Source organism: Zunongwangia sp. L-65 (assembly GCF_056859415.1).
Genome location: NZ_JBSXOK010000076.1, coordinates 1 through 115,343 on the forward strand (window position 1 = coordinate 1; position 115,343 = coordinate 115,343).

Here is a 115,343-nt window from a genome sequence, read left to right on the forward strand (position 1 = left end):
ATCGGTTATAAAACAGCCAAGAGAAGATTTAAAGTGGAAGTAAGGAATTTAATTATTGCAATGATAGTGACCTTTTCCGGAGGAGATCCCAACAAATTATTTAAAACTTAAAGTGGCCGGAATTTCTTCCGACCACTAGTGGCCAAAAGGCAGCTTTTTAATTTCTTATCATGTTAAGGATTTAAATAAATTAAGCATTGGTTTAGTTCCGGATTCTGTTTGGTAAGAGCCTCAATCCAAATCTTAAGTTCCTCAATTTCATGAGGCAGTAACCTGGATATCGCTTTTTTAACCTCTTTACAGAATAAATTTGCATCAAAACTCACCTTATCAAGGATCATTTTGGTGTATTCAAACATCGCTCTCGCCATAATTTGACACTTATTTAATTATTAGTTGGGTTAAGTTAAAAAATGTAAAAATTTCTCTATAACGTGCGAATTTAGTTCCCTAAATATAAAAAAAATTCACACTTAAACTACATATAAACAAATGTTTAACATTTTAAAACCGGTTATCACCGCCTAATATATCTCCTAATCCTCCCAAAATACTTCCTTCTCCCTTATCTTTTCCTCCTGCTTGCGGTGCTGCCTGTAAAACCCTGTTCGCTAATCGACTAAATGGAAGTGATTGCACATAAACCACGCCCGGTCCAGTTAAAGTTGCAAAGAAAAGTCCTTCGCCACCAAAAAACGTGTTACGAATTCCGCCTATAAACTCGATATCATAATTAACAGTTTGTGTAAAACCTATAATGCAACCAGTATCTACTTTTAGGACTTCGCCAACCGCTAATTCTTTTTTCGCCATTGTACCACCGGCATGCACAAAAGCCATCCCATCGCCTTCTAAACTTTGCATTATAAACCCTTCTCCTCCAAAAAATCCGCGTCCCAGTTTTCGGCTGAATTCAATTCCTATAGAGACTCCTTTAGCAGCACATAAAAACGCATCTTTCTGGCAAATAAATTTCCCGCCAAACTGGGTAAGATCAACAGGAATTATTTTTCCTGGATATGGTGAAGCAAAACTAATTTTCTTTTTACCCTGTCCTATATTAGAAAAAATGGTCATAAAAAGACTTTCTCCGGTAAGTAAGCGTTTACCCGCTCCCAGTACTTTGCCTAAAAAACCTTCGTTTTGCTTACTTCCATCACCAAAAATAGTATCCATTTTAATACCGTTGTCCATCATCATAAAATTTCCGGCTTCGGCAATGGCCGCTTCCTGCGGATCGAGCTCTAACTCAACATACTGCATTTCTTCTCCAAAAATTTCGTAATCTATCTCGTGTGAATTCATAAGTTCAGTTTTAATAATTGTACGTATTAGAAGTAGAAATCTTTAAATTGTTACAGTGGATTTATAAGTTTATTTCTTTGCTTTAACTTTCACAGTCCATTCAAATTCGAATGATGAAACCTCCACTCCCTCTTCGTTAGTTCCTAAAGATTTCATCCAAAAGGTTTGTCCTTCACCAGTTTCCAAAGTTGCTGCAATGGCTTTATCTATTAAGGCCCCATCTGTACATTTAAAAAGAATCTTACCGGTTGCCTTTTTTGAAAAAACAGATTTATTTTGAGCCACCAACATTGATATTGGTTGTTTTTGGGATCTAATTTTTGAAATCACCAAGGCTCCGGTACTCAACTCAGCTGCCATAGCCTGTACTGCAAAATACATACTTTTAAATGGATTTTGATTAATCCATTTATGTTTTACTCCTACACTACAATCTGTTTTCGAAATCGCTTTGACTCTTACACCGCATAGCCATGCGCTTGGTAATTTGAACATTACAAAGTGATTGAGCTTCTTCGCACTTATTCCCATTCTTTTAGTTATTTCCTTTAAAGATATTTATTTTATTTTAAATCCCTTGAGAAACAAAAAATATTAATTAAATGTTAAATTTAAGTACTATGCTTTGCAAAATACCTTCTTTTAACCATATATTTGTATTAGAAGTTAACTGGTATAGTAATTTCTAAATTTAATGAGTTAAGAATTAAAGGGTTTATCAATCAAAATCATCCTTCATCAGGGTATTAAAACCGGACTTAAAAACATCAAAAACCATCATTTTAAGTCCGGTTTATTAAAAAGAAAACACAATGGAATCATCAGCAATTAAACAGCAAGACAAAACCTTAGCCACTATCATCCATCTTTCGGTCTTCTCTAAACTATTTATCCCATTTGGAAATTTTATCTTCCCAGTAATTATCTGGCTGGTTGGTAAGGAAAAAGAATTTATAAATCATCACGGCCGGAATGCTGTAAATTTTCAGTTAAGTTTATTACTTTATTACATCATCATTGCCTGTTTCCTCATTGCTACAATCATAATTTTAGGGGCTAGAATTCCTAATGAGTTTTTTGAATATGATCAATATTCCATTAATATTTATCCCGGCGAAGACAGTAATTTTCTACAGTTTTTAGTCATTCTTGTTACAGGAGCCCTATTTTTTCTTGGACTTATTGTTTTTGAACTCTATGCAGTGATCAGCGCTGCTAAAAACGCAAGTGAAGGAAAGGAATTTAAATTCCCTTTATGTATCAGTTTTATCAAGAAAGATAGCACTGAAAACGAACCTATTCAATAAATCCATCTTGAAAAAACTACTAAATACCAGCCTAATAGTTATCTTTTTACTTAATATTTCTTGTGTAAAAATTAAGAATGAATTTTCTGACATAGAAACTTACGAATTAGAAGGCACGTGGGAATTATACGAAGGAGAAAACAAAATTAAAAAGATCATTTTCGATAACAACAAAGTAAGCCTAAAAGCAGAAAATAAAACAATTCATGGGAAATTAACCTTAACGACAACAAGCTCATCTTCCGTAGATGTAATTATTTATACAAAAACGATTACCAAAAGTATTCCTACCATCGAATATTTTAAAAACGGTAAAAAAGTTGCAGTTCCCATCGTTTACGAAAATATAAACGATGAGTCTTTCATCACACTAAAAGATATCGTGTATCAAAAAATAAAATAAACATCAATTTAGCGAATATGAATCCATCAGTCAAAATATCAAAAATCATCATTGCAATTTTAGTTGCTTTACAGTCAAATTTTAGTATTGCGCAGCCAAATGAAAAAATAGAAATAATGCTTATTGGTTTTGCACATCTTAACCAGATGCAAAACGGTACAGAGGCAGCAAGCATGTTCAATCCTAAAAAGCAAAAAGAGCTCGAAAAAATTGCATCAAAAATTGCAAAGTTTCAACCTGATGCTATTATGGTTGAATTAACTCCTGAAGAGCAACATTGGGCGGACAGCCTATACAAGCTTTATCAAAACGATCAATTCGATCTTAAAAATTTCGAATATGGTGCCAGTGAAATTTATCAGATAGGTTTTAGACTAGCAAAACACTTAAATTTAAATCACATTTACGGAATTGATTTCTACAATTCTACATCTCAAAATTTACTTAAAGAAGGAGATCATTTTGAATTTTTCCAAGACCAGTTAAAAAAGCTTCAGACAAAAGCAAGACCTATGGGAAAAGAGGTGATGGAAGATAGATTATCACTTTATGATTTTACGAAAAAGATTAATGAACCCGAAATGCTAGATCTTTCTTATCGAGCAATTTTCAATTTTCCGGCTTACGTGCAAAATGGAGATTTTGATAAAGAAGGAAATGATTATAGAGATTTAAATTCTGAAGAAAAAAAATACGTAGGTGCCGAATATATTAGCTTATTTTTTGACAGAAATATAAAAATTTATTCAAACATTTTAAATACACAATTAAAAACAGGAAGTAAAAAAATCTACGTAATGATGGGACAGGCTCATATTGGGATTTTAAAAGACTTACTAGAAGATAACCCAAATTATAAAATTGTAGATGCCCTAACATATTTAGATTAGTCATTAAATTCATCCAAAATAATCATCAATCAAAAAATGAACATTTTAAAAACATTCAAAACCAAACGCTATGAAGATAGAGAACACCAAAGCACAAATGCGTAAAGGTGTACTGGAGTATTGTATACTTTCGGTTTTAAAAGATGAAGATGCTTACGTAGCAGAGATCTTAGACACCCTTAAAGATGCCAAATTACTGGTAGTTGAAGGAACGATATATCCTTTATTAACCCGACTTAAAAATGCCGGACTCCTCTCCTACCGATGGGAAGAATCTACCAGTGGACCACCAAGAAAATATTATGGATTAACCGAAACTGGTAGATTGTTCTTAACCGAACTTTCCTCGACCTGGGATGAGCTGCAAACTGCAGTAAACATTGTAACCACTCAAAAAAAGAAAAATCATGAATAAGACAATAAATATAAATCTTGCGGGCATGTTCTTTCATATAGACGAGGATGCCTATAAAAAATTACAGCACTACCTGGATGCCATAAAACGTTCATTTACCGATAAACAGGGCCGTGACGAAATTATACTGGATATCGAAGCGCGTATTGCTGAGCTTTTTTCGGAAAAAAGAGCTGATAAAAGTCAGGTAATCAGCATGAAAGATGTCGATGAAGTCATTGCCATTATGGGCCAACCTGAGGATTATATGGTAGATGAAGATATCTTTGAAGACGAGCCTGAAGCTGCTTCAACTAAAAAAGCTAAAAAAGCATCTATTAAGCGCTTATATCGCGATACAGAAAATTCGTATGTTGGTGGTGTAAGTAGTGGTTTAGGTCATTATTTAGAGATCGATGCTATTTGGGTGAGGTTACTATGGGTCGTATTAACTCTAGCTTCCAGTGGGATCTTTTTGTTGATCTATATTGCTTTCTGGATTTTTACTCCCGAGGCAAAAACAACTGCCGAGAAACTATCGATGCGCGGTGAAGAAGTGACCATCTCGAATATCGAAAAAAAAATAAGAGAAGGTTTCGATAATGTTTCAGAAAAAGTAAAAAATGTAGATTATCAAAAATATGGCAATCGTGCTAAAGCAGGTGCAGGATCTGCGGCCAGTGCTTTTGGCAGAATCGTTAATGTAATCTTACGCATAATTGTAGCCTTTGTAGGTATAGTTATCCTGTTAACAGCAGGAAGTGGTTTAATTGGATTATTTATAAGTCTGTTCACCTTTGGAACCTTTGGAATCATCGATGCGCCATGGAATGATTATTTAATGATGCATATCTCTGGTACCTCTGTTTGGATTGGAGCCATATTTTCATTTTTTGCTATAGGAGTGCCCCTATTCTTTCTTTTTGTACTGGGACTAAAAATACTCGTTAAAAATCTTAAATCAATTGGGACAACCGCTAAGCTGGTTTTATTAGGCTTATGGATTTTATCAGTTATAGGATTGGCAGTGATTGGAATAAAGGAAGCGACAAGCCGTGCGTTCGACGAAGAAATTATGCAGACGTATTCCATTCCTATAAAACAACAGGATACGTTGCATATAGAGATGAGAAACAACGGTATTTATTCTCCTTACGTCTCCAGACATTATAATATGAAATTAAAATACGACGAAAATGATAACAAAGTTCTGTATAATGAGGATATTGGATTAATCATACGTTCCACTCAAGATTCTGTGGCCAGATTAGAAATTATAAAATCAGCCGAAGGTAAAAGTGTATTGGATGCTAAAAAAAGAGCTGAAAATATAGATTATCAGTTTAAAACAGATGGAAACACGCTTTATTTAGACTCTTATTTTCTGATTAGAGACGAGCTTTTGGCTAGAGATCAGGAAATAGATATGACCTTATGGCTACCCGAAGGAAGCTTCTTTATTGCTAATGAAAATACCTACTATTATCATAGAAATAGTTACTCTTCAGATGATATCTTACAAAATGGACAAGAAGGACATCTACTAAAAGTTGAAGAAAATCGTGCAGTTTGTCAGGACTGTCCAATAGAAGTCATAGAAGAGGATGAAGATGTTTTCGATTCAAATGAAGATACTTTTAATACTACTGCGCAAGAAGAAAAGTATTTAGAGGATCAAAAAAACAGGATAGAAAAAGATACTACATCCACCGAAGAACCAACCGACGCATCAGACGATTTTGATGCGCCGGTTTCTAAGACCAATAACGGTGTTTAAATAACAATTAACTAAGCTCAACCATCAATCAAAACTAACCAATCATGATTAGTCTTTTAAATGTAATCATCAGTTTTCTTATGCTCGTGCTTTCTCCACAATTGGAGATTGCACGACAAAAAGAAAAAATCATTGACATTTCCAATAAAATAGAATGTAATTATCAACAAAGTGAGTTTTTAAACAAAATATAGATGACCCTAGGCCGCTTTATGAGCTTTTATTTTTTTCAGCTTATTATTTCGTATTTTAGTTTTCAATACATTCAATTTTATGGCGTTCTTTTTGATATTGCTAAATTGAATCAAATAAAGAATTATGAAAAAAAGTATTAGTCTTTTACTCCTTTTAGTCGCATTTGTAACACAAGCACAGGTCGTAGGAAACCGAAATGTAATTAACAAGAAAAGAAATCTTGATAATTTTACGGAAATCAATATTACAGGAGATTTTAAAGTAAGCTTAACCCGGGGAAATTCAGCTTTCGCAGAAGTTGAAGCCGATGAAAATCTTCACGATCTCATCCGTACTGATGTTGTAGATGGCGTACTATTTATCAAAGCAGCCAAAGAGATTAAACGCTCTAAAAGACAGGAAATGAAAATTGAATTTCCTGAAACCATTACAAAAATCAAACTTGGAGAAAATGCCGAATTAGATGCTTCAAAAGGTCTTAATTTATCTGATCTTGAGATAGAAACATCTGGTAAATCCAAACTTTTTTTAACGCTTAACGTATCTAATTTTAAACTTCGTAATAACGAGGATGCTAAGGTTGAACTGAACCTTGAAGCCAAAAATGCATATTTTCAGTTAAATGGAAGTAGTAAAATAAAGGCACTTGTTAATGCTCCTGTTTTCCAGTTAGACAACTATGAACGTTCTGATGCTGAAATTGAAGGAACGGTAGCGGATTTTCAATTAAGAACAGAACACACCAGCACTTTTAAAGGTAAAAACCTAACAACAACTAATGCTAAGCTAATCGCTGAAGGTCGTTCTAAAAACGAAATTTCAGTCACCGACAATCTTAGTATAATTGCAGAAGATCGAAGTGAAACTACCATATTTAATACTCCTAAAATTGAAATTGAGAAATTTACAGGACAAGCAATTTTAAAGAAAGCTGAATTTTAATATTTAGTTTGAAACATATAAATAGAAAGGCCGGATAAAAATCCGGCCTTTCTGATAATTATGAGTAAGATTACTACACTTAGGCAGTAACTTCTTTTTCTTCTTCTTCACTGGTTTCGATCTCAGCTAAATAACGTTCAGCATCCATAGCAGCCATACAACCAGTTCCTGCTGCAGTAATGGCCTGGCGATATTCTTTATCCTGCACATCTCCTGAAGCAAATACTCCCGGGATATTTGTTTTTGTTGATTTTCCTTTAGTAATTAAATAACCGGTATCATCCATATCCAAATGACCTTTAAAAATATCGGTATTCGGTTTATGACCAATAGCGATAAATAGCCCGGTAATAGCGATTTCTTCTTTTTCTCCGGTTTTGTTGTTCACCATTCGTAATCCATCTACCACCTGATCGCCAATAACTTCATCTACTTCCGTATTATACCTAACTTCAAGATTTTTGGTATTATTTACACGGTGTTGCATCGCTTTAGACGCTCTCATCTCATCTTTTCTAACCAACATAGTCACTTTCTTACAAATATTGGCTAAATAAGTTGCTTCTTCTGCAGCAGTATCTCCACCACCAACAATGGCTACATCCTGGTTTTTATAAAAAAATCCGTCGCAAACCGCGCAAGCCGAAACTCCGCCTCCTCTTAATTTTTGTTCACTCGGCAATCCTAAATATTTAGCGGTAGCACCAGTAGAAATAATTACAGTTTCTGCTTCTACCCATTTAGAATTATCAATACACGCTTTATGGATACCACCAACCTCTTTGCTAAATTGAACTTCGGTAACCATTCCCATACGAACTTCAGTACCAAAACGCTCTGCTTGTTTTTGCAAATCCATCATCATAGCCGGACCATCAATACCCTCTGGGTAGCCAGGAAAGTTATCAACTTCGGTAGTCGTTGTTAACTGCCCACCAGGTTCCATACCAGTATACATAATGGGTTTTAAATCTGCTCTGGCAGCATAAATGGCTGCGGTATATCCGGCAGGACCAGATCCTATAATCAAACACTTAATTTTTTCGATAGTCTCGCTCATATATTGTCTAAATCTTATTCTTAATTTCCAACTGTAAAAATAGTAACTTCAATTAAAAACTTACAGTAAATCGTATATAGATTTACTATATGCCAATAGTTGCAGCATATTAGCCTTTAAAACACGAAGAATTACTTATAGCATGTCGACAAATTTAAAACAATAAATTTACCTTTGCCAATAATGGAATTTAGCCTGTTTAACATACTTGATATTCTTGGTACAGCAGCTTTCGCAATTTCCGGAGCATTATCTGCGATGAACCGCAGGCTGGATCTTTTTGGCATTTTTATCATTGCCTTTGTGACTGCCATTGGTGGTGGAACTTTACGCGATGTTTTAATTGGAAACACTCCGGTTACCTGGATGGAAAATACGCTATATATTTATTTGATTAGCGTAGTTACCATGTTAGCTATTTTATTTAGAAATTACCTAAACCATCTTAAGAAATCCCTGTTTTTGTTCGATACTATTGGGCTTGGTGTATTTACAATCACCGGTGTAGAAATTGGAATTAGGAACGAACTGGATCCCATAATTTCTATTGCCTTAGGAGGAATGACCGGTGCTTTTGGCGGAGTAATTAGAGATATTTTATGTAACGAAATCCCAGTGATTTTTAGAAAAGAAGAAATCTATGCAACGGCATGCCTGGTAGGCGGACTCATTTTCGTGATTATGCACGATCAAGATATTAATACCGATGTTACTTATCTGGTCACTTCACTCACCGTAATTATCTTAAGATTACTTGCGGTAAAATATCATATCACTTTGCCCGACTTTTATCCCGAAAAGGAGCAAAAATGAGCTTATTTGAATTTATAAACATTTCAATCTGAATATCTTTAGTATTCTAAACAACTTGTAATGTTTTAAACCTGAATTTGATTGAGGGTTTCAACCACAAAGCGCTGTAATATTAAACTTCAAATTTCCACTAAATAAAAACAGCAATTAGCCGTAGGGAACTAATTGCTGTAAAACCACATTCATATTTAATCTTAATGCGGTAATTTATTGCGAAGTAATCCGTACAAAAATGTTCCAAGCATTGCACCAGCAAAAACCACCAATATTGGCCAGTACCCTGCTCCGGCTAACACATAAATTGGTCCCGGACATGCGCCGGCTAATGCCCAACCAAGGCCAAAAATAATGCCACCAAACATATAGCGGCTAAAACTTTTATCTTTAGGAACAAAATTTATTGGTTGACCAAAAAAAGACTTTAAATTCTTTTTTTTGATAACCTGAACACCGATAACACCCAAGAATAACGCCGACCCTATAATCCCATACATATGGAATGACTGGAATTTAAACATCTCATAAATTCTGAACCAGGATGAAGCTTCAGATTTAAACATTACGATTCCAAAAACTATTCCTATCACTAAAAATCCTATCTGTCTCATCTTTTAAAATATTAATGGATATAAAAAGTGTATCATTACTAAACCACCAATAAAGAAACCGATCACAGCAATTAAAGACGGTATTTGCAAGTTACTTAATCCTGAAATGGCGTGTCCTGAAGTACAACCTCCGGCATATCTCGCTCCAAAACCAATTAAAACTCCACCAATTAAAAGCAATACTATGGTAAGCGGTTCTGAAAAAACAGAATTCGAAAATAATTCGGTTGGCAGATAAGCATTTCCCGCACTTTCAAACCCAAGATTGTTTAAATCCTGAATAGTTTCTGAAGAGATCGCTACTGTTGTAGGAACTTCACTTAAATAAAAATGAGCGATAAAACCTCCTATAACGGCCCCAAGTACAACTAATAAATTCCACTGTTGGGCTTTCCAATCAAAATCAAAAAAATCTGCCTTTCTATCGGCACCACACATACTGCACATGGTTCGAAGGTTGGAAGACATCCCAAACTGTCGCCCCATAAAAATGAGTAGAAACATGGTAAGTGCAATCAATGGCCCTGAAACGTACCATGGCCAGGGTTCTAAAATCCAGTTCATATTCTTATTTTGTACAAATAAACCAGAAATTAAGAAAACTGCCTGTAACAATAGTTACATTATTTTTCCTGGAGATATTCTTTGAAGTTGTTCAGAACCTTTTTTGAAAGACGCTGTTGAGTTTTCTCTGTCCAGCCTGCACTTTTCTTTCCGATAACCACATTTTTTCTTTCCTGAATTTCCTGCGGCACATCTTTTTTTGCATCCCCATCAAAAATCGCAAAATTTGATGTCGATTTTATCCAGTTTCGAAAAGCTTCCAAATCGAACGGCATTCCCAGCGACGTGTTGATAAATATCTTACCATTACCGAATTTTTCGAAATTTTCTGATTGAAGAATTTTCAGATTTTTAGGAAGATGAATAGAGATCACATCTACCGTTTCCAGAAGCTCATCAAGCTCTAAATATTCCAATCCTTTTTGTTCGTACTGAAGTTTTCTGCTTCTGCTAAAGTAATAAAGATTGGCTCCAAAAGGCAGTAAACAATCCGCTAAAAGCTGCCCGGTAACTCCCAGACCAATAATCCCAATTTTAAGATCGGTAAGTTCTTGAGGGATATCTTTCCATTGCTTTTCGGCATAGCCGTGAATAAGCATAATCAATTCTGAAATCACAAATTCTGCCACCCCGGGATCCCCGTAATCAAAAATTCCGGTTACAGTAATTCCATTTTCGCGAGCATAATCAACGGCTACATTTGCTGAAGCATCGTCAAACAAGCTACAACACATCCCGATATACTTAAGATTAGGACATTTTTGGATTATTTCTTTTGTAATTTGAGTTTTCCAGGAAACAAAAATTACCTCAGCATCACCAATTCGCTCAAGAATCTCTTCATCGGTCTCCGGGAAATCATCAGGATGAATTATTTCTTCTTCAGAATATTCCTGAAGCTCTGTAATAGCTTCCTTATTCATTTTAGTATAATCGACACAGGCTATTTTGTTGAATTTCATCTAATATTTTTTGGAAACATAAGAAAAAGTGGGAGATTTTTAGCAATAAGCAGTTAGCTTTTAGTAAAAAATAGAAAAGAAGTAATTTTAGAGTTCTTAGGTTTCACTTTTTTTAAAATGGTTAACTATCGTAGAAAAGGAATTCCTAAAAAATAAGCTACATTTTTTCCCGATTTTAACCTTACAGAATTCATAATTACCAAGAATAGATTAAGAAAATAAAGTATCAAAACGCTTATCCACAAAAATAAGGGGTTAATTAATAAAGAAGGAGAAATCACACTAGATTGATACACTCGATAAAAATTACCTCCGATATATCCAATTATAGAAAGGAATAAAAATAAGCTCCAGGTGATTTGAAAATTCAAAATTTCCCTGCTGTTCCTATCAATTCCATCAATTTTATTTTTCTGAGAAATCCACATCATCAGTGGAATTAAAATTCCAAGAAGAGGAAAAATTATAAAACTTAAAGCAGAGATATTTAGGAGTGCCAAATAGCTGTCATTTTTTTCAAGTTTCCAATCGATAAGTTCTTCAGAAGTAACTCCCAGTCCTTTTGCTATTCGCTGTAAGGTATCACCTCGCGGCGTCGTTTCACCGTTTTCGATGCGCTGGATTGTTCGCAGACTTAATCCTGAATCTTCGGCTAAAACTTCCTGTGAAAACCCTTTTCGGTTGCGTAACTCGGTTACTCGTTCTGAGAGTTTGCTGTTTTTCATAATTACAAATTTAAATGTTTCAGCAAATCTATATTGAGTGGTTAAAAATGCTTGCGTCACGCTTATGACATGTTTACGTCATATCTGTCAAAGCCACTAAAATTAGTAGTTTAGAAGTAATTATCATTGAAGAATTGACGGTTTACAAAACAAAAAATAAATTAAACCTCCATCCTGATTCTAAATTTCTACCTCTTATTTCCCGAGTCCATAATTCAAATTTAAGCATTCAGCATAATATACTTTGAATCATACTTCTTCGAACCTCTTCTTTCGTTTCTAATTTCTAACCACGAAACGATCTAAATCCTAATTACTCATCACTGTCCATCATTTAAAATATAATTCTCTAATTGCTTTAAACTGATTCGCCCTTCATAAATGGCTTTACCAATTATAGTCCCTTCGCATCCTGATTCAGAGAGTTCTAGTAATTCATCGAATTTAGATATTCCCCCAGAAGCAATCAATTTAATTTCAGGGTTTTCAGCTAAGATACGATCATACAAATCGAAAGCTGGCCCCTGCAACATTCCGTCTTTAGAAATATCTGTGCAGATTACATACACCACACCTTCTTTTTTATACTCAGCTATAAATGGAATTAACTCCTTCTCTGATTCTTCCTGCCAGCCACTTACGGCAACCTTCTCATCATTCGCATCGGCGCCCAAGATTATCTTTTCTGCACCAAATTTTTCCAGCCAGCTTTTAAAAGTTTCGGGGTCTTTTACCGCAATGCTGCCCCCGGTAATTTGTTTCGCGCCACACTCAAAAGCAATCTCCAAATCTTTATCGGTTTTTAGTCCGCCACCAAAATCGATTTTTAGATTAGTTTTAGAAGCAATAGTTTCTAAGATTTTATGATTTACGATATGCTTTGATTTTGCACCATCAAGATCTACCAGATGTAAGTATTCGATCCCGTGAGCTTCAAAAGATTTTGCTACTTCAAGCGGATTTTCATTGTATATTTTTTTGGTGTTATAATCACCTTTAGAAAGTCTTACGCACTTTCCGTCTATTATGTCTATAGCTGGTATTAAACGCATTTATTTCAATTTACGGTTTAGGGTTTACAGTTTTTGCTTTTTTTTGAGCTTTTAGCTAACAGCTTTTTTATTTGACATTCAGTTTCGCTTATTTCATCATTTGGAGCGAAGTACAACGAAGCAATTTTAAAATAAAAAATAGTCCTACATTCTAAGTCATATTCGCTTCTCGATAAAATTCTTCCTTCCGTCAGAATCACTCGAAGTGACACTCATCGTCGCCTTAGCAAATCATGAAATTAACACATTTTCAATTCTCTATTTTCACTAGTCTAAATTCTAACAGCAACGATCTGTTTCTAACTTCGTAATTCTAACTTCAAAAAGTTTTCCAAAATCTTTTCCCCAGCCTTGCTACTTTTTTCCGGGTGAAATTGGACTCCATAAAAGTTATTCTTTTTAATAGCTGATGTATATTCTACTCCGTATTCCGTAGAACAAATTGTTTCTTCGCATTCTTTTACATAAAAACTATGTACCAGGTATACATATTCTTTTTCGTTTACGCCTTCAAACAAATCTGATTGCAAATCGTAAATCTGATTCCAGCCAATTTGTGGCACTTTCACCGAATTATCGAACCTAACCACTTTAGCATCGAAAATCGACAATCCTGTGGTGTCTCCTTCTTCACAGTACTCGCACATCAGTTGCATTCCAAGGCAAATTCCTAAAACCGGTTGTGTGAGCTTTGGAATCACTGTGTCGAGTCCGGTTGACTTTAGCATTTTCATGGCGCTACTCGCCTCTCCCACTCCTGGAAAAATTACTTTATCGGCTGCTTTAATTTCGGCTGCATCATCAGTTAAAACGGCATCGTAACCTAAACGTTTAATGGCAAATTTGATACTTTGAATGTTTCCTGCGCCGTAATCTATAATTGCTATTTTCATCTTTTTAGTAGTTGGTAATTAGTAGTTAGTATTGAGTTTAGAATAATGAGTTTAGTACTAACTACTCTATACTCAATTCTCAATACTATTAAAGCATTCCTTTAGTTGACGGTAAAATCATTTTCTCGGTATCTCTTTTTATAGCCATTTTTATCGCTTTAGCAAAGGCTTTAAAGATTGCTTCGATTTTATGATGCTCGTTAGTGCCTTCCGCTTTTACGTTCAGATTAGCTTTTGCTCCATCTGTAAAAGACTTGAAGAAATGATAAAACATTTCTGTTGGCATTTTTCCAACCATTTCACGCTTAAAATCGGCTTCCCAAACTAACCAGTTTCGGCCACCAAAATCGATCGCTACCTGAGCCAGGCAATCGTCCATTGGCAGGCAAAAACCATATCTTTCAATTCCTAACTTACTACCTAAAGCTTTTGCGTAGACTTCGCCTAAAGCAATGGCCGTATCTTCTATGGTATGATGTTCGTCTACCTCAAGATCCCCATCTACGTTTACTTCAAGATCCATTTGGCCATGACGAGCGATCTGATCTAGCATATGATCAAAAAATGCGATCCCGGTAGCAATGTCAGCTTTTCCTGTTCCGTCAAGATTTAGTTTAATCTTAATATCAGTTTCGTTGGTTTTTCTTGCAATCTCGGCGGTACGATCTTTTAGTTTTAAAAACTCATAAATATCTTTCCAGCTCGATGTTTTAAGTGCAATGGTATCTTTCAGTTTGGAAATATCATTTTTTAATTCGTCAGTCGCTAAATCTTCATGAGTATCAATAAAGATTCCTTTTCCGCCAAAATTATAGGCAAATTCGATATCCGTCATACGATCCCCAATCATAATCGAACTGGCCATATCATAAGCCGGAGAATTCAGGTATTTTCTTTCCAAAAGTCCTGTGTTTGGCTTTCGTGTAGGATGATTATCTTTAGCAAAAGTTCGATCGATCAAGATATCGCTAAATTTTACGCCTTCATTTTCAAAAGTTTTCACCACAAAATTCTGGATGGGCCAAAATTGATCTTCAGGATAAACTTCAGTTCCCAAACCATCCTGATTGGTCACCATCACCAATTCATAATCCAATTCTTTGGCGATCTTCGATAGATAGAACAAAGCTTCAGGGTAAAATTCCAGTTTTTCTAATTTATCTACCTGATAATCCTCAGGCTCCAGGATAATCGTTCCATCACGATCTATAAATAAAACTTTTTGCATTTTAGTTAAGTTAAGCTTTTTAAAGCGGCAATTAATTTTTCATTTTCTTGAGTGGTCCCTACGGTGAAGCGCAGGGTATTTTCGCAAAGCGGTTGGGTGCTTCTATTTCTAATGACAATTCCCTTTTCGATTAATTGATTGTATCTGGCCGTAGCATCATCCACTTGCACTAATATAAAATTAGCATCTGAAGGGTAAATTTTCTCAACATAAGAAACTTCCATCAACACTTTAAACAATTGATCTCTGCCTTTTAGAATATCAGCAACTTCAGCCTTTACATTTTCAACATCAAGAATTCGGTTTAAAGCCCGTTGTTGCGTTAATTGATTGACATTGTAAGGGGGTTTGATTTTCTTTAAAATATCGATAATTTCCCTGGAAGCACAACAAATTCCCAAACGGATTCCGGCCATGCCGTAGGCTTTAGAAAGTGTTTGTGTAATGACCAAATTTGGATATTGTTGAAGCCTACTTAACCAGCTTTCTTTTCCTGAAAAATCAATATAAGCCTCGTCGATAATTACCAATCCATTAAATTCTTGAAGCAATTCTTCTACTTTTTCTTCTGAAAAAGTATTTCCAGTAGGATTGTTTGGTGAACAAAGAAAAAGCAATTTAGAATGAGCATCTGCGTTATCCAATATCGAAGAAACCTGTGGTTCGAAATCCTTAGAAAGGAGTACTTCCCTATTCTCGATATTATTGATTTCTGAAAGTACTTTATACATTCCATAAGTTGGAGGAAGGGTAATCACGTTATCTTTCCCGGGCTCACAAAACGCCCTAAACAATAAATCCAAAACCTCATCACTGCCATTTCCTAAAAGAATTTCTTCCGGTCTAATGCCTTTAATTTTTGCGAGTTCATCCTTTACGTTACGTTGATGCGGATCGGGATAGCGATTTACATCGGTTTGATAAGGATTTTCATTCGCATCAAGAAAAACCATATCGGTTCCCATCGATTTGTATTCATCGCGAGCTGAAGAATAAGGTTTTAATTTCTTTACGTTCTCACGAACAAGGTTTTGTATGTTTATATTGGTGGGCATTTTTTTAGCTTTCAGCTATCAGCTTTTAGGCTTTAGCTATTTTAATCATTATTATCAATATTCTTTTCTTTTTTCCATTGCCGAAAAAAGAAACAAAAAAGGCTAGGCTTACGAAATTTGATCTAAATTCTTCGTTCTGAAGCTAAATTTTAGAAACTCGCTACGCTCAAACAGCCTAAAATTTAAACGCTTCTTTCACTTCGAATTTTACGACCAATTTTCGATAGGCCAGTTTTCAAACTTCAATAAACATTTATATATAAACAGTTTTTAGCTTTTTCCTTTCAAATTTCAACATTCAGCATTCAAAATAAATACTCATCCTGTTTTTTTCTAGTCTATATTCTAACTTCTAACAGCGAAGTGATCTAAAATCTAGTTAACACGTTAACTCAAGTCTTTCAATCTCAAAGTCACTGCATTTTTATGTGCTTGTAAACCTTCAGCTTCGGCCATTAACTCAATTGCGGTACCAATGCTTTTTATTCCTTCTTCTGAAATTTGCTGAAACGTCATACTCTTCATAAAACTATCCAGATTTACACCACTATATTGTTTGGCATAACCATTAGTCGGTAACGTATGATTAGTTCCTGAAGCGTAATCTCCGGCACTTTCAGGTGTATAATTACCAATGAATACCGAACCTGCATTGATAATACCTCCCGTATAAAAATCGTTATTTTCCGTAGAAATGATAAAATGTTCCGGGCCGTATTCATTGATTAAATCCAGGGCGATCTCATCGTTCTCTACATAGATCAATTTCGAATTTTCGATTGCCTTTTCTGCAATGGCTCTTCTTGGCAATGCTAACAACTGATTTTCTACTTCTGCTTCTACTTCATCCAAGAATTTTTTTGAAGTAGATACTAAAATTACCTGACTATCGGCACCATGTTCAGCCTGACTCAGTAAATCTGATGCTACATAAGCCGGATTAGCCGAATCGTCTGCCACTACCAATAATTCTGAAGGACCCGCTGGCATATCGATAGAGACATTATGACGAGTAGCTAACTGCTTGGCTACGGTTACAAATTGATTTCCGGGGCCAAAAATTTTATATACCTTGGGGACTGTCTCGGTTCCGAAAGTTAATGCTGCAATCGCCTGAATCCCTCCAATCTTATTGATTTTAGTGACTCCGCATAAATTAGCCGTGTATAAAATTGCAGGATGAACTTTCCCTTCTTTGTTAGGAGGCGTACAAAGCACGATTTCTTTACAACCTGCAATTGCCGCTGGTACGGCTAACATTAAGATTGTCGAAAATAAGGGTGCGCTTCCTCCGGGAATATATAATCCGATTTTCTGAATGGGTCTCTTTTCCTGCCAGCATTTTACACCGCTTGTTGTTTCTATTTCAACTTTCGTTGTTTTTTGAGCAGCATGGAATTTTTCAATATTCTTTTTAGCTAAAAGAATGGCTGATTTTAATTCTTCTGATATTTCAGCCTCAGCAGTTGCAATTTCTTCTGAAGTTACTAAAGTATTTTCAAGCTTAATACCATCAAACATATCGGTATATTTTGCCACCGCGGTGTCTCCTTTGGCTTTTACTTCGGCAAAAATTTGGTTTACCGTATCTTCAATATCATCTACGGTTTTGGTTGGCCGTTTTAAAACAACCTCCCATTCTGATTGTGAAGGATTATATATTTTGTTCATAATTTATTGTTCACAGTTTACGGTTTACAATTTTTCACTTTCAGCTGTCAGCTTTATTGATTCAATTTCAATTTTTGAATTTCTAAAAAAACGATCGAAATTCTGACTTAAATATACTTCTCGATACAATTCTGCCTATCGTCAGCATCACTCGAAGTGACAGTCATTATCAATTTATAAATCAATACTTTCAAATTCTGCACTACGCTTTAATTTGTCATTTCGAGCCTGCCTCGCCGGCAGGCAGGCATAGTGAAACAGAGTCGAGAAATCTCATCATATATAAATCTCCACATCTTTTTTCTATTTTCTCTCTTCTTATTTCTAACTTCCTCTGGCTTCGATAAGATTACTCCTTCCTCGCAATCACTCAGCCGCCGGGGCATCTAAGCTTTCATTTAAAATTCAAAATCAGTAATGAAAATTAATTTTCAAATTGCCACATTAACACATCATCAAATTAATTACAGCACCATTTTTTCAATAGGTACTACAAGTAAACCTTCTGCTCCTTGTTGTTTTAGTTCGTCGATCACTTCCCAAAAGCGCTCTTCATTAATCACCGTATGAATAGAACTCCATCCTTCTTCTGCTAACGGTAATACGGTAGGAGAACGCATACCCGGTAACAATCTTATAATATCATCCAGCTTGTCATTGGGTGCATTTAGTAATATATATTTTGATGTTCTCGCATTTAAAACCGATTTAATCCTGAATTGCAACTGATCCAAGATCTGCTGACGCTCTTCAGATATCTTTGGTGAAATAGCCAATATTGCCTCGCTCTTCAGCATTACTTCAGCTTCTTTCAAATTGTTTTTAAACAAGGTACTTCCACTCGAAACGATATCACAAATGGCATCAGCTAAACCTATATTCGGAGCGATTTCAACAGAACCGTTAATAATATGCAGATCTGCCGTGATTCCTTTCTTCGCTAAATATTCTTTTACGGTATTTGGGTAACTGGTAGCGATTTTCTTTCCTTCCAGATCCTGGATTCCATTATATTTCATCGATTTTGGAACCGCAAGGGAAACACGGCATTTTGAGAAGCCAAGTTTCTCCCCGCGAATAATATCTTTCCCTTTTTCTACCAAAACATTCTCCCCTAGTATAGCAACATCTACCACCCCGTCTCTTAAATACTGGGGGATATCACCATTCCTTAGGTATAATACATCTACAGGAAAATTGCGGGCCGAAGCTTTTAATTGCTCCTTCCCGTTATCTATTGAAACCCCCGCATCTTTTAAGATCTTTAGCGAATCTTCATTTAGACGACCAGATTTTTGAATTGCGATTCTTAATTTTTCTTTTTTCATCAAAAAAGCATTTTATTTTAGTGCTTAGTTATTTAAGTTTTAAAATTTGAACAAATAAAAAACCCGTTTGATTAGCTCAAACGGGTTTCTAAATATGCTTAACATTACCACATATCAAATTTACCTCGCCTGAGCGCAGTAGTAAATATGATGATGGTGATGTAATTGTATCGTTCTCATTATAACAGCAAATCTAAGTATTAATTTTAAAATTCAAAATCAGAATTTAAAATTTCTATATAAATTTTAGTTATTTCCTAAAATTAATGGTAATCCATTCTCACCCGAGCCAATAATTACGGTTTTAGCATTACCAGATTTTGCCAGTTCTAAAGTGGCCTGTATCCCTTTTTCCTGTAAAACTTTATCGGTTAAAGATTCACTCAAAATTCGGTTTGCTCGTGCTTTACCTTCCGCATCGATTCGCTGACGTTCTGCTTCCTGTTCGGCTTTGGTTAATCTGTATTCATATTCTAAAGACTCCTGTTCCTGTCTTAATTTACGCTCTATAGCATCTTTAATAGTTGATGGCAACGACACATCTCTTACTAAAACTTCGTTTACCTGAACGTATTGTTCTCTTAAAAGAATCTGTGTTTCTTCTAAAATTTCTTCCTGAATGGCTTCACGCTTGCTGGAATATAATTGCTCAGGATTATATCTACCTACTACCGCACGCGTAGCCGAGCGTAAGGCAGGCTTTAGCAAACGTTCGATATAAGCTTCACTTTTCTCTTTATGCAATTTTCCTAAATCTTGATAAGACGGCTGAAACCAAACAGAAGCATCTAGTTTAATCTCTAATCCATTTGAAGATAACACCGTCATCTTTTCGTCTAAGGACTGTTGTCGTACTTCATATACAAAAACTCTGTTCCAGGGCGCTACTAAATGAAAACCTTCACTTAAAGGTGGTTCATCGGTAACCACCCCGTTTCCAAAAGTCTTATACAGCACACCCGCTTCACCAGAACCGATTGTAATTGTAGATTTCGAAACAAAAATTATTAAAACAACCAATCCTATAAAAATTGGTATTGCAATCTTGGGTAATCTATCCATAAATAATCTATTAAATTAAACCTTTATATTTTCTGTAAAACCATTCTCCTGCCAATAATCCGATCAATACAAATAATAAAACATACCAATCAATGATGGGGCGAGACTTCGTACTTTCTTCTATGATGATAGAAAAATGACTATCCTTTAAAAGTTGTTTTTTTAAATCCTGAAGCTGATTGGGGAAATAAACCTGACTATCATTTTTAAGCGCCAGACTATTTAATTTTGAAAAATTTGCTGAAGAAAATTGCTCTTCTACATTGAACGAAATTACGGAAAATTTACCTGACTTTTTTATTTCTGAATCATCTTCAGTCACGGTAAAATTATAATCCCCCGGTTGAAGCGTATTAAAACTAACTTCATAAAAATTATTCCGTAATAAAAACCTTGAATTTAAATCTGTATTTCGATGGTCATTTTCCAGTTCAATTTGAAGATTTGCATTAGGATCAAACTGGTAATTTTCATCAAAAAATTGCGCATTAAATTTTACAATTTCGTTGGAATAATAGAAAGATTTATAGTCGATAGTTAAGCGCTCTTTTTTCTTTTTAGAAGATAGGTTTTGTACAAGAGCACCTATAAAATTATCGAACTTTTCAAAACTTTGATGATCTATAAAAACTTTAGTTCGCCAACGCCAAATGTTTTCTCCAAATAAATACACTGAACTTCTATCGTTATTTTTTACCATCATCAACAAAGGTTCTTCGATATTAACCCCTTCGATTTTTTGGTAAAGTAATGCATCAAAATCAGTATTAATTTTTAAATCCCCAAACGTAGCCTGAAGTGGAGGAAAATCTGAAAATCCTATATCTTCAAACTGAAATTGATTAAAATTGGGATTTATCGCTGCATAAAAATCCTGCTTCTCATTACTGGTGTTTTTTGATAAATACGGGATCGATTTATGAATAGCGTTCCAGTTGGTTTGGGTTCCGGTAATGACTACATAATTTAAATTGACGGCATTAACGGCTTCAAACCATTCATTAAAGTTATTATTTGGCTGATAAAATATAACTAACTGATATTCATTAAAATTAATATTATTTTCGTTAGCATATTTTATAGTTACATTTCGCTGCTTATTGGCTTCTATGGATTTTTTAAGCATCCCTAAATCCGGATGTGCAATACTGCTTAAAATTAAAACCGAAGTGCGCTCATCAATCACATCTACTGCAAAATCGTTTTTGTTATTGATTGTATTTTTTTCGTCTTCCATCGGTAGGATTGCTGCAGAATAAGTTTGGGGTCCTAACTGAACCGCTTGCAAATTTGCCTCTAATCTCACCGACCTATTTTCTGCTGAAAAATTGAGCTCTTTAGAAAAAACGGTGTTTCCGCCTTTTGAAATTAAAAACCTTGACGCGACATTTTTTGACCCTGAATAATTTATAAAAATCTCAACTGGAAATTTATTATCCAGAAAAGCATAACGGTTTACATTCAATTTAGCGATACTTAAATCTGGAAATTTTGTAGTATCTCCAATGATGATTGGAAAGATTTTTTGGTTTTTTGAAGCATTAAAATATTGAAAATCCCTACCTAAAGTCTGGTTGCCATCACTTATTAAAATGGTCGCATTTTGATTCTTTTTAAAACTTGATTTAATATCATCTAAAACTTTAAAAATATCGGTTTGTTTTGCGCCGAAATTGGCCGAATCTTGTGTCGAAATTTCACTACCAAAATAAATATTTTGGACATTAAAGCGTTCATTAATTTCTTCATCTTCATTAAAAAACGAAGCTATTTCTTTTAAATTATTTTCCTGATGAAGATGCGCAATAGATTCTGTATTATCTAAAGCGAGCACTAAATCTGGCTTCTCCCTTTCAATTACAACCGATTTGATCTTTGGATTGATTAATAAAAAAAGTAGTGTAAAAACACTTAAAACTCTTAAAATAAAAAGAATTAATCGCTGATTACCACTTCGCTTGGATTTTACATAATATTGAAAATAAGAAAACCCCAGCGCAACGCATGCAGCCAGGGTTATATATATTATGTTGAGTATCTCCATTTATCGGTTTTGGGTTGTAATTTAAGAGAATATTAAGGCTTTACCAACCTAAAACCCAAAAACAGAAATAAATAATTTTAGCGATCAATAATCGCAAAAAAAGCCAGCGCTCTATAGACAGGAAACCTATTACAATTTCAGGTAGATCCTATGGAAAATTAAGGCTGCGATAGAAATTAAGTTAGCATTCCACCATCTACGTTAAGTACCTGCCCGGTAACATAAGCACTTAGATCGCTACCTAAATATACACAGGCATTGGCAATATCTTCAGGTGTGCCGCCACGTTTTAGCGGAATATTATCTCGCCATCCCTGTACCACTTTTTCGTCTAACTTCTCGGTCATTTCAGTTTCGATAAAACCAGGAGCTATTACATTGGTACGTATATTACGTGAACCTAGCTCTAAAGCCATAGACTTACTAAAACCAATGATCCCGGCTTTAGAGGCGGCATAATTTGCCTGACCGGCATTTCCTTTTACTCCAACAACAGAGCTCATATTAATAATGCTTCCTTTACGTTGTTTAAGCATAGTACGCTGTACCGCTTTGGTCATATTAAAAATCGATTTAAGGTTTACTTCGATCACGCGATCAAAATCCTCCTCACTCATACGCATTAGCAGGTTATCTTTTGTGATACCGGCATTGTTTACAAGAATATCGATAGCTCCAAAGTCTTCTGCTACATTTTTAATTAGTTCCTGCGCCTGTTCAAAATCAGCAGCATTCGATTTGTAACCTTTTGCTTTTACTCCACTTTCAGAAAGCTCTTGTTCCAGTTCTTTAGCTGCTTCTTCAGAGGAATTATACGTAAATGCCACATTTGCACCATGGGCTGCAAACACTTTTGTTATACCTCTACCAATACCACGGCTTCCACCGGTTACGATAGCATTTTTACCTTCTAATAATTTCATATATTATAGTAAGTTAAATTTATCTTCGCCAAATATAAGAATATGCATTGTTTAGGTATAAAAAAACCTCCTTTTTCAAGGAGGTCTTTGTTTTTTATTGACGTTGAATTACATTTTTAAGTCTTTCTCTTTCTTTTTCTCGTAATTGAACAGGTAATCGATATCGAGTTCTTGTACATCACCTAATTTATTTAGTGCTTGCATGTCTACATCTTTTTTATTTCCTATCACCAAAACATTGTAATCCTGTCCTTTAATATTGTTATCAAAAAATGTTTGTAAATCTTCGAAGCTCATTCCTTGAATTGCTTCGTACATTTCTTTACGCGTGTCGTGATCTAAACCACGGTCTTTTAATCGCTCGTAGCTCCAAAAGATATTGGTTTTGGTGATACGATCTGCCGCGATTTTCTTTAATGTAGCTTCTTTAGCCGCTTCAAACTGCTCTTTCGCTTCTGGCATATTAGTCATTAATTCCATCATCGCATCCACCGCCTGTGGCATTTTATTGGCCTGAGTACCGATATAGGCCATCGTATAATTTGGTTTATCAACTTCTGCAGCCATTTGATAACTCGAGAATGCAGAGTAGGCTAACGACTTGGATTCCCTTATTTCCTGAAATACAATAGACGATAACCCACTACCAAAATAGGTATTGAATAATTGAGTGGCTGCCATTTCTTCGGCATCAAAATTATCACCTTTTGCAAGGAAAATCATTTCGCTTTGTACCATATCGTAATCTACAAAGTACACATTACCACCGGTCTCCTTTTCGTTATATTTACGTGTCTCTGGATACTCCTTAAGTTCTGCTGCTACATCGTGTTTTTCGCTCACTGCGGTTACCGCTGCTTCAGGATCTTTTCCATAATAAAGAATTCGTTGTTTGTAATTACGCAGATCTTTTACTTTATCTACCAGCTCTGCCGGATCTAAAGCGTTTAATTCGGCTTCGGTATAAATATTACGAAGACGGGAATCTTCGCCGTATTTTCCATAATTCATTAAACCATTAAACAAAATATTTCCTTTTTGGGTTTTGGCATCATCACGACCTTTCATAATAGAAGCCACATATTTCTCATAAGTTTCCTGATCTGGTTTTGCATTTTTCCAAAGATGCTCCAGTAATTCTAATCCTTTAGGTAAATTTTCTTTTAAGCCGCTAATACCAACATAAATCTGGTCGGAACCGGCGCTTACAAAATAACTAATACCAAGTTTGTAAAATTCCTGCTTTAATTCCTCAGGAGTGTATTTATCGGTACCTAAATAATCAAGGTATCCCGTAGCTAAAGAGATTTCTTTATCATTATCCTGCCCCATATCAAAAATAAAATACAGGTTAAAAAGATCGTTATTTTCATTTAGGATATAAGAAACCGGTAATCCATTTTCAGTTTTGGATTCTTTGATCGCCTTCTCGTAGTCTACATATTGCGGAGTTAATACCGGAGCCTCAGATTTGTTGAATTCAATTAGAAAATCTGATTGCTTGTCACGATTTAACTGAACCGGAGTAATTCCGGGATTTTCTACTTTGGCGATATTAGGGTCTTCCCCTATTCGTTTATAAACCGCAACATAATTATCTTTATAATGCTCATTAGCGTAATTCACAAGTTCTTCTTTGGTAATCGATTTTAAATCGTTTGTAAAATCAACTACATCCTGCCAGTCCTGGAAATGAATAAAGGCATCCATATGCGCATAAGCTACCGAAGATGCATCTTCATACTGCCGAATTTCAGATAGTTTTAAATCATTTATCACCGCATCGATTAACCAATCATCAAATTCTCCTTTCTTGATCTTCTCAACTTCCGCGAGTAATAAATCTTTCACTTCTTCCAAAGTTTGATCGGCTTTTGGCATCCCGTATAACAAATGGAAACCATAGTCATTATCAAAATTGGTATATGAAGAGGCCTGTTGTACCTTTTGTTTTTGGTTAAGGTCCAAGTCTATTAAACCGGCCTGAGAATTTGCCAAAATATAATCGATTAAGTAAACGATCTTTTGATCTTTACTGCCAACACCATCGGTACGAAAAGCTACATAAACAGATTCTGAAGTTGGTCCAAATACTTCTTTCTCGATAGGCGCTGTGATAGGTTGTTCCTCTGGAAAAGTAGGGTGAGTTACTTCTTTAGATTCGTAGCCTCCAAAAGCTTCATTTACTTTTTGAATGGTGCTATCGAATTCTAAATCGCCTGAAAGAATTACGGCCATATTATTTGGCACGTAATATTGATCGTAATAATTATGAATCGCTTGCATTGAAGGATTCTTTAAATGCTCTGATTTTCCTATCGTAGATTGTGTACCATAAGGATGGGTAGGATAAAGACCTTCTAAAACGGCATAATACTGCTTTCTGGAATCACTGTCCTGCCCACGGTTAAACTCTTCGTAAACGGCTTCTAACTCGGTATGAAACAAACGTAAAACGAGTTCGTTAAACCTTTCGCTCTCTACCATTAACCACTTATCCAACTCGTTAGAAGGAATTTTATTTACATAAACCGTTTGTTCGTTAGAGGTAAAAGCGTTGGTACCTTCAGCTCCCAAAGAACTTACCATTTTATCATATTCGTTAGCTATGGAATACTTGGAAGATTCCTGTGATACCAAATCGATCTGGCGATAGATTTCTTTTTTCTCTTCAGGATCTGTAGTGGCTTTATGCTTTTCGTAAAGATCTGAAATGGAATCTAAAAGTACTTTTTCTGTTTCCCAATCCTGAGTTCCTATTTTACTGGTCCCCTTAAAAACCATATGTTCTAAGTAATGCGCAAGCCCAGTATTATCTGCAGGATCGTAGGTAGAACCTGCACGAACCGCAATTAAGGTTTGAATTTTAGGTTCTTCATTATTTTGACTTAAATAAACCTTTAAACCGTTGTCTAAGGTATACAGACGCAAACCGGTAGGATCGTCATCAAAAGTTTCATAAGAAAAGCCGTTGGCGTCAGTCTGAATGTTCGATTTTTCTTCCTTTTCTTTTTTGCAGGATGAAAAAGCAAGAAAAAGCATTGCCATTAGAGGCATATAATATTTCCTCATAGTTAAAATTTTGATTGATAAATATTTATAAAAATAAAAAAGTCCGTAAGCAAATAACGCTTACGGACTAAAGTTATTTAAAATTATCTTAAATTTTAACTTTTATCCCAGAACTTCGGCAACTTTTTTACCAATTTCTGCTGGAGAATCCACCACATGAACTCCGTTTTCCTTTAAGATTGCTTTTTTAGCTTGTGCGGTATCTTCGCTACCACCTACAATTGCACCAGCATGTCCCATAGTTCTTCCTGCAGGAGCAGTTTCACCAGCGATAAACCCGATAACCGGTTTCTTATTACCGTTTTCTTTGATCCATTTAGCAGCATCAGCTTCCAACTGTCCTCCAATTTCACCGATCATAACGATAGCCTTGGTTTCATCATCATTCATTAAAAGCTCTACTGCTTCTTTAGTAGTGGTTCCAATAATTGGATCTCCACCAATACCAATTGCCGTAGTAATTCCTAAACCTTCTTTTACAACCTGATCGGCAGCTTCGTAAGTTAAAGTACCAGATTTAGAAACAATACCTACAGTTCCCTTTTTGAAAACGAAACCTGGCATGATCCCTACTTTAGCTTCACCCGGAGTGATAACACCAGGGCAGTTAGGGCCAATTAGACGGCAGTCTTTGTTTTTAATATAATTAGAAGCCTTAACCATATCTGCAACAGGAATACCCTCGGTAATAGTAATGATTACTTTAATACCTGCATCGGCAGCTTCCATAATAGCATCGGCAGCAAATGCTGGCGGCACAAAAATAATGGTAACATCGGCACCGGTTTCTTTAACAGCATCTGAAACTGTATTGAATACCGGTCTGTCCAAATGCTTTTGTCCTCCTTTACCAGGAGTTACACCTCCAACAACATTGGAACCATATTCTATCATTTGCTCTGCATGAAAAGTACCTTCGCTACCGGTAAATCCCTGCACGATTATTTTTGAATCTTTATTTACTAAAACGCTCATAAGTATTTATTGTAATTAGCTACACAAAAGTAGGTTTTTAAAGATAAAACATAAAGCTTTTTTGATATTTATTCCACTTAACAACGAACTAAAAGAAGTGGCAGATTACTAAAAATCCATCATTTACTTTTTTTAGCCCCACTTTTTCTATTATTAAATCTTTAAACAAATAATAACAGTCTTTTTAACACGGAAAAACATAATATTCTATTCCTAACATATAATAATAATCTATCTCTTGTTTAATCAAATAAAAAAAGAACAGCTGAAAAAAACATCCTTTTTTAGTTCCATCTCATTTAACTTATGCGCTCTATACCTTTATTCTTTTTTATTGGTATAAAAATATAGCTGAAATTTTGCACCAGCATCTTTCTTGCCATCCTGAAAAATTCTATAAGCCTTAAAATCTGAAGCTTTATACGCTTTTAATTCTTCTTTAGAAACTTTTTCCTCGTTAACAAAAATATCTTGGATATCTTTCAAAGCATCCGGATTTTGAAAATCGACAGGAGGTTGCCTTTCAAAATAATCATTAATTTCAGTATACAATTTTATAATAGATCCAGCTTCACTAGTCTGTTCAGAATAGAGTAGAATCGATTCTAAATTACTATTTTTTAATGCTGAATAACTAATCTGTTTATTATCCAGAAAAAATTGCACGTCTTTAGAACTACTGTTCCAAATATCTACTATCTTTTCAGTTGGCGTTTCCCTGTGAGTATAAATTTTAGACTCATTTGCTCTATCCTCAATTGGATTAGAGCTAACCTGAAAAGCTGATGCACTACTAACTTCTTTAATTATAGGAGGAAAAAGCATTGATGATGCTCTTCCCACTTTTTTTAAGAGTTTATAATATCTGGTCTTAAAAAATTCATTTTCAAATTTTCTCTGAAAATTTTTAGGAACATCCTTAGATTCGAATTTGATATAAACTTTTAAAAGATCATAATCTGAAAATGATTTGGTAGCCTGATCAAACTTTTTAGCAAAATTTTTTAGAAGTACCTCTTCGTTATTTATTGCTATTTGCGTATTAGTCACAGTGAAAAAAAGGACAGGATTTTTATCCAAAATCGCATTAGCTTTTTGATTTTCTAGCGGAATTGATTTGGCCACAATATCATTATTGAAAAAATAAATACAACAGCATAATATTGGGAGCAATAGTCCCATCTTTAGTCCTACTCTCTTTTTAGAGAATGAATTTGAAATCATCAGAATACGTTTTTTGATTAATGAATGGTTAAATGAACTCGTTATTCCATTTTGATGAGAGTTTATGGAAATTTCCAGTAATAAATTGGAATAGGTCAAAGGATTAAAATTTTGATTTAAAACGGCTTCATCTGCCAGAAATTCGTGATTTAATCGCATCGACTTTTTGATAAAAATAAACAGCGGATTAAACCAAAAGACAATCTGTAAAACCTCCAAAATCAATAAATCTAGCGTGTGTTTTTGGTGTACATGGGCTTCTTCGTGTTTTAAAATTTCATTCGGAATGGTTTTCGCTTTAAATGCCTCTTTCTCTACAAAAATATACCTGAAATAAGAAAACGGTATTTGCGGAAATGACAGTAAAACCTTTGTATTGCTCTGCTCTTTTATTATTTCGCTTCTAAGAATAAGCTTATTCAAGTCATTAAGATTATTAATAAAACGTAACGCAAAAACAACAAAACCTGTCCCATAGATTATCCATAAAATTATTGAATAATAATTACCTAAAAAGGAATCTTCTCTGACAATTTCGCTATTTATAGTTTCTGGATAATCTATCGCTTGCGGCATATCCTTTGCTTCACTGAAAATGGTTGGATTATTAGCTTCCACCTCGTAAGTAAGCGTAATCAATGGTATGGCTACAGCTGCTGCAAGTGTAAATAGTAAATAAAAGCGCTTAAAATGATGATTTTTTTCATTTTCGAAAAATAACCTGTAAAAAGTATATAACACCAAAAGGCACCCAGTGAATTTTAAAATATAATCCATCATATATTATTATATTCTTTACTTATTCTTTTGGGTTGGAGGCGGCGGCGGCATTAAACTTACTTTGTCTTGCGCTCCTCTTTTGGAAAGAGCAAGATGGATTTTATAAAGTTTTCCTATATTATTATTAATTTCATCCTGCTCCTCTTCTTTCAAATTAAGATAAGCCATTGGGTATCCTTCAGGTAAAAGCGCATTCACTTTTTTAAGCTGATCATTATAATCTTTGATCAATTCTTTAATAGATTTTTCATTATTTATATAAATCTGATGTGTTGGTCTTTGCGGATTTTGAATATCAATTGCTTCCTCAGCAATAATTTCCTCTACTTTAGACGGTTCGGGAATGTCTTCTACCACTTCAATTATCATCGGTTTTGGTGGCTCAGGCACATCCTCAACTACCTCAATAACTTTAACTATACTATCTTTATTTGGTGCTTTTGGGGGAACAGGTGGAGCAACCGGCTTCTTTTCTTTGTTTTTAAATTGCATTGGCGGCGGCGGTGGCGCAGGTAAAGCAGGAAATAAGGTCATATTTTTAGCATGTTGCTTCATCACTTTGTAATAATGTGTTTTTAAAAATTCCTTTTCTACTTTCTTTTTAAAATCTTCAGAAACGTTCGTTAATTCTAAGCGTATATTATTTTTTAGCAAATCTTCGTCAGAATATTGATCGGTGATTTTATCCAATTTCGAAACAAATTCGTTTAGTCTAATTTTCTCTCCGTTTAGCTCAATCTGTTCTCCATGAATTTTCATGGTAAAAGCTTCCAATATTTCAGTAACAATTGGCGGTTCCTGCTGTATAGTTTCAGCCACTATATTATTGTTGAAAAAATAAATACAACAACATACTACCGGCACTAAAAATCCCATTTTTAGCCCTACTCTCTTTTTTGAAAATGAATTTGAAATCATAACGATTCGTTTTTTGATTAATGAATGTTTAAATGAACTCGTCATTGGGGCCTGATGTGAGCCGAACGAGCTATGAAGTAATAATTTTGAATATGACAAGGCACTTATATTCTGGTTCAATACGGCCTCATCTGCAAGAAACTCATGATTTAAGCGTATTGACTTTTTGATAAAAACAAACAGCGGATTAAACCAAAATACAATCTGGAGAACTTCCAATATTAATAAATCCAGTGTGTGTTTTTGTTGTACATGGGCTTCTTCGTGTTTTAAAATTTCATACGGAATGGTTTTATTTTCAAAGGCCTGTCTTTCAACAAAAATATACCTGAAATAGGAATACGGTATTTGCTGAAAAGGTAGTAATACCTTTACACTAAGTGATTCCCTTACATTTTCATATGTACGGATAAGATTCTTTAAATACCAAAGATTTTTCAAGAACCGTATCAAAAAAACACTAAAACCAAGAGCATAAATCGCCCATAAGAGCACCGGAAGCACCTCTTTCCAGGAAGTTGTGTTTACTTCTTCTACATTAGTCATGGTATCTGGCATTAGGATTGTTGCCTGTGATATTGGTGCTTCTACGTGATAAGTTATCGTAACTAAGGGAATAGTCATAGCGGCGAACAAAGTGAACAATAAATAAAATCGCTTAAACCTATGATTCTTTTCGTTTTCTAGAACCAACCTATAAAACAGATACAACACCAAAAGACAACCGGTAAATTTTAGGATATAAAGAATCATAGACTATTGATTTTTGATTCTTTCGTCAATTATTTTTCGTAGCTCTTTTAATTCCTCTTCAGATAAATCGGTTTCCTCAGTAAAAAAAGAAGCGAACTGTGCGGCAGAATTATTGAAGAAATTCTTTATAAGTCCGTTCATCTGTTTAGAGAAATAATCTGTCTTTTTCACCAAAGGAAAATATTCTCTGGAACGGCCGTATTTTACAAAATCAACAAATTTTTTATCACGCATTCTTTTTAATAAGGTGGCAACGGTGGTATTTGCTGGTTTAGGTTCTGGATAAGCATCAATTAAATCTTTCATAAAAGCTTTTTTCTGCTTCCATAAAATTTGCATTAGCTCTTCTTCAGCATTGGAAAGTTTCATTATTCTACTTTATTAGAATTATCTCTACAAATGTAGAATTTAATTTTAATTCTACAAACATAGAACTAATATTTAACAAAAAAACCGCTATATCTCTATAACGGTTATGGCTTAATGGGGTAACTGACTTATTTGTGACCCCTTATAAAGTAGATTTTCTTTTAATTCCCAAATCACCATAAAATGGCCAAAAGGTAATTCCTCTTCCGGATTTTCAATGGTTTTCACATAATAAGAAAAGTAAATCACCACATTTTGATCTTCCTTTATCGTCTTATAAGTTTCTAACCTTAAGCTCTCGTAAGAAACATTCATCTCTTTTATCAGATCTGTTAGATTAGTCTTACTCAGCTTGCGGTAACCGGTACTGCTATACCAATCGAGTGTAACTTCTGGATGCAATAGGGCTGTAGCCTCTTTGGGTTCATTAGAGAATAATCTATAAAATTCTTCAACTAATTTTTTACCGCGTAAACTCATCTTTCTTATTTCTTTTGGGAATTTTTAATTAAATCTGGCAAATGTTTTAGGCTCGCCTGTTCTTTAAGAAAAGTTCGAACTTCTTTAAAGGGCGTCCCCCAATAGGTAATTCCGGGTTGTGTGCTTTTACTTACTCCTGTTTGCGCCATAATCACTCCCGCTTTCCCCAGGGTGACATCACTTCTAACACCAGCCTGACCCCAAAGGGTCACTTCATCTTCTACTATAACGCAACCGGCAATACCAACCTGGGAGGCTATAAGACATTTTTCTCCAATCACGGTATCATGACCTATCTGCACAAGATTATCGATCTTAGTTCCCTTTTTTATTAAAGTATCTCCGGTCACTCCACGATCTATCGTACAGTTACAACCTACTTCTACATAATCTTCTATTACTACTCGGCCGCTAGAAAGTAATCTATCGAAGCCTTCGGGTCTCTTTTTATAATAGAATGCATCTCCTCCAATAACAGTACCGGCCTGAATAATTACATGGTCACCAATCAATGTATGATCGTTAATCGTAACATTCGCACCAATAATACAATGTTCACCAATACTTACATGATTGCCGATAAAAGCAGTTGGTTGTATATGACTTCCTTTTCCTATAACAGCAGACTCTGATATTGATTTCTCAGCTTTTAGAAAAGGTTTAAAATATTTAGCAAGCTTATTAAAATCCCTAAACGGATCGTCTGAAATTAAAAGGGCTTTACCTTCAGGACATTCAACTTCTTTATTGATCAGGATAATGGTAGCTGCAGATTTTAATGCCTTATCGTAATATTTTGGGTGGTCTACAAATACAATATCTCCCGGGGTTACTACATGAATTTCATTCATTCCTTTAACCGGAAAATCTTTATCTCCTACAAAACCGCAGGTAATAATCGTCGCAATTTGTTCTAATGTATGAGTTTGTGGAAATTTCATTTCAATATTAAATATAAAAAAAGGAAAGATAAATTTACCTTTCCTTTTTCAATTATTCTCTAAAAATCTTATTCTTTAATTCGTTCTTTATAGGTCCCTTTTTCGGTTTCGATACGAATTTTATCTCCTTCATTTATAAAAAGAGGAACATTAACTTCAGCTCCAGTTTCCACAGTCGCTGGTTTTGTTGCGTTAGTTGCCGTATTCCCTTTTACACCGGGCTCGGTATGTGTCACTTCTAATACTACACTCGCAGGCATCTCTGTAGAAAGCGGCATATTATCTTCTGTATTGATAATTACCGTAAGCACCTCTCCTTCTTTTAGCAACTGTGGCATATCTAAAGCACTTTCCAAAAGACGAATCTGCGTGTAATCTTCTACATGCATAAAGTGATAAAACTCACCATCCTGATACAAAAACTGGTATTTATGGGTTTCTACACGAACATCTTCAATTTTATGCCCGGCAGAAAATGTATTATCAATTACTTTACCGGTTGTAACACTTTTAAGTTTTGTTCTTACAAAAGCAGGTCCTTTTCCTGGTTTTACATGAAGAAATTCAATAATCTTAAAAATATCGTGGTTGTATCGTATACAAAGTCCGTTTCTAATATCACTTGTATTTGCCATTCGCTTAATTATTTAATTTGAACTGAAGTATCCTTTCATGATACCTCTTTGAGAGTTTTTAATAAATTCCAATATTTCGTCACGCTCGGCCGTAGCCTGCATTTCTGCTTCTATAATAGCAACGGCCTGCGAGTTATTATAATTTTTTTGATATAATATCCTGTAAATATCCTGGATCTCCCTTATTTTATCGGTTGTAAATCCTCTACGGCGCAATCCTATAGAATTGATACCTACATAAGATAATGGTTCACGTCCCGCTTTTACAAATGGAGGCACATCTTTTCTAACCAATGATCCCCCGGTTACAAAAGCATGTTTACCAATACTGCAAAATTGTTGTATTGCTGCCATACCTGCTAAGACCACGTGATCCCCCACATTAATATGTCCTGCCAGTGTACTGTTATTAGAAAAAATACAATTATCACCTACAATACAATCGTGTGCAATATGGCAATAGGCCATGATCCAGCAGTTTTGGCCGATGACGGTTTTCATACGATCTGTGGTTCCTCGATTTATGGTTACGCACTCTCTAATAGTCGTATTATCCCCAATAATAGTTACCGTATCCTCATCATCAAATTTTTTATCCTGTGGAATGGCAGAGATCACTGCTCCCGGGAAAATACTACAATTTTTACCTATACGTGCACCTTCCATAATGGTCACATTAGATCCTATCCAGCTGCCTTCACCAATTACTACATTGTTATGAATCGTTGCAAACGGCTCGATTACGACATTTTTAGCGATTTTCGCTCCTGGGTGCACATATGCTAAAGGTTGATTCATTCGTTGTTATTTTGATTTTACAATTTGTGCCATAAGCACTGCTTCTGTTGCCAATTTTCCGTTTACATAAGCATAAGCCTGCATTTGGCATATCCCCCTTCTAATAGGCGCTAAAAGTTCTAATTTAAATATTAAGGTATCCCCTGGTACCACTTGTTGTTTAAACCGTACATTATCTATTTTCATAAAATAGGTAAGATAGTTTTCTGGATCTGGTACAGATTTTAAGGCCAAAATCCCGCCGGTTTGCGCCATTGCCTCTACCTGTAGTACCCCAGGCATCACAGGTTTACCTGGAAAATGTCCTACAAAGAATGGCTCGTTCATAGTTACATTCTTAACTCCTACGACAGTAGAATCTGTAAGCTCATAAATTTTATCTACCAGTAAGAAAGGAGAACGGTGAGGAAGTGTTTCCATAATAGCATTTACATCCATTATAGGTTTTGCGCTCAAATCGATTTTTGGCACCTTATTACGTTTTTCTTCCTTAATGAATTTAGCTAATTTTTTAGCAAATTCAGTATTTACATAGTGGCCCGGTTTAGTGGCAATTACCTTTCCTCTAATTCGGGTTCCTATAAGAGCAAGATCACCTAAAACATCTAATAATTTATGTCTTGCAGCTTCGTTGGGATAATGTAAAGTAAGGTTATCTAAAATTCCGTTTGGTTTTACAGAAATCTCATCCCGGTTAAAAGCTACCCTTAACTTTTTTAAAGTTTCCTCCCCAATCTCTTTATCTACATAAACAATAGCATTGTTTAGATCACCACCTTTTATAAGTCCGTGTTCTAAAAGTGCTTCTATTTCATGTAAAAAACTAAACGTTCTGGAGTTGGCAATATTATCTTTAAATTCTGAAACATGTTCTATGGAAGCATTTTGAGTTCCTAAAACCTTGGTGCCAAAATCGACCATAGTGGTCACCTTATACGTATCTGCCGGCATGACAACGATCTCGCTACCAGAATCTTCGTCCCGATAGCAAATTACTTCGTTGATCACATATTCTTCTTTGTCTGCTTCCTGCTCCTTAATCCCAGCTTCTTCTAATGCCTCAACAAAATACTTTGAAGAACCATCCATAATTGGTGGTTCTGATGCATTTAATTCAATAATAATATTATCGATTTCTAAACCTACGCATGCGGCTAAAACGTGCTCTGAAGTTTGAATCTTAACTCCGTTTTTCTCAAGGTTAGTACCTCTTTTGGTATCGGTAACATAGCTAACGTCGGCTTCGATAATAGGTGCCCCTTCAAGATCTACACGTTTAAAAACATAACCCGTATTTTCTGGAGCTGGTTTAAAGGTAAGTTTTACTTGTTTCCCCGTATGAAGTCCTACTCCGTCTAAGGAAACTTCATTCTGAATAGTTTGCTGCTTCAATACTTTTTCAGCCATTCTTATTTACTTTTTTATCTAACTGATGCAATAAATCAACAGTTTTTGGTAAGTTCTTAAAATGAATAAAAGATTTATTATAATCTGAATATCCTATAGCGGGTGATCCCTGCAATACTTCATCATCCTTTACATTTCTTCCGATGCCGCTTTGTGCCTGAATTTTTACCCGGTCGCCTATCGTAATGTGACCAACAATCCCTACCTGGCCACCTATAATACAGTTTTTTCCAATCTTTGTAGAACCTGCAACTCCTGTTTGAGCAGCTATTACCGTATTTTCACCAATTTCTACATTATGAGCGATCTGGATATGATTGTCTAATTTCACACCTTTTCTAATAATGGTAGATCCTAAAGTCGCTCTATCTATTGTGGTACCTGCTCCTACATCTACATCATCTTCAATAATCACATTTCCTATTTGTGGTACTTTCGTGTATTCTCCCTTTTCGTTAGGACTAAAGCCAAAACCATCGGCTCCAACAATAGCACCTCCATGTAGCGTCACATTTTTACCGATAACAGTTTCAGAATATACCTTTACACCAGCAAAAAGCGTAGAATTATCTCCAATTACCGTATTATCACCAACGTAGGCATAGGGATAAATCTTTACGTTTTTACCAATTTTTACATTTTCTCCTAAATAAGTAAAAGCGCCAAGATAAACATCTTCCCCATACTTTGCTGTTGCAGAAATATAGCTTGGTTGCTCTATCCCACTTTTACGAAGTTTTACCTGATTATAATATTCTAATAACGTAGAAAATGCTTTATAAGCGTCTTTTACTTTAATCAAGGTAGTACTTACAGGTTGATCTGCTTCAAAACTATCGTTTACTATAGTGATTGATGCTTTGGTACTATATATATAGGAAGTATATTTTGGATTGCTTAAAAAAGTAAGGGATCCATCTTTTCCTTCTTCAATCTTAGCCAATTCTGAAACCTCTGCATCGGGATTACCTACGATTGTCCCTTCGAGAATTTCGGCTATTTGTGATGCTTTAAATTTCATTCTGGCAAAAGTAAAAAAAATGCGTTAATGTTTAGACTTGGGATAACAGATATAATATTTAGTCACCGTTTTAGATAATGCTTTTAAATTTAACTGGTCTGAAACCTTTATCACATCGTTTATCTTCCCGTTTTTATGAAGAATATTAATATTATTCTTTTCACGGGTATAGGCGAGATTAGCTATTTCTCCTGTAAAAACAAAATATGAGGCTTCTTTATCGCTTAAACCATGTTTTTGTTTTAGCTGCTCAATATGTTTTTCGATCTTAGCTTTTGCGGGTTTCTTCTTTTTTATCTTCACCTTTAACAGGTCACGGTTAATTACCATCTTGCACAAGTTGCTTAATACATAATCGTCGTGATTAGCCCATTCTTTCATCGCCAAAACTATATCATAATCATCAAGACAGGAAAAAACACTTAGGGTTCTTGTATCAAAACTTTCTTCTGTTACCTTATTATATAGAAAATAACTTAAAGCCTTACTGGCATTTAAGGTAGTACCATCAGCAATCAACTCTTTTGCTCTTTTTAAAACCCGAATTAAAAGCTGCTCTGCAACCATACTGGTTTTATGCAAATATACCTGCCAGTACATTAATCTTCTGGCTACCAGAAATTTTTCTACTGAATAAATGGCTTTTTCTTCAATAACCAGCTCATTATTTACTACATTCAGCATGATAATTAATCGATCGCTATTGATATTCCCCTCGGTTGTACCGGTATAAAAACTATCTCGCTTTAAATAATCTAGCCTATCCATGTCTAGCTGGCTTGTGATAAGCTGGTGCATGAACCTTCGAGGATATTCACCGGTAAATATCTGGATAGCCAGCGTTAAACTTTGGTTAAAAACAGCATTCAATTCCTTCATAAAAAGAAGTGAAATAGACTCATGATCCACGCCTTCTACAATGCTATGTTCCATAGCATGGGAAAAAGGACCATGCCCTATATCATGTAATAATATAGCTATTTGCAGGGCTTCTTCTTCATCTGTACTAATCTCAACTCCCTTAAACCGAAGTACTCGCACTGCTTTTTGCATTAAATGAACGCAGCCAATGGCATGTTGAAATCTTGTATGATGAGCACCCGGATAAACTAAATACGATAATCCCATTTGTGAAATTCTTCGTAATCTTTGAAAGTACGGATGTTCGATTATGTTAAAGATACGCTGACTAGGTATGGTAATAAATCCGTAAATTGGGTCGTTTAATATCTTGAGTTTGTTTTTTGAAGCCAAGCTTTATTAAATTAATGATAGAACAAATGTAAACATTGATTGGCTTTTGGATCATGTATTATTCAAAAGAATCAATTTTCACTAAAAATATAAATTTTTAACCGGCTTATAAATTTAACCGAACATGAATACAATCAAAATATTATGGGTAGACGATGAGATCGACCTTTTAAAACCACATATTCTATTCCTTGAATCTAAAAACTACGAGGTCTCTACCTGCCAAAGTGGAACAGAGGCGATCGAAAAAATAGATGAAGAACGATTCGACATTGTTTTCTTAGATGAAAATATGCCTGGTCTAACCGGTTTGGAAACCCTTTCTGAAATTAAAGAAAAACAGGCCAATATTCCTATAGTGATGATCACTAAAAGTGAAGAGGAATATATTATGGAAGAAGCCATAGGCTCTAAGATTGCAGACTACCTTATTAAACCTGTAAATCCAAATCAGATCCTGCTATCGATTAAAAAGAATTTAGATCACTCCAGGTTAATTTCTGAAAAAACAACATCAAATTATCAGCAGGAATTTCGAAAAATCGCTATGGATTTGATGAATGTTAGCACCTATGAAGACTGGACCGAAATGTACCAGCGGCTCATCTATTGGGAGCTCCAACTGGAAAATATAGAGGACAGTAGTATGTTTGAAATATTGGAAACCCAAAAACAGGAGGCCAATAGCCAGTTTTGTAAGTTTATCGATAAAAACTATCCAGAGTGGTTTGAGGATGGTGCCACTGCTCCAACCATGTCCCATACCCTGTTTAAAAGAAAAATTTTACCTGAAATCAGCAAAGAGCAGCCTACTTTATTAGTGGTTATAGACAATTTACGCTATGATCAGTGGAAAGCATTCGAGCCTATTGTATCTAATTATTATAAAAAAGAAAAGGAAGAGCCATTTTGTAGTATTTTGCCAACAGCCACGCAATATGCGCGTAATGCGATTTTTTCTGGACTAATGCCCAGTGAGATGGAAAAACTTTATCCACAATACTGGAAAAATGATACGGATGAAGGTGGAAAAAACAACTTTGAAGCTGAATTTCTAGCGGAACAACTAAAAAGATTAGGTAAAGAAATTAAACACGAATATCATAAGATAAGCAATCTAAAGGCTGGAAAAAAACTGGTCGAAAACTTCAAAACTCAAAAGAATAATGATCTAACAGTCGTAGTATATAACTTTGTAGATATGCTTTCGCACTCCAAAACAGAAATGGAGGTGATTAAAGAATTAGCATCTAGTGATAAATCATATCGCTCCCTTACAGAAAGCTGGTTTAAAAACTCGCCGCTATTAGAAATAATTCAACAGGCGCAGCAATTAGGATTTAAATTGATTATCACCACAGATCATGGTACTATAAATGTAAAAAACCCGAGTAAAGTAATAGGGGATAAAAATACCAGTTTAAACCTTCGCTATAAAACGGGAAAAAGCCTAACCTACGAAAAGAAAGATGTACTGGCCGCCACAAAGCCTAAATCACTGCATCTACCTACTATAAACATGAGCAGCTCGTTTATATTTGCTAAAGGTGATCTTTTCTTTGCTTATCCTAATAACTATAACCATTATGTTAGTTATTATAGAAACACCTACCAACATGGAGGAGTGTCCTTAGAAGAAATGATCATTCCTTTCAGCGTCCTGTCTCCAAAATAAAAATATATGAAAGAATTTTCTTTCATTAAAAACATCATAAAACACTGCAAATAAACCTAATAGAGATATTAGGTTTTTTTTGGTATCTTTACAACCTAAAATTTTTGCCAATCATGGAGTTTGAGTACCGTTTATCGAATATCGATGATGCCATTTCATTCATTTTAGAACATGCGCAAAGTAAAACAATTCTTTTCTACGGAGAAATGGGTGCCGGAAAAACAACCCTTATAAAAAACCTCGTTAAAAAATTGAATAGTCAAGATCAGGTAGTAAGCCCTACATTTTCTTTAGTCAATGAATATGAAACTGACGATGATAAGATTTTTCATTTTGATTTTTATCGGATTGAGGATGAAAATGAAGCTTATGATATAGGCTTTGAAGATTATTTAGAACAATCTGGATGGAAATTTATAGAATGGCCTCAGAAAATTCAAAATTTAATTCCTGCAGATCATCAAAAATTAGAAGTAAAGAAAAAAGATGCAGAAACCAGATTGTTAAAGTTTAGTTAAAAAAATGTGAAGATCATTAAATTTTGAGGAATAAAAATGATTTTATGAGCCTTAATTTTTTGTAATTTTGCTAATAATTTCAAGCTTTATGTAATTAATAATTTATTTTTTTTAAGCATAAGAGTTAAAACAATAAGCAATAGTAAAAAATTTACGAAAATTAAGAAGATTTTCTAAGAAGCTGCAAAAGTACAATTAATGTATTTACCATTAGTAGGTTATCTCGTAGTAGGTTTGTATCAGAAAACAAAACGAAATACGATTTAAAAAATAATAAGAACAAAAAACCTACAATTATGAAACTAAAAGCATTATTATTCGGAGCAGCAATTTTTGGAGCATCTTTTTTCGTAACTTCAACAACCACAAATAACGACACTAATAAAGATGCAATTAAAAAACAAGCAGTCGACAGATCAACGATCAAAATTCCTGCTGCTGGGTAGTATAATTGCTATATTAATAGCAGGAACACCATTTATATTTTATTTATATGAAATTTTCCCAGACGGACCTGTTTGGGAAAATTCGTTGTTTACATACAAAAGTAACTATTATGAAAATGTTATGACTGCTATGTGGACTTACTTAGGTAAAATTATTCCTCTTTACCTTCTTCTTGTTTGGTTTTTTACCTGTAAACATTGGTGGTACCATGTGATTTTAGTTCCCGTATGCATGTATTCATTTCAATTAATTATTGCATTTTACCAGGATGTATATTTAAATGTTAATCCAATGGACACCAATCAACTTATATATTTGGCGCCTTTTTTCATCATTATTATTTCAATAGTTTACCTTATTAGAATTAAGATTTTCGATAAAATTTACGGAATCGATTTAAGTGAAATTGAAGAGACCAAAATTTCGGTATTCTCGCCGGTTTCTGAAAAAGATCTTGAAGAAATGGAAGAGCTTAAAAAATCTGAAAGCACCGAAGAAGATTATTACGCTAAACTTTAGAAAATCTCTTTACCCCTTTCCAAAAAATAATTGTAATTTAACTTTTCTAATCAGCTGAAAAGATCATTATGACCAAACAGGTTTCTCCTTTTACCAAAGAAGAGCTTATTCCTCAGGAAGAAAAACTTGAAATTTATAAAAATAAAGGAGAACTTTTTATAGGTATTCCTAAAGAAACATCTTATCAGGAAAAACGAATTTGTTTAAGTCCTGATGCTGTAGGAGCCATTACCGCCCATGGTCATCGTGTAATGATCGAGTCGGGTGCAGGAAACTATGCTAATTTTAGTGATAAGGATTATTCAGATGCCGGTGCAGAGGTGACTAAAGACACCCAAAAAGTATTTTCCTGTCCCACGATTTTAAAGGTAGAACCACCATCCATCTCAGAATTAGAGATGATGAACCCACAAACAATTTTGATCTCTGCCCTGCAGATTAAAACACAAAGCAAATCTTATTTTCAAAAACTGGCTTCCAAAAGAATTACTGCGCTGGGATTTGAATTTATTAAAGATGATGATGGTAGTTACCCTATTGTTAGGGCTTTAAGCGAAATCACAGGAACTGCCTCTGTACTTATCGCATCAGAAATTATGAGTAATAACGGTGATGGAAACGGACTATTATTTGGCAATATTAGTGGCGTACCTCCGGTAGAAGTCGTTATTCTGGGAGCAGGTACGGTAGGGCATTTTGCCGCCAGATCTGCTATTGGTCTTGGCGCTAATATTAAGGTTTTTGATAGTTCTATTACCAAATTACGTAAGCTTCAATCGGCTTTAGGTCGAACTTTTTATACCAGTACTATCCAGCCAAAAAATTTAAGTAAGGCTTTAAAACGTTGTGATGTACTTATTGGGGCGGTTCGAGGCAATAATCGTTCGCCAGTTTTAGTGACTGAAGAAATGGTTGCATCTATGAAACGTGGTGCGGTTGCAATCGATGTAAGCATTGATGTTGGCGGTTGCATCGAAACCAGCGAAATTACCAGTCATGAAAAACCAATTTTCACAAAACATAATGTAATCCATTACTGCGTACCTAATATTCCTTCACGCTATGCCAGATCCAGCTCACTTTCGTTAAGTAATATCTTTACTCCGTATCTGTTACATATTGGTGAAGAAGGCGGATTAGAAAACACGCTTCGTTTTGACCGTGGATTAAGAAATGGTTTGTATTTTTACCACGGAGTTTTAACCAACAAATCTATTGCAGATTGGTTTGATCTCACCTATCGGGACATTAACCTCTTGATTTTCTGACAATAACTATCGACTTTAGCTACTTTTTATGAATATTTTTCAGCGTCTTGGATATTTTTCAGTAGGACTTTTTATGGGAATAATCATTCTCATCTTTTTTTTAAGCGGAAAAAAAACCAGTTGTTCCTATTTTCCAAATGCACGAACTTTGAAAAGTATTCGTACTAAAGAACGACATTTTGATAAAAACGCGATGAAATTCTTTACTGAAAATAATATCGATACCAGTAGTATTTCTTCTATTCTCGAAAACGGTGAGGTTCATTTTAGCCAAAGTATTACAGATAAAGACTCTTGTAATATTTACCTTATTTCCGGGGAAACCCATAAAAAACCAATTCAATTTAAAGTTGAAAATTGCGACAGTATCGCGACCATTCAGCAAGTAGATTTTTATACGGAAAACTAAAAATGCCCGCCAAGATTCTACATCTCCGCAGGCATTTATTTAAAATGACTAATATAATTAGAATAAAAATTCTTATCCAAAAATTATAAAATCTGGGCAGCGTGGTCTTTGGTTTTTACCTTTCCTATTACCTCTTCTATTTTTCCTTCTTCGTCGATCACAAAAGTTGTGCGGTGAATCCCATCATATTCTTTTCCCATAAATTTTTTAGGTCCCCAAACCCCATAAGCATTAATCACTTTTTTTTCTTCGTCCGCTAACAGCGGAAACGGAAGTTCATTTTTAGCTTTAAAATTGGTTTGCCTACGTTTAGAATCCGCACTTACTCCCAAAATAGCGTAGCCTTTTTCTTTAAAAACTTCCCAGTTATCACGAAGGTTACAGGCTTCTGCTGTACAACCAGGAGTGCTGGCTTTTGGATAGAAAAATAGCACCAGTTTCTTTCCTTTAAAATCTGAAAGTTTTATCAAATTTCCGTCTTGATCTTCTACGGCAAAATCTGGGGCTTTATCTCCTGTTTTTAATGTTGTCATAATTCTTATTTTTGTTTAAAATTAAAGCTTTATGGACAAACAACAAAAAGTGCAATTTGTAATTGACACTTTACAACATATTTATCCTGAAATTCCTATTCCATTAGATCATAAAGATCCTTATACCCTTTTAATTGCTGTTTTGCTTTCTGCCCAAAGTACAGATGTTAAGGTAAATCAAATTACACCGCTTTTATTTGAAGTTGCCGATACTCCACAAAAAATGGTGAAATTAACTATTGAAGAAATCAGAGAAATTATAAAACCCTGTGGGTTATCCCCCATGAAATCAAAAGGGATCCATGGTCTTTCTGAAATTTTATTAGAAAAATATAACGGACAGGTACCTGCAGATTTTGAAGCTTTAGAAAGCTTACCCGCTGTTGGTCATAAAACTGCAAGTGTTGTGATGTCACAGGCTTTTAATGTACCGGCTTTCCCGGTAGATACACATATTCATCGTTTAATGTACCGCTGGAATCTCTCTAATGGAAAAAGCGTAGCGCAAACCGAAAAAGACGCGAAGCGATTGTTTCCTAAAGATCTTTGGAATGAGCTTCATTTACAAATTATCTGGTACGGTAGGCAGTACTCTCCGGCCAGAGGATGGAATCTTGAAAAAGATATTATTACTAAAACAATTGGCCGCAAATCGGTGATTAAAGAATATGAGACAAAATTATCTAAAAAGAAGAAGTAAACTATCTTAGGGCAAGCGCATGCAGCTTGATTAGAAAATTATTTTTATTTCCAGGTATAAACATCTCAGTAGTGATCGGAATTTTAACATTAAATCGCGATTATTGAGTAAAACGATAAAAGCTCCGGGATCGGAGCTTTTATTTACTATTTATATATTAAATCAACTGTTCTAAGCTTTTATTTTGGCAGCGATGCCCACTGTACGCTTCACCTGAGCTTTTATAGCCTGTTTATCTTTATCTGATAAATCACTTCCTCCAACGGTACTAAAGCCATAAGGATTACCTCCGGTTTCAAAAATCACGGGATCGCTATAACCAGGGTTAGCAATCACAGCCCCCCAATGCATCATAGATTTGTATAAAGCGAGTAAAGTACCCTCTTGTCCTCCATGAGGATTTCCTGCACTGGTCATCCCGCTTACTACTTTATCCACAAGTTTTCCTTTTTGCCATAACGGACCAGTAGAATCCATTAAACTACTAAATTGCGATGGTAAATTTCCGTATCTTGTAGGCGCTGAAAAAATAATGGCATCTGCCCATTCCAAATCGTCTATGGAGGCTACCGGAACATCTTTTGTAGCATTAAAATGTTTTATCCAGTCTTCATTAGTTTTCATAATTTCCTCTGGCACCGTCTCTTCTACCCTTAGAAATTTAATTTCTTTAACTCCAAGGTCTTTTGCTGCTTCTTCTGCCGCTTTGGAAAGTTTATAATTGGTACCGGTTGAGCTATAATAAATAATAGCAAGTTTTACATCCTTCATAATTTATTTTTTCCTGAATTTAAGATTATAAAAGAAAACTATAGAAAAACAAATTTTAAAATTTTTATAATTCTATCTAAATTTAGAGTCTCAGGGTAAGACCACAGGTATGAACCGGATACGTTTTTATGATTTCTCGAAGCTAGACTAAGATATCATAGCCTTAATTTTAAATGAGTTTAAGAAAAATAAATAGGCCTGCTAAGTAGCAGGCCAGAATTTTTAGTTTAAAAGCATTTCAAAATCCTCGTTCTCACCAGGCAAAACTTTTAATGCTTTCGAATAATTTAATAGAAACTTTATGGTTTCTTCTTTAGGTTTCAAATCTTGTAATTTTTCTTCTTTCGAAGGTTTTTCAAAGTAAATATTCCTCATTAATTAAACTATTTGATGGTTATGATTACATAACGTAGCTTAATTTAGAATATTGTAAACTTAATTCGTTAAAACTAAATTATGTTTCTCTATTATTTTTCTAAGATTTATAAGTGCATATCTCATGCGGCCCAAGGCAGTATTGATACTCACTCCTGTGCGTTCCGAAATCTCCTTAAAACTCATCTCTTTATAAATACGCATTGTTAAAACCTCTAACTGATCTTCGGGAAGCTCTCTTATAACTTCGCGCAAATCGCTTTCAATTTGATCTTTGATAATTTGTTTTTCGGCATTTAATCCAGAATCACTTAATACAGAAAAAATATTAAAATCGCCACTATTATCAAATTTGGGCATTCTTTTATTTCTTCTAAAATGATCGATCACCAGGTTGTGGGCAATACGCATTACCCAGGGTAAAAATTTCCCTTCTTCGTTATACTTCCCTCGTTTTAATGTATTGATGACTTTGATGAATGTGTCCTGAAAGATGTCTTCAGCAATATCTTTGTCAAATACCTTGGAATAAATGAAACTGTAAATTCTGTGTTGATGACGACGAATAAGTTCTGAGAGAGCAAGCTCGTTTCCGTTAATGTAGTCTTTAACCAAAACGGCATCTGTTACCTTAGTTTTTTCCATACAGTTACTTTTAAAGGGCCAGGCCCTGTCTTAGATTAGGTTATTTAGATATAAAAGTAACTGTGTACTATAGGCAGATTTATTTTTGAGTTCGGTTCCAAATATAGCAAACTAAATTTGAGATATACAAATAAAAGCTTAAAATTTTAACAATACTATAGGATTTTAATGGCTTTTTGCACTGGTCTAGATTAAGTACCTTTGCATACTTATTGCTAGAAAGTGAACATGAATATAGATTTAGAAAAGGTAAACCCCAAAGAAAATATTATCATTAAAGGTGCAAAATTGCACAATCTTAAAGATATTAATGTTATTATTCCACGTAATAAACTGGTGGTAATTACAGGTCTTTCCGGCTCTGGAAAATCCAGTTTAGCTTTTGATACACTTTATGCTGAAGGACAGCGAAGATATGTAGAGAGCTTATCCTCTTACGCGAGACAATTCTTGGGAAGGCTTAATAAACCAAAGGTAGACTATATTAAAGGTATTGCCCCGGCAATCGCTATAGAACAAAAGGTAAATTCTACCAATCCAAGATCTACCGTAGGAACCTCTACTGAAATTTATGACTATCTAAAATTACTATATGCCAGAATTGGGCGGACTTTTTCTCCAATTTCAGGGAGAGAAGTTAAAAAGGATTCTGTGACCGATGTGGTTCATTTTGTAAAACAATTTCCAGATCGTACCAAACTCCTCCTACTCGCCCCTATTTATGTTGAAGAAGGAAGAGATTTAGATGAAAAAATTAAAATTCTGGCACAACAGGGATATAGCCGAATAAAGGTTGAAGATGAAGTTTTAAGGATCGATGAAGCCGACCTAAGTAAAGTGAAACCTGAAAACACCTCTTTGGTCGTAGATCGTGTGATTAAAAAAGATGATGAAGATTTCTTTAATCGCTTAGCCGATGCTATTGAAGCTGCTTTTTTTGAAGGAAAAGGAGAACTCTATATCGAAACACTCGCTGATAATAAGTTACATCACTTCAGCAATAAATTTGAATTGGACGGGATGAATTTTCTGGAGCCTAACGTTCACCTATTCAGTTTTAATAATCCTTACGGCGCCTGTCCTAAATGTGAAGGCTACGGCGATGTAATTGGTATTGATGAAGATTTAGTCATTCCCAACACCGGCCTTTCTATCTACGACAATGCTATTTATCCCTGGCGGGGTGAAAGTATGAGCTGGTATCGGGATCAACTTGTAAATAATTCACATAAATTCGATTTCCCGGTGCATAAGCCTTATTTTGAATTGACTCCAGAGCAAAAAGAACTGGTTTGGAATGGAAATGAATATTTTGAAGGGTTAAACCAGTTTTTTGAATTTTTAGAAAGTAAAGCCTATAAAATTCAGAATCGTGTTATGCTTTCTCGTTATCGTGGTAAAACAAAATGTTCGGCATGTCAGGGAAAAAGACTTCGCCAAGAGGCTGAATATGTAAAAATTAACGGATCAAGTATTACCGAGCTTGTAGTTAAGCCTCTGGATAAAGTAAGAGCTTTTTTTGCTGAGTTAAAATTAGATGAATACGAAGCTAAAATCGCGAAACGTTTACTTACTGAAATTAATAACCGTTTACAGTTTTTATCTGAAGTTGGCCTCGATTATCTTACCCTAAATAGAAAATCCAATAGCCTTTCTGGTGGAGAATCCCAGCGTATTAACCTGGCGACCTCATTAGGCAGTAGCCTTGTAGGATCCATGTATATTCTAGACGAACCTTCTATTGGGTTGCATCCCAGGGACGGCGAACGCCTAATTGGCGTACTCAAGAACCTTCGTGACCTGGGCAATACTGTAATTGTCGTAGAACACGACGAAGAAATTATGAAAGAAGCCGATGAGATTATAGATATAGGACCAGAAGCAGGCACCAATGGTGGTCATGTAGTGGCAACGGGAACTCTAAAAGAAATCTTAAAATCTGATTCGCTTACTTCGCAGTATCTAAATAATAAAAAACGCATAGAAGTTCCTAAAAAGCGAAGAAAATGGACACGGGAAATTAACCTTCTTGGTGCCCGTGAAAATAATCTTAAAAACATAAACGTCATGTTCCCACTGGGAATATTCACGGCAATAACCGGCGTTTCTGGTAGTGGCAAAAGTACGCTGGTTAAAAAACTACTTTACCCGGCAGTACAGAAACAATTAGGGGGCTACGGAGAAAAAGTTGGACAGTTTAGCGATATTAAAGGCGATTTTAAAAATTTAGGTTCGGTTGAATTTATTGACCAGAATCCAATTGGTCGCTCTTCAAGATCAAACCCCGTTACCTATATTAAGGCATACGACGATATAAGAAATTTATTTTCTTCTCAAAAATTATCCAAAATAAGAGGTTATAAGCCTAAACACTTCTCATTTAATGTTGATGGTGGACGGTGCGAGGTGTGCAAAGGTGAAGGAGAAGTGACCATAGAAATGCAGTTTATGGCTGATGTTCATTTACAATGTGAAGCTTGCGATGGTAAACGGTTTAAAAAAGAAATTCTAGAAGTACAATTCAAAGACAAAAATATAGATAACATCCTTAACATGACTATCGATGATGCTATAGATTTTTTTGATAAACATAATGAGGATAAAATTGCCAATAAGCTTCAACCGCTTCAGGATGTTGGTTTAGGTTATGTGCAGTTAGGACAAAGTTCTTCCACACTTTCTGGAGGAGAAGCCCAGCGTATTAAACTGGCTTCCTTTTTAGTAAAGGGAAATACAAGGGATAAGGCGTTATTTATTTTTGATGAACCTACAACAGGGCTTCATTTTCATGATATTCAGAAATTATTAAAATCATTTAATGCATTAATCGACAAAGGGCATACCGTAATCGTAATCGAGCATAATATGGATTTGGTTAAATGTGCAGATTATGTAATAGACCTGGGAGCTGAAGGTGGCGAAAACGGCGGTTATCTTGTTACCCAGGGAACCCCAGAGCAAATCATAAAAAGTAAAGATTCCTATACTGCTAAATATTTAGCTCCAAAATTAAAATAAAATCATTTAAATTTTAAATACCTAAAATTCAATAAATTAACTCGTTTTAGCAAACTTTAAAATAATCCCTTAAGGAGCCTATGAATGGCTCCTTTTTCGTTTTTGGCATGCGCTTTGTATCTTCTATGGTGTAGGTAGCTACTACTTCAGTATCACTTTAAAAACTAAAGCCATGAAAAAAATTTCCTTAATATTTTCAATATTGTTTTTAGGCCTGGTAAATATTGCCAAAGCCGATGAAACAAGTAGCAGATATGGCTATGATGACTCCTTTATTTTTATTGAAGGAGGCGTTGAATTTTCGGTTTATCCAAATGGAGAGTTCGATTTTTATTATAACCCCGCATTTAGAAGATCTAGTGTTAATATATCTGTACCTAACGTAAACATCAGTTTTAACTCTGGTTATAATTACGATCCATACATTCAATACGATGATTATGGTGCAGTTATTCAGATTGAGGATGTACCTATTTATTATGATTACTACGGTAGAATCACCCAGGCCGGAAACATTGTTATTAATTACGATCGTTATGGATATGTGGTAAACGTGGGAAACCTATTTGTTCAATATGATCCTTACCACAGGATTGCCGGGTATAGAGGTTATATAAACGCTTACAATCGCAGATATGTTTATCGCCCATGGCATAGGTATTATAGAAGACCCAGAGCCAGTTTCAGCATTGTTTATAACAGACCTTACAGAGCGTATTATCAACCAACAAGAGTAACTTATGTAAACCACATTAACTATTATAATACACACCATCACCAAAAGACCTATAAAAATTTTTACAGACCGGGTCAAAAAGTGAGAAGTTATAATCGTGGCAGTAGAGTTGCTCAAAAACGAGAGATACGTTCTAACAGGAACAGTGCCAGTAGAAGCAATGTAACAACCAGAACAAGAAATGCTAATCACGCTAATAGCAGAAGATCTGTTAATAGATCAACTAGTTCTAGCAAAAGAGATCATGTGATTATTGGGGCAAGAAACGAAAGAAGTTCTAATAACAGTGGTGTTATTAGAAATAGAAATAGCCGTTCTTCAAATAATACTGCAATTTCGAATAGAAATGCAGTTGAACGCCATGGTGATGCTCGGGCCACCGAAAATAACAGGACGCAAAGAACAAGTACCTACAGACCATCGGCCGGCTCTAGAAATACTACATCAAATCAAAAAAAATCAGCGGTAATAGAAAGAGAACGAGCTTCTAGAGCTCAAAATAGTACCAGAACGCAGAGAACAATAAACACTCCGCGCCCGGAGCAAAGTAAGCAGATAAAAAGAACTGCACCAGGTAGAAGTCAAAATACTTCTGCAAGAAGCTCTAGATCAAATAATAATGTCAAAAAATCTACTCGTTCACAAACTTCGGCACGAAATGTGAGAAGTAGAGATTAGAGTTCATAATTTAATTTTTTGGTTGGTTAGTTGGAAAACCCCCAGCGGCGCAAGCCCGGGGGTTTTCTTTTAATTATAAGTTCATGCCGCTGTAGGATTAACGCTATATATTTTAACGAGGAATCGAATATCATAAAAGTCTTGCTCACAGCTCACCAAAACCTATTTCATTTTCTTACCCTTACTTATTGAAATATTATTTGATTTTAGCTACAATGGACCTTATCATTACATTGATTTCTTCAGAAAGATTTAGAAAATAAACAGCAGAAATATATAAAATTGCAGTAATCCCTCCCTTTAGTGCAATACTCACTATAGGATAGAAAGGAAATTCCCAATAATAAAATACTATAGAAAAGATTGAAGTGAGTCCAAAAAGCATCCAGCTTTGTTTGGTAAAAGGATTCATTTTAAATTTTTGCTCTACCAAAATAAGTTTGGAAGTATTATAGATAAAAAATGCCAAAAAAGAGGCTATTGCAGCACCCTCAATTCCAAAACGCGGAATAAAAAATAAATTCAATAAAAAAGCTAATACCACCAGAAGCACTCCTATCGCTAAAACAATTCTATAATAATCAGAGTTAAAAAGAATGCTATTATTAATCGCTAATATATTATCGTAAAGCTTAACAAGTGAAATTAAAAGCACTATTAATATACTTAATGAATATTCTTTGGGAATAAGTTCATACAGCATATGGACATTCGTTATGATCAAAATAAAAATTAAAGCACTAACAATCGATAAATTGATTGAACTTTTTTTATACAAATCCTCTAGCTTTTTAAAATTGCGCGTATTTAGATATTCCGCAGTTATGGGGTTTGTAATTTGATGCATCGCTTTTTGGGGTACCGATATTACGGTAGCGATATAAACGCCAATTCCGTATATCGCAACATTTTCTATAGGTAAATACGACTCGATCATCACCTTATCTAAATCCAATAAGGCAGTGGCCACAGAGGCAGCAATTAAAATTAGTGCGGTATATTTTAATACCCGAATTAAATTGGATGGAAAACTGAATTTTAAGGTAGGCCTGTGCAATTTAAAGGCATAAGCGCCCATTACCAAAAGCCGTATAAGAAATACCAGACCTACTCCATACATAAAATGATTAACCTCCAACAGATCAAAGTAGACCAGGAATAAAAGAATGGTCGTGCCTAATCGATGCACTACCTCTTTCATAAAATTGCCGAAAGTACTTTTGTAATAGATCTTTGCCCAGGCAAAAAATATTTCAAAGTACGCAGTGGCAATCGCTAATAAATAAATGAGCCATACATAGGGTTTTACCAATTCGTTTCCATCAGAAAAATAATTCAGTAAAAATTCATAGGTAAAATGTCCAATACCCCCTAAAATAAGCGAAATAGCCAAGGGAAGATATAAGGCCAGATTCAATAACTTATCCTTCTCTTCTTTCGTTTTATAACTGGTAAAAAACTTTACAATCGTACTATGCACACCAAAAGCCATAAAAGGCCACATTAAATTTGCTGCTGAAAGCAGGAAGCTTACCAACCCGTAATGCTCCTGATCTAAAAAATAGGTATACAAGAAAAGCGTGTTTAACGCACCAAGTCCAAAACCTACATAGGTCGTCAGCATGTTTTTGACCGACTGGTTAATAATTACGCCCATACGCTACTTCCCGATTAGTTTTGCTAATTGTTTTGTAAGGTTTTTACGATGATAATCTTCAATATTTTTGCTATCCGAAAGTAGTTTGTTTTCGCGATATCTTTGATAAGAATTTAAAATATATTCCTTTAAAGCTACTTCCTGATTATATAAAAAACTTTTTCCAGAATGGGTTTCTTCAATAATTTTAGCCACATCCCAAGCTCTGGGACCAATGGCTAAGATCGGGCGCTTTGAGGCCAGATATTCAAATAATTTCCCGGCTATGATCCCTTTGGTTTCTTCGGAATCAATTTCAATTAACAATAGCAATTGACTCTTTTTTTGAACGGCTATGGCCTCCTTGTGACTGATATAGCCTCCAAAAATCAGTTCATTTTCCAAACCAGCATTTTTGATGCTCTGCACCACGTCGTCACTTACCGCCCCGTATAATTTCAATTTAAAGTCCCTACAGAAATTTTCATTCTCTTTAGAAATTTCAGCTAAAACCTTCCAAAGTAATTCAGGATTTCTTCCTGAAAGCAATGAGCCTATATGCGAAATACTAAAGATCTCGTCTAATTTCGACTCGGTATTCAGTTCAGAATCAAAACCATTGGTAATAACTTCTATAGGTTTTGTTGTTTTTAAAGCAAATTCTTTTTTAGTGGTAAAACTCGTAGTAATAATTTGATCTGCTGTATTTAAGACCTGCTTTTCTAAACTTTGGTGTTTCTTTGCGGAATATTTAGTGAGTTTTAATTGCTTTTGATAACCAATTTGCGTCCATGGATCTCGAAAATCGGCAATCCACCTTAAATGAAGTTGCCTTTTTAACCCTAAACCTATAAGGTGCAAACTATGTGGTGGTCCCGTGGTAATTATCGTATCGATATTGGTCTTTTCCAGATAAGATTTTAGAAATTTTACGGAAGGTTGTATCCAAAACTTACGAGCATCGGGAATAAAAAAGTTGCCACGAATAAACAGCATAAGTTTCTGTATAAAATTTTGGTTTTCCTTTTGCTTGATGATTCCAGAACTTATAGTTTTCGTATTCTTTTTAGATAAAACAGCAGCAAATTTATAGGGTTCAAAAATCGGCTGACGAATGATCTCGATATCTTTAGGAACTTCGTTTATAAAAGATTTATCGATTAACGGATAATTCGGATTTTCAGGGATATAAACCACCGGCTCTACCTCAAAATCCCTAAGATATTTAACGAATTTCAACCAGCGCTGAACACCGGGACCACCAGCCGGGGGCCAGTAATACGTAATAATCAGCACTTTTTTCACTCTAATATTTTTATAATGAAACCTAAATTTAACATGCAATTAAACGCAAAAAAGATCTCTTAGAATTATAGCTTCTGTCTACTATCATATTCCATACATAATTTCATGCATAGGGATTATGTAGATCGTTTAAAAGGGCCATACTGATACTTTTTATACTACATGCCTTTGCGATATGCAAATACCAATCCCCCAAGTATTAAAATCACCAAAATAAGCGTACTGGCTAAAGCTATTGTTCCGCCGGTTTGAATTACTTTAGGTTCGAATTTAAAAGTCACCGTATGCTCTCCTTGTGGTATGTTCATCGCTCTAAGCACGTAATCTGCACGCACATGCGCTACTTTCTCTCCGTCGATATACGCTTGCCAACCCGGTTGATAGTACATTTCGGAAAAAACGGCCAGCTGCCTGATGGAAGCTTTGGTTTTATAAACCAATTCATTAGGTTGCTCACTTACCAATTCGATAGTACCAACTTCGTCATAAACAAAATCCATTTTGATATCGTCTTTAAATCGATTATCAATCACAGCAGTATCTTTAAGGTCTACCTCCTTCAAGCTTAAAATTTCGGCATTGGCATCCGCTACCCAGTCAACATCACGAACAAACCATGCATTACTGTATACACCAGGATTTTGTTGCGCCTGCACTCCGTTTTCTGTAGGAACAATAAAGTATTTCACATTTAACATATTTAAAATCTTCATGTTATTTTGTGAAATATAAAAATCATATAAATCCTGTAATCTTCCTGGTTTTGCAGCATGATAACCACCTATACTATGATGAAAATATGAGGCTCGGGAACTTGTTAATGGATCAGCGCTAATATCGAATACGCGATATCTGGAACTATCTTGCATAATTTGCTGATCGGCCGTATTTGGCTGATAGGGCTGTTCCATTTTACGAGCATTTACAAAATCGTCTCCGTTTACATAACGTCTCGCTATTGGAACCAAATCGGCTAAAAACAATATTGCAAAACCACCAAGGATTAGTTTTTTAGAGATTTTTTCCTGAAGATAAAACCAGATTAAAAATACACTTAATGCCACAAATATAAAACTACGAATAGCATCAGCGACTAACATCGACTGGCGATCTTCTTTAAGGGCATTCATTAGATCCATCCCCAATTGTTGTCGCAATTGTGCGTCCCGTAATCCACTAAAATCAAATAAAATCGAATTAAAAAGAATTAAAACAAGGGCTAATCCCGCAGTAATAATCGAACTCCATTTTAAAGCTTCGATTTTCTCTTCCTTAGTATGCTTGTTAGCAAACAAGCAGGATAATCCTACAATCGCCAATAAAGGAACACAAAGCTCTACAATCACCTGAATAGAAGAAACCGCTCTAAATTTATTGTATAACGGTACGTAATCGATAAAGAATTCAGTAAAAAACCCAAAATTCTTTCCCCAGGAAAGTAAAAGAGTAAGTACAGTTCCGCCTACTACCCACCATTTTAATCGTCCTCGAATTAAGAATAGTGCAAAAAGAAATAAAAATAAAATCGTAGCACCAATATATGCGGGGCCTGCAACGATAGGCTGTTGTCCCCAATATGTTGGAGCGTTTTCAGTAAAGCTCTTGGCCTGAATGGGAGATACTCCCATTTTTTGTAATTCTGAATATAATGCCGAATCTTCACCAACATCCTCTGCACCGCTACCTCCCATAAAACCAGGGACAAAAAGATCTAGAGTTTCTGCAATTCCGTAGCTGTACGTTGTAATATAATCATAGGTTAAGCCGGCCTCAGGTTTATCGTCACCATTTGGTGTAATTGTTAGACCGGTATCACCTCTAGTACTATGACTGGTATATTCTTGTGTTGCTATAAGGTTTGTTGCATTAGTTCCTATAGCTAGAATAACCGCAACAATCATCACTCCCAGGGCTTTAAAATATTGTGGTATCTTTTTCTTTTTAAAGGCATCAATCAGATAAACGATTCCTAAAACAATGACTAAGAGAAGTAAGTAATATGTCATTTGGAAGTGATTCGCCTGGATCTCTAAAGCCATAGCAATAGCCAGCAAACTAAATCCCCCTATCAGTTTTTGTCTAAAGGTGAGTATAATTCCTCCTAAAACCATTGGCATATAAGCAATAGCGTGGGCCTTAGCATTATGGCCAACCCCAAGAATAATAATAAAATAAGTGGAAAAACCAAAGGCAATGGCTCCTAAAAATGCGAGCTTATAATCTAATTTTAAGCATAAGAGCAAGATATAAAACCCAATAAAATATAGAAATAAATAATCTGCAGGTCTGGGTAAAAATCGTAAAACTGAATCTAACTTTTTAATGTAATTATGTGGATAATAAGCACCAAGCTGATAGGTTGGCATTCCGCCAAAGGCAGCATCCGTCCAGTAGGGTTCTTCGCCAGTTTCTGCTCTAAAGTCTGATTGTTCTTTAGCCATTCCTATGTACTGGACAATATCACTTTGGAAAATTTCCTTTCCTTTTAAAACAGGATTAAAATAAAAAAGAGCGATTGCCACAAATCCCAGAAAAACCAGAAGATGAGGAAGAAACTGTTTTAACTTAGCCATTTACAGATTATTTTTTGCTTCCTGAAAAAGGAAACGCACATATTTAAGAATCCCGAAATTAATCAATTTCTTCGTAATCGATATACTCACCAACCTCTTTGTTTGATTTTCTACGATTTCTTGGTTTTTTATTGATACTCACATTACCCTCCCCGGTAGTATTTCTTTGTTGTGCATTTTGCTGTCTACCATTAAATTGTTGATTGAACTGCTGCTCAAACTTCCTACCCATCTTTTTCATCGCATATTTTAACAACATGGGACCAAAATATCGAAGTATTATTTTGAAACCGAAGTATACTAACAAAATAATAAGTATCGTTTTTATAACTCCGGAAAAATCTGCCTGAAACATAAAACTCTAAATTTTAGCAAAAATAAAAATTAAGGTTCAGAATCGGAATCTATGTGTCTTAAATAAAAAATAAATTCAATTATATTTGAACATCATGAAACTCCAGGCAAGCCCACAAGATATGAATCAAAAAACCGTTTTTACAATCTCGAGGCAAGCCTCTGAACATTTAACCTCGATTATCGAGTAAAACCTACTAAACATGCAAAAACTAAAGGCTTTTGTACTATTACTACTAGCTAATTCAGCTATTTGTAACGCCCAATTTACCGAAACCATTAATTCAAACCGACCAGGACAGTCCCAGGGCGCTTTTGCGGTCGGGACAGGAGTTTACCAACTGGAGGCAGGCGGTTTTTACGGAAACGATACCCACGAACTTAGAAAAACAGATACCGATCTGTACGGCGCTAACTATATGCTTAGGGCAGGACTTCTTACCGATATTTTAGAATTAAGCATTCAGGGAAGGTACCAGGTAGAAGAAACAAGGATTTTTCAGGGAGGACAAAATCGAACTTACAAAAGGAATAATTTTCCATTTAATACCATAGGAGCAAAATTATTGCTTTACGATCCTTATAAAAATGGTGATAACCGCAGAGAAATAAATATTAGAAGTTGGGATGCCAATCAAAAGCTTGACTGGAGAAGATTAATCCCGGCTGTTTCTTTATACGGTGGCGCTAATGTCACCCTACAGGATGAAAATCCTTATAGATTTGTAGGGGAAAGTAAATATACACCTAAAGTTACCTTAATTACGCAACATAACTGGGGGCCTTGGGTTTGGGTCATGAATTTTACTGCTGAAAAATTTACTGAGACCTACGCTAATTATGAATTTATAGGTACACTCACCCACGCCTTTAGTCCGAAATTTGCTGTTTTTGGGGAGTACCAGGCGATTATTGGTGATATATATGCCGATGATATTTTTAGAGCCGGTGGTGCGTATCTGATTACCGATTATTTACAATTAGATGTTGCAGGACTTGCCAATGCCAAGAATACACCTTCCAGATGGCAAATACAGGCAGGATTATCGGTGCGTTTAAATTTCCATAAGGATACCGAATTTAAATCGCTATCTAAGGAGGGAGACAAGAGAAAAGCCAGAACCCAAAACCAATATGATTTCTAGAATTCATTAAAAATAGGCATAAAAAAACCGCTAAAGAAAATTTAGCGGTTTTTTTATACTATTGTGATGATCTGTTTTATTAAGCTTTATTAGCCATTGCCGCAGCTACAGATGCTGATAATCTTTTATATGTTCCGTTCTCAAGGCGCTCTCTAATAGAAGAAAAAGCCTCTAAAGTTTCTTCTACATCCTGTAAAGTATGAGTAGCGGTTGGGATCATTCGTAATAAAATTAATCCTTTTGGAATTACCGGATAAACTACAATAGAACAGAAAACTCCGTAATTTTCACGAAGGTCTTTTACCAAAGCCATAGCTTCAGGAATACTTCCTTTCAGGTATACCGGGGTCACACAACTTTGTGTAGTACCAATATCAAAACCACGATCTTTTAATCCGTTTTGCAGTGCATTTACATTTTCCCATAACTTATTTTTAAGCTCTGGTCTTGTTCTAAGCATTTCAAGGCGTTTAAGCGCTCCAACCACTAATTGCATTTGCAGTGATTTAGCAAACATCTGGGATCTAAGATTATATTTTAAATAATCGATAATTTCCTTATCACCGGCAATAAAAGCGCCCGTACTTGCCATAGATTTAGCGAAAGTAGCAAAATATACATCGATATCATCCTGCACTCCCTGCTCTTCTCCTGCTCCGGCTCCGGTTTTTCCTAAAGTTCCAAAACCATGTGCATCATCTACAAAAAGACGGAATTTATATTTTTTCTTAAGCTCTACAATTTCTTTAAGTTTTCCCTGCTCACCACGCATACCAAAAACACCTTCAGAAATTAAAAGGATTCCTCCTCCTGTTTGTTCTGCTATTTTAGTAGCTCTCTGCAGATTTTTTTCGATACTTTCCATATCGTTGTGCTTGTAGGTAAAGCGTTGTCCTAAATGAAGGCGAACACCGTCTATAATACAAGCATGAGCATCTACATCGTAAACAATAACATCTTGTTTAGATACCAGCGCATCAATAGTAGATACCATTCCCTGGTATCCAAAGTTTAAAAGATAAGCAGCCTGCTTGTGTACAAAAGAAGCCAACTCGTCCTGAAGTTTTTCATGCAAACTTGTATGACCACTCATCATCCTTGCTCCCATAGGATAAGCAGAACCCCACTCGGCCGCAGCCTCGGCATCTACTTTTCTAACCTCTGGATGATTGGCAAGACCTAGATAGTCATTTACACTCCATGTGATCACATCTCTCCCTCTAAACTTCATTCTATTAGAAATAGGTCCTTCCAGCTTTGGGAATACGAAGTATCCTTCTGCCTGCTCTGCCCATTTTCCTAAAGGCCCTTTATCCTTGTATATTTTGTCAAACAGATCTCTCATTGAATATTTTTTATACGAACCGCAAAAATACTGAAATTCGGTTCAATTCTACAAAGTATTTTGTATAGCTTTTAAAAAAACAAAGCATCCTCTAGCTAGAGGATGCTTTGTTTTTTTATATATTTAATAGTAAATGCAAAATATTACTTGATAAATTCTATAGCTCTAACCTCAGCTTCATTTTTGGTATCAAAAAATCCCTGTTCTTCCATCCAGTCATCACTATAAATTTTACTCATGTATCGGCTTCCGTGATCTGGGAACATAATAACTACTTTAGAGTTTTCATCAAATTCGCCTTCCTCTGCCAATTGCTTTACACCCTGTGTTGCCGCACCGCTGGTATAACCTACAAACATCCCTTCGGTTTTTGCAAGTTCTCTGGCGGTATGGGCACTTTCTTCATCAGTCACTTTCACAAAACGATCAATAGCATCAAAATCCGTAGCGGTAGGAATTAAGTTTTTACCCAAACCTTCAATTCTATATGGATAAATTTCTTCAGCATCAAATTCTCTGGTTTCATGGTATTTTTTTAATACTGAACCATAAGCATCGATCCCTATAATATTTACGTTTGGATTTTGCTCTTTAAGATATCTGGCAGTTCCAGAAATGGTTCCTCCAGTACCACTACACGCAATAAGGTGTGTTATTTTACCTTCCGTCTGGCTCCATATTTCTGGACCGGTAGACTTATAATGCGCTTCGGTATTTAAATCGTTGAAGTATTGATTGATATACACAGATCCTTTAATTTCTCGATGAAGCCTTTTAGCCACTTCGTAATAAGAGCGCGGATCGTCTGCTGCCACATGTGCCGGGCAAACATACACCTTAGCTCCCATAGTTCTTAGCATATCGATTTTGTCTTTCGAGGCTTTAGAGCTCACAGCCAAAATACAATCATAACCTTTAACCTGGCTCACCATTGCGATACTGAATCCTGTATTACCAGAAGTAGTCTCAATAATGGTATCTCCGGGCTTTAATATTCCTTTGCGCTCTGCTTCTTCAATAATATATAAAGCAATTCGATCTTTAGAGGAGTGCCCCGGATTAAAAGCTTCTACTTTAGCGTAGAAATCTCCTTTGAAACCTTCAGTGATCTTATTAAGCTGTACTAGCGGTGTCTTTCCTATAAGCTGTAGAACATTATCGTACACCTGCAAATCTTCTTTCATAAATGAAGTTCTTTACGTTTTAAGGTTGGCTTTTTTAAAGCCGGGAAAAATGTTTCAAAACCGTTCAAAGTTAAGGCAAATTTTTTTAATTATTCCTTAATTCCAACTAAATCGAACAAAAATGCATATTCTTCGGCAACTTCCTTAAGTGCTTCAAACCTTCCTGAAGCCCCGCCATGGCCGGCATCCATGTTTGTGTGTAATACCAAAAGATTAGTATCGGTTTTTAACTCTCTTAGTTTAGCGACCCATTTTGCTGGTTCCCAGTATTGTACTTGTGAATCATGCAAACCGGTAGTTACTAACATATTAGGATAATCCTGAGCTACTACATTATCATACGGAGAATACGATAACATATACTCATAATAATCTTTTTCATTAGGATTTCCCCATTCATCGTATTCCCCTGTTGTTAACGGGATACTATCATCTAACATGGTTGTTACCACATCTACAAATGGAACCGCTGCAATAACACCCTTATATAAATGTGGAGCCATATTTATTACCGCTCCCATCAGTAAACCACCGGCAGAACCTCCCATAGCGAATAATTTTTCTTCAGAAGTATATTTTTCGGCAATAAGGTGCTTCGAAACATCTATGAAATCGGTAAATGTATTTCGTTTGGTAAACAACTTGCCATCTTCATACCAGTTTCTGCCTAAATATTCTCCTCCACGTATATGTGCAATGGCATATACAAATCCGCGATCCAGTAAACTTAGTCTTACGGTTGAAAAATAAGGATCGATTGTTGAACCATAGGAGCCATAGGCGTACTGCAGCAAAGGATTGTTTCCATCCTTCTTAATTCCTTTTCTATACACCAAAGAAACCGGAACTTTTGTGCCATCCTCGGCGGTTGCCCAAATACGCTCTGAAGTATAATTCTCCTTTCTGAATTTACCACCTAAAACTTCCTGCTCTTTTAATACCGTTTTTTCTTTGGTAACCATATTAAAATCAACTACAGATGTTGGTGTGGTCATCGAATTATAAGTGTATCGAAGCACTTGGGTATCAAAATCAGGGTTTATAGAAGTAAACGCCGTATAAGTTTCATTGTCAAACGGAATAAGATAATCATCACTTTCGTCCCAACGAATAATCCTTATTTCATTAAGTCCGTTTTTACGCTCCCCAATCACCAGAAAGTCTTTAAAAATGTCGATATCCTCTAGAAGTACATCTTCACGGTGCGCAATCACATCTTCCCAATTTTCTTTTTCAGTTGCTGAAACCGGGGTTTTCATAAGCTTAAAATTACGGGCTTCATCTTTATTAGTAAGAATATAAAAATGCTCACCAAAATGCGAAATACTGTATTCTAATCCGCGTACCCGTGGCTGAATTATCTTAAAGTCACCTTCAGGTTTATCAGCTTCTAAGACACGATACTCTGTAGTTAAGGTACTATGTGACCCAATAACGATATACCTTTTAGATTTCGATTTATAAACATAGGTATTAAAGGTTTCATCATCTTCCTGATAAACCAATTGATCTTCTGCCGGATCTGTACCTAAAATATGTTTATAGATCTGAAAGCTTCGCAAAGTTTGTTCATCCTTCTTTGTATAATACAGGGTTTTATTATCGTTTGCCCAGGTAGAACCGCCGGTAGTATTTTCAATTTTTTCAGGATATAATTCTCCGGTCTCCAAATTCTTTACTTGGATGGTATATTTTCTACGACTTACGGTATCTGTTCCAAAAGCGACCATTTTATTATCGGGGCTAACATTTAAACCGCCTAAACGATAATAATCATAACCTTCAGCCATAATGTTTACATTAAACATCACTTCTTCGGGGGCCTCCTGGGTCCCCTTTTTTCTGGAATAAATAGGATAATCTCCTCCTTTTTCGAAACGTGTAATGTACCAGTAACCATTCAGACGATAAGGAACCGACTGGTCGTCTTCCTTGATCCTGGCCTTCATTTCCTCGAATAAACGTACCTGAAATTCTTTGGTATGGGCCGTTTGTTTGTCTTTATAATCATTTTCGGCATTTAGATAGGCAATTACTTCAGGATCTTCACGATCATTCATCCAGTAATAATTGTCAATTCTAATATCACCATGAATTTCTAATTCTGCGGGTATCTTTTTTGCCTTTGGTGGCTGCACTTCTTTATTCAAAATCAAATCAAATTTTTTAACCTGCGCAAAGGTAAGGCTTCAAATCTAAAATCGTAATCACAGATTCACAATTTCTTAGAACAACTTCAGCTTAGATTTTACTAATTTTGTACTTCTAACTAAAAAAGAAACAGACTATGTTTGGAGATATGATGGGTATGATGAATAAAATCAAAGAAGCCCAGGATAATGTAGAAAAAACAAAAGAACGCCTTAAAACCGTTCTTATCGATGAGCAGTCCAGTGACGGACTCCTAAAAGTAACTGTAACTGCTGCTCGAGAAGTAAAAAGTATCGATATTGCTGACGAACTTTTAGAGGATAAAGAGCAATTGGAAGATTATTTAGTACTTACCCTCAATAAAGCCATTGCCAAAGCCTCTGATATTAACGAAAAAGAGCTTGGTGCTGCTGCAAAAGACGGTATGCCTGATATTCCTGGGCTGGGTGATATGTTTAAGTAGTTGAGAAAGTCGAAAAGTTGAGAAAGTCGAAAAGTTGAGAAAGTTGAAAGGCTGAGAAAGTGAAAAGTTGAGAAAGTTGAAAGTGATAAAAGTAAAGCACTTTTCATTTTCTATTAAAGTAACAGGAAAACTGCAATCTTAAGATTGCAGTTTTTTTTATAAAAATGTTAATGCCCATGCTCTTTTAAAAAGATAGGTTAAATTAGTATTGCTAAAAAATTCCTTTTGAAAGAACAATTACTTATACTGGCAGCCATAAGTACCTGTGTCCTAAGCATGGCTTGGCTTCCTTCGATTTCCAAAAAAGTTAAGATTAGTTATCCTATTTTTTTACTATTGATGGGGTTTGGTCTATATTGGCTTGAAATTCCTATCACATGGCCTGATCATAATTCGCATAATAGCGAAATTATGCTATTATCAGAAATTATAGTGGTCGTTTCCCTAATGACCGCCGGGCTTAAAATCGATATTTCCTATGCCAGAAAGAACTGGAAAGTACCGTTTAGGCTTATAGCTATTGCCATGCCTTTAACGATGATTAGTATATTCTTTATAGGAACAAATCTGCTTTCCCTCTCCATACCTCTTGCAGTATTACTGGCTGCGGTAATGGCACCTACAGATCCTGTGCTGGCCTCTGAAGTGCAGCTAAAGGAAACCTACCTGGATAAAGATAAAGACCGCAGAAATTTACCGGAATTTACCTTAACATCTGAAGCTGGGATCAACGACGGCTTAGCATTTCCTTTCACCTATCTTGGTGCGCTGCTTATTAAAAACAACGGTATCGAGAATTTTGACTGGCTAAACTGGTTTCTCGATAAATTTCTATTAAAAATCGTAATAGGAATAGTTGCCGGTTTCTTAATGGGATGGATTATTATCAAACTTCAGAAATATTTAAAAGAACTTTTTGGTATAAAGACCTGGGATGGTTTGTTGGCATTTTCCCTTGCAATCGCTACGTATAGCCTTACCGAACTTATACACGGTTACGGATTTTTAGCGGTTTTTATCACCAGTCTAACACTTAGAAACTCCTATCGTATCGATAATCAGTATAAGAAAAAGCTACATAGTTTTATAGATGAAATCGAACGCTTATTACTGGTATTGTGGGTGGTACTTTTTGCCGGGACGATCATGAGTGGTTTTTTATCCGGATTAAGCTGGCAAACGATCGCTATTGCTATTGGTATTGTAATTATTTTACGTCCCTTGTGTGGATTAATAGCTCTTACAGGTACTAGAATGAGCAGAAAAGAACGATTTACGATTAGCTTTTTTGGTGTTAGAGGGATAGGCTCACTTTTTTACCTCTCCTGGGCATTCGTCTATTTAAACGATACATCTGGTAGCAACGAACTTTACACTATTGTTACTTTAATAGTATTTTGTTCGATTATTATACACGGAATTTCAGCGCCATTTTTCTTTAGAAAGAAACTAAGCAATAACTAAAAAAACAGTCTGAAAATCAAAGTCAAATCCTTTTTCAGACTGCTTCTTTTTTGATATTAGGCTTCTCCACGTGCCGGATAATTTTTATCTAAAACAAAATCGATAGCTTTTAACACCTCATCAAAATTAGGCCTGGCAAAAGGCATGGATTGTATACTTGCCGCGTACACAGTATTATCGGGTTTGATTAAGAATAAACCCGGTTCAAAAAATACTTCAGGCTCCTTATCGTTTATTCCTTCAGAAATATATAAATCCCATTTTCTGGCATCCTCAGTTAACAAACCATACGCTATATTTAGCTTATCGATATCCCAGGATTCTACAGTTTTTTTCGCCAATTCTTCTGTATTTGCACTAATGCAAACCACATCTATTCCCCTTTCATCAAATTCAGATATTTTTGAATTTAATTCGGTTAAATATTTTTTACATACCGGGCAGTGGATGCCGCGATAAAAAACTAGCATTGTAAAATTTTCAGGCTTTTCGTCTTCAAGATTCCAGCGCACCCCTTTAGTCGTTTGTACGCTTAGTTGTGGCGCATCCTTTCTTGGCAATACATTTTTCATTTCTATAACTTTTATTTTTTGAAATTTAAAAATTAGGTCACAAAAAATGTATTAATATCCTTGTAAGCTTGCGTTAAGATTTCCAAAATCAGTTACAGTTCTATATTCTTTAAAACAGAAAGAAATTTTTGGTGCATACCTTCAGTATAGTCCAAATGGGTTACGATCCTTAATTTCCCTTTCCCCAGAGCACTAATCCTGATGCTATTTTTCTGAAGAATTTTATTGAATTCGGCTTCGGCAGAAGCATCTTTGAGATTAAAAATAATAATATTGGTTTCCACCGGCTCTACTGCTCCAATATAAGCCTGCATACTTAAGGTTTCAGCAATTTCTGCGGCTCTTTTATGGTCTTCAGCTAGACGTTCTATATGATTATCTAAAGCATAAATTCCTGCAGCAGCCATAAAACCAACCTGGCGCATGCCACCTCCTAAAACTTTACGGATACGCATAGCGCCTTTCATTAATTCCTTATTTCCTATAAGGACAGATCCCATTGGTGTTCCCAATCCTTTAGAAAGACATACCGAAATGGTATCGAAAAGCTTTCCGTATTCTTTAGGTGATTCTCCTTTTGCGACCAGGGCATTAAATAACCTGGCGCCATCTAAATGCAGTCCAAGATTGTGGGTATTACAAACTTTTCTGATCTTTTTAATTTCTTCCAGGTCATAACAAGCTCCGCCGCCTTTGTTTGTGGTGTTTTCCAGGCATACCAAAGTCGTAAGCGGACTATGATAAAAATCTGGTGGATTTATATTTTCTTCTACCTGTTTAGCCGTGATCATACCCCGATGACCATCTACAAGTTTACAGCTTACGCCACTATTAAAACTTGCGCCACCACCCTCATAATTATAAACATGTGCCCATTTATCACAGATTAACTGGTCTGCAGGTTGCGTATGGAGCTTTATGGCGGCCTGGTTGGCCATACTTCCGGTAGGAAAAAATAAAGCTTCATCTTTTCCAAAAAGTTTGGCCAATTTTTCTTCTAAAGCATTAACCGAAGGGTCTTCTTTATAAACATCGTCACCCACTTCGGCATTCATCATGGCCTTTAGCATTCCTTTTGTAGGTTTGGTAACGGTATCACTTCTTAAATCTATTTCGCTCATAAAAATGAATGTAATTTTTCTAAAATCCTGTACACATAAAACTTCCAATTGGTGAACCATCCGGAATTTTAGGCGCCGCTAGCATTGGTTCAAATTCTTCCGGCTTATCCATAAACAGTTCGATTTCTTCAAGCATTTGCTCATAAATTGCTCCGTCCTGTTCTTCCAACCAGTCTTCTAATTCGCCTAGCTGTTTATAAACTTCAGCTTTTACCAATGGCGTACTTTTTTTACTTGCTGCTAAGTTAAATAAATGCTGCAGTACATTATAATTTATAGTTTGCTGTACCGCAAGCAAATAAGAATCCTTAGGTTGATATTGGATAGTCTCAGCGATTAATTTTTCCAGCATCTCCCCTAATCCTAATTGCTTTTTATCCAATGATTTTTGTTGAACCAGTCGTGCCATTCGCTCAGGATTTAATAATAAACCTAAGGTCATATCACTGGCCGTAGCTGGTCCTCCTAATGCATCGAAAGCAACACCAGTATTACTTTTAAAAGATTCTCTTGATCTGCCATAACCAAAAGCTCTTGGCGGGAAAAGTGCTAATTTTTCCTTTGGAATAGCAATTGTCTCCGCTTTTAAAGTTTGCAATAATACATCCAAAGCTGATTTTTGACGTTTTGGCGAGAGCGTTTCTAAAACTTTCTCTGCTCCGCCTTTAACGGCAAAATTATAATCTAGTCCCCCCACTAGCTTACTTACCGCTTCTGTTTGATACCGGTGGAAGAAATATAAAGGAACAAAAACATCCTCTAAAACCGAATAAGGTTCGTTGGTCCTAAAATTATCCTCAGAAAAATTCTCTATTGCTTTTTCACGAATTTTGAGTACATTTTCTAATTCTTCAGTAACATCATTACCATTATCCCATAAATGTGCATTTACATGAGCGCCATCTTGCGCACGGGCATCACTATCACTGATAAACTGAATACCCTGATCATAAGCTTCCTGAATTACGGCATTTAAGTACTTTCTTTCTGATGTATCCTTAGGAATATCTGCATAGGCATAGTTCACAATTAGTTTATCCCATTCGCCTATATTGGCATCGTAGGCATTCGCTGCGGTAATTTCTCCATTCTCTATACTGAATTGCGGATGAGGATAATCCATTACCGAAGCTCTATCGCTAACACTGGCCGCAAAGTTATGAGCAAACCCTAAAGTATGTCCAACTTCGTGAGCTGAAAGTTGACGAATTCTGGCAATTGCCATTTCCATCATTTTCTCATTATTTTCATCACTTTGAGCATAAGGTTTATTTAATAATGCCTGGGCGATCATAAAATCCTGGCGTATTCTTAAACTTCCCAAACTTACATGTCCTTTAATAATTTCACCGGTTCTTGGATCGACCACACTCGCACCATAACTCCAACCACGCGTAGAACGATGTACCCACTGGATCACGTTGTATCTAACATCTAAAGGATCTGCACCTTCTGGCAACATTTTTACCTGAAAAGCATCTTTGTAGCCAATACTTTCATAAGCCTGATTCCACCAGCTTGCACCTTCTAATAATGCTGAACGAACCGGCTCTGGCGTACCGGGATCCAAATAATAGATAATAGGTGCTACCGCTTCGCTAACTTCAGCTTCCGGATTTTTCTTTTCCAATCGGTGACGAACAATATATCGCTTTAAAATGGGTTCATAAATTGGTGTCGCATAATCGTAGTATGAAATTGAATTTACGCCGCTTCTAGGATCAAAAATCCTTTTTTTATAATGATCGTCTGGCAATTCTACAAAAGAATAATGCTGAATTACACTAATATTAGCCGCATCGGGTACCACACTTCTAAGTGTACCTCCCTGTGGTGATCCTTCAAAAGTAAGCAGGCTTTCAAACTCTACATTTTTAGGAAAAGCTTTAGTTCGATCTAACTGCAAAGCACTTTTATTTTTACTAACCTTATAACTTCCGTAGTTTCCGCGTTTTAAACGCTGAGCCACGCCATGGGAATCTTCCATAATAAAGGGTGTAAGATCGATAATCAACTTACCATCCTTCTCCTCCTTTATTTCGAAACCATAAATTACCGATTTTGCAAAGGCTTCTTCAATGCTTTGCTTTTCCAGTTCATTATCGGTCACTGCACGATAACGCTGGTTAGGCTCTACCAGCAATAACTTATCACCGGCACGCTGAAATTTAACTACCGAAGCTCCTCCTAACTGGCCACGATCTAATCCTATATCGTTACTTCCTACTCCGCTTCTCAACGCATGATTATATAAAAAGAGACTATCTATTTTATCAACTTCAAGGTAAATTTCATCAGCTTTTGGATTGTAATAGAAATCGAAGTAACCTTCATATTTCTTCAAATCTTCTTTTTTTTCCAGAAACTGGCTAAATGTATACTGTGAAAACAGTACGATAAGTAGTAGTATTTTTTTCATAAAGGTAGTTTAGATGTTCTTCAAATTTAATTTTTTCAAATCGATAAAAAAGGATTTTCAGCTCCATAGGTTAATTTCTAATAATTCGATTTAAAACAAGCTAATTTTTTACGAAAATAATAGAGCTCAACACTTATTAATATGGATAATCCACATGATAACCTAAAGATTTTCTGTATTTTAAGAGAAAATAAGTGCTAATGAAACTAAATACTAGCCAACCAAGCTTTTCGTCTTACCAAAGGGATACTCATTTTTACGACGAAATTTTTTCAGAAAACAACGAAGTTAAAGAGGTTTATAAAACGCTGTTGAATCTTTATAGTGAGCATACCGTTCAGGATTTCGCGAGATTAAATGAAAAAGCGAAAGCCTCATTTTTTAACCAGGGAATTACCTTTCAGGTATATGGAGAGCATGAAACCAAGGAGAAAATTTTTCCTTTTGATTTATTTCCTAGAATTATCGATCATAAAGAATGGAGCCATATAGAAAAGGGCGTTTTACAACGCAGCAAAGCATTGAATCACTTCCTTTGGGATATTTATCATGACAAAAAGATCTTAAAACAAGGAATAGTTCCTATAGACCTTATAAATTCTTCTGCTAATTATTTAGATCAAATGCAGGGCTTAAATCCTCCCGGAGGAATCTATAATCATATAAGCGGCACCGATCTCATCAAACATTCTGATGGCAAGTATTATGTTCTTGAAGATAATATACGCTGCCCCTCTGGAGTAAGTTATGTTATTTGTAACCGCACGGCTCTTAAGAGAGCCTTATTTGGTGTTTTTAATCATTACCAGACGCATACGGTGACCGATTATGCTGAAAATCTTCTAGAAATTATGGAGTCGGTAAAACCACATGGTGTAGACGCTCCAACCTGCGTGGTCATTACTCCTGGAATTTATAATTCTGCTTATTACGAGCATTCTTATTTAGCAAAAGCTATGGGCGTTGAACTTGTTGAAGGACGGGATTTGTTTGTAGAAAATGATTTTGTTTATATGCGTACCATAAACGGTGCGCAAAAAGTAAATGTGATCTATAGGAGAATCGACGATACTTTTATGGATCCGCTGGAATTTAGACCAGACTCTACTCTAGGCGTTCCCGGCCTGCTAGCCGCCTATAAACTAGGAAATGTTTGCCTTGTAAATGCTCCCGGGACCGGGGTTGCAGACGATAAGGCCATTTACACCTATATGCCGCAAATCATTAAATATTACCTGGGGGAAGAACCCATTTTAAGCAATGTTCATACCTACCATTGCCATCGTCCCGATGAACTTAAATATGTTTTGGATAACATTGAAAATCTGGTTATAAAACCTGTAGATGAAGCTGGAGGTTATGGAATTTCCATTGGAAATAAACTTACCAAAGAAGAAATCGAAAATGTAAAAAAGGTTATAAAAGAAAACCCCAGAAAATACATTGCCCAACCTATCATGTCACTTTCTGTGCATGCAACCTACATAGAAGATAGCAAAAGCTTTGAACCAAGACACGTAGATCTAAGAACTTTCTGCCTGCTGGGAAAAGATAAAAGTTTTGTGCTAAAAGGCGGTCTAACCCGCGTGGCTCTCAAAAAAGGGAATCTTATAGTAAATTCCTCACAAGGAGGTGGTTCTAAAGATACCTGGGTATTAAAAAAATAATTTAAAATTTATGTTAGCAAGAGTTGCCAATAACCTCTTCTGGATGGGGCGCTATATAGAAAGATCTGAACATGTGGCGCGATATTTAAATGTAAACTACTTTTCCTCACTGGATGCACCCAACGAGCTTTCGCAATCCAGGCAATTTGTTCTTAGATCCATGCTGTTTATGGCTAGCGATACCGTTACAGATCCTAACGTGCAACTAGATGAAGGGCAGGTGCTGTTTGATATTGCTCTTAATAAGGAAAAGCCGGATTCTATTATTAATTATCTGCAAAACGCCAGGGAAAATGCAAATAGCGCCAGGGATTTAATTTCTACGGAATTATATGAATCCCTAAACAAATTTTATCATTACACCCTTAATTACTCACCTGAAAAATTCATGAAAAGCGGCTTATATGAATTTACTGTGCATGTAGCCGAGTCTACTTCGATTTTAAGAGCGAAAGTAAGAGGCACCTTACTGCATGACGATGTGTATAGCATTATCATGTTAGGAATAAATATCGAGCGCGCGACACAGATTATAAGGATTATCAATGCAAAATACAACGATGCAAATTTAGCGGGCGGCAGCTATGGCGATCAGCTAAAAAATAGTTATGAATGGACTACCCTTCTAAAATGTGCTGAATCTTACGATATGATGCGGCGATATTACAAAAAAACACCACGTAGTTTAACTACCCTGGAATTTTTAATTCTCAATCCAGATTGTCCAAGATCAATCATGAATAGTCTAAACCAGGTGAGTAGACACATTACCGATCTCTCTCGTTCAAAACATCCCGATAAAAATTCGGCTGAATTTTTGGTGGGAAAAGTACGAGCCGAATATGAATTTAAATCGATAGAAGAAATAGAAGAGGATGTTCAGGGCTTTATCGAAAAAATTCTAAAGACGCTAAATGACATTGCAAAAAAAATAGAAATTGAGTATTTTTTATGAATGTTTAAAACTCAGAATCTTTAAATTCGCATTTATTTTATAACATGGCACTACACTACGTCATAAAATATGCAGCAACAAACGTCTACGAAAATCTTGTAGGTGAAGCACTATGGCAATTTTTAATTGCGCCATTAAACTCAGGTTCCCAACAAATAATAAGTTCAGAATTTCGGAATTCCCTACAGATTCCCATAGAAAAATCCATTAACGGATATGGGTTTGAAACCTTTAGGATCCATCCTAAAAAAAGCTTTACATCGATTGATTTTGAAGCTGAGTTTCATTTAATAAAAGATCATATTAATCCATTTGAAAAAACGATTGCTCTAAGCTTAGATAATGAGTTATCTCAAATTAACTCACTAAACTTCATCGTAGAGCATTCTATATATTTAAAATCAACAACACTTACCAAACTTCCTAAAAGACACGAAATAGATTTTCTTTATTCCGAACAAATATCCATTTTCGAAAACATGAAAAATCTTAATAGCTGGATTTTTGATGGTTTCAGTTTTAAGACAGATGTAACTGACGTCGATACCGATCTGGATATCATTTTAGAGGAAAAACAGGGAGTTTGCCAGGATTTCACCCATTTATTTTGTGCCATTGCCCGTTCCCATAACATTCCGGCGCGTTATGTTTCAGGATATTTACACCAGGGAAATGGTTATTTTGGTGATTCACAAATGCACGCCTGGGCAGAAGTGTTTATCCCTGCATGTGGATGGATTGGCTTTGATCCTACAAATAATTTAATTGCTGCAGAAAATCATATCAAAGTAGCACACGGCAAAGATTATTCAGATTGCCCACCAATTAAAGGAATCGTTTACACATCTGGTGCAAACCACACCAAGTATAGTGTAGAAGTAAACGCACAGCAAAACGCCCAACAATAGAATTAACAAATTCTTCAAATTTTAATTACCCAAAAAGAAGTATACTGCATTAAATTAAGGTTTATGATAACTACCGATCAGGTAAAAGATATAACAACAAGAATAGATAATTTACAAGTTCATTTAAATATTGAGCAGAAACAAATTGAAATTCAGAACGAAGAGGAAAAAACCTTCGATCCCAGTTTTTGGGATAATCCTTCAGAAGCCGAAGAATTCATGAAAACCCTAAAAGGAAAGAAAAAATGGGTGAATGATTATAACGTAGCTAAAAGTGGTTTGGAGGAATTACAGGTGTTACTCGAGTTTTATAATGAAGGGGAAGCTGAAGAAAGCGATGTTGTAAAACAGTATCAAAAAATACTGGATATCGTAGAAGAACTGGAATTCAAAAATATGCTTTCTGAAGAAGGTGATGATTTAAGTGCGGTGTTACAAATTACCGCCGGCGCGGGTGGAACTGAGAGTTGTGATTGGGCCCAAATGTTAATGCGTATGTATCTAATGTGGGCAGAAAAGCAAGGTTTTAAGATAAAAGAACTCAACTATCAGGAAGGGGATGTTGCAGGCATAAAAACGGTAACCTTAGAAATTGAAGGGGATTATGCTTTTGGATGGCTTAAAGGAGAAAATGGTGTACATCGATTGGTTAGAATTTCGCCATTTGACAGTAATGCCAAAAGGCATACCTCTTTTGCATCGGTTTATGTTTATCCTTTAGTAGATGATACGATAGAGATCGAGATCAATCCTGCTGATATCGAAATTACCACAGCAAGGTCTAGTGGTGCCGGTGGGCAAAATGTAAATAAAGTAGAAACAAAAGTACAGTTAGTTCACCATCCCACCGGAATTCAAATTTCATGTTCCGAGACACGTTCGCAACACGACAACCGGAATCGTGCCATGCAAATGCTTAAATCCCAGTTGTACGAAATTGAACTGGAAAAACAGCGGGAGCAACGGGAGGATATCGAAGCGAGCAAAAAGAAAATTGAATGGGGATCGCAAATCAGGAATTATGTTATGCACCCTTATAAACTGGTAAAAGATGTTAGAACCGCAGAAGAAACCGGAAATGTAGACAGCGTAATGGACGGGCATATCGATCAGTTTTTAAAAGCCTATCTAATGATGATGGGACAAAAAAATGAAGATTGATTTATAGAAAATAACAGTATTTTATATAAAAATATGTTAGCTTTTTAGAACTTAGAAGACTTAAAAGCTAAAATTGTTTATTTTAAAGAAAAAGAAAAAATGATTACCATTTATCACAATACCCGATGTAAAAAATCCAGAGAGGGATTACAACTTGTAGAAAATTCGGGCAAAGAATTTCAGATAAGGGAATATCTAAAAGAGCCCTTATCTGAGAAAGAACTAAAAGCTTTACTAACAAAACTAAATATGACGGCTATTCAGTTAGTTAGAAAAAATGAGAAGATATGGAAAGAGAATTTTAAAGACAAAGATCTTAGTGAAAACGAATTGGTACGAATTATGGTAGAAAACCCTAAGTTAATAGAACGACCAATTGTAGAAAATGAAACCAAAGCTGTTGTAGGAAGACCTCCTGAAGAAATAAATAACCTAGTTTAACAAGAGCGCTTCCTTCCTAAAAACTAAAAACATGAAACTTACGCTTAACCAAAGAATATCATTAATAAGCCTGGCAGGGATGCTTGTCGCAGGATTTGTGGTCTCACAAATTTACATGAATAAAAAAAGCCGGGAAGAAATAAAAGAAATTGCACAGGAACTCGCTTTATTATGGAAAGAGCGATTATTATTAGATGAAGAGCAAACCAGTAGAATGGAAGATCTTATCATCGAATATACCCTGAAGAAAAACGAAATTATTAATAGTAGTATGAATCCTATCGCTCAGGTAAGAAAGCTTAAAGGTATTCAAAAAGCCGAGCACCGCAATTTGGGAAAAGTGCTTTCCAAAGGTCAATTCGAAAAATATCTTAACATAAATAAAGAAATTCGAAAAAAATCTTAAGAATTGAAGTTCAGCCAATAAAGCTCCCTTTTAACAGCAATTACGGGCTTCTTTAACGCAAGTTTAACCAATAGGATTTAAACCTTTTCGATAAAGGGCGGTCATAAAAGAAAAAGTTTTAATGACCGCCAAATTTAATTTTAGACACAGTTTAGTGCTTTTGTTTTTTTTAAGCCTAAACATTTCTCTTTTCGCACAGGGTGCAGATTATACCGTAACGGGTAAAGTCATAGATAATGATTTAAAAGTTCCGTTAGAATACGCTACGGTAAGTATTACAAATGTCAATGATCCCAGCAAAGTAACCGGAGGTGTTACCGATATTGACGGTAACTTTGCTATTGAAGTTGCAAAAGGAACATATAACATCAAAGTAGAATTCATTTCGTACGAAAGCAAAGTCTTTAAAAATAGAACAGTAAATGCAGATCTTAACCTGGGCACTATTGCTCTGGGAATAAGTTCCGCCAGCCTTGATGAGGTCGTTGTAAGAGCTGAAACTACTCAGGTTGATGTAAGACTGGATAAAAAAATATACAATATCGGTAAAGATCTTACCACTGCCGGAGGTACTGTTAGTGACGCTTTAAATAACGTACCATCGGTTTCTGTAGATGTGGAAGGCGGAATTAGCTTAAGGGGTAACGAAAATGTAAGAATCCTGATTAACGGGAAACCTTCTGCTATGGCGGGATTTGGTTCTACAGATGTTTTAAGTCAACTTCCTGCAGATGCTATAGAGCGTGTAGAGGTGATCACCTCTCCTTCGGCAAGATATGATGCTGAGGGTACGGCCGGTATCCTTAATATTATTCTTAGAAAAGATAAAACTTTAGGTTTTAATGGGTCCCTTACCTTAACCGGCGGAGATCCTGCAAATGCAGGAGCTTCAGCAAATATTAATTATCGTACCGAAAAATATAATCTTTTTAATACCACCGGCTATCGTTATAGAAAAAGCCCTGGTTACGGATATAATGACACTGAATATTTCCAGACAAGACAGGACGCATTACTGGATAGTGTTCCTTATAACAGAAATATCGAAGATCGCGACATGGATCGTGAAAATAAAGGCTTTAATACCAATATAGGACTGGAATATTACATTAACGATCAATCTTCTATTACCGGTTCTATTTTTTATAGAAATGGCGACGATGAAGACCTTACTACCAATAGGAATGAATACTTACTTGACGGTACACCACAATTAGGAACTACAAGAACTGAACTAGAAACCGAGGAAGATGAAAGTTATCAGTTTGCGGTTAATTACATTAATAAATTTGGTGATAATGGTCACCAGTTAACGGCCGATTTTCAATTTGATACAGACAAAGAAGAGCAAGCAGCTTTTATTAATGAAATTACGGATTATAATAATACCGATAAAAACAATATAAATATTCCCCGTGAAGAAACCAATACGTTAGAAAAGCAAAAAGAATATTTGGTGCAGGCCGATTATGTATTACCTATTGGCGAGGAATCTCAGTTTGAAGCAGGATACCGCGGAAACTTTGAAAACACGATTACAGATTACGAATTACGACAGGAAAATGAAAATGGAGAGCTGGCCATTAACCAAAATCAAACCAACATTTTTGATTATACTGAAAATGTACAGGCACTTTATACACAGTATGGCTCTAAATTTGGAGATTTCAGCTTCCTGTTAGGTCTACGATTAGAAAACACTAATCTTAAAGGACGTATCGATTCAGAATTAACAGAAGCGGAATTACGCGAAGAATTCGGTTTCCAAATTAATACCGATTTTGATAATAATTACCTTGGGTTATTTCCTACTGTAAATATTATTTACGAATTGGGTAAAGAAGAAAATATTACTTTAGGATATAACCGTAGGATTAATCGTCCTCGTGGATGGTTTATTAATCCATTTCCTTCAAGAAGCAGTAGAACAAATATCTTTCAGGGGAATCCAAACTTACAACCGGCATTTTCAAATGCTTTTGATCTTGGGTACTTAAAAAGATGGGAGAAACTAACCTTTACCTCTTCTGTATACTTTCAAAGAGAAACCGATGCTTTTCAACGCGTTCAGGATCAAATTACCATTTCAGGACCAAATGGATCTCAGGTTCAGGTAAACCGAACATTACCTATTAACCTGGGTACTAACGATCGTTTAGGAGGAGAGCTTGGTTTGTTGTATAATCCTACAGACTGGCTAAGACTTAACGGTAGTTTTAACTTCTTCCAGTTTAATATTGAAGGAGAGTTTGAAGGTAGGGATTATAGTCAGAAAAATAATAGCTGGTTTGGTAGATTTAGCTCTAAAGTTAGTTTGCCGCTAGGTATAGATTGGCAAACAAATGCTTTTTACATGGGGCCAACAGATGAAATTCAGGGAGAAAGAAAAGGAATGCTTTCTATAGATTTAGCACTTAGTAAAGATATCTTTAATGAAAACGCAACCCTTTCTTTAAACGCCAGTGACTTACTTAATTCCAGAAAAAGGCAGGGAACTACAATTACAGATAACTTTAGACAGTATAGCGAATTCCAGTGGAGACAACGCCAAATTAATCTTTCTTTGATTTACAGATTTAATCAGCAAAAGAATCAGCAAAGAAAACAAAATAGAAATGAAGAAGATATGGAAGGAGAGTTTTAATTAACCCTTCCTTTCCTGGAAAATAAAGCATAAAAAAAGGGACTATTTCAAGTCCCTTTTTTTATGCTTTTTGTTCTTTGGCAGCTTTCCTTTTAGCTTTCTTCTCTTTTAAAAGATCCATAATAGAACCTCCTAACCAATAAGGAACGATCACCGCTGTAAGGAAAATCATTAGCCAGAATCCCATAGTAAGGATTGTTAGAAATGCCAAAAAACCCAGAAATTGATCGAATTCGAACATCATAATTTACAGTATTTGGAAAACAAAGATAAAAACATTACAAAGCTTATCACAATTTAATTTCGAATTTTTAAACAATCCTATTAACAATCCAGGATATCAAGGTTTTTGGTTCAATTTTAAAGCTTTTTTATACCTAAAAAGTGGCTGAAACCTTAAATTTGTGAAACAATCAATATTATCATTATGGAATTTAGAATAGAAAAAGATACCATGGGGGAAGTTAAAGTTCCTTCAGACAAACTTTGGGGCGCACAAACCGAGCGTTCCCGTAATAATTTTAAAATAGGACCGGCAGGAAGTATGCCATTAGAAATTGTCTATGGTTTTGCTTATCTAAAAAAAGCAGCTGCCTATACCAACTGCGAGTTAGGTGTTCTTGCTGAAGAAAAAAGGGATTTAATAGCTAAAGTATGTGACGAAATTTTAGAAGGTAAGCACGACGATCAATTCCCATTAGTGATTTGGCAAACCGGTAGTGGTACTCAGTCAAATATGAATGTTAATGAGGTTATTGCAAACCGGGCACACCAGATTGCAGGCAAAACCATTGGTGAAGGAGATAAAACTCTTCAACCCAACGACGATGTTAACAAATCGCAATCCTCTAATGATACTTTCCCAACCGGAATGCACATCGCTGCTTATAAAAAAGTAATCGAAGTTACCCTGCCAGGCGTTAAACAGCTTCGGGATACCTTAAAGAAAAAATCGGAAGATTTTAGAGAAGTAGTAAAAATTGGACGTACGCATTTTATGGATGCTACTCCATTAACCTTAGGACAGGAATTTAGTGGCTATGCGGCCCAATTAGATTATGGCATTAAAGCGTTGGAAAACACACTTCCGCATCTTGGCGAATTGGCCTTGGGAGGAACTGCGGTTGGAACCGGACTTAACACTCCTGAAGGTTATGCTGAAAAAGTTGCTGAAAAAATTGCGGAGTTTACAGGCTTACCATTTACAACAGCAGCCAACAAATTTGAAGCACTTGCTGCTCACGATGCTTTAGTAGAAACACATGGAGCATTAAAACAATTAGCGGTTTCATTAAACAAAATTGGTAATGATATTAGAATGATCGCCAGTGGTCCTCGTTGTGGAATTGGAGAAATTAATATTCCGGCCAACGAACCTGGTTCTTCCATTATGCCAGGGAAAGTAAATCCTACGCAATGTGAAGCTTTAACAATGGTTTGCGCACAGGTAATTGGTAACGATTTGGCTGTTAGTGCGGGCGGCATGCAGGGACAGTTTGAGCTTAACGTTTTTAAGCCGGTAATGGCGGCAAACCTCTTACAGAGTGCCGAATTAATTGGTGATGCCTGTGTTTCTTTCGACGAACATTGTGCCCAGGGAATCGAACCAAACCATGAAAGAATCCAGGAGCATTTAAATAATTCTTTAATGCTGGTAACTGCTTTAAATACAAAGATTGGATATTATAAAGCTGCTGAAATTGCGAATACTGCTCACAAAAACGGAACTACACTTAAAGAAGAAGCCGTAAGCCTTGGATACCTTACTGAAGAGGAATTCGACGAATGGGTACAACCAAAAGATATGGTAGGAAGTTTAAAATAAACTGAAGCTTCAGAGTAATTTCATACAAAATCAAAAGGCTGTCTTATTTAGACAGCCTTTTTTTATATTCAATTCTAAAAAAAACTTAATGAATTTCATAAAACATTAAATTCGCTTTTCTTTTTTCTTCTCAATCTCTTTTTTGGCTTTTTTCTTATAATGAATACTATATCGCCAATAAGAAACTCCTCCTAAAATAGTCACAACTATTATAGAATAATATACAAATGTAGGTGTAATCACTTTATCTCCACTCGCATAAGAATGCAGCCCTGTGAGATAAAAATTCACTCCAAAATAGGTCATCATAATCGATGCATACGCTACAACAGCCATAAAATTGAATGTCCATCTCCCTCTTAAACCAGGCACTAAACGCATATGGATTACAAAAGCATACACCATAATACTAATTAAAGCCCAGGTCTCTTTAGGATCCCATCCCCAGTAACGTCCCCAGCTTTCGTTAGCCCACTGGCCACCTAAAAAGTTTCCAATAGTTAACATTACCAAACCTACCGTAAGCGCCATTTCGGTTACTATAGTAATTTCACGAATACTTAATTCTATTTTCTTCTTATTCTTTTCGGTGGTCATAATCATTAAAAGTAGCGATACCACTCCCAGAATCATTCCCAAAGTAAATGGCCCATAACTTCCCACAATAACAGATACGTGGATCATTAACCAGTAAGAATTAAGCACTGGTACTAAATTTGCAATAGCAGGATCCATCCAGTTCCAGTGTGCCACCATAAGGATCATAGAGGCTACAAATGCTGTCGAAGCTATGGTTAAGTTACTTTTTCTACCAAATGCCAATCCAAAGAACATGGTCGCCCAACCTACATAAATCATCGACTCATAAGCATTACTCCAGGGTGCGTGTCCAGATATATACCACCTAAAACCTAATCCCGCAGTGTGCAGCACAAATAATACGATAATTATTGCTGTACACACATTAATAATCATCCTAATTGCTTTTTTGTCTTTAAGAATTTGGACAATAACAAGCACTAACATTACTAAACCTGCCAGCATATACATCCAAAACAGGTTTCTAAAAATGTCATATCTATTATATAGAATTTCAGCCTCTACTTTTTTGTCTTTGGGCATTACTTCTGCACCAAACTTATGCTGATAATCCTTTATACTTTGCAAATACTTATTAGCCTGCTCGTAATCGCCAGTTTGTCTCGCCAGCTTTAAGGCATTCATATACAAAGGAAGAATTTGCTTAGTATATACAGAGTCCATTCCTTTTAAACCAGCATCTTGAGCTTCTTTGTGAGAAACCCATTTATTATTTTCGTCTTCAGGTATAGGAAAAACTCTAAGAATATTACCGTCTAAAGCCTGCCATAAAAGATTTACACGCTTATCTGCCTCAATAAAATCTTTTTGAAACTGATTAGGAACTGGAGCTCTATAGGCATTCTCTAAAAAAGGCGAAAGTTTATAATTACCTTCATCATCCATAAAGTCCAGTAGACTTAAATACTCTTTATCTTCAGGCACACCAGCAATGTGACGAATACTATCGTTGTATTTTTTCACATAAATTAGTGGAATATCATACCAGTAAAAAGGACTCTCTGACATCGATAAGAAAACCTGATCTGAATTAAGCCCTTTGTAATCATCTTTTTTACTCAGTTTTCTCAATAATTCTGAAGAAAAAGTATTGGCAGGTTTCATTCGTCCACCGGCATCCTGTATAATTAATCGTCCAAACTTGGCCGCATGTTCTTTACTTACGGCATTAGCCATAATCACTGAATCCAGCTGCTGCTCGGTGGTTTGGATATGTGCATGATCATCTGCCGTTTCCTGGGCAAAACTGCCAAAAGCAGTCGCAAAAATCGCTAATATTACTGTTAAAGATTTTTGTTTTGCTTTTACTTTATCGAGCATCACTTTTACTTTTCCAAAACGGGAGCCTTTAGCAAACATGATCCACATTAAACCGGTGTACAATAAAAAGTAACCAATGTAAGTAATCCAGGTTCCCCAAAAATCGTGGTTTACAGACAGTATTGTTCCGCTTTCATCCGGCATAAAACTGGACTGGAAAAAACGATAACCATGTAAATCTAAAACATGGTTCATATAGATTTCGTAAGGTCTTGGCTCCTTGCCATCTTCAATAATTTGGATCTTACTTTTAAATGAAGAATAGCTATTTTTTGTACCAGGATATTTGTCGGCAATAAAATCATCCAGTTTTAAAGAAAAAGGAAGCTCCATTTCTTTAGAACCATAGTTAAGGTAAATATCAAGTCCTCCTACTGTAATTTTTTGAGGTTCACTTGCAATACCTTTGGCTCCCATTAAGGTCACATTTTCGGTTTCCCCATTACTGCTTATTTTAAGACCCACTGCGTCTGGTTGACTTTTTTCCTTCTGCGCAGTAGCAACAACATCGTAACTTCCTTTCACGACGGGATCTGGGATTACAAATTGCATATTGCCCATGGTATACAGCGACCTGAGCATTAATGGCTGAATAGAATCGGCCACCAAACTTCCTTTCTTTTGATCGGCCATTCGCATATAATCTGCTTCAAAAGGCGACTCGATCAAATATTCTCCATCCTGGGTAAGCTGTATGTTTATAGCTCCTTCAGTAGGTTTATTTAAGGAAAACAATACATTATGGATGTTACTAACTTCTCCTTCTTTAAGGTAATGGTCGTGTCGTGAACCTCCACCCGCTTCAACTATTTTTAGGTAATTATCGCCCTTAGGATTTTCAATCAGTTTCTCCTCAGCGCCGTAAATAAAGTTAGTCAGTTCAAATTTTACCGGCTGGCCGTTATAATCGGTATCCAGTACATATTTATTATCATACCCCGGACCAAAAAGAACCGGCTCCTGGAGCACTCGTCGTCGCGGCTCACCGTTAATTTCTCCATCAATAAAAAAGGTAAAGAATGTTTTTTCTGAAAGAAATTTATTTGTGGTTTCACCTTCGCGGATAGGCATGATACCTTCATAACTAATATAACGCGTCACAAAAGCTCCAATTAGAATTAAAATGAAAGAAAGGTGAATTAATAGTGAAGACCATTTTTCTCGTTTATGGAGATTGTAACGTTTAATGTTTCCGAAGAAATTGATAAGAAAAAATACCATTATGGCTTCAAACCACCAGGTATTATAAATCATTAAACGTGCAGTTTCTATACTATACCAGTTTTCGATGAATGTTCCTAGCGCCATCGCAATGGCAAAAACAACGAATAATACTGCCATTATACGCGTGGAAAATATGACAGAAGCAATTTTATTTTGCATGAAAAGATAATCTTTGAAATGGCTGCAAATTTAAGGATTTTGTATTAGTTAATAAGTCTTAAATCCAAGCAATATCTGGTTTCAAATGTTAATTTTGCCTCAGTTATTTTTTTAATAATTTAGCGCAATGATAAAAGTGGTACTTCTTGGCGCCGGAAACCTTGCTTATCACCTTTTTAGGGTTTTTAAAGCCAGTAAAGATGTTGAGATCATTCAGATTTTTAACCATCGTAAAGAAAAATTAGCAGGTTTTAATAATGAAGTTGCTACCACTACCCTACTTTCTGAAATTAAAGAAGCTGATTTCTACCTAATCTCAGTAAAAGATGATGCCATTATTGATGTTTCTTCGCAATTACAAGCGAATAACAGTATTGTTTTACATACTTCAGGGGCAGTAAGCATGGATATTTTAGCCAGACATTCTAACATTGGTGTTTTTTACCCTTTACAGAGTTTTTCCAAAGAAAAAGAAGTCGATTTTGAGCAAATCCCTATTTGTATTGAGGCAAATTCTGAAGAAAATTTAAAAAAGATTAGGGAATTGGCTTTACAAATTTCAGCTTCGGTTTACGAAATTTCATCTGAACAACGCAGAATATCCCATGTAGCTGCGGTCTTTGCAAATAACTTCAGTAATTTTATGCTCTCAAAAGCTTCTGAAATTTGTGAGAAGCACCAAATTCCGTTTGACATTTTAAAACCTTTAATCGAGGAAACCTTTGAGAAAATCAAAAAGGTTGCTCCTAAAGAAGCACAAACAGGGCCTGCCCGCCGTAATGATAAAAAAACGATGGCAGCACATTTAGCATATTTAGATCAAGACCAACAAAAATTATATAAAACAATATCTGAAGCAATACTAAAAAGCTATGGAAAAGAGTTATAAAGAATATCTAAACAACATCTCAACTTTTATTTTTGATGTTGATGGCGTTTTAACCAACGGATCTGTACAGGTCACCGCAGATGGTGATTTATTAAGAAGTATGAGTGTTAAAGATGGTTATGCATTAAAACAGGCTGTTAAGGCAGGATATACCGTTTGTATAATATCTGGTGGTAAAAACGAGGGGGTTCGTACCCGGTTAAGAGATTTGGGAATTACAGACATCTATTTAGGGATAGATGATAAGGTAGAACAATTAGATGAGTTTTTTGATATTTATGATATCAAGGCAGAAAATGTGCTTTATATGGGTGATGATATTCCAGATATGTATCCCATGCAATTAATTGGTTTACCTACCTGCCCGCAAGATGCTGTGCCTGAAGTTAAAGGAGTTTCTAAGTACATTTCTCACAAAAATGGTGGAGAAGGCTGTGTTCGTGATGTTATAGAGCAGGTAATGAAAGTACAGGCTAAATGGATAGAAAAGTAATAAGACCTAAAAAACTAAAAACTATATGCCATACTTAAAATTAGTTAGATATGGCAATCTGCTATTTATAGCTTTGTGTTTGCTATTAATTCGGTTTGGCTTTTTTAGGCAATTCGATGCTAGCACCGCGCTTAACAACATCCAGTTTTTTTTGTTGATTATCGCTGTGGTTTGTATCGCAGCATCAGGCTATGTCATAAATAACATTTTAGATTACGAAGCCGATAGGATTAATGCCCCTAATCGACTCGTAATTAGGGAAAAAATAAGTGAAAAATCGGCCTATAACTTGTTCTTTGCTCTTAATATTATTGGTGTAGGAATAGGATTCTATATCGCCAACAAGATCGATGCTCCGGCATTTTCAGCCATTTTTATCCTTACCTCTGCCCTACTTTACCTTTATGCCACCTATTTAAAACATATTGCTATTGCAGGAAATCTCGTCATAAGTATGCTGGTTGGATTGGTTGTGTTATTGCCAGTGATTTTTGACCTCTATCCAGAACTTACTTCTGAAAATATTGAAAATCAACGCATGCTTTTTAATACCTTGGTATATTATTCACTATATGCGATTTTATTGAATTTTGTACGGGAAGTCATTAAAGACCAGGAAGATATTAATGGAGATTACAAAACACAAAGTAATACGCTACCTTTGTTAATTGGACAAAAAAGGACAAATGTGTTTGTTTTTATTTTTTGTCTTATTTTACTAGTTTTTAGCATCATTTTTTTAGGAGAAGACCTTTATCATAGCACTAAAGCCGTTGTTTACGCCCTTGTCTTTATTATTGCTCCCCTACTTGCCTTAGTTGCCGGAATTTTAAAAGCAAATTCTAAAAAGGATTATTCAAAATTTAGCTTTATTTTAAAATGTATGCTATTCTTTGGCTTGCTATCTTTAGGATTTCCAGAATATCTAATATCCTGAGTTTTTTATGCTGAATGAAATTTTAAAAAACAAACAGATCATTTTAGCTTCGGGTTCGCCTCGAAGACAGGAATTTTTTAAAGATTTACATATTCCTTTTGTTATAGATGTTAGGCCGGTTACCGAAGTGTACCCTAAACATTTAAAAGGTACAGAAATTACGGATTATTTGGCTAAACTTAAAGCGGATGCTTTTAAGGATCTTACCAATGATCAGATCTTGATTACCAGCGATACTATTGTTAGCAATGACGGGATTGCGATGGGAAAACCGAAAAACACTTCCGAAGCTAAACAAATGATAGCCTCGCTTTCTGGAAAGACCCATAGTGTGGAAACATCAGTTTGTTTTACTACTGCTAAAGATCAAAAAGTTGTTCATTCTTCAACAAAAGTGACTTTTAAAAAACTTTCCGAAGAAGAAATCGATTTTTATGTAACCCATTATAAACCTTTCGATAAAGCGGGTGGTTACGCTATTCAGGAATGGATCGGTTTTATTGGTATCACCCATATCGAAGGTAGTTATTTTAATGTAGTAGGTCTTCCTACACATTTGGTATATAATACGTTGACAGAGCTGATTACATAAATTGCTTAACATATTATGGCTATTGAGATCCTACCAAAGCCTACCTCGATTTGTTTTTAGAATACTCGTTGAGTTTACTAAAAGTAGTTGACTATTAAAAGAAAAAAAGATGTACCAAATATCGAAAATCGCATTGCTATTTTGCCTCTTATGCATAAGCTGCGATAAAATACCCGATCCGCCAAAAGACAGAAAATTATCCGCAGAATTTAAAGAATATTGGTTTGATGGTACTGCTGAAATTACCTCGTATACATTAACCCAGGCCAGATATGGCGAAATGCGTGAAGGTACGGCGATAAAGATCTTTGTAAAAGAAGATTTTCTTCCAGAAGAACAGGTAAAAGCGAATGAAGTTTCAGAAAGAACATTTCCGATATTAAAGCTGAACAGCACCAAAAAATTTATGACCGGTATCTATCCTTATTCTATCATGGAGAGTTGTTTTTTTCCGCTACATAAAGAAGGTCATGCTACTAAAATTTCAGCTTCGATACAGGAATGGTGCGGACAACAATTTCTTCAGTTAAATAACCGTATGAATTTTGAGATAAACTCACATTCGTATTTTGAAGGTGAAGCTGATAAACAATTTAATCTTCCAAAAACCCATTTAGAAAACGAAATCTGGAATTTAATACGTATTAATCCAAGTGAATTACCTGAAGGTGAGTTAGAAATGATCCCCTCTTTCGAATCTTTACAATTACAACATAAGGAGATTAAAGCCTATAAAGTTTCGGCTAAAAAATCCATAGCGGACTCCCTTTCATTGTATACATTAAATTATCCCAGCCTTAAACGGAAGCTAAAGATTTATTACCAGAGTGAATTTCCTTTTGAAATCGAAAAATGGGAGGAAATAATGCCTTCTGGCAATAATGAAAATTCAAAAATGCTCACGACAAAGGCGTTAAAAAACAAACGCTTAAAAATAGACTACTGGAATAAAAATGCTGGGAATAATGTATCTTTGCGCGAAAAATTAGGATTATAATATGAACATTCCTGAGTTGACCTATTCTACCGAGCTTTTTTATACAGTACTGATGATGGTGATCCTTTTAGTCATCAATTTTGTGCTTAAAAAAACAGCTCAGCGTATTGGTGAAAAAGGGGAAATTCATATCACAAGAATCCGATTAATGTTCAGATACATTAATATTTTAATTGTCATTCTTGCGCTTTTTTTAATGGCCGTGGTTTGGGGGATGAACCTTCGCGATCTTGCTTTAATATTCTCTTCTGTTTTCGCGGTTATTGGTGTGGCCTTGTTTGCAATTTGGTCTATACTTAGCAATATCACTTCAGGAATTATTATGTTTTTTAATTTTCCCTATAAAATTGGTGATAAAATAAAAATCCATGACAAAGACATGCCTATCGAAGCTTTAATAGAAGACATTAAAGCTTTTCATCTTCACTTAAGAACAGACGAAGGCGAGCTTATAACCTATCCCAATAACCTTATCCTGCAAAAAGCGGTTTCTTTAATACAGAAAGATGTTTTCTTAGATGAAGGAAAAAATGCGCTTTAATTTTTAAACAAGATTTTTTGCATTAATTAAATATAAATACTAACATTAAGGCAGTAAACTACCTGAGGTACGTCCATGAGGCCTCTGCTAGAAAATTATTTTTTATATCGGGGCAAGCCTTTTAGCATTTAATCTCGATTATCGAGTAAAAACTTTATATTTGATTTTGTTTAAAACCAAGCATAAAAATGCGTAAATTCCTACCCTTTTTATTTTTAATACTATCTTTTGAATTAGATGCTCAGGCTCCCCAAAAGCTAAGTGCGTCAGCGATTTATGAAAAAATTGAAAAACTGAATTTTTTAGGTTCAGTTTTATATCTTGCAGCTCATCCGGATGATGAAAATACCCGATTAATTTCGTATTTCTCAAATGAAAAACATGCTAGAACGGCTTACCTTTCTTTAACCCGTGGCGATGGAGGGCAAAATCTGATTGGTCCCCAAATCCGGGAACAATTGGGTTTAATTAGAACTCAGGAGTTATTAGCAGCACGCAAAATTGATGGTGGACGGCAATTTTTTAGTCGTGCCAATGATTTTGGTTATTCTAAAAATCCAGAAGAAACCTTAAAAACCTGGAATAAAAACGAGGTTTTAAGTGATGTAGTTTGGGTAATTAGAAATTTTAAACCCGACGTAATCATTAACCGTTTTGATCACCGTACGCCAGGAACAACCCACGGTCACCATACCGCTTCGGCTATTTTAAGTGTAGAAGCTTTTGAGATCACCAAAGACCAGTCTATATTCCCACAACAGTTGGAATATACCACAACATGGCAGCCAGAACGCTTATTTTTTAATACCTCCTCTTGGTTTTTTGGCAGTCAGGAAGCGTTTAGAGAAGCCACAAAAGATGAGAAATACCTAACTTTTGATACGGGGGTCTATTTTCCTTTAAAAGGACTTTCTAATCCAGAAATCGCTTCGCTAAGCCGCAGCCAGCATCAGTCGCAAGGTTTTGGAAGTACAGGTTCCCGTGGTAGCGAAATGGAATATTTAGAGCTTATTAAAGGTTCACAACCAACTTCCAGGGAAGATGTTTTCTCGGGAATAAATACCAGTTGGACACGTGTTGAAGGTGGCGCTCAAATTGGTGAAATTTTGGGTGATGTTCAGAAAAATTTTGATTTCACCAATCCTTCAGCCAGTTTACCTAAGCTTTTAAAGGCCTACTCCTTAATTCAGAATTTAAAAGACGAACACTGGAGAGCCATAAAAACTGAAGAAATAAAAGGAATTATACAGGCGTGTGCGGGACTTTATCTGGAAGCAGTATCAAATTCAGAATTTGCTTCGCCTGGCGATAATATCAGGCTTCATCTTGAAGCTATTAACCGTAGTACAGCCAACGTAACATTAAAATCTATTGTCCTTAATCCACAAAATAGAGTTGAAGAAACCGCTACTTTACTACCCAATAACGAAGACTGGAAAAAATCTTTTGACTATAAAATTCCTCTAAACGCGGCTTATACTTCTCCTTACTGGTTAAATAAAGAAGGAACGGTAGGTATGTATCGTGTAGATGATCCCAAGCTTATTGGAAAACCAGAAACTCCACATACCAGCACGGTAACTTTTAATATCGATATAAACGGCACTTCCATTTCCTTTAAAAAAGAAATTGTTTACAAATACAACGACAATGTAAGCGGCGAAAATTACGAGAATTTTGAGATTATCCCACCAGTATCAATCGGTTTTGCAGATGATGTTATTCTTTTCCCTAACCAGGAAAGTAAAAATATCAGGATAAAGGTTACGGCAGAAAAAGACAATACGCGAGGAATATTAAAATTAGATGCCCCCTCGGAATGGCAGATCTCACCAAAATCTGAAGCGGTTAACCTTCCGCAGAAAGGAAGCAGTATCACCTATACGTTTAAAGTTACTCCCCCCTCATCACAAAATGAAATTTGGATTCAGCCTGAATTTGAAACTTCAGAAGAAAACTATAAGGACGAGGTGATTACCATAAATTACCCGCACATCCCAAAACAAACGCTTGTTGTTCCTGCAAAACTAAAACTGGCTAAAATCGATATTCAGAAAAGAGGAGAAAATATCGCATATATCGCCGGTGCCGGTGATGTAGTGCCTGAAAGTTTACGCCAAATTGGTTATCATGTAAGCGTGCTATCTCCTGCCACAATAAACGCAGATGCTCTAGCTAAATACGATGCGGTGGTTACCGGAGTTAGAGCATATAATGTTTTAGAAGAACTTCGTTACAAGAATAAGGAATTAATGAAGTATGTTGAAAACGGTGGCACACTGGTGTCTCAATACAATAAAGATCGTGGCATTACGGTAGACCAAATTGGCCCTTTTCCGTTTAAATTATCATACGATCGTGTAACTGAAGAAGATGCTGAAATTAATTTTATAAATGCCGATTCCCCCGTTTTAAATACACCTAACAAAATCACCAAAAAAGATTTTGATGGTTGGGTACAGGAACGCGGACTATATTTCCCAAACACCTGGGATGAAAATTACGATACGGTATTATCCATGCATGATAAAAATGAAGAAGCCATGCAAGGCAGCCTCTTAATTGCCAAATACGGTAAAGGTTATTATGTTTATACCGGGTTAAGCTTCTTTAGACAATTTCCTGCCGGAGTTGCGGGATCGTACCGCCTTTTTGCTAACTTGCTTTCTCTAGGAAAATAATGGAAGAAAAGCCTGAAAAATATCAATGGAAAATGCGATACACAGCTGTGCTGGTCGCCAACGCCATCTATATTATTGCCTTTTATATTATAATGAAATCCTTCGCGTAACATGCAATTAATTGACTGGATAATTTTAATAGTTACCATAAGTTCGATTGTTTGGTATGGCGTTTACAAATCTCGTGGTAGTAAGAACGTTCAGGACTTTATAAAGGGTGGTAACGATGCCCAATGGTGGACGATTGGTCTATCAGTGATGGCTACTCAGGCCAGTGCGATCACTTTTTTATCTACCCCGGGACAGGCATTTAACGATGGGATGGGCTTTGTGCAGTTTTATTTTGGACTGCCTATCGCTATTGTCATTATCTGTATCGTTTTTATTCCTATTTATCACCGATTAAAAGTTTATACCGCTTACGAATATTTAGAAACCAGATTCGACCAGAAAACAAGAGTGCTAACCGCTTTATTGTTTTTGATCCAGCGTGGGTTGGCCGCCGGACTAACTATATTTGCACCTGCTATCATCCTTTCTGCTGTTTTGGGATGGGATCTTACCACGCTTACATTACTAATCGGGATATTGGTAATTATTTATACCGTTTCTGGTGGTACTAAAGCGGTGAGTGTAACTCATAAACAGCAAATGGCGGTAATTCTAACCGGAATGATCGCAACATTTTTTATCATTTTATATTACCTCCCGGAAAATATCACATTTACCAAAGCACTGGAAATTGCCGGAAGCGAAGGAAAAATGGATGTGTTGGATTTTTCTTTCGACTTTAATAACCGATATACGTTTTGGAGTGGTATTATAGGAGGAACCTTCCTATCGCTTTCATACTTTGGAACCGACCAAAGCCAGGTACAGCGTTATCTCTCTGGTAGAAGCGTAAGGGAAAGTCAGTTAGGTATGGTATTTAACGGATTTCTAAAAGTACCTTTACAATTTTTTATATTATTAGTGGGCGTCATGGTTTTTGTATTCTATCAGTTTAACAGCACACCACTTAATTTTAATCCAGCAGCAACCGAAGCGGTTTTAAACTCAGATTATGCCGGGCAGTACGAGGATTTAATGGTGACCCATCGCGAGCTTCAGAAACAAAAACAAAAACTTACTTTAGATTACGCCCAGAAAATCGATCAGATTTCTGAAACCGAAAATCAGCAATTTAAGACCCAGCTTTCCGCTTTAAACACTCAGGAATTCGAAAATCGGGAAAAAGCAAAGATGTTTATAGATGCGGCAAAAACCAACGCAGAGAGTAATGATAAAGACTACGTATTTATTCATTTTATCCTAAATAATTTACCACGGGGAGCTATTGGCCTTTTACTCGCAGTTATTTTGTGTGCCGCGATGTCTTCTACCGCTTCAGAACTAAATGCGCTGGCATCCACGACCACGATTGATATTTATCGAAGAAATCTGAAAGAAGAGAAAAGTGAAGAACATTATTTAAATGCTTCAAAATGGTTTACCTTTATGTGGGGTGTTTTAGCCATCATTTTTGCCAGTGTAGCCGATCTTTTTGATAACCTTATTCAGCTTGTAAATATTATAGGTTCGATATTTTATGGTAATGTACTGGGCATATTTTTACTGGCATTTTTTATAAGATTCGTTAAAAGTAATGCCGTTTTTATTGCAGCCATAATCACCCAATTAATTGTAATCTTGGTTTATTTTTTAGATATTTTACCGTACTTATGGTTAAACGTTCTTGGCTGCCTTTTAGTGATGAGTATTGCATTATTTATCCAAACAACAACCCAACCTAAAAATGCATCATAATGAGTAAAATAATAAACTGGGGAATCTTAGGACCAGGCAAAATTGCTAAAAAATTTGCGTTAGGTTTATCCTATGTTCCCAATGCCAATTTGTATGCGGCTGCAAGCCGGTCTTTAGAAAAAGCTAAAGATTTTTCTGTAGAAATGGGAGCCGATAAAGCCTATGGCAGTTATACTGAAATGTTAAATGATCATAAGGTAGATGCTGTTTACATTGCCACTCCTCACGTATTTCACTATGAGCATACCTTACTTTGCCTAAAACATAAAAAGCCTGTTTTATGTGAAAAGCCTTTTGCCATGAATAAAGATCAGGTAAAGGAAATGATCGATTTTGCACAAAAACAGGATACATTTTTAATGGAAGCCATGTGGACGCATTTTCTGCCGCATTTTAAATATACTAAGGAAGTTATAAAATCTGGCAAATACGGAAAAGTTTTAGCGATGGAAGCCGATTTTGGTTTTGATGCTCCTTTTAATGCCAACAGCAGGATCTACAATAAAGCTTTAGGTGGCGGGAGTTTACTGGATATTGGTATCTATCCAATTTTTGCAGCCTTGAGCTTTCTGGGTAAACCAGAAAAAATAGAAGCAACCGCTAAAATGACCAAAACCGAGGTAGATGCCAGGTGTCACGCTACATTTTTTTATCCTGAAAACGTAAAAGCAGAGCTTTACAGTTTTGTAGATGAACATACTGATGTTGCTGCCACCATAAAATTAGAAAAGGCCGAAATTTATATAAAACCACGATTTCATCAACCAAGCTCGGTGGTGATCACTACTGAAAATGATAGCTTCACTAAAGAATTTGGAGTAAAAGCTAATGGATATAATTTTGAAGCCGAACATGTAGGCCAAATGCTATTGGAAGGTAAAAAAGAAAGTACTGAAATGAGTTTTGACAAAAGTTTAGAACTTATAGAAATGCTGGATAAGGTTCGGGAAAAAATTGGTTTGGAGTATTGATAAGATTAACGTTATAAAAAAGAAAAAGCTGTTCAATAGAACAGCTTTTTTAATATTAGAAATCTTTTTAAAGACCAATTATTTTGCTCCCCATTCTTTTAAAGAATCTTCATTCATTTTCACATAATCCTGGTTACCCGCTTTTTTAGCAGCAGCCAAAGACTTTTTAGCAGCTTCAATTGCCTCGTCTTTTTTACCTAAATCAGCAGCGATCAAGGATTTTTTTCTTAGCATCCAGTAAGCATTTGGATTAGCTTCAGTTGCCTTATTGATCCAATCCCATGCTTTATTTAAATCTTTTCCGGCATCATGGTAATAGGCCGCTGCCGCATAATAGTCTCCAGCTCCGGGACCATTCATTACGCTATCGATACTTGCCATTGTTTTCTTATCTGTTGGAACTGAAAAAGATAAAAAAGCTACCGTATTTTCCCATAAGAAATTTAGAGTAGCGCCATCATTTGTAAGTTCATCGATAAGAATAGTGAAGCTTTGCATTTCCATAGGCAATTTAACCACCTCTGCTTTTGCTTTTAAAGCAACCATACTGTCATCCCAATTTTGAGGATTTCCCCAGTTATTGGTAGATTTATAAAAAATCACCTCCCAACTATCTTTATTTGGGATCGTATAGATCGCGTATTTGCCCGCTTTTAAAGTTTGTCCCTGTATTTCTACATCATCAGAAAAACTAATCACTGTATTCTCATTGGCCCCGGTTCTCCAAATTTCTCCGTAAGGCACAAGGTCTCCAAAAATCGTTCTGCCTCGCATAGCAGGTCTGGAATAATCTAATGTTACTGTCGTTAAACCTACCATCTGCTCTACTTTAGCAGAAGGGCTTGGTTGTGGAGCTTGTATTTGTGCAGATACTGACGCCCCTAAAAAAAGAATAAATAGTTGTAGTAGTTTTTTCATGATTGCATACGATTTGTTTTGTTAAATATATAAATATTCCTTTTTAATTAAATTCAAAAAATAATATTTAATGATTGCCTTAATATTAATATTTACTATAAAATATAACGATTTAAACTTTGTTTAACTAATATTATTTTTCATTAAACATTTCTAATTGTAATTTTATTAAAATATTAAATTGCTAAGAAATGTACCAGATTCATACCTTCCAAAAACTTCCTATTTCTAAAAAACAGGCATGGGATTTTTTATCTGATCCTAAAAACCTAAAAATCATTACTCCAGATTATATGGGTTTTGATATCACATCTGGTGGAGATCGTCCCATGTTCGAAGGTCAGATTATTCAGTATATCGTAACACCAATTGCCGGTATAAAAACAAAATGGGTAACTGAAATTACTCATGTTAAAGATGGAGAATATTTCGTAGATGAACAACGCTTTGGTCCTTACTCCTTATGGCACCATAAGCATTTTATTAAAGAGATTGAAGGCGGAGTAGAAATGGAAGATATTGTAGATTATAAGCTACCCATGGGAAAATTGGGTAATCTGGTACACCCATTCATGGTAAAACCGAAATTAAATGAAATCTTTGAATATCGCAAAAAAAAGCTTGTAGAGCTCTTTGGTGAGTATAAAGCATCTGAAGAAAATACTGAAGCTACGCTAAAACAAGATATACTAAACTAAATATGAAAAAGAATATTTTACTCATTGGTGGTTCTACCGGTATAGGATTAGAAATCGCTAAAAAACTATACAAGAACCATAATATTTATATCGCTTCAAGAAACAAAGTTGATCATGATAATCTAGAGGTGACTCATTTAGAATTTGACGTATTAAAGAATGATATTTCTTCTCTTGATCTACCTGAACAATTAGACGGACTGGTTTACTGCCCGGGAAGCATCAATCTGAAACCTTTTAAAATGCTAAAACCAAAAGATTTTGAACAGGAAATGCAACTTAATTTCTTTGGTTTGATTAAGGTAGTAAATGGATTAATGCCCAAATTAAAAGAATCTAATCAGGCAAGTCTAGTGTTTTTTAGTAGTGTTGCCGTTAAAGTAGGGATGCCATTTCACACAAGTGTAGCTGCTGCCAAAGGTGCTATTGAAGGTTTTGCCAAATCTTTGGCCGCAGAATATGCTCCTAGCTTAAGAGTTAACGTGGTATCCCCATCGCTAACCGATACTCCGCTTGCAGAAAAACTTTTAAATAATGATAAGAAAAAAGAAAAAATGGATCAACGGCACCCATTAAAAAGAGTAGGAACTACCGCTGATATTGCAAATATGACCGCATTTTTATTAAGTGAAGAAAGTAGTTGGATTACAGGACAAATTCTTGGTGTAGATGGAGGGCTTTCAACACTAAATATTTCATAAATGAATAGAGACAAAGTAAATATCTTTTGGTTTCGAAGGGATTTAAGATTAGATGATAATGTAGGTTTTTTAGCTTCATTAAAAGGAGAGCATCCTGTAATGCCTATCTTTATTTTTGATCCTGAAATTTTAGATAATTTACCAGAGGATGATGCTCGGGTAACTTTTATTTTTGAAACCCTTCAGGATATGAGAAATGAACTTCAGGAAAATCATCATTCTTCTATCGGCATGTATCATGGTAAACCTGAAGAAGTTTTTAAAGAACTCTTAGAGAATTACAAACTTGGTAAAGTATTTACCAATCGAGATTATGAGCCTTACGCTAAAGATCGTGATGAAAAAATTCAGAAATTGTTAGACGAAAATAATGTTGAATTTGAGACTTTTAAAGACCAGGTTATCTTTGAAAAAGATGAAGTCGTAAAAGGTGATGGTGATCCTTATGTGGTTTATACACCATACATGAAAACCTGGATGGAGCATTTTAAAAATAGTGATCTAAAGATTCATTATACCAGTCAATTTCTAGATAATCTCGTCCAAAATACCAGGTTACCAAACTTAAGTTTAAGCGATATTGGTTTTAAAAAATCATCTTTAAAAGTACCTGATTTTGATACCACACCAAGTCTTATTCAGCGCTACGAGGATACCAGAAATATACCTTCCAAAGAAGGCACCAGTCGTTTAGGACCACATCTTAGGTTTGGGACGGTAAGTGTTAGGAAAATGGTAAAGAAGGCGAATAACGAAAAAAATAAAACCTTTTTACAGGAACTGGTTTGGCGCGAATTTTTTATGCAGGTTTTATATCATAATCCTTCTACAGTAACTGATGCTTTTAAAAAGAAATACGATAATATACAATGGCGTAATAATAAAGAGGAGTTTGAAAAATGGAAAAACGGTAAAACAGGCTTCCCTCTTGTTGATGCCGGTATGCGCCAGTTAAATAAATCTGGTTTTATGCATAATAGGGTTAGAATGTTAGTAGGAAGTTTTTTATGCAAACACCTCCTAATCGATTGGCGCTGGGGAGAAGCTTATTTTGCTGAAAAATTACTGGATTACGAAATGTCTTCGAATGTAGGAAACTGGCAGTGGGTTGCTGGAAGTGGCGTAGATGCCGTTCCTTATTTTAGGATATTTAATCCAACTACTCAAATAGATAAATTCGATAAAGACAAAAAATATATAAAAGAATGGGTTGAAGAATTTGGCAGCGATGATTATCCTGATAAAATGGTAGATCACAAAGAAGCAAGAGAACGTGCACTTTCAACCTATAAAGAAGCAGTAAGCAATGGTTAATTGTTAGTTAGTAGATTCTGTATTGCTAGATGAAAACGGCCGGTATTTTAAAATACCGGCCGTTTTAGTTGAGTATTGAATTCTATATTTTTTGATTTCAATTTACATTTCAGAAGATTGTAGGTATTTCTTTGCACGTTCCAAATCCTCAGGAGTATCGATCCCAATAGTTTGCATCTCGGTTTCTACCATTTTGATATTTTTACCGTATTCCAAATATCGAATACACTCAATTTTTTCAGCACTTTCCAGTTGAAGCATCGGCAAATTATAAAAATCCAAAAGGGCCTGTTTTCTAAAAGCATAAATCCCAATATGCTTATAATAAATCACCTTAATGTCTGTATTTCTTGGATAAGGCAACGGGAATCTGGAAAAATATAAGGCATAATCATTATTATCTGTAATTACCTTTACATTATTAGGATTAGTAATTTCTTCGCTATCCTGTATAGCCACTTTTAACGAAGCCAGATCGATACTTGAAGCATCATCATCCTGAAAAACATTTAGTAGCCGCTCTAAACTTGGTTTATCTATAAATGGCTCGTCTCCCTGTACATTAACCACAATATCTACATCCATATCATGAACGGCCTCGGCAAGACGATCACTTCCGCAATCATGTTCTTCTTTACTTCGTATCACTTTTCCGCCAAATTCAGTTGCGGCCTGAAAAATTTTATCACTATCGGTCACAATATAAACCTGGTCGAAAAGTCCGGTATTATTAGCGGCTTCATAGGTTCGCTGAATTACCGGTTTTCCATTCAAATCCTGCATCAATTTCCCAGGAAAACGGGAAGCTTCGTATCTGGCCGGAATCATCGCGACAATCTTAAGTTTTTCTTTCATCAAAAATATTGATTAGTTTTTTTCTAAAATAAGCTTTTATACCCTGCCAGGCTGTTTAAATTTAGTTAATCCTGTATAACAAAAAAATCATCCTTAAATCCTATAAGATATAATTTATCTGTAGCCCTTGTTACCGCTGTATACAACCATCGAAGATATTCTTTACCAACACCATTTGGTAAATAAGGTTGTTCTATAAAAACCGTATTCCACTGTCCACCCTGACTTTTATGACAGGTGATAGCATAAGAGAATTTTACCTGTAATGCATTAAAATATTTGTTGTTTTTAACTTTCAAAAATTTCTTATACTTGGCTGTTTCGTCTTCATAATCCTTCATCACTTCCTGATAAAGAAGATTAGACTCTTCAAAAGTAAGCGAAGGTGAATTGCTTGTTAAGGTATCTAACATCACTACCGTCTCAAAAGGACTCATTTTTGGATAATCCACCATTTGGACAGAAACTTCTGCAAAACGGAATCCGTAAAGTTCTTTTATTGCAAAAATCTCTAAAACTTTTACGATATCCCCATTCGCAATAAAACCGGCCTCTGAAGAGGGTTTCACCCAGAAATAATTATTTTTCACCACCATGAGATAATCCCCTGCTGAAATTTCTTCTTCCTGAAATAAAATCCGTGATCTTATTTGCTGATTGTATTGATTAGCTCTTTTATTAGACCTAACGATAATACTGGTTTCCTCGTTGCCTAAAGAATGATAAGCGTCCTGAATAGCTTCCATAATTTCATACCCATCTACCAGTCGTACTACATCTGCTTTAGGTCCCAGTTCAAATTTAAAACTCTCATAAAATTCCTCTCTTATAGCTTCCCTAATTAAAGTTGCGTTGTGCAGAATATCGCTTTCTTCACTCTGCCGCACTACTTCATCCAACTCTATATGTCCAACCTCCTTAAAAAATCCGGTTCGTAATTTATCCTGATCCAGTGCCGGACTCATATCCATTTTTACCGGTGGAAGCTGTGCGGTGTCTCCTATAAAAATCAACTGACATTTATGCCCGCTGTAAACAAATTCCATTAGATCATCTAGCAAAGAGCCGTTATCAAAATTTTTAGAATCTCCCGGGTGATCTACGATCATCGAGGCCTCATCTACTATAAAAATTGTATTTTTATGCTTATTGGGCTGTAAAACAAATTGAATTCCGCTTCCCCCCGACTTCTTCGGAAAATAAATTTTCTTATGAATGGTAAAAGCTTCTCTTTTAGAATAATTAGCAATTACTTTGGCAGCACGCCCTGTTGGGGCCATTAATACACCTGATTTCTTAATTTTCCATAAGTTTTTAACAAATGAGCTGATAATTGTTGTTTTTCCTGTACCGGCAAAACCTTTAAGCAAAAAAAGATCATCGTTTGTACCTTCTACAGCAAATTTCGCAAGTTGCTGCAAGGCAATATCCTGTTTTTCACGGGGTTCAAAACCCAAATCCTGAATCAAAATTTTATAGAATGCTGAAACATTCGGTTTTTCCATAGCTGAATCTTCAAAAAACCAAAGATAATGATGGATTTTTAGGCAAGAAACTTTTACGAATAAAAAAAAATTGTAGATTTGTCATATAACTCTAATAACTTAAATTAATTTCTTAGAAGCATGAGACTTGTAATTCAATTACTATTGTGGGCGGTTATAGCTTTCCTGGCTTGGTTAACTTTTGATGCCGTATACCGACCAATTCAATTTAACAAGGTTAAAGAACAACGTTACCCTAAAGTAATTGAAAACCTTAAAGACATAAGAGCAGCCGAGCTTGCTCATAAGGAGATTGTTGGTAATTTTGAAGGTGATTTTAATAAACTTGTACAATTTATCGATACTGCTGAATTTGCTATTACCCAACGTAGAGATACTACAGTATTGGATGAAGAATACAAAAAGAACTACGGTGTAGACGAATATATCGAAAAAGTTCTTATCGACACCTTAGGGTTCGTACCGGTAAAAGATTCATTGTTCAAAGGGAATCGTGATCGTTACACCAATATGATCAATGTACCAATTAAAGGAACAGATGCTAAAATCGAATTAGAAGCTGGTAACATCAAAAAAGGAGATAGCAAAATTCCTGTTTTTGAAGCAAAAGTTGCAAAAAGCGTAATCCTATACGATCAGGACAAACAATTGATTCTTCAGGAGAACGAAGCGCAATCTGTAGAGGAAGTTAATGGTCGCTACATTAGTGTAGGTTCTATGGAGGAAATTAAAACTACAGGAAATTGGCCACAAACCTATGGTGACCAATAATCAAGAAAATACTTTTTTTAAACTGTCCATTCAGGTTAGCCTGAATGGACTTTCTTTTTGTATCTTAAATACAACAAACAATACTATTGTTTATTATCACAAAAAATCATTTGAAAAAGAACTGGACCCGGTAAACCTTCTTCAGAAAATCGAAGAAGAGTATAATACACAACCACGGCTTAAAACAGCAGTCAACGAAGTAAAATTATGCTTTTGTAATAGCCTTTTTACGTTGGTTCCTAAAAAATGGTTTAAAGAAGATGCGGCTGCATCTTATTTAAAATTCAATACGAAAATCCTTAAAACCGATTTTGTGGCAGTAGACGAAATTGAGAATAAGGAAATGGTAAATGTATATATTCCTTACACCAATATCATCAACTACTTTTTTGAAAAATATGGTGAATTTGAATATGTTCACCATCTATCAGTATTATTATACAGGTTTCTTTCTTTTGATGATCATAAAGGAATTAAAGTTTATGCGCATAATACCCATAAACGGCTAGATTTGTTTATCATAGAAGATGGCAGGCTATTGTTATGCAACAGCTTTACTTATTCGAGTAAAGAAGATTATTTATATTACCTGCTTTTTGTTGCAGAGCAATTAGATTTAGATCCTAAAAAATTTAAACTTCACTTAAGTGGAGACATTCATAAAGAAGACGATATCTATAAATTGCTTCAGGATTATATTCGAAATATCTATTTCTTATCTTCAGAAACAGAACATGAAATTGAAGAAGGATGGAATATTAATAAATCTGAAGAATACATACTTTTAAACACGTTTTAAATGCGCATTATTTCAGGAAGTAACAAGGGAAAAAGAATTATCGCCCCTAAAAAATTACCCGTAAGACCAACCACTGATATGGCAAAAGAAGGTTTGTTTAATATTTTAAACAACCACTATCATTTTAGTGCTTTACAAGTTTTAGACCTATTCTCTGGAACAGGTAATATCTCCTATGAATTTGCGTCACGTGGTGCTGAAAAAATTACGGCAATAGATGGCAATTTTGAATGTATAAAATTCATAAAGAAAACGGCAGCCGAACTAAATTATGCAATCATCGCCATAAAAAGTGATGTTTTCAAATATTTGGAAAAAGCTCCCATAGCGGCAGATATCATATTTGCCGATCCACCTTATGATTTTTCTACCGAGGATTTTTTAAAAATAGCTGAATTAGTTTTTACAAATAATCTGCTTAAGGAAGGTGGAATGCTTATTATAGAATCCGGAAAACATACCGATTTATCCAGTGGCCCAAATTTTGTTGAGAAACGAGGCTATGGAGGTTCTGTTTTTTCATTTTTTTACGAGAATGTTGAGGAAAATTAAATTTTCCAAAACTAATATTCGATATTCTTTCCTTACAATTTTAGCTTTCTCACCTATGGCAATAAATGCACAGGAATACGAACTAATTTGGAACGACGAGTTTGATTATCGAGGCAAGCCCGATAAAGAGAAATGGACACACGAAACGGGCTTTATTCGTAATCTTGAGGAACAGTATTATACCAAACGAAAAAAGAACGCCATTGTTAAAGATAATGTGCTGAAAATTATTGCCAGAAAAGAAGAATATCGAAACCGTAAATTCGATCCCGATATTCAAAACTATCGGTATAATACAAAAAAGGCTTACTATACTTCCGCTAGTTTACACACGCATAAAAAATTTGATCTAAATTTTGGTAAAATTGAAGTCCGCGCTAAACTTCCCCAGGGAAAAGGCGTATGGCCGGCCATTTGGATGTTAGGTTCAAACTTTCATGATATTGAATGGCCTTATAGTGGTGAAATTGATATCTTGGAATTTGTAGGTAAAGATCCCTATACTATCCATGCTACCGTTCACTATCCAAGAGGAAAAAGTGCTAATATTAAAAGTGAAGGTGGCCAGTTAGAGCTAGAGACCTCTCCTACCAAGGCTTTTCATATTTATGGAATGAACTGGGATTCAGAAAAAATTGAGTTCTCCTTTGATAATCATGTATATTACACCTTTAAAATAGATGAAGCCGATACCGAGAATAATCCTTTTAAAAAACCTTTTTTCTTAATTCTTAATTTTGCACTTGGCGGTAAATGGGCAGGTGAGATCGATGATTCTATTTTCCCGCAGGAATATGTGATCGATTATGTAAGAATATATAAAAAAGCAGGTCTGTAAGCCGGATTCTGTTCACCCTGAAATTCATCAGGATGCCCTTGTCATTTATCTTAGAACTTTGTTACCAAAGTCCTTTAGCTGCCTACCCTCCAACGACAAACGAGCAATTTGATAATGTTGGTTTACATGGCATTGCACCGCATAGAGTTTACCTGATTTCACTACAGCATTACCTGTACATTCTTTCTGTTGCACTTGTCCTGGCCTCACGACCGGTGGGCGTTACCCACTATGCTGCTCTATGGTGTCCGGACTTTCCTCTAAGCCACAAATATGAACTTAGCGATAGGGCCGACCTGCTTGGCTGCAAATGTATTTATTTAAGTTGAATGTTTAGTGAGTTATTAACTTTAAAGTTTGAAAGATTGAAAGATTGAAAGGTTGAAAGGTTGAAAGTTAAAGGTTCTTGAAATATCAGTTCATTAGTAAATTTTCAAATAGCCCGCTGTCTACTTCTTAAGTGCTTTTCTCAAACGAAACTTTTACTGGTTCATGGCATTCGATTTTGGCATTTACTTTGCCTTTGGCCATTGCCGGAGAGAGATAAGGAATATTAAGGCCTGAACCACGCAAAATAAATAAAAAACCCGTTAAAACAATAAATACTGGTATTAGTTTTCGTATTCTTTCTCTGGTTTTTAAACCGCTTGAAAGTGTATTGCTTAGAAACACTACTGCTGTCATGAGCGGAATGGTACCTAAACCAAAAAATACCATATATAAAGCCCCAAAACCAGCATTTGCCTCAGCAATGGCACCAAGCATTGCCATATAAACGAGTCCGCATGGTAAAAAGCCATTTAGCATGCCTATAGAGAGAAAAGTATCTGGAGATTTTTTCTTTAAACCTGCTCCTATTTTGGATTTTAACCTACTAATCATGCTAAAAAAAGGAGTTGCCATTTTATTAAATTTCATACTTCTGAATGAAAAAACAGCAGTCAAAATCATCAAAACTCCTACGGCTATCGACAGTTTTTGTTGTGCCGCAAATAGGTTTAATCCTTTTCCAAGCAAACCAAATAATAATCCGATTATGGCATACGATAAGATCCGTCCAAAATTATAGAGGAATAATTGAAGGAACATCAAGGGCTTTTTATCCCTGCTTAAAGGTAATAGAAAGGCTATGGGACCGCACATCCCAATACAATGAAAACTACCTAAAAGTCCGAATATAAACCCGCTGATAAGCATATCTAATACGTAATGGATTTTTTAAATAAAATGTCTTTTCCCTGGTAGGTCATTTCTACGGAAATATCCCAGCGTCCATCGATTAATTGTGCTTCAGGAATGACAATTTTATCTTCTGATAATTCTAACGGAATAATAAAATCAAGTTTCTTATTGGAAGGTCGATATAAGTTTACTGTTCCTTTTATTTCACCTTCGGTTTTAGGAAAACTAAGTTCATAACCTTCTGTTGTTTTCTTTCCTGTAATTTCTTCGGAAAAAAGCTTCAAATTCTTTTCTGCATCTATTTCCTGCTGAAAGCGCAATTCTTTTCCGTAGTAATCTTCAACTACAAGATCGTATTCGTATTTATCGTCGGTACTCATTTTTATCACCATAAACATGATAAATCCAATAAAGCAAAACATGCCAATTGCGAGTCCGGTTCCCCAATTAAATTTCATAATACTATATTTTATCGATAACTACGTGGACCAAGGAAATTGGTTGTGGTAGTTTCTATTAATTTGTTATTACTGTATACCCCTATTTTTAGTTTTTCTTTCTCTCCTTTTAAAGAAGCCGCCGGGATCTCGATAAATAAAGTTCCTTCAGCAAATCCCTGTTTTGGTACAATAAGGCTATCACTTTTTACCAATCGTACTTCACCTTTATGAGAGATTAATTTTAACTGAACATTTTCGATATCTTCGGTAGTTTTATTCACCAGTTTAAAGGTAAATACATTGCTGATCCTGTTATCCTGCTGATGCTCGTAGAGTTGTCCCGGTAAGCGTAAAATCCTGGCTTCAACATCATTTCTTAGAAATAACATCCCTGTTAAAACGCCTATTAAAATCACTAAAACCGTAGTGTAGCCTTTTAACCTGGGTGTAAATTTGAATTTGGCTTTCTTCTCAATATTCTCTTCACTTGCATAACGAATAAGACCTTTAGGAAGGTTTACCGCCTCCATCATCGAATCGCAAGCATCGATGCATGCTGTACAATTTACACATTCCAGTTGTGTTCCGTTTCTAATATCAATCCCCGTTGGGCAAACCTGTACGCACTGTAAACAGTCGATACAATCACCTTTCCCGGTAGCCTGACGATCTTCATTTTTTCTGAACTTAGCTCTTCCCTTTTCTTTTTCTCCACGTTTATGATCGTAGGCTACAATAATCGATCGGTTATCTAGCAATACTCCCTGAAGCCTACCATAAGGACAGGCAATGATGCAAACCTGTTCTCTAAACCATGTAAAAATAAAGTAGAAAACCCCCGTGAAAATTAACAGAGAAATAAAAGTACTTATGTTTTCTGCAGGTCCTTCAGTGATGTATTCCAAAAGCTGATCACTACTAATGATATAAGCCAGAAAGATGTTTGCTATTAAAAACGAAATGATGAAGAAAATAATCCATTTTAGGCCTTTTTTCCTAATCTTTTCGGCATCCCAGGATTGTTTTGCCAAACGTAGTTGTTTACCGCGATCACCCTCTATCCAATATTCGATTCGGCGAAAAACCATTTCCATAAAAATGGTTTGCGGGCAAATCCAACCACAAAATATCCTTCCAAAGGCCACAGTAAATAAAATCACGAAGACTACCCCTATAATCATCATGATCACCACCAGATAAAAATCCTGTGGCCAGAAAGGATATCCAAAAAAATTGAAACGACGCTCTAATACGTTGAATAACAGAAACTGGTTGCCGTTAATTTTTATAAATGGAGCAGCAAATAATATAGCCAGCAGTAGATAACTTACCAGCTTTCGATATTTGTAAAATTTACCAGAAGGCTTTTTAGGAAATATCCACGCCCTTTTACCTTCCTGGTTTATAGTTCCAATAGAATCTCTAAAATTATTTTCGGGGATCGTGCTCATAACATATTCTCACTAATGTGAGTGATTAACCAGAGTCGACTTTAGAAGCTCGACTCTGGATTTGTTTATTTTTCAAATTCCTTCTCTACCGCTTGATCTTCCATCATTACTTCGATAGAAGTTGAATCAGCTGAAACTTCAACATCTGCTTCCTTTATAGGAGCATTTTCATCTACGTAAAGATCGCCCTGGGGTTCTTTAGGATCTGCCGGTGTGGTACCATGCAAGCTAAGGACGTAACTGGCTACCTGAGCGATTTCCCCCGGTTTTAAATCTGTTTTCCAGGATACCATTCCCTTTCCAGGACGCCCCCCTTCAGAAATAGTATTGAAAACATTTTTAATACCACCACCCAGTATCCAGTAGTCATCGGTTAAATTTGGGCCAATACCACCACCGGCATCTTCCTTATGACATGCAACACAATTACCTGCAAAAATAGCGGAACCTGCTTTGATGTCTTCCTCTCCAGTTAACAGTTCTACTGTGTTTACATCTATTAAATCTTTGGCTGTCTTTTTATATTCTTCGATCGCTTTTTTTGCAGATGCGACCTCTGCGATATATTCTTCTTTTTGATCTGGAGCATTAAAAATGTGATGTCTTACCAGATACACCGCAGCAAATACCATAGTTGCGTAAAAACCATATATCCACCATGGCGGAAGGTTATTATCCAACTCCTGAATACCATCATAATTGTGATCAAGAATAATTTCTTCTTCTTCTTCAACAGGTTTGCTATCGTTCATTTTTTTCCAGAAAGCTTTTAGCTTAGCAAATCGGTTCTTTTTTCTTAATGATTGTTGCTGAAGGTAACGTTCCTGAGCTTCTGGAGTTAAACTTCTGAATAAAACCGAAGTAATACTAGCCAAAACAACTTCCATTGCGATTCCAAAAACAAGTAAGATCCCCAGAACGGCCCAGATGATAGGATATTCCATAAACGCCCATTCTTCTGAAGATTCTATAGTAAGTTCCAGAAAAACAAATGCCAGAACAGTAATTGTGATAACTCTTAAATATGATGCCGTATTTCTCATAATATCTCCTGATTATCATCCTCTAGAGGAATGTTACTCACTTGTTTTATATGCTCTTTCTTTGCTGTGATTACCCATCCAAAAAGAGCTACGAAAAAAATGAAGAATATCAGCAGAGAGATCATGGGGTAAACCGCTACCCCATCGATACTTTCCAGATTTCCTTTTATAAATTTTAGCATGATTTAGTTTATTTTATTTATAACTTTAGCTGAACATTATTGGATAACTCCTAAGCCACCTCTCGATTCCCCAAGGATATCGGCTTCCTGAGCTTCATCTACATTCTTCACCTTAATATCTGTACCTAAGCGTTGTAGGTAAGCGATTAAAGCAACAATCTCTCGATTACGCATTTCTACAAATTCTTCACCATTTTCCTTAGCATAAATCTTATCTGCTTCGTAGGTTTTGGCAAAATCTGGATCACTATAAAGGTTTTTCTCAATTTGTGTTCCCTGCTCGGTCATCCACTGTTGCGCTCTGTCGATCTCGGCCTGAGTATAAGGTACACCCAGACTTACCATAGCTTCCATTTTATCTTCGGTAGACGACTTGTCTAATTCTCTATTTAGCAACCATTTATAAGATGGCATAATAGAACCCGAAGAAGTACTTTGTGGATCGTAAAGGTGATTTAAATGCCAGTTATCCGAGTATTTACCGCCAACCCTGAATAAATCGGGACCAGTACGTTTACTACCCCATAAAAATGGATGGTCATACACATATTCTCCAGATTTAGAGTATTCACCATAACGCTCTACTTCACTACGGAAAGGACGAATCATTTGGGAGTGACATCCAACACAGCCCTCACGTATATATAAATCACGACCTTCTAGTTCTAGCGGGGTATATGGTTTTACACTTGAAATTACCGGAACATATTCGTCTACCATCAAAGAAGGAATAATCTGAACCATACCACCAATCAAAATTGCGATAGTTGCAAAAATGGTTAGTTTTACCGGTCTTCGTTCTAACCAGGTATGATAGCCTTCTTTTGAAGTTCTCTTACTGGTAATCTTAGCAAGCGGGGCAGCTTCTGCCAACTCATCTGTAACTTTACTCCCTTGTTTTGCAGTTCTATATACATTATAAAGTGCAATAAAAGCCCCTACGATATACAAACTACCACCAATCGCTCTCATCCAGTACATTGGGATAATTTCAGTAAGTGTTTCTAAGAAGTTACCATAAGTTAATGTACCATCAGGATTAAATTGTTTCCACATAGAAGCCTGTACAAATCCAGCTACATACATTGGTAGCGCGTACATTATAATACCAAGAGTTCCAATCCAAAAATGAGCATTTGCTAATTTTACAGACCATAGTTTAGTCTTAAATAACCTTGGTACCAACCAGTAGATCATACCAAAGGTTAAGAAACCATTCCATGCTAAAGCTCCCACATGCACGTGTGCAATAATCCAGTCACTAAAGTGTGCAATCGCATTTACGTTTTTAAGAGAAAGCATTGGTCCTTCGAAAGTAGCCATACCATAACCGGTAATAGCCACTACCATAAATTTAAGAACAGGATCTGTTCTTACCTTATCCCAGGCGCCACGAAGGGTTAATAAACCATTTATCATTCCTCCCCATGATGGAGCAATTAACATTACAGAAAAAGCTACCCCTAAATTTTGTGCCCAATCTGGTAATGCAGAATATAATAGGTGGTGCGGCCCAGCCCAGATATAAATAAAAATCAGTGACCAAAAGTGAACAATAGATAATCGGTAAGAATAGACTGGTCTGTTAGCCGCTTTCGGAACAAAATAATACATTAATCCAAGAAACGGCGTCGTTAGGAAAAAGGCAACGGCATTATGCCCGTACCACCACTGTACCAAAGCATCCTGTACCCCGGCATAAACCGAGTAACTTTTTAAAGCACTTACCGGCAATTCTATACTGTTAACAATATGCAAAACGGCTACGGTTACAAAAGTGGCCAGATAAAACCAAATCGCTACATACAAATGCCGCTGTCTACGTTTTAAGATAGTTCCGATTAGGTTGGCTCCAAAAGCTACCCAAACTAAGGCGATACTAATATCAATTGGCCATTCAAGTTCAGCATATTCTTTAGATGTGGTATAGCCTAAAGGTAAGGTTATGGCTGCTGCAACTATGATCGCCTGCCAGCCCCAAAAGTTAAAGTTACTAAGTGCATCACTCCACATTCTTGCTTTTAAAAGACGCTGAGTAGAATAATACACTCCAGCAAAAATTGCGTTTCCTACGAAGGCAAAAATCACGGCATTGGTATGCAAGGGTCTTAAACGCCCAAAACTAAGCCATGAAATCCCATCGGTTAGATTAGGAAACAAAAACATAAAAGCAAGTAGAAGCCCTACACTCATTCCCACAATACCCCAAAATACAGTGGCATTGATAAATTTCCTTACGATCTTGTTGTCGTAATAAAACTGCTCTTTTTCCATAAGATTATAAACAAATTATTTATCGGTGATTTTAGATTTTTCTTTACTATCAATAATTTCATCTTCAAACAGCATTCTTACAGACGGGGTGTAGGTATCGTCGTATTGACCTCTTTTTACCGATATAATAAAGGCGATAAAAAAGACAAGCGCTACGACCACACTAATACTCAGCAACACGTAGATGATATTCATTTCTTAATTTTTTGTAAAAATATTGCCCATCGAGAAGGCATAAAATGACATTTATCAGGTTTTGTATTTATTCTGGCTTTTAGACGTTTGTCGCATAATTCTTTTTGCTGAAAACTGGGAACTTATGGTTGTAAAAGCCACAATACTTATCGAACTTAGAGGCATTAAAATAGCAGCTACGATGGGCGAAAGATGTCCTGTAACTGCAAATCCAAGCCCTATAAGATTATAGAAAAGCGATAGCAAAAAACTGAATTTTATAATACGGTGACCGCTATTGGCAAGGCTAAAAAACTGACTTATTTTGCTGAATACCGAGGCGTCTAAAATGGCATCACAAGCCGGGGAGAAAACATTAATATTTTCTGAAATTACTACGCCAACATCACTTTGTTTTAATGCTCCTGCATCGTTTAAGCCATCCCCAATCATCATTACAGATCGACCTTCTTCCTGAAGTTTTTTAATAAACTGCAGTTTATCCTGGGGCTTTTGGTTAAAGCTCATTTTGGTGGTTAATGGTAACAACTTTTCGAGGCTTTTACGCTCACCATCATTATCTCCAGAAAGTACAAACAATTGTTTGTTTTTCTCTAAGGTTTTAAATAAGTGGCCAATATTATCCCTATATTCATTTTTTAAAATATATCGGCCTTTGTAGTGATCATTGGTACTAATATGAACCGCGGTTTGGTTTAATTGTGCCTGCTTCCATTTATTAAGTTTAGTGACATATGTAAAAGCCCCTATTTTTATCGAATTTTGATTTGCAAAAGCTTCCATTCCTTTCCCTACCTCTTCTGTAAAAGAATCAAGTGTTCTGATATCATTTTGCTCTAAAATTTCATAAAGAGATCGACTTAATGGATGATTAGAAGCTCTTAACGTGCTGTTTAACAATGATTTTTCTTCTTCGGTAAGCAAATCCCCCTCGTAAGTGATTTTATTTTTTTTGGTTGAAGTAAGTGTACCGGTTTTATCAAAAACCACTGCATCGATATTGGCCATTTTCTCGATAATGTTCGCTTCTTTTAAATAGAATTTATGCTGACCAAAAATCCTAAGTAAATTACCTAAAGTGAAGGGAGCCGCTAAAGCCAGTGCACAAGGACAGGCAATAATAAGAACTGCCGTAAATACCTGCGGGATCATCGATGGATCAATAAAATACCAAACGATAGTTGCTAAAATCGATATGCTTAAAATCGCTTTTGTAAAATACCCGCTTATTTTATTGGTAAGATCCTGAAAACTTCCTTTAAAGTTTTTATCGAAAACCTCGTTGTTCCATAACTGCGTTAAATAGGATTGCTCTACGGGTTTTAGCACTTCTACCTGAAGCAAACCTGCGGTTTGCTTACCACCTGCATAGATTTTATCGCCTTTTTGGATCGAAACCGGCACAGCTTCTCCGGTCACGAAGCTATAATCTATTAAAGCTTCGCCTTCCATTAATCTTGCATCTACAGGAATTAATTCGTTGTTTCTAATGAGTATCTTATCACCTTTTCTAAGCTTATAAACTTCTACCTGCTCTTCATTTTGATTTTGGGTGTTTTGATGATTAATTCTTGTCACTCCAATCGGGAAATAGGATTTATAATCCCGTTCAAAAGACAGGTAAGAATAGGTTTTTTGCTGAAAGAACCTTCCCAACAATAAGAAAAACACCAAACCAGAAAGACTATCAAAAAATCCAGTCCCTAAATCGAAAACGACTTCAAAACTACTTCTTAAAAACAACACGGTAATTCCTAAAGCTATGGGAACATCGATATTTAAGATTCCTGATTTTAGACCTTTAAATGCTGAAATAAAATAGGTGCTTGCTGAATAAAATACTACCGGCAAACTAAAGGCAAACATCAACCAGCGAAACACATATTTAAATTGATCCAGCCAAAATTCTTTAACCTCAAAATATTCTGGAAACGATAAAAACATAATATTCCCAAAAGCAAAACCGGCGACACCAAGTTTATAGATTAAACTCCGGTCGATATTGCGTTCTTTTTTATCGCTATCTGAAAGTGAAATGTAAGGCTCATAACCTAATTTGCATAGTAGCTCTACCAACTGCAGAAATGTAATTTTTTCTGCGGAAAAATGGATTCTTAATGTTTTTTCAGGAAAATTAACCTGTGAGTTTTTAATACCAGGATGAAGTTTAGAAAGGTTTTCTAACACCCAGATACACGAACTACAATGAATTTCTGGAATAAGCAGATTTACGATACAAACCTCTGCACTTTTAAATTCAAGTAGTTTTTCTACAATCTCTGCGCTATTTAGAAAATCGAATTTTCCTAATTGTGTTTTAGGAGAAATTCCAGGACGCTCATCAAGAGCATAATAATAATCGAGATCATTACTACTTAAAATTTCGTAAACTGTTTTACATCCATGACAACAAAAATCTTTCTGATCGTACATAAGGGCATCGCTTTTACAAGCTTCGCCACAGTGATAACATGATTTCATATTTTGCACAACTTAACCGCTATACAAAGATTCGCTACTTATAGAAAATAAAATATGATAAATATCAGTTGGGTTAAATGTTTACCTTTGTGAAACAAAAATTGTAACCAAGAACCCGAATCTCTAGTATGAAAACCCCTGAAAAAACAAGATGTGAAAGTTGTATCATAAGACAGTTTAATGCATTAAAGGCTTTTAGTAAGGAAGAATTAAAGGTTATATCGGATAACAAGATTACTAAAAGCTATAAAAAAGGAGAGCAGATTTTTAAAGAAGGGGAAAAACTAAATGGGGTATTTTGTGTTCGTGACGGCGCCTCTAAACTTTCTAAACTTAGCGAAAACGGAAAACATCAAATCGTAAAAATCGCTAAAAAGGGAGAGATTTTAGGGCAACGATCTGTAGTGGCAGACGAGCAAACAAATCTTAGTGCAACTGCACTTAATGATACTTCGATGTGCTATATTCCAAAACAGCTTATCATTGATAAAATCAACGAGAATCCTGAATTTACCAGAAATCTTTTAAAGATCATGGCATCAGATCTTAGGGAATCAGACAATTTTATAGTGAATATGTCTCAGCATAACGTAAAACAACGAATTGCCGAGGCCTTATTATATCTTGACACCAATTTTGGTACCGATGATGAAGGTTTTTTAGCGGTAAATCTTTCCAGGGAAGACCTTGCCAATGTCGTTGGTACCGCAACTGAAAGCTGTATTCGATTAATTGCTGAACTAAAGAAAGAAGGTTTTATTTCAGCTAAAGGTAAAAAGACCAAAATTCTGGATAAAAGAGCACTTGAGGATATGATTAATGGTTTTTAGGTTTAATCGCTAAAACCTAAAATACCTGCCATGTTCGTTCCAAAACTTTGCCTATGGAATGCTATTTAGGTTGGAGCATTATAAATTATAAATTATAATTTATTTCTATAAGAAATTTACCTCCTGTGATGACCAGATAGAATTCTTAGTATTCTTTTTTAGTCGTTAGCCAATTCTATCTGCACACTACTGTCTACTATGCCAAGGACTTGCGTATAATTTCCATTTACAAGGGGTTCTTCTCGTATTCAGGACCATCAACAAATAATTTGATATTTGCCTATCTATATGCTTCTCCCTATATTTAATTCAAAGAAATTCTCCTAAATGCAATCAATTCATTTTAAGAATTTTAGGATTAATGGAATAGTAAAAAGCAAGATCGAACTTTTATTTATCACTATTTGTTTTTTACTAAATCAAAATTGAGTAAAGCGGTATACTGAAAAAATGTGTAATACCGAAAACAAATTATTTTTTTGTTGATTTGGATAATCCTGTCCTTGTCATTTCTCCCCAGCTTTTTTTTCCTATAATCAAATCCCAGTTTCCACGAACCGCTGCCCACATCACAAAAGGGTGATACACAATAGGTTCTAAAAAGGCTGTTCCAATCAGCGTGAAAATATACTTGGGCTTTTTATATTGCTGAAAGCTATACTCCTCAAAAAATAAAGCAGTAATTGAAAATAAAACTGCAAACGCATAGACCACTAACAGGAAAGTAAGAAAGAATTTCCAACTAATTAGACCAAACCAAAGTAGAAAAATAAAGAAAATAGTACCTGAAAATTCAATTAGAGGTGCCATCCATTCGAAAAACAGCCAGAATGGTGTTGAGAGCACACCTAAAACCCCGTATTTAGGATTAAAAATCATTTTTTTATGAAGTAAAAGTGTTTCCGCAGTGCCCCTTGTCCACCGGTTACGCTGGCGTTTTAAAATCTCCCAACTTTGCGGTACTTCTGTCCAACATAAAGGATCGGGAACAAACCCAACTTTATAAGGGATGTTCTTTTCGCGCATCATTCGACGCATACGTACCAACAGTTCCATATCCTCACCCACGGTATTATGGTTATAGCCACCAGCTTCGATGGCTATTTGCTTGTCAAACATCCCAAAGGCTCCAGAAATAAGTAGTAAACCATCTATACGAGACCATGCCATTCTTCCCATTAAAAATGCCCTGAAATATTCTATAACCTGTACCCTGGCGACAAATTTTTCAGGTAATCTCACTTCTATAATTCTACCATCTTCAATTACGCAACTATTAGCTACCCGAATTACTCCTCCAGAGGCAATTACTTTCTTTCTATCATTTAGAAATGGTTTTATAAGCTTCAACATTGCATCGTATTCCAAGATACAATCTACGTCGATACAGCAAATAATATCGTGACTGCAAACATTAATTCCAGTATTTAATGCATCGGCCTTCCCTCCATTTTCTTTATCAATTACCAACAAGTTCTTAAAAGCAGTATTTTTAGATTTGTAAACACCGCGAATAGTTTTGGTCTTTATAAAATAGTGAAATAGATAATCCTGCTTCTCCAGATCATATTCCTCAATAAGGCGTTGCATGGTATCGTCCTTACTCCCATCATTAATAATCACAATCTCAAAACTTGGGTAATTTATAGTTAAAAGCGATCTTACATTTTCTACAATATTAAGACCTTCGTTATACGCAGGAGCTAGTATGGAAACCGGAGGTAACTCTGAAGCCTGTAATAAGGCAATTTCGTCTTTGTAATTATTGGATCGTTTGTAGTCTCTAATTTCGAAAATAGAAAAGATTGCCGAAAATAAATAGCCCAAACAAATTAGAATCCCATATACTAAGAAAAGCCAACTGGCAATATTTGCGATGTCGTCGAAGGTAATGCTCATTTACAGCAAAAGTGCTTTTTCTTTTTCGTACTGAATATAAATACTTTGTTTTTTTTCTGGTAAAAAACGTTGAGCGATACCATAGTATTTTATCTTAAGATCCCATTCATCATCCTGAATCTTATCTTTAAGCATCATCAAATCATTATAGCTACCCAAATGTTCTATAGCATCTAATATAGTCTTTTTTACAAGATTTGTTTCCTCTCCAAATTGAGAAATAAGTGTATCTATAATTTCAAAGTGCTCTAAAGCACATAGTGATCTTATAGTTTCACGCCGTACTTCTTCAGAAGAATGTTCTAGCAAAGGTAAAAGTTCTGATATATTCTCAAATTGGTTAAATTTTGCAATCATTCTTATGGCAAAATCTACCACACTATTTTGTGAAGAGTGTAGCCAATTAGAGTAATCTGGCATAGGACCATGATATTCATTTTTAAGCGCATCTTCTATAAAAATTTCTTCCCATAAGGTTAAAGGTTTATCCATATGATCTAAAAATGCCAAGGGCTCATTTTCAGCTAATTTTATAAAGTATAATTGTGCCTGTTGTCTAACCTCATCCTTCTTATGATTTAAAAGTGGTTTTATAATATCAAGGTCAACTTTTATAAGCATTTCAGACAAACTAAATAAGGCTCTGGATTTACTATACCATGCACTATTCTCGAGTTGTTTTTTACAGAATTTATCTAATTCCCAACGAAGAAAAAGTTCTCTTAATTGTATAGCCGACTCTCCTTTTATATTACTATGAAAAAGTAATATTTCTTTAATAGCTATCTTAATTTCTAAAGCTTTATTTAAATACTCATCCTTAAAACGCTGGAGTTCTTTCTCTTTATCAAAGTCTTCATCAAATAGATAAGAGTTTAAAATATTTTCCAGTAGTAAACGCTGTTCTTCTTTTTTCCTATTTCTAAAAATTTTATAGAGCCTTAATAAAATAATAAAGCTTACAAAGAAAAAGGCAAAACCAAAAAAGATAATGGTCATGAGAATATTGGTCTTTATCACAAAAGGAAGATCATCGGGAAGATATCCCAATAACCAATTCGAATCTATAGAATGAATAACTGCCATAAATGCCTTTTCGGATCATCGAGCAATTACCTTACAAAAAACCTATCTTTAAAATAAACTATGATAACAGTCTTTTAACCCTAAGTGATAATTCATTAGGGCTAAATGGTTTTGTGATAAAATCTTCCACCCCCATATTAAAAGCATCCATTATGATACTTTCTTGTGTGGATGTAGACAACACAATAATAGGAATTGCCTGTAAATTTTCTTTTACATAGGCAATAAGTTCATTTCCTGTTACAAAAGGCAGATTTAAGTCGGTTAAAATAAGATCGTAGGTAGCATCTTTTAATAACTTCATGGCTTCTCTCCCATCTGGCGCGATAATCACATCATAGCCATCTTTTGTAAGCTTGAATTGAAGAGATTTTATAACCATTGGGTTATCCTCTATCACTAAAATCTTCTTCATTTTTATAGGTTTAGATTGGGGTAATCTGTTTTTAAAGCATGCTGAATATTAGTAAATTCAGCATATAAATCGTCTATTATATTTTTAAGTTCTCCATCTTTAGCTTTATAGGTCATCTGATCACAAATTTCTACTCCTTTATGATTTTGTACCATAGCAAAAGAAGGCTTAATCTTATGCGCTATTTTACGAATCTCTTCGTAATTATTATTTTGTATTTTAAGATACAAATCTCCTATTTCTTTTGCAACAGATGAAGAGAAAAGTTGAAGGGATTCTTCTATAAATTCTGTACTGTTATCTGATATTTCCTTTAGATAATCCAAAGAATAAACACAACTACCCTGTTTATCAAAGTTTTTTTCCTGTTGAACAATATCCCGCAGTAAATCACTAAGCTCTTCTCCTAAAATAAAGGAACGATCTATAAGCTCTAATTGTTGAGCATTATTAGTTGCAGTTCCTGCAAATTCCTTTAAAATCACACAATATGGAGTTTGATTCAGTTCCGTTTTAATATAATCAATGGTTTTATAGGCATCTATGGGAAGATTATCCTCTTGCATCATCAATGTTTTAATGCCATCCTTTGCTGATTCAAAGTTTTTAAATGCTTCCAAACCAGATTTTGCGTAAAGGCAAAGAAAGCCATGCTCTTCTAAAAAAAGAGAAAGTTTAGCTACCTTATCGTAATCTTTATGTACGATTAAAATAGCATGACGGGTTGCCAATTCTTTAAATTTCTTCTGCATTTTGTAGGCGACTTAGGGCTAATACCTGCAAAACTTCTATGAAAAAATAGCGTGTCTTAAATGCTGTCTTTCAATAAATTTATTTCTGCTTCGATCTTCTGTTCTAAATCTAATAATATTGATTCTTTAAATAGGCTAAATTCTTCTAATCTTACTGCAAGATACTCCAAATTATAGAAACAACAATTCTGTGCTGAGCCTTTTATTTTATGCCCTAACTTGTTTATACCTTCTAAATCCCTATGCTCTATACGCCTTCTTAGCTGCTTGGGATATTCATCCAGACTTTGTTTTACAATTTGCATTAATTGATCGTAAGTTTTTTGATCATGATCAAATTTTTCCAACAATTTTTGCTTGTCAAAATGTTCGAGAATATTTATATCCTCAAAATCTTCCTTTTCATTTAACAAATATTCCTGAATAACAGCTTTAATTGTCTCAAAAACAACTGGCTTAGTAATATAATCGTCCATTCCTGCATCGAGACATCGCTCTTTTTCTCCTTTTACCGTTCTAGCCGTTAATGCGATAATTGGTACATGTTGCTGCTCATTTTGATCAGACTCATATTTTCTAATTTCTTCTGATGCTTCAAAACCACTCATAATGGGCATTTGAATATCCATAAAAATAATATCTAACGGATGCTCCTTGTAAAAAGAAACGGCATCCTGTCCGTTTTCAACTTCAACTATTTCTGCATTAGGCACTGCTTTCGTTAAAATGGTTTTTGCAAGAAATTTATTTACAGGATTATCCTCTGCAATTAAAACTCTGAAGTTATCATCAAAGGTTTTTTCTTTAAATTCATCCACAGGTTTTTCCTCTACACCTTTAAAAGGGGCCTGGATTTGATTTAACATCCTATATAATTGGTCGATCTTAATGGGTTTATTAATATTAAACTGTACATCCAGATCTTCGCAGGCTTTCGCTAATTTTTCTTCCTGTGCAGAACTGTGTAAAAGAATTAAGGGTAATTGTTCTGCATCTAATTTTAAGTCATTTCTTAAGTGAGCAATAAAATCGATTCCTGTCATATAAGGCATATTATAATCAACAATAGCCAATTGATATGTATTCTCTTTTT

The 115,343-nt window shown here is 35.5% G+C and carries 104 protein-coding genes, 1 other RNA gene and 1 pseudogene (1 of these 106 running past the window's edge); 44 read left to right on the forward strand and 62 right to left on the reverse strand.

All coding sequences use genetic code 11. The features are described from left to right. Nucleotides 1-173: 173 nt before the first annotated feature. From AC13DP_RS17300 to AC13DP_RS17310, 3 genes are all read right to left on the reverse strand, one after another. The gene (locus AC13DP_RS17300; RefSeq protein ID WP_013071832.1) at nt 174-371 is read right to left on the reverse strand and encodes a hypothetical protein; all 198 of its coding nucleotides are present in this window, start codon (nt 369-371) and stop codon (nt 174-176) included. A gap of 133 nt (nt 372-504) precedes the next feature. Continuing rightward, nucleotides 505-1,305: a TIGR00266 family protein gene (locus AC13DP_RS17305; RefSeq protein WP_013071831.1), complete on the reverse strand. Its 801-nt coding sequence runs from the start codon at nt 1,303-1,305 to the stop codon at nt 505-507. A 69-nt stretch (nt 1,306-1,374) separates the two neighbouring features. Further along, on the reverse strand, nt 1,375-1,836 hold the full coding sequence (locus AC13DP_RS17310; protein WP_013071830.1) for a DUF4442 domain-containing protein: 462 nt from the start codon (nt 1,834-1,836) through the stop codon (nt 1,375-1,377). A 281-nt stretch (nt 1,837-2,117) separates the two neighbouring features. Here AC13DP_RS17310 and AC13DP_RS17315 point away from each other — a divergent pair, with 281 nt between their 5' ends. From AC13DP_RS17315 to AC13DP_RS17340, 6 genes are all read left to right on the forward strand, one after another. Next, nucleotides 2,118-2,612: a DUF4870 domain-containing protein gene (locus AC13DP_RS17315; protein WP_347405708.1), complete on the forward strand. Its 495-nt coding sequence runs from the start codon at nt 2,118-2,120 to the stop codon at nt 2,610-2,612. Between the two features lie 7 nt (nt 2,613-2,619). Continuing rightward, nucleotides 2,620-3,015, forward strand: a complete 396-nt coding sequence (locus AC13DP_RS17320; protein WP_347405709.1) for a hypothetical protein — start codon at nt 2,620-2,622, stop codon at nt 3,013-3,015. Between the two features lie 17 nt (nt 3,016-3,032). Then, on the forward strand, nt 3,033-3,905 hold the full coding sequence (locus AC13DP_RS17325) for a DUF5694 domain-containing protein (RefSeq protein WP_347405710.1): 873 nt from the start codon (nt 3,033-3,035) through the stop codon (nt 3,903-3,905). Nucleotides 3,906-3,975: 70 nt separating this feature from the next. Continuing rightward, nucleotides 3,976-4,320, forward strand: a complete 345-nt coding sequence (locus AC13DP_RS17330; protein WP_013071826.1) for a PadR family transcriptional regulator — start codon at nt 3,976-3,978, stop codon at nt 4,318-4,320. Further along, nucleotides 4,313-6,076, forward strand: coding sequence for a PspC domain-containing protein (locus AC13DP_RS17335; RefSeq protein WP_041578870.1), 1,764 nt, complete (start codon nt 4,313-4,315; stop codon nt 6,074-6,076). Before AC13DP_RS17330 ends, AC13DP_RS17335 begins: the two co-directional genes overlap by 8 nt. A 318-nt stretch (nt 6,077-6,394) precedes the next feature. Beyond that, nucleotides 6,395-7,213 (forward strand): GIN domain-containing protein, encoded by an 819-nt coding sequence (locus AC13DP_RS17340; RefSeq protein ID WP_347405711.1) that lies wholly within the window; start codon nt 6,395-6,397, stop codon nt 7,211-7,213. Nucleotides 7,214-7,292: 79 nt separating this feature from the next. On the opposite strand, the gene trxB is transcribed toward AC13DP_RS17340, so the two are convergent. Further along, on the reverse strand, nt 7,293-8,273 hold the full coding sequence (gene trxB, locus AC13DP_RS17345) for a thioredoxin-disulfide reductase (RefSeq protein WP_013071821.1): 981 nt from the start codon (nt 8,271-8,273) through the stop codon (nt 7,293-7,295). Between the two features lie 183 nt (nt 8,274-8,456). Between trxB and AC13DP_RS17350 the strand changes: the two genes are divergently transcribed. Continuing rightward, entirely contained in the window at nt 8,457-9,086 is a 630-nt protein-coding gene (locus tag AC13DP_RS17350; protein ID WP_013071820.1) for a trimeric intracellular cation channel family protein, read from the forward strand. Nucleotides 9,087-9,280: 194 nt separating this feature from the next. Here AC13DP_RS17350 and AC13DP_RS17355 read toward each other — a convergent pair whose 3' ends face one another. The 25 genes from AC13DP_RS17355 to AC13DP_RS17475 all read right to left on the reverse strand — a co-directional run bounded on the left by AC13DP_RS17355 (nt 9,281) and on the right by AC13DP_RS17475 (nt 37,828). Further along, nucleotides 9,281-9,694, reverse strand: a complete 414-nt coding sequence (locus AC13DP_RS17355) for a YeeE/YedE family protein (protein WP_228252492.1) — start codon at nt 9,692-9,694, stop codon at nt 9,281-9,283. Between the two features lie 3 nt (nt 9,695-9,697). Continuing rightward, on the reverse strand, nt 9,698-10,258 hold the full coding sequence (locus AC13DP_RS17360) for a YeeE/YedE family protein (RefSeq protein WP_483068191.1): 561 nt from the start codon (nt 10,256-10,258) through the stop codon (nt 9,698-9,700). Between the two features lie 59 nt (nt 10,259-10,317). After that, entirely contained in the window at nt 10,318-11,220 is a 903-nt protein-coding gene (locus tag AC13DP_RS17365) for an NAD(P)-dependent oxidoreductase (protein WP_483068192.1), read from the reverse strand. Between the two features lie 125 nt (nt 11,221-11,345). After that, nucleotides 11,346-11,945 (reverse strand): helix-turn-helix domain-containing protein, encoded by a 600-nt coding sequence (locus AC13DP_RS17370; RefSeq protein WP_272959606.1) that lies wholly within the window; start codon nt 11,943-11,945, stop codon nt 11,346-11,348. A 320-nt stretch (nt 11,946-12,265) separates the two neighbouring features. After that, a complete protein-coding gene (gene hisA / locus AC13DP_RS17375) occupies nt 12,266-12,997 on the reverse strand; it encodes a 1-(5-phosphoribosyl)-5-[(5-phosphoribosylamino)methylideneamino]imidazole-4-carboxamide isomerase (protein ID WP_483068193.1) in 732 nt (243 codons plus the stop codon). 299 nt (nt 12,998-13,296) lie between these two features. Beyond that, entirely contained in the window at nt 13,297-13,890 is a 594-nt protein-coding gene (gene hisH / locus AC13DP_RS17380; protein ID WP_483068194.1) for an imidazole glycerol phosphate synthase subunit HisH, read from the reverse strand. Nucleotides 13,891-13,978: 88 nt separating this feature from the next. Continuing rightward, a complete protein-coding gene (gene hisB / locus AC13DP_RS17385) occupies nt 13,979-15,118 on the reverse strand; it encodes a bifunctional histidinol-phosphatase/imidazoleglycerol-phosphate dehydratase HisB (RefSeq protein ID WP_483068195.1) in 1,140 nt (379 codons plus the stop codon). A gap of 5 nt (nt 15,119-15,123) precedes the next feature. Further along, on the reverse strand, nt 15,124-16,173 hold the full coding sequence (gene hisC, locus AC13DP_RS17390) for a histidinol-phosphate transaminase (RefSeq protein WP_347405552.1): 1,050 nt from the start codon (nt 16,171-16,173) through the stop codon (nt 15,124-15,126). A gap of 387 nt (nt 16,174-16,560) precedes the next feature. Continuing rightward, the gene (gene hisD / locus AC13DP_RS17395; RefSeq protein WP_483068196.1) at nt 16,561-17,844 is read right to left on the reverse strand and encodes a histidinol dehydrogenase; all 1,284 of its coding nucleotides are present in this window, start codon (nt 17,842-17,844) and stop codon (nt 16,561-16,563) included. A gap of 464 nt (nt 17,845-18,308) precedes the next feature. Beyond that, entirely contained in the window at nt 18,309-19,172 is an 864-nt protein-coding gene (gene hisG / locus AC13DP_RS17400) for an ATP phosphoribosyltransferase (protein WP_228249806.1), read from the reverse strand. A 246-nt stretch (nt 19,173-19,418) separates the two neighbouring features. Then, nucleotides 19,419-20,234 carry a prohibitin family protein gene (locus tag AC13DP_RS17405; protein WP_013071803.1) on the reverse strand — a complete coding sequence of 272 codons (816 nt, stop codon included), beginning with the start codon at nt 20,232-20,234 and terminating at the stop codon, nt 19,419-19,421. A gap of 10 nt (nt 20,235-20,244) precedes the next feature. After that, complete coding sequence (locus AC13DP_RS17410) at nt 20,245-22,278, reverse strand: VWA domain-containing protein (RefSeq protein ID WP_347405554.1); 2,034 nt, start codon at nt 22,276-22,278, stop codon at nt 20,245-20,247. A gap of 176 nt (nt 22,279-22,454) precedes the next feature. Continuing rightward, nucleotides 22,455-23,201, reverse strand: a complete 747-nt coding sequence (gene fabG / locus AC13DP_RS17415) for a 3-oxoacyl-[acyl-carrier-protein] reductase (RefSeq protein ID WP_483068197.1) — start codon at nt 23,199-23,201, stop codon at nt 22,455-22,457. Nucleotides 23,202-23,309: 108 nt separating this feature from the next. After that, nucleotides 23,310-26,273: a M16 family metallopeptidase gene (locus tag AC13DP_RS17420; RefSeq protein WP_483068198.1), complete on the reverse strand. Its 2,964-nt coding sequence runs from the start codon at nt 26,271-26,273 to the stop codon at nt 23,310-23,312. Nucleotides 26,274-26,375: 102 nt separating this feature from the next. Beyond that, a complete protein-coding gene (gene sucD / locus AC13DP_RS17425) occupies nt 26,376-27,248 on the reverse strand; it encodes a succinate--CoA ligase subunit alpha (protein ID WP_013071799.1) in 873 nt (290 codons plus the stop codon). 321 nt (nt 27,249-27,569) lie between these two features. Continuing rightward, nucleotides 27,570-29,252 (reverse strand): M56 family metallopeptidase, encoded by a 1,683-nt coding sequence (locus AC13DP_RS17430; RefSeq protein ID WP_483068199.1) that lies wholly within the window; start codon nt 29,250-29,252, stop codon nt 27,570-27,572. A gap of 15 nt (nt 29,253-29,267) precedes the next feature. After that, complete coding sequence (locus AC13DP_RS17435; RefSeq protein ID WP_483068200.1) at nt 29,268-30,923, reverse strand: M56 family metallopeptidase; 1,656 nt, start codon at nt 30,921-30,923, stop codon at nt 29,268-29,270. A gap of 3 nt (nt 30,924-30,926) precedes the next feature. Continuing rightward, complete coding sequence (locus AC13DP_RS17440; protein WP_483068201.1) at nt 30,927-31,292, reverse strand: BlaI/MecI/CopY family transcriptional regulator; 366 nt, start codon at nt 31,290-31,292, stop codon at nt 30,927-30,929. Nucleotides 31,293-31,403: 111 nt separating this feature from the next. Further along, nucleotides 31,404-31,772, reverse strand: a complete 369-nt coding sequence (locus AC13DP_RS17445; protein WP_483068202.1) for a nuclear transport factor 2 family protein — start codon at nt 31,770-31,772, stop codon at nt 31,404-31,406. Nucleotides 31,773-31,777: 5 nt separating this feature from the next. Continuing rightward, the gene (locus tag AC13DP_RS17450) at nt 31,778-32,713 is read right to left on the reverse strand and encodes a UDP-3-O-(3-hydroxymyristoyl)glucosamine N-acyltransferase (protein WP_228249812.1); all 936 of its coding nucleotides are present in this window, start codon (nt 32,711-32,713) and stop codon (nt 31,778-31,780) included. Between the two features lie 68 nt (nt 32,714-32,781). Continuing rightward, nucleotides 32,782-33,348 carry an elongation factor P gene (efp, locus tag AC13DP_RS17455; protein ID WP_013071792.1) on the reverse strand — a complete coding sequence of 189 codons (567 nt, stop codon included), beginning with the start codon at nt 33,346-33,348 and terminating at the stop codon, nt 32,782-32,784. A 12-nt stretch (nt 33,349-33,360) separates the two neighbouring features. Beyond that, nucleotides 33,361-34,146, reverse strand: coding sequence for an acyl-ACP--UDP-N-acetylglucosamine O-acyltransferase (lpxA, locus tag AC13DP_RS17460; RefSeq protein ID WP_013071791.1), 786 nt, complete (start codon nt 34,144-34,146; stop codon nt 33,361-33,363). Between the two features lie 6 nt (nt 34,147-34,152). Continuing rightward, the gene (locus AC13DP_RS17465) at nt 34,153-35,553 is read right to left on the reverse strand and encodes a bifunctional UDP-3-O-[3-hydroxymyristoyl] N-acetylglucosamine deacetylase/3-hydroxyacyl-ACP dehydratase (RefSeq protein WP_013071790.1); all 1,401 of its coding nucleotides are present in this window, start codon (nt 35,551-35,553) and stop codon (nt 34,153-34,155) included. Then, nucleotides 35,546-36,574, reverse strand: a complete 1,029-nt coding sequence (lpxD, locus tag AC13DP_RS17470) for a UDP-3-O-(3-hydroxymyristoyl)glucosamine N-acyltransferase (protein WP_347405557.1) — start codon at nt 36,572-36,574, stop codon at nt 35,546-35,548. Before lpxD ends, AC13DP_RS17465 begins: the two co-directional genes overlap by 8 nt. A gap of 24 nt (nt 36,575-36,598) precedes the next feature. Further along, nucleotides 36,599-37,828, reverse strand: a complete 1,230-nt coding sequence (locus tag AC13DP_RS17475; RefSeq protein ID WP_483068203.1) for an HD domain-containing protein — start codon at nt 37,826-37,828, stop codon at nt 36,599-36,601. 124 nt (nt 37,829-37,952) lie between these two features. Here AC13DP_RS17475 and porX point away from each other — a divergent pair, with 124 nt between their 5' ends. The 6 genes from porX to AC13DP_RS17505 all read left to right on the forward strand — a co-directional run bounded on the left by porX (nt 37,953) and on the right by AC13DP_RS17505 (nt 42,664). After that, nucleotides 37,953-39,503 (forward strand): T9SS response regulator signal transducer PorX, encoded by a 1,551-nt coding sequence (porX, locus tag AC13DP_RS17480; RefSeq protein ID WP_013071787.1) that lies wholly within the window; start codon nt 37,953-37,955, stop codon nt 39,501-39,503. Between the two features lie 113 nt (nt 39,504-39,616). Next, nucleotides 39,617-40,021 (forward strand): tRNA (adenosine(37)-N6)-threonylcarbamoyltransferase complex ATPase subunit type 1 TsaE, encoded by a 405-nt coding sequence (gene tsaE, locus AC13DP_RS17485; protein WP_483068204.1) that lies wholly within the window; start codon nt 39,617-39,619, stop codon nt 40,019-40,021. 296 nt (nt 40,022-40,317) lie between these two features. Further along, nucleotides 40,318-40,467: a hypothetical protein gene (locus AC13DP_RS17490; protein WP_483068205.1), complete on the forward strand. Its 150-nt coding sequence runs from the start codon at nt 40,318-40,320 to the stop codon at nt 40,465-40,467. Between the two features lie 130 nt (nt 40,468-40,597). Beyond that, complete coding sequence (locus AC13DP_RS17495; RefSeq protein ID WP_483068206.1) at nt 40,598-40,987, forward strand: hypothetical protein; 390 nt, start codon at nt 40,598-40,600, stop codon at nt 40,985-40,987. 68 nt (nt 40,988-41,055) lie between these two features. Further along, nucleotides 41,056-42,255: an alanine dehydrogenase gene (locus AC13DP_RS17500; protein ID WP_228249817.1), complete on the forward strand. Its 1,200-nt coding sequence runs from the start codon at nt 41,056-41,058 to the stop codon at nt 42,253-42,255. A gap of 28 nt (nt 42,256-42,283) precedes the next feature. Continuing rightward, entirely contained in the window at nt 42,284-42,664 is a 381-nt protein-coding gene (locus AC13DP_RS17505) for a hypothetical protein (protein ID WP_347405562.1), read from the forward strand. Nucleotides 42,665-42,747: 83 nt separating this feature from the next. On the opposite strand, the gene bcp is transcribed toward AC13DP_RS17505, so the two are convergent. Further along, a complete protein-coding gene (gene bcp / locus AC13DP_RS17510) occupies nt 42,748-43,197 on the reverse strand; it encodes a thioredoxin-dependent thiol peroxidase (protein ID WP_013071781.1) in 450 nt (149 codons plus the stop codon). A gap of 31 nt (nt 43,198-43,228) precedes the next feature. Between bcp and AC13DP_RS17515 the strand changes: the two genes are divergently transcribed. Beyond that, on the forward strand, nt 43,229-43,897 hold the full coding sequence (locus AC13DP_RS17515) for an endonuclease III domain-containing protein (RefSeq protein WP_013071780.1): 669 nt from the start codon (nt 43,229-43,231) through the stop codon (nt 43,895-43,897). A 171-nt stretch (nt 43,898-44,068) separates the two neighbouring features. Here the strand turns inward: AC13DP_RS17515 and wrbA are convergent, their stop codons facing one another. The 3 genes from wrbA to AC13DP_RS17530 form a co-directional block, all read right to left on the reverse strand. Next, the gene (gene wrbA / locus AC13DP_RS17520) at nt 44,069-44,668 is read right to left on the reverse strand and encodes an NAD(P)H:quinone oxidoreductase (RefSeq protein WP_228249819.1); all 600 of its coding nucleotides are present in this window, start codon (nt 44,666-44,668) and stop codon (nt 44,069-44,071) included. A 222-nt stretch (nt 44,669-44,890) separates the two neighbouring features. Beyond that, entirely contained in the window at nt 44,891-45,043 is a 153-nt protein-coding gene (locus AC13DP_RS17525; protein ID WP_013071778.1) for a hypothetical protein, read from the reverse strand. A gap of 60 nt (nt 45,044-45,103) precedes the next feature. Continuing rightward, nucleotides 45,104-45,688 carry an RNA polymerase sigma factor gene (locus AC13DP_RS17530; protein WP_013071777.1) on the reverse strand — a complete coding sequence of 195 codons (585 nt, stop codon included), beginning with the start codon at nt 45,686-45,688 and terminating at the stop codon, nt 45,104-45,106. A gap of 228 nt (nt 45,689-45,916) precedes the next feature. Here AC13DP_RS17530 and uvrA point away from each other — a divergent pair, with 228 nt between their 5' ends. Both uvrA and AC13DP_RS17540 read left to right on the forward strand, forming a co-directional pair. Continuing rightward, nucleotides 45,917-48,706 carry an excinuclease ABC subunit UvrA gene (uvrA, locus tag AC13DP_RS17535; protein WP_483068207.1) on the forward strand — a complete coding sequence of 930 codons (2,790 nt, stop codon included), beginning with the start codon at nt 45,917-45,919 and terminating at the stop codon, nt 48,704-48,706. A gap of 172 nt (nt 48,707-48,878) precedes the next feature. Beyond that, the gene (locus tag AC13DP_RS17540) at nt 48,879-50,120 is read left to right on the forward strand and encodes a hypothetical protein (protein WP_483068208.1); all 1,242 of its coding nucleotides are present in this window, start codon (nt 48,879-48,881) and stop codon (nt 50,118-50,120) included. 196 nt (nt 50,121-50,316) lie between these two features. Here the strand turns inward: AC13DP_RS17540 and AC13DP_RS17545 are convergent, their stop codons facing one another. From AC13DP_RS17545 to AC13DP_RS17560, 4 genes are all read right to left on the reverse strand, one after another. Continuing rightward, on the reverse strand, nt 50,317-51,777 hold the full coding sequence (locus tag AC13DP_RS17545; RefSeq protein ID WP_347405567.1) for a lipopolysaccharide biosynthesis protein: 1,461 nt from the start codon (nt 51,775-51,777) through the stop codon (nt 50,317-50,319). Nucleotides 51,778-51,780: 3 nt separating this feature from the next. Continuing rightward, on the reverse strand, nt 51,781-53,061 hold the full coding sequence (locus AC13DP_RS17550) for a glycosyltransferase (protein ID WP_483068209.1): 1,281 nt from the start codon (nt 53,059-53,061) through the stop codon (nt 51,781-51,783). Nucleotides 53,062-53,219: 158 nt separating this feature from the next. After that, the gene (locus AC13DP_RS17555) at nt 53,220-55,634 is read right to left on the reverse strand and encodes a YfhO family protein (protein WP_483068210.1); all 2,415 of its coding nucleotides are present in this window, start codon (nt 55,632-55,634) and stop codon (nt 53,220-53,222) included. A gap of 58 nt (nt 55,635-55,692) precedes the next feature. Continuing rightward, complete coding sequence (locus tag AC13DP_RS17560; RefSeq protein ID WP_041578861.1) at nt 55,693-55,989, reverse strand: DUF4834 family protein; 297 nt, start codon at nt 55,987-55,989, stop codon at nt 55,693-55,695. Nucleotides 55,990-56,191: 202 nt separating this feature from the next. Here AC13DP_RS17560 and AC13DP_RS17565 point away from each other — a divergent pair, with 202 nt between their 5' ends. Continuing rightward, nucleotides 56,192-57,133, forward strand: coding sequence for a transporter (locus AC13DP_RS17565; protein WP_347405570.1), 942 nt, complete (start codon nt 56,192-56,194; stop codon nt 57,131-57,133). Nucleotides 57,134-57,212: 79 nt separating this feature from the next. On the opposite strand, the gene capB is transcribed toward AC13DP_RS17565, so the two are convergent. From capB to AC13DP_RS17580, 3 genes are all read right to left on the reverse strand, one after another. After that, entirely contained in the window at nt 57,213-58,478 is a 1,266-nt protein-coding gene (gene capB, locus AC13DP_RS17570) for a cysteate-C-fatty acyltransferase (protein ID WP_013071769.1), read from the reverse strand. A gap of 143 nt (nt 58,479-58,621) precedes the next feature. Then, nucleotides 58,622-59,662 (reverse strand): cysteate synthase, encoded by a 1,041-nt coding sequence (gene capA, locus AC13DP_RS17575; RefSeq protein WP_013071768.1) that lies wholly within the window; start codon nt 59,660-59,662, stop codon nt 58,622-58,624. A gap of 89 nt (nt 59,663-59,751) precedes the next feature. Continuing rightward, the gene (locus tag AC13DP_RS17580) at nt 59,752-61,812 is read right to left on the reverse strand and encodes a S9 family peptidase (RefSeq protein ID WP_347405571.1); all 2,061 of its coding nucleotides are present in this window, start codon (nt 61,810-61,812) and stop codon (nt 59,752-59,754) included. A 137-nt stretch (nt 61,813-61,949) separates the two neighbouring features. On the opposite strand from AC13DP_RS17580, the gene AC13DP_RS17585 reads away from it, so the two are divergent. Together AC13DP_RS17585 and AC13DP_RS17590 are read left to right on the forward strand one after the other, a co-directional pair. Further along, nucleotides 61,950-62,276: a YbaB/EbfC family nucleoid-associated protein gene (locus AC13DP_RS17585; protein WP_228249827.1), complete on the forward strand. Its 327-nt coding sequence runs from the start codon at nt 61,950-61,952 to the stop codon at nt 62,274-62,276. 225 nt (nt 62,277-62,501) lie between these two features. Continuing rightward, on the forward strand, nt 62,502-63,740 hold the full coding sequence (locus AC13DP_RS17590; protein WP_347405572.1) for a cation:proton antiporter: 1,239 nt from the start codon (nt 62,502-62,504) through the stop codon (nt 63,738-63,740). Between the two features lie 56 nt (nt 63,741-63,796). Here the strand turns inward: AC13DP_RS17590 and AC13DP_RS17595 are convergent, their stop codons facing one another. From AC13DP_RS17595 to AC13DP_RS17605, 3 genes are all read right to left on the reverse strand, one after another. Next, the gene (locus AC13DP_RS17595; RefSeq protein WP_347405573.1) at nt 63,797-64,312 is read right to left on the reverse strand and encodes a peroxiredoxin-like family protein; all 516 of its coding nucleotides are present in this window, start codon (nt 64,310-64,312) and stop codon (nt 63,797-63,799) included. Between the two features lie 92 nt (nt 64,313-64,404). Then, the gene (locus AC13DP_RS17600; protein WP_347405574.1) at nt 64,405-65,433 is read right to left on the reverse strand and encodes a threonine aldolase family protein; all 1,029 of its coding nucleotides are present in this window, start codon (nt 65,431-65,433) and stop codon (nt 64,405-64,407) included. Between the two features lie 19 nt (nt 65,434-65,452). Then, nucleotides 65,453-67,852 carry a zinc-dependent metalloprotease gene (locus AC13DP_RS17605; protein WP_483068211.1) on the reverse strand — a complete coding sequence of 800 codons (2,400 nt, stop codon included), beginning with the start codon at nt 67,850-67,852 and terminating at the stop codon, nt 65,453-65,455. Nucleotides 67,853-68,052: 200 nt separating this feature from the next. On the opposite strand from AC13DP_RS17605, the gene AC13DP_RS17610 reads away from it, so the two are divergent. The 7 genes from AC13DP_RS17610 (at nt 68,053) to AC13DP_RS17640 (ending at nt 76,034) form a co-directional block, all read left to right on the forward strand. Further along, nucleotides 68,053-69,519, forward strand: coding sequence for a circularly permuted type 2 ATP-grasp protein (locus AC13DP_RS17610; RefSeq protein ID WP_483068212.1), 1,467 nt, complete (start codon nt 68,053-68,055; stop codon nt 69,517-69,519). 10 nt (nt 69,520-69,529) lie between these two features. Next, nucleotides 69,530-70,474, forward strand: coding sequence for an alpha-E domain-containing protein (locus AC13DP_RS17615; RefSeq protein WP_483068213.1), 945 nt, complete (start codon nt 69,530-69,532; stop codon nt 70,472-70,474). Between the two features lie 44 nt (nt 70,475-70,518). Next, the gene (locus AC13DP_RS17620; RefSeq protein ID WP_347405577.1) at nt 70,519-71,382 is read left to right on the forward strand and encodes a transglutaminase-like domain-containing protein; all 864 of its coding nucleotides are present in this window, start codon (nt 70,519-70,521) and stop codon (nt 71,380-71,382) included. A gap of 63 nt (nt 71,383-71,445) precedes the next feature. Continuing rightward, entirely contained in the window at nt 71,446-72,543 is a 1,098-nt protein-coding gene (gene prfB / locus AC13DP_RS17625) for a peptide chain release factor 2 (protein WP_347405578.1), read from the forward strand. Between the two features lie 99 nt (nt 72,544-72,642). Beyond that, nucleotides 72,643-72,984 (forward strand): arsenate reductase (glutaredoxin), encoded by a 342-nt coding sequence (arsC, locus tag AC13DP_RS17630; protein ID WP_483068214.1) that lies wholly within the window; start codon nt 72,643-72,645, stop codon nt 72,982-72,984. 31 nt (nt 72,985-73,015) lie between these two features. After that, the gene (locus tag AC13DP_RS17635; RefSeq protein ID WP_228249836.1) at nt 73,016-73,390 is read left to right on the forward strand and encodes a hypothetical protein; all 375 of its coding nucleotides are present in this window, start codon (nt 73,016-73,018) and stop codon (nt 73,388-73,390) included. A gap of 121 nt (nt 73,391-73,511) precedes the next feature. Then, nucleotides 73,512-76,034, forward strand: coding sequence for a TonB-dependent receptor (locus AC13DP_RS17640; protein ID WP_347405579.1), 2,523 nt, complete (start codon nt 73,512-73,514; stop codon nt 76,032-76,034). 61 nt (nt 76,035-76,095) lie between these two features. Here AC13DP_RS17640 and AC13DP_RS17645 read toward each other — a convergent pair whose 3' ends face one another. Then, a complete protein-coding gene (locus AC13DP_RS17645) occupies nt 76,096-76,275 on the reverse strand; it encodes a hypothetical protein (protein WP_041579968.1) in 180 nt (59 codons plus the stop codon). 186 nt (nt 76,276-76,461) lie between these two features. Between AC13DP_RS17645 and fumC the strand changes: the two genes are divergently transcribed. Then, entirely contained in the window at nt 76,462-77,859 is a 1,398-nt protein-coding gene (fumC, locus tag AC13DP_RS17650; RefSeq protein ID WP_013071753.1) for a class II fumarate hydratase, read from the forward strand. 105 nt (nt 77,860-77,964) lie between these two features. On the opposite strand, the gene AC13DP_RS17655 is transcribed toward fumC, so the two are convergent. Next, entirely contained in the window at nt 77,965-81,162 is a 3,198-nt protein-coding gene (locus AC13DP_RS17655) for a cytochrome c biogenesis protein CcsA (protein WP_347405580.1), read from the reverse strand. Nucleotides 81,163-81,289: 127 nt separating this feature from the next. Between AC13DP_RS17655 and AC13DP_RS17660 the strand changes: the two genes are divergently transcribed. The 9 genes from AC13DP_RS17660 (at nt 81,290) to AC13DP_RS17700 (ending at nt 91,069) form a co-directional block, all read left to right on the forward strand. Next, entirely contained in the window at nt 81,290-82,051 is a 762-nt protein-coding gene (locus AC13DP_RS17660) for a Rossmann-like and DUF2520 domain-containing protein (RefSeq protein ID WP_483068215.1), read from the forward strand. Further along, nucleotides 82,035-82,544 (forward strand): KdsC family phosphatase, encoded by a 510-nt coding sequence (locus AC13DP_RS17665; protein ID WP_013071750.1) that lies wholly within the window; start codon nt 82,035-82,037, stop codon nt 82,542-82,544. The genes AC13DP_RS17660 and AC13DP_RS17665 overlap by 17 nt, the downstream gene beginning before the upstream one ends. Nucleotides 82,545-82,569: 25 nt before the next feature. Beyond that, a complete protein-coding gene (locus AC13DP_RS17670; RefSeq protein ID WP_272957850.1) occupies nt 82,570-83,481 on the forward strand; it encodes a geranylgeranylglycerol-phosphate geranylgeranyltransferase in 912 nt (303 codons plus the stop codon). A gap of 7 nt (nt 83,482-83,488) precedes the next feature. Next, complete coding sequence (locus AC13DP_RS17675; RefSeq protein WP_228249843.1) at nt 83,489-84,073, forward strand: Maf-like protein; 585 nt, start codon at nt 83,489-83,491, stop codon at nt 84,071-84,073. Nucleotides 84,074-84,182: 109 nt separating this feature from the next. Then, nucleotides 84,183-85,070, forward strand: coding sequence for a septum formation inhibitor Maf (locus AC13DP_RS17680; protein ID WP_483068216.1), 888 nt, complete (start codon nt 84,183-84,185; stop codon nt 85,068-85,070). 1 nt (nt 85,071) lies between these two features. Next, the gene (locus AC13DP_RS17685; protein WP_013071746.1) at nt 85,072-85,611 is read left to right on the forward strand and encodes a mechanosensitive ion channel domain-containing protein; all 540 of its coding nucleotides are present in this window, start codon (nt 85,072-85,074) and stop codon (nt 85,609-85,611) included. Between the two features lie 188 nt (nt 85,612-85,799). Beyond that, a complete protein-coding gene (locus tag AC13DP_RS17690) occupies nt 85,800-88,292 on the forward strand; it encodes a PIG-L family deacetylase (RefSeq protein WP_483068217.1) in 2,493 nt (830 codons plus the stop codon). A 111-nt stretch (nt 88,293-88,403) separates the two neighbouring features. Further along, complete coding sequence (locus AC13DP_RS17695) at nt 88,404-90,098, forward strand: sodium:solute symporter family protein (RefSeq protein WP_483068218.1); 1,695 nt, start codon at nt 88,404-88,406, stop codon at nt 90,096-90,098. Next, on the forward strand, nt 90,098-91,069 hold the full coding sequence (locus tag AC13DP_RS17700) for a Gfo/Idh/MocA family protein (RefSeq protein WP_483068219.1): 972 nt from the start codon (nt 90,098-90,100) through the stop codon (nt 91,067-91,069). Before AC13DP_RS17695 ends, AC13DP_RS17700 begins: the two co-directional genes overlap by 1 nt. Before the next feature lie 78 nt (nt 91,070-91,147). Here AC13DP_RS17700 and AC13DP_RS17705 read toward each other — a convergent pair whose 3' ends face one another. Beyond that, nucleotides 91,148-91,987 carry a DUF2911 domain-containing protein gene (locus AC13DP_RS17705; RefSeq protein WP_483068220.1) on the reverse strand — a complete coding sequence of 280 codons (840 nt, stop codon included), beginning with the start codon at nt 91,985-91,987 and terminating at the stop codon, nt 91,148-91,150. A gap of 191 nt (nt 91,988-92,178) precedes the next feature. Between AC13DP_RS17705 and AC13DP_RS17710 the strand changes: the two genes are divergently transcribed. From AC13DP_RS17710 to AC13DP_RS17720, 3 genes are read left to right on the forward strand one after another with little or no spacing between them, the layout of a single operon-like run. Continuing rightward, nucleotides 92,179-92,685 carry an SRPBCC family protein gene (locus AC13DP_RS17710; protein ID WP_272958191.1) on the forward strand — a complete coding sequence of 169 codons (507 nt, stop codon included), beginning with the start codon at nt 92,179-92,181 and terminating at the stop codon, nt 92,683-92,685. Nucleotides 92,686-92,687: 2 nt separating this feature from the next. Beyond that, on the forward strand, nt 92,688-93,386 hold the full coding sequence (locus AC13DP_RS17715; RefSeq protein ID WP_013071739.1) for an SDR family NAD(P)-dependent oxidoreductase: 699 nt from the start codon (nt 92,688-92,690) through the stop codon (nt 93,384-93,386). Next, on the forward strand, nt 93,387-94,700 hold the full coding sequence (locus tag AC13DP_RS17720; protein ID WP_483068221.1) for a cryptochrome/photolyase family protein: 1,314 nt from the start codon (nt 93,387-93,389) through the stop codon (nt 94,698-94,700). A gap of 102 nt (nt 94,701-94,802) precedes the next feature. Here the strand turns inward: AC13DP_RS17720 and kdsB are convergent, their stop codons facing one another. Continuing rightward, on the reverse strand, nt 94,803-95,555 hold the full coding sequence (gene kdsB, locus AC13DP_RS17725; RefSeq protein WP_013071737.1) for a 3-deoxy-manno-octulosonate cytidylyltransferase: 753 nt from the start codon (nt 95,553-95,555) through the stop codon (nt 94,803-94,805). Nucleotides 95,556-95,620: 65 nt separating this feature from the next. Further along, on the reverse strand, nt 95,621-97,060 hold the full coding sequence (locus tag AC13DP_RS17730; RefSeq protein ID WP_483068222.1) for an ATP-dependent DNA helicase: 1,440 nt from the start codon (nt 97,058-97,060) through the stop codon (nt 95,621-95,623). Nucleotides 97,061-97,180: 120 nt separating this feature from the next. Between AC13DP_RS17730 and AC13DP_RS17735 the strand changes: the two genes are divergently transcribed. From AC13DP_RS17735 to AC13DP_RS17750, 4 genes and pseudogenes are all read left to right on the forward strand, one after another. Next, complete coding sequence (locus AC13DP_RS17735) at nt 97,181-97,831, forward strand: hypothetical protein (RefSeq protein WP_347405591.1); 651 nt, start codon at nt 97,181-97,183, stop codon at nt 97,829-97,831. Then, nucleotides 97,818-98,630, forward strand: coding sequence for a DUF3822 family protein (locus tag AC13DP_RS17740; protein ID WP_347405592.1), 813 nt, complete (start codon nt 97,818-97,820; stop codon nt 98,628-98,630). Before AC13DP_RS17735 ends, AC13DP_RS17740 begins: the two co-directional genes overlap by 14 nt. Further along, the gene (locus tag AC13DP_RS17745) at nt 98,631-99,182 is read left to right on the forward strand and encodes an RsmD family RNA methyltransferase (RefSeq protein ID WP_013071733.1); all 552 of its coding nucleotides are present in this window, start codon (nt 98,631-98,633) and stop codon (nt 99,180-99,182) included. 55 nt (nt 99,183-99,237) lie between these two features. Further along, a pseudogene (locus AC13DP_RS17750) lies at nt 99,238-99,978 on the forward strand (glycoside hydrolase family 16 protein); the annotation flags it as partial. Between the two features lie 23 nt (nt 99,979-100,001). Here AC13DP_RS17750 and rnpB read toward each other — a convergent pair. The 9 genes from rnpB to AC13DP_RS17795 all read right to left on the reverse strand — a co-directional run bounded on the left by rnpB (nt 100,002) and on the right by AC13DP_RS17795 (nt 109,268). After that, nucleotides 100,002-100,323, reverse strand: an RNA gene (rnpB, locus tag AC13DP_RS17755) — RNase P RNA component class A. Between the two features lie 153 nt (nt 100,324-100,476). After that, entirely contained in the window at nt 100,477-101,217 is a 741-nt protein-coding gene (locus AC13DP_RS17760; protein ID WP_347405593.1) for a sulfite exporter TauE/SafE family protein, read from the reverse strand. A 2-nt stretch (nt 101,218-101,219) separates the two neighbouring features. Continuing rightward, the gene (locus AC13DP_RS17765; RefSeq protein WP_013071730.1) at nt 101,220-101,660 is read right to left on the reverse strand and encodes a FixH family protein; all 441 of its coding nucleotides are present in this window, start codon (nt 101,658-101,660) and stop codon (nt 101,220-101,222) included. Nucleotides 101,661-101,671: 11 nt separating this feature from the next. Then, the gene (gene ccoG / locus AC13DP_RS17770; protein WP_347405594.1) at nt 101,672-103,093 is read right to left on the reverse strand and encodes a cytochrome c oxidase accessory protein CcoG; all 1,422 of its coding nucleotides are present in this window, start codon (nt 103,091-103,093) and stop codon (nt 101,672-101,674) included. Between the two features lie 65 nt (nt 103,094-103,158). Further along, nucleotides 103,159-104,136, reverse strand: coding sequence for a cbb3-type cytochrome c oxidase N-terminal domain-containing protein (locus tag AC13DP_RS17775; RefSeq protein ID WP_013071728.1), 978 nt, complete (start codon nt 104,134-104,136; stop codon nt 103,159-103,161). Continuing rightward, on the reverse strand, nt 104,133-104,318 hold the full coding sequence (locus tag AC13DP_RS17780; RefSeq protein ID WP_013071727.1) for a CcoQ/FixQ family Cbb3-type cytochrome c oxidase assembly chaperone: 186 nt from the start codon (nt 104,316-104,318) through the stop codon (nt 104,133-104,135). The genes AC13DP_RS17775 and AC13DP_RS17780 overlap by 4 nt, the downstream gene beginning before the upstream one ends. A gap of 36 nt (nt 104,319-104,354) precedes the next feature. Beyond that, entirely contained in the window at nt 104,355-106,592 is a 2,238-nt protein-coding gene (gene ccoN, locus AC13DP_RS17785) for a cytochrome-c oxidase, cbb3-type subunit I (RefSeq protein ID WP_272958195.1), read from the reverse strand. Between the two features lie 15 nt (nt 106,593-106,607). After that, nucleotides 106,608-106,787: a cbb3-type cytochrome oxidase assembly protein CcoS gene (ccoS, locus tag AC13DP_RS17790; protein ID WP_272958196.1), complete on the reverse strand. Its 180-nt coding sequence runs from the start codon at nt 106,785-106,787 to the stop codon at nt 106,608-106,610. A gap of 54 nt (nt 106,788-106,841) precedes the next feature. Beyond that, a complete protein-coding gene (locus AC13DP_RS17795) occupies nt 106,842-109,268 on the reverse strand; it encodes a heavy metal translocating P-type ATPase (RefSeq protein WP_041578856.1) in 2,427 nt (808 codons plus the stop codon). Between the two features lie 128 nt (nt 109,269-109,396). Here AC13DP_RS17795 and AC13DP_RS17800 point away from each other — a divergent pair, with 128 nt between their 5' ends. Further along, a complete protein-coding gene (locus tag AC13DP_RS17800) occupies nt 109,397-110,098 on the forward strand; it encodes a Crp/Fnr family transcriptional regulator (RefSeq protein WP_013071723.1) in 702 nt (233 codons plus the stop codon). 471 nt (nt 110,099-110,569) lie between these two features. Here the strand turns inward: AC13DP_RS17800 and AC13DP_RS17805 are convergent, their stop codons facing one another. The 5 genes in view from AC13DP_RS17805 to AC13DP_RS17825 are tightly spaced (at most 58 nt apart) and all read right to left on the reverse strand, a layout consistent with a single transcriptional unit that may run on beyond the window. Then, on the reverse strand, nt 110,570-111,997 hold the full coding sequence (locus AC13DP_RS17805) for a glycosyltransferase family 2 protein (RefSeq protein WP_272957499.1): 1,428 nt from the start codon (nt 111,995-111,997) through the stop codon (nt 110,570-110,572). Next, complete coding sequence (locus AC13DP_RS17810) at nt 111,998-113,083, reverse strand: HEAT repeat domain-containing protein (protein ID WP_272957498.1); 1,086 nt, start codon at nt 113,081-113,083, stop codon at nt 111,998-112,000. It lies immediately after the preceding gene. 58 nt (nt 113,084-113,141) lie between these two features. Then, nucleotides 113,142-113,498 carry a response regulator transcription factor gene (locus tag AC13DP_RS17815; RefSeq protein ID WP_013071720.1) on the reverse strand — a complete coding sequence of 119 codons (357 nt, stop codon included), beginning with the start codon at nt 113,496-113,498 and terminating at the stop codon, nt 113,142-113,144. Nucleotides 113,499-113,500: 2 nt separating this feature from the next. Next, the gene (locus AC13DP_RS17820; RefSeq protein ID WP_347405596.1) at nt 113,501-114,250 is read right to left on the reverse strand and encodes an Hpt domain-containing protein; all 750 of its coding nucleotides are present in this window, start codon (nt 114,248-114,250) and stop codon (nt 113,501-113,503) included. Nucleotides 114,251-114,306: 56 nt separating this feature from the next. Then, nucleotides 114,307-115,343 carry the end of a PAS domain S-box protein gene (locus AC13DP_RS17825; RefSeq protein ID WP_013071718.1) on the reverse strand. It continues 3,667 nt past the right edge of the window, so only the last 1,037 of its 4,704 coding nucleotides appear in the window; its start codon lies beyond the right edge, outside the window; its stop codon occupies nt 114,307-114,309.

What these genes read in the sequence shown, in the direction of transcription:
- AC13DP_RS17300 (WP_013071832.1), bottom strand. Translation starts at nt 371, where the DNA reads ATGGCGAGAGCGATGTTTGAATACACCAAAATGATCCTTGATAAGGTG.
- AC13DP_RS17305 (WP_013071831.1), bottom strand. Translation starts at nt 1,305, where the DNA reads ATGAATTCACACGAGATAGATTACGAAATTTTTGGAGAAGAAATGCAG.
- AC13DP_RS17310 (WP_013071830.1), bottom strand. Translation starts at nt 1,836, where the DNA reads ATGGGAATAAGTGCGAAGAAGCTCAATCACTTTGTAATGTTCAAATTA.
- AC13DP_RS17315 (WP_347405708.1), top strand. Translation starts at nt 2,118, where the DNA reads ATGGAATCATCAGCAATTAAACAGCAAGACAAAACCTTAGCCACTATC.
- AC13DP_RS17325 (WP_347405710.1), top strand. Translation starts at nt 3,033, where the DNA reads ATGAATCCATCAGTCAAAATATCAAAAATCATCATTGCAATTTTAGTT.
- AC13DP_RS17330 (WP_013071826.1), top strand. Translation starts at nt 3,976, where the DNA reads ATGAAGATAGAGAACACCAAAGCACAAATGCGTAAAGGTGTACTGGAG.
- AC13DP_RS17335 (WP_041578870.1), top strand. Translation starts at nt 4,313, where the DNA reads ATGAATAAGACAATAAATATAAATCTTGCGGGCATGTTCTTTCATATA.
- AC13DP_RS17340 (WP_347405711.1), top strand. Translation starts at nt 6,395, where the DNA reads ATGAAAAAAAGTATTAGTCTTTTACTCCTTTTAGTCGCATTTGTAACA.
- trxB (WP_013071821.1), bottom strand. Translation starts at nt 8,273, where the DNA reads ATGAGCGAGACTATCGAAAAAATTAAGTGTTTGATTATAGGATCTGGT.
- AC13DP_RS17350 (WP_013071820.1), top strand. Translation starts at nt 8,457, where the DNA reads ATGGAATTTAGCCTGTTTAACATACTTGATATTCTTGGTACAGCAGCT.
- AC13DP_RS17355 (WP_228252492.1), bottom strand. Translation starts at nt 9,694, where the DNA reads ATGAGACAGATAGGATTTTTAGTGATAGGAATAGTTTTTGGAATCGTA.
- AC13DP_RS17360 (WP_483068191.1), bottom strand. Translation starts at nt 10,258, where the DNA reads ATGAACTGGATTTTAGAACCCTGGCCATGGTACGTTTCAGGGCCATTG.
- AC13DP_RS17365 (WP_483068192.1), bottom strand. Translation starts at nt 11,220, where the DNA reads ATGAAATTCAACAAAATAGCCTGTGTCGATTATACTAAAATGAATAAG.
- AC13DP_RS17370 (WP_272959606.1), bottom strand. Translation starts at nt 11,945, where the DNA reads ATGAAAAACAGCAAACTCTCAGAACGAGTAACCGAGTTACGCAACCGA.
- hisA (WP_483068193.1), bottom strand. Translation starts at nt 12,997, where the DNA reads ATGCGTTTAATACCAGCTATAGACATAATAGACGGAAAGTGCGTAAGA.
- hisH (WP_483068194.1), bottom strand. Translation starts at nt 13,890, where the DNA reads ATGAAAATAGCAATTATAGATTACGGCGCAGGAAACATTCAAAGTATC.
- hisB (WP_483068195.1), bottom strand. Translation starts at nt 15,118, where the DNA reads ATGCAAAAAGTTTTATTTATAGATCGTGATGGAACGATTATCCTGGAG.
- hisC (WP_347405552.1), bottom strand. Translation starts at nt 16,173, where the DNA reads ATGCCCACCAATATAAACATACAAAACCTTGTTCGTGAGAACGTAAAG.
- hisD (WP_483068196.1), bottom strand. Translation starts at nt 17,844, where the DNA reads ATGAACAAAATATATAATCCTTCACAATCAGAATGGGAGGTTGTTTTA.
- hisG (WP_228249806.1), bottom strand. Translation starts at nt 19,172, where the DNA reads ATGAAAAAAGAAAAATTAAGAATCGCAATTCAAAAATCTGGTCGTCTA.
- AC13DP_RS17405 (WP_013071803.1), bottom strand. Translation starts at nt 20,234, where the DNA reads ATGGATAGATTACCCAAGATTGCAATACCAATTTTTATAGGATTGGTT.
- AC13DP_RS17410 (WP_347405554.1), bottom strand. Translation starts at nt 22,278, where the DNA reads ATGGAGATACTCAACATAATATATATAACCCTGGCTGCATGCGTTGCG.
- fabG (WP_483068197.1), bottom strand. Translation starts at nt 23,201, where the DNA reads ATGAAATTATTAGAAGGTAAAAATGCTATCGTAACCGGTGGAAGCCGT.
- AC13DP_RS17420 (WP_483068198.1), bottom strand. Translation starts at nt 26,273, where the DNA reads ATGAGGAAATATTATATGCCTCTAATGGCAATGCTTTTTCTTGCTTTT.
- sucD (WP_013071799.1), bottom strand. Translation starts at nt 27,248, where the DNA reads ATGAGCGTTTTAGTAAATAAAGATTCAAAAATAATCGTGCAGGGATTT.
- AC13DP_RS17430 (WP_483068199.1), bottom strand. Translation starts at nt 29,252, where the DNA reads ATGATGGATTATATTTTAAAATTCACTGGGTGCCTTTTGGTGTTATAT.
- AC13DP_RS17435 (WP_483068200.1), bottom strand. Translation starts at nt 30,923, where the DNA reads ATGATTCTTTATATCCTAAAATTTACCGGTTGTCTTTTGGTGTTGTAT.
- AC13DP_RS17440 (WP_483068201.1), bottom strand. Translation starts at nt 31,292, where the DNA reads ATGAAACTTTCCAATGCTGAAGAAGAGCTAATGCAAATTTTATGGAAG.
- AC13DP_RS17445 (WP_483068202.1), bottom strand. Translation starts at nt 31,772, where the DNA reads ATGAGTTTACGCGGTAAAAAATTAGTTGAAGAATTTTATAGATTATTC.
- AC13DP_RS17450 (WP_228249812.1), bottom strand. Translation starts at nt 32,713, where the DNA reads ATGAAATTTCCACAAACTCATACATTAGAACAAATTGCGACGATTATT.
- efp (WP_013071792.1), bottom strand. Translation starts at nt 33,348, where the DNA reads ATGGCAAATACAAGTGATATTAGAAACGGACTTTGTATACGATACAAC.
- lpxA (WP_013071791.1), bottom strand. Translation starts at nt 34,146, where the DNA reads ATGAATCAACCTTTAGCATATGTGCACCCAGGAGCGAAAATCGCTAAA.
- AC13DP_RS17465 (WP_013071790.1), bottom strand. Translation starts at nt 35,553, where the DNA reads ATGGCTGAAAAAGTATTGAAGCAGCAAACTATTCAGAATGAAGTTTCC.
- lpxD (WP_347405557.1), bottom strand. Translation starts at nt 36,574, where the DNA reads ATGAAATTTAAAGCATCACAAATAGCCGAAATTCTCGAAGGGACAATC.
- porX (WP_013071787.1), top strand. Translation starts at nt 37,953, where the DNA reads ATGAATACAATCAAAATATTATGGGTAGACGATGAGATCGACCTTTTA.
- tsaE (WP_483068204.1), top strand. Translation starts at nt 39,617, where the DNA reads ATGGAGTTTGAGTACCGTTTATCGAATATCGATGATGCCATTTCATTC.
- AC13DP_RS17490 (WP_483068205.1), top strand. Translation starts at nt 40,318, where the DNA reads ATGAAACTAAAAGCATTATTATTCGGAGCAGCAATTTTTGGAGCATCT.
- AC13DP_RS17495 (WP_483068206.1), top strand. Translation starts at nt 40,598, where the DNA reads ATGTGGACTTACTTAGGTAAAATTATTCCTCTTTACCTTCTTCTTGTT.
- AC13DP_RS17500 (WP_228249817.1), top strand. Translation starts at nt 41,056, where the DNA reads ATGACCAAACAGGTTTCTCCTTTTACCAAAGAAGAGCTTATTCCTCAG.
- AC13DP_RS17505 (WP_347405562.1), top strand. Translation starts at nt 42,284, where the DNA reads ATGAATATTTTTCAGCGTCTTGGATATTTTTCAGTAGGACTTTTTATG.
- bcp (WP_013071781.1), bottom strand. Translation starts at nt 43,197, where the DNA reads ATGACAACATTAAAAACAGGAGATAAAGCCCCAGATTTTGCCGTAGAA.
- AC13DP_RS17515 (WP_013071780.1), top strand. Translation starts at nt 43,229, where the DNA reads ATGGACAAACAACAAAAAGTGCAATTTGTAATTGACACTTTACAACAT.
- wrbA (WP_228249819.1), bottom strand. Translation starts at nt 44,668, where the DNA reads ATGAAGGATGTAAAACTTGCTATTATTTATTATAGCTCAACCGGTACC.
- AC13DP_RS17525 (WP_013071778.1), bottom strand. Translation starts at nt 45,043, where the DNA reads ATGAGGAATATTTACTTTGAAAAACCTTCGAAAGAAGAAAAATTACAA.
- AC13DP_RS17530 (WP_013071777.1), bottom strand. Translation starts at nt 45,688, where the DNA reads ATGGAAAAAACTAAGGTAACAGATGCCGTTTTGGTTAAAGACTACATT.
- uvrA (WP_483068207.1), top strand. Translation starts at nt 45,917, where the DNA reads ATGAATATAGATTTAGAAAAGGTAAACCCCAAAGAAAATATTATCATT.
- AC13DP_RS17540 (WP_483068208.1), top strand. Translation starts at nt 48,879, where the DNA reads ATGAAAAAAATTTCCTTAATATTTTCAATATTGTTTTTAGGCCTGGTA.
- AC13DP_RS17545 (WP_347405567.1), bottom strand. Translation starts at nt 51,777, where the DNA reads ATGGGCGTAATTATTAACCAGTCGGTCAAAAACATGCTGACGACCTAT.
- AC13DP_RS17555 (WP_483068210.1), bottom strand. Translation starts at nt 55,634, where the DNA reads ATGGCTAAGTTAAAACAGTTTCTTCCTCATCTTCTGGTTTTTCTGGGA.
- AC13DP_RS17560 (WP_041578861.1), bottom strand. Translation starts at nt 55,989, where the DNA reads ATGTTTCAGGCAGATTTTTCCGGAGTTATAAAAACGATACTTATTATT.
- AC13DP_RS17565 (WP_347405570.1), top strand. Translation starts at nt 56,192, where the DNA reads ATGCAAAAACTAAAGGCTTTTGTACTATTACTACTAGCTAATTCAGCT.
- capB (WP_013071769.1), bottom strand. Translation starts at nt 58,478, where the DNA reads ATGAGAGATCTGTTTGACAAAATATACAAGGATAAAGGGCCTTTAGGA.
- capA (WP_013071768.1), bottom strand. Translation starts at nt 59,662, where the DNA reads ATGAAAGAAGATTTGCAGGTGTACGATAATGTTCTACAGCTTATAGGA.
- AC13DP_RS17585 (WP_228249827.1), top strand. Translation starts at nt 61,950, where the DNA reads ATGTTTGGAGATATGATGGGTATGATGAATAAAATCAAAGAAGCCCAG.
- AC13DP_RS17595 (WP_347405573.1), bottom strand. Translation starts at nt 64,312, where the DNA reads ATGAAAAATGTATTGCCAAGAAAGGATGCGCCACAACTAAGCGTACAA.
- AC13DP_RS17600 (WP_347405574.1), bottom strand. Translation starts at nt 65,433, where the DNA reads ATGAGCGAAATAGATTTAAGAAGTGATACCGTTACCAAACCTACAAAA.
- AC13DP_RS17605 (WP_483068211.1), bottom strand. Translation starts at nt 67,852, where the DNA reads ATGAAAAAAATACTACTACTTATCGTACTGTTTTCACAGTATACATTT.
- AC13DP_RS17610 (WP_483068212.1), top strand. Translation starts at nt 68,053, where the DNA reads ATGAAACTAAATACTAGCCAACCAAGCTTTTCGTCTTACCAAAGGGAT.
- AC13DP_RS17615 (WP_483068213.1), top strand. Translation starts at nt 69,530, where the DNA reads ATGTTAGCAAGAGTTGCCAATAACCTCTTCTGGATGGGGCGCTATATA.
- AC13DP_RS17620 (WP_347405577.1), top strand. Translation starts at nt 70,519, where the DNA reads ATGGCACTACACTACGTCATAAAATATGCAGCAACAAACGTCTACGAA.
- prfB (WP_347405578.1), top strand. Translation starts at nt 71,446, where the DNA reads ATGATAACTACCGATCAGGTAAAAGATATAACAACAAGAATAGATAAT.
- arsC (WP_483068214.1), top strand. Translation starts at nt 72,643, where the DNA reads ATGATTACCATTTATCACAATACCCGATGTAAAAAATCCAGAGAGGGA.
- AC13DP_RS17635 (WP_228249836.1), top strand. Translation starts at nt 73,016, where the DNA reads ATGAAACTTACGCTTAACCAAAGAATATCATTAATAAGCCTGGCAGGG.
- AC13DP_RS17640 (WP_347405579.1), top strand. Translation starts at nt 73,512, where the DNA reads ATGACCGCCAAATTTAATTTTAGACACAGTTTAGTGCTTTTGTTTTTT.
- AC13DP_RS17645 (WP_041579968.1), bottom strand. Translation starts at nt 76,275, where the DNA reads ATGTTCGAATTCGATCAATTTCTGGGTTTTTTGGCATTTCTAACAATC.
- fumC (WP_013071753.1), top strand. Translation starts at nt 76,462, where the DNA reads ATGGAATTTAGAATAGAAAAAGATACCATGGGGGAAGTTAAAGTTCCT.
- AC13DP_RS17655 (WP_347405580.1), bottom strand. Translation starts at nt 81,162, where the DNA reads ATGCAAAATAAAATTGCTTCTGTCATATTTTCCACGCGTATAATGGCA.
- AC13DP_RS17660 (WP_483068215.1), top strand. Translation starts at nt 81,290, where the DNA reads ATGATAAAAGTGGTACTTCTTGGCGCCGGAAACCTTGCTTATCACCTT.
- AC13DP_RS17665 (WP_013071750.1), top strand. Translation starts at nt 82,035, where the DNA reads ATGGAAAAGAGTTATAAAGAATATCTAAACAACATCTCAACTTTTATT.
- AC13DP_RS17670 (WP_272957850.1), top strand. Translation starts at nt 82,570, where the DNA reads ATGCCATACTTAAAATTAGTTAGATATGGCAATCTGCTATTTATAGCT.
- AC13DP_RS17675 (WP_228249843.1), top strand. Translation starts at nt 83,489, where the DNA reads ATGCTGAATGAAATTTTAAAAAACAAACAGATCATTTTAGCTTCGGGT.
- AC13DP_RS17680 (WP_483068216.1), top strand. Translation starts at nt 84,183, where the DNA reads ATGTACCAAATATCGAAAATCGCATTGCTATTTTGCCTCTTATGCATA.
- AC13DP_RS17685 (WP_013071746.1), top strand. Translation starts at nt 85,072, where the DNA reads ATGAACATTCCTGAGTTGACCTATTCTACCGAGCTTTTTTATACAGTA.
- AC13DP_RS17690 (WP_483068217.1), top strand. Translation starts at nt 85,800, where the DNA reads ATGCGTAAATTCCTACCCTTTTTATTTTTAATACTATCTTTTGAATTA.
- AC13DP_RS17695 (WP_483068218.1), top strand. Translation starts at nt 88,404, where the DNA reads ATGCAATTAATTGACTGGATAATTTTAATAGTTACCATAAGTTCGATT.
- AC13DP_RS17700 (WP_483068219.1), top strand. Translation starts at nt 90,098, where the DNA reads ATGAGTAAAATAATAAACTGGGGAATCTTAGGACCAGGCAAAATTGCT.
- AC13DP_RS17705 (WP_483068220.1), bottom strand. Translation starts at nt 91,987, where the DNA reads ATGAAAAAACTACTACAACTATTTATTCTTTTTTTAGGGGCGTCAGTA.
- AC13DP_RS17710 (WP_272958191.1), top strand. Translation starts at nt 92,179, where the DNA reads ATGTACCAGATTCATACCTTCCAAAAACTTCCTATTTCTAAAAAACAG.
- AC13DP_RS17715 (WP_013071739.1), top strand. Translation starts at nt 92,688, where the DNA reads ATGAAAAAGAATATTTTACTCATTGGTGGTTCTACCGGTATAGGATTA.
- AC13DP_RS17720 (WP_483068221.1), top strand. Translation starts at nt 93,387, where the DNA reads ATGAATAGAGACAAAGTAAATATCTTTTGGTTTCGAAGGGATTTAAGA.
- kdsB (WP_013071737.1), bottom strand. Translation starts at nt 95,555, where the DNA reads ATGAAAGAAAAACTTAAGATTGTCGCGATGATTCCGGCCAGATACGAA.
- AC13DP_RS17730 (WP_483068222.1), bottom strand. Translation starts at nt 97,060, where the DNA reads ATGGAAAAACCGAATGTTTCAGCATTCTATAAAATTTTGATTCAGGAT.
- AC13DP_RS17735 (WP_347405591.1), top strand. Translation starts at nt 97,181, where the DNA reads ATGAGACTTGTAATTCAATTACTATTGTGGGCGGTTATAGCTTTCCTG.
- AC13DP_RS17740 (WP_347405592.1), top strand. Translation starts at nt 97,818, where the DNA reads ATGGTGACCAATAATCAAGAAAATACTTTTTTTAAACTGTCCATTCAG.
- AC13DP_RS17745 (WP_013071733.1), top strand. Translation starts at nt 98,631, where the DNA reads ATGCGCATTATTTCAGGAAGTAACAAGGGAAAAAGAATTATCGCCCCT.
- AC13DP_RS17760 (WP_347405593.1), bottom strand. Translation starts at nt 101,217, where the DNA reads ATGCTTATCAGCGGGTTTATATTCGGACTTTTAGGTAGTTTTCATTGT.
- AC13DP_RS17765 (WP_013071730.1), bottom strand. Translation starts at nt 101,660, where the DNA reads ATGAAATTTAATTGGGGAACCGGACTCGCAATTGGCATGTTTTGCTTT.
- ccoG (WP_347405594.1), bottom strand. Translation starts at nt 103,093, where the DNA reads ATGAGCACGATCCCCGAAAATAATTTTAGAGATTCTATTGGAACTATA.
- AC13DP_RS17775 (WP_013071728.1), bottom strand. Translation starts at nt 104,136, where the DNA reads ATGAGAAATACGGCATCATATTTAAGAGTTATCACAATTACTGTTCTG.
- AC13DP_RS17780 (WP_013071727.1), bottom strand. Translation starts at nt 104,318, where the DNA reads ATGCTAAAATTTATAAAAGGAAATCTGGAAAGTATCGATGGGGTAGCG.
- ccoN (WP_272958195.1), bottom strand. Translation starts at nt 106,592, where the DNA reads ATGGAAAAAGAGCAGTTTTATTACGACAACAAGATCGTAAGGAAATTT.
- ccoS (WP_272958196.1), bottom strand. Translation starts at nt 106,787, where the DNA reads ATGAATATCATCTACGTGTTGCTGAGTATTAGTGTGGTCGTAGCGCTT.
- AC13DP_RS17795 (WP_041578856.1), bottom strand. Translation starts at nt 109,268, where the DNA reads ATGAAATCATGTTATCACTGTGGCGAAGCTTGTAAAAGCGATGCCCTT.
- AC13DP_RS17800 (WP_013071723.1), top strand. Translation starts at nt 109,397, where the DNA reads ATGAAAACCCCTGAAAAAACAAGATGTGAAAGTTGTATCATAAGACAG.
- AC13DP_RS17805 (WP_272957499.1), bottom strand. Translation starts at nt 111,997, where the DNA reads ATGAGCATTACCTTCGACGACATCGCAAATATTGCCAGTTGGCTTTTC.
- AC13DP_RS17810 (WP_272957498.1), bottom strand. Translation starts at nt 113,083, where the DNA reads ATGGCAGTTATTCATTCTATAGATTCGAATTGGTTATTGGGATATCTT.
- AC13DP_RS17815 (WP_013071720.1), bottom strand. Translation starts at nt 113,498, where the DNA reads ATGAAGAAGATTTTAGTGATAGAGGATAACCCAATGGTTATAAAATCT.
- AC13DP_RS17820 (WP_347405596.1), bottom strand. Translation starts at nt 114,250, where the DNA reads ATGCAGAAGAAATTTAAAGAATTGGCAACCCGTCATGCTATTTTAATC.